The organism is Nostoc sp. C117 (assembly GCF_043099735.1).
In the GTDB taxonomy this organism is placed as follows: Bacteria; Cyanobacteriota; Cyanobacteriia; order Cyanobacteriales; family Nostocaceae; genus Nostoc.
Genome location: NZ_CP170991.1, coordinates 2,170,999 through 2,286,341 on the forward strand (window position 1 = coordinate 2,170,999; position 115,343 = coordinate 2,286,341).

The window sequence follows — 115,343 nt, forward strand, 5'->3', positions numbered from 1 at the left end:
CCAAAGTCAGATGTGTGAAATTGAGTGATAAACCGATATAATAATTACCCATGAATTCTAACCTATTTGCTATAGACACTATTAAATATATTTGGTCACATCCTAATTGTAAACAGCAAAAAATCCAGTCGATTCTGAAATTCATTGGTTGGCAATTTTATAAACGCCTAACCCGAAGATATCTTGATATTCAAATTATTCCAGGGGTAAAAATTCGCTGTCATCCAGATGGTTATTCTGCCGCCACTGCACTTTATTGTGGGCTATATGACTATGATGAAATGAATTTTCTGCTGCGATACCTACGGACAGGGGATTCATTTATTGACATTGGTGCTAACGTGGGTATCTATACGCTCCTAGCTGCCTCTAAAATTAAATCTGGTTCAATTTACAGCTTTGAGGCACTCCCTAAAAATTACACCCGTCTGAAGGAAAATCTAACACTTAACCAATTCCGGCAAGTTCAACCTTATGCGATCGCAATTTCTGATTTTACTGGAAATACTGCGCTCAATCTGGCTGAGGGAGATTCCATGCCATTTATTACCTCAGATGTAACTAAAAACACAATTACAGTTCCTACTGATACACTTGACAATCTACTACCAATTGAAATTATCTCTGAACTGACCTTAGTCAAAATGGATATTGAAGGAGCAGAACTCTTAGCTATGAAAGGGGCAATTTCTCTACTCAAACAACAGCGTCCTCATGTTTGGATTATGGAGATTAATGATGCTGTCAAGAATTTTGGTTACCAGAAGCAGGACATTGTAAATTTACTTCAAGAGTATGGCTATGGGTTGTATACCTATAATCCTGTAACCAATCAAGTTGATGCAATCACACTTGAACAACAACAAGGAAATAATATTTTAGCAATTGCTAATTCTGCTTTAGATTTTGTTAGCGATCGTCTATCTGAAATAAAATAGTATGAATTACAGCAGTTTTCTTGTGTATGAGGTACAAAGCTACGGGTTTTGAGGCAAGAGGCAGGAAGTATAAATTATTTCTATCTGATGCTTGAGTGCTGCATTTTGTTCCTCATTTACTTGTAGACTGCCGTATTTCAGTCTTGATACTTTGAGGTTTTAGGCGCTGCTTGCCCATACCAATATTTTACACATTGCTGCTATCTGAGCAATTTAAAAATTTCAATCCTTCAAACTTCAACTTAATTATAATGAATATTCTCGGAATTAACGCTTACCACGGTGATGCTTCAGCTTGTTTGGTTCAAGATGGTCAATTGATTGCCGCAGTCGAAGAAGAGCGATTTAATCGAGTTAAACATTGGGCTGGATTTCCCGCAGAATCTATTCGCTATTGCCTGAAAGTTGGTGGTATTAGTGCAGCCGATTTGGATCGTGTCGCGGTATCTTTTAACCCCAAAGCTAACCTAAATCGCAAACTTTTGTTTACTCTCCAGCAACGCCCTTCTTTATCATCACTTTTAGATCGCTTTAACAAACAAAGTAAATCTACAAGTCTGAAGCAAGAATTAGCAGAAGCTTGTTATTCGACACCTGAAGAGATTAGGGCTACAATCCATAACCTAGAACACCATACAACTCACCTCGCCAGTGCCTTTTTCATTTCACCCTTTGAAAAAGCAGCCATCTTATCTATTGATGGGATGGGAGACTTTGTGAGTACGCTATCAGCTGGGGGTGAAGGTAACCATTTAGAGTACTTTTCTCGTACTCACTATCCTCACTCCATCGGTTATCTTTACAATGCCATCACCCTTTATTTAGGGTTTCCTGCCTATGGAGATGAATATAAGGTGATGGGATTAGCACCTTATGGAGAACCAGAATATTTAGAAGCGTTTCGACGAATTATTTATCCCAAAGGTGATAGTTTTGAGTTGAATTTAGATTACTTCACTCACCACGAGCAAGGCATTGCCATGAAGTGGGAAGATGGAGCGCCCATTGTTGAACCTTTCCATAGTCCAGAACTAGAAAAATTATTGGGGCCGGCGCGAAATTCCAAGTCAGAAGTTACCCAGAAGCATCAAAATATTGCTGCTTCTGTGCAAGCAGTAACGGAAGAGATAATTTTTCATTTAATTAATCGACTGAGCGATCGCTACAAGAGTGAAAATCTCTGTTTAGCAGGTGGTGTAGCGATGAATTCTGTTGCCAATGGTAAGATTACTCAAAATACTCCCTTTAAGAATATCTATATACCCGTGGGTGCTGCTGACAATGGTACATCAATTGGAGCAGCCTTTTTTATCTGGAATCATCTGCTCAAGCAACCACGTAAGTTTGTTTTAGATCGTGCTGATTGGGGTTCGGAGTTTACTGATGAAGAATGCTTGCTAGCATTGCAATCCCACGATTTACAACCTCAAATCCGAGAGCGAGAAGCACTGCTAAACCACGTTGTTGACGCCCTTTGTGAAGGTAAAGTAGTCGGTTGGTTCCAAGGGAGAATGGAGTTTGCTGCTAGGGCTTTAGGTAACAGATCCCTCCTCGCCGATCCCCGTCGTGCTGATATGCGGGATATCATTAACCTGAAAATCAAATTCCGAGAAAAGTTCCGTCCCTTTGCTCCTAGTATTTTAGAAGAACGGGTAGGCGAATTCTTTGAGGTTGATGAACCAGCACCATTTATGGAAAAAGTCTTTAAAATTCGCCCCGAAAAAAGAGAGCAAATTCCCGCTGTCACCCATGTCGATGGTACTGGACGCTTACAAAGTGTCAGTCGCCAAACTAATCCCCTTTATTGGGATTTGATTAATACCTTTGCTGAACGTACTGGTATTCCCATCGTTTTAAACACGTCTCTGAACGAAAATGAACCGATTGTTCGGACGCCTACAGAAGCCATTCAGTGCTTTTTGAGAACTCACATGGATGCACTGGTTTTGGGTTCCTATTATGTCGAACGCAAAGATATTAAATCAGAATCTGGGGTGTAAGGTGAGACATCAAGTATTCGTCAAAGTTTAGGTTCTGTTAAGATCCCTCCAATGCACTTTAAGAATGGGTGAAAAAGACTTATAAGGAACCATTAATAATGTCATTTGGGGGATTTACTAAAGATTAAAACGTTAAATAAAAAATTTTTCAAATAACTTTAGCGATCGCTTTTGGTAGGCTAGCAAAATCATTTCTCATCATTAATGATGTATCATTCAAAAGAATATAATTATGCCCTAGAAGGGCTGCGTGGTTTAGCAGCAATGTGGGTTTTCTTTTCACATGCCTTGTCTTGGCAAATCTTTGATCCTGTCTACCGACTATCTTATCCTTGGCCGGAATATATAATCTCACTCACTAGTCCTGCTCACGTCGGGGTTTTGATATTCATCTGTTTATCAGGCTACGTAATTGGGCTAACAAATCCTCCCAATAAGCCACTTTCACCTCAGAAATACTTGTTCAAAAGATTTATTCGTATCTATCCTCTTTATCTGCTGACTGTAATCATCTCGTCCGCAATCGGTGGATTTACAAACCTCAACCAAGTATTTGGCCATTTAATCTTCCTAAACCCGCACTTTGTTGCACCTTTGGCTGGAAACAACGTGCTTTGGTCAATTGGCTACGAAGTAATTTATTATCTTATTTTTCTACTGATTGCTCTTTTTTTGCCACATAAAAAAACTATCTTCATTAATCTTATCCTCAGCATTATTATACTAGTATGTTTTCTATGCTTATATCCTGGGGAATGTAAAATTATAGCCAGCTATCTAAGCGGTTTAGTTTTCTGGCTCTTAGGTATGTACTTATCTTGGTTCTGTGTGCCCAAGCCGCAACTTTATAATATTGAGACTGAGCGATCGTTGCAAAATAAAATACCACTCTGGTCTATGCTAATATTAGTTGCAGCAACCGGAGCTTACGGTAACGGAGGAGCTATTTTAAATGGTCTCCATTTGGGAAGTGCAATAATTTCTCCACTGGGTTTGAGTGATTTTTTTTGTATTCCTCTCGTTATTTACATTTTCCTCGCCTTAACACAAAATACAGGTAGCAAAATTTTAAAAAAGCTTTGTTTTGTAGTTTCTTTTCTACTACCATCTGTTTTTGTTACAATTGCAGCTTTTCAACATAAATTACTTACTTATCCGACATATTTTGCTGCTTTAATTTTATTAGTGTTAGCAGCATTGCTACTTCCTATCAGAACAACTGTCGAGCCTTTGGAAAAGTTGAAATGGTCAGGATCGATTTCTTATGCTGTTTATATATTTCACATTCCTATAATGTTATTAATCGGAAAAATTCCTAATTTTTCAAATACGTTATGGGAATTTTTGCTGCGACTCTCCTGTTCTCTTACAGCAACAATAGCTGTAGCAAATTTTGCGGAAACAAAGATCCAACCTTTGATTCGACATCGCCTACAGTTTATCATAGCTGGAATTGGTAAAAATAGATGATAAAAATATGAAATTGAAGTTAGCTTTAATTTTGCATAAATAATGGCTCATAAAAGTTTGATCTTGTTAGAAAAATTATCGATAGCTGAAATAAAACGTAGCAGCAAACTCTCTATAGGGCTAGATTTTTTAAGAGCGATCGCAACTATCGAAGTTCTTATTAGTCATCTCCGAAATTTATACTTTGTTGACTACGATCGGATTACGATTCAAAACAATCTATTCGTAAGATTCTTGTATTTTATAACTGGCTTTGCTCATGAAGCTGTTATTGCTTTCTTTGTTCTTAGTGGGTTGTTGATTGGTAACTCAGTTTTCAAAACCTTGCAACAAAATAGATTTACTTGGAAATCATATTTAATAGCTCGTCTCTCACGACTGTGGATTGTTCTAATACCAGCATTACTCCTCGGACTTACTTGGGATCTAGTAGGTAACTTCCTTTTCCAAGGAGAGTCTATTGTTTATTCAGGCCGTTTGGGCACAAATATTATTCCTGAGCCAGTTGTAAATAGTATTAGCCCCTCTATATTTCTGGGGAATTTGTTTTTCCTACAAAATATTTATTTTCCTACACTAGGCTCAAATGGAGCGCTATGGAGTCTAAGCCACGAGTTATGGTACTACATAACACTGCCAGTTATCATCCTGACAGTTATCAATTTCCAAAGATTTAATCAATGTCTCATTTATACAAGTGTTTTATTCTTATTACTTTTCTGGGTAAAAATGAGGAGTGATGAAGGATTGTTAGTATGGTTACTTGGAAGTTTAATTTTATTAATTCCCCAAAATAAAAATTTATCAAAAAGATATCAGTCGTTGTTTTTAGCATTAGCATATATTTTAGTTATCATAACTCTGATAACGATTCGATTCAATGTCATTAATAGCCATACTGATTTAATTTTAGGTATTGTTTTTTCTCTTCTAATACTGGTCATGTCTTTTCAGCAAGGAGAAAAAAATCAAAATATGATTACCGGGATTTCAGTCTGGGTTGCTGAATTTTCGTACACAATTTATTTAACACATCTCCCATTCTTAATATTTATTCTATCTTTGGTGATTAAAAAAGAAAGATGGCAACCTGACACTCAACATTTTTGTTACATTTCAGCAATCTTAATAATAACTCTATTGTACGCGAGAATAATATATTTGTTAACTGAAAAAAATACACCTCAGCTCAGAGACTACTTAAAAAACATACTCTCTAGATAAAGAAAATTTAAGTAATTAATGTGTCCTAAAACGAAAACCAGAATATCAATTTTATGGGAGAGAAGCTAGAGGTTAGAGTGATAGCTACCAAACCCGATCGCTTTCCCAATGCCCAATGACTAATAATCAATTTCTTTCCAGCCATGCATCACAGCTATAACTTTAGTAATCGATTCGATCGCAATTGGGGGAGCTTCTGATATCAAGATGCTAGGATAAACTGCTGCACCCCATTCAGGATGAACTAACACACGGCATTGATTTTTAATCACTGGATAGTTGAGTAAAGTTTTGACAACTGCCGTATCGTCGTGGGGAATTGCTCCGGGATGGGATAATAAAGGATACCCTGTACGAGGATCGATTAAGTCTGTTAAATAGCCGCGATCGCGCAGATTAAATGCCAAATCACAGCCAAATCTCATAAAATTTTCTCGCAAGCGTTCTTTCTCTATCTCTATTTGGGCAGTCTTTTCCACTAGTTGATAACGCGATTGCTGTAATACAATCACTACTCGTAAAAATGCCTGACCTTTCCAATCTGGTAATATCCGTTCGCAGTTGGCACAGATATATTGAGTGGGGGCATGAATTGAAATTTGAACCGCTTGTCCCGTTTCGCCAACTAAATTAATGGGATAGCCTTGCTCCGAAGCGTAAACTCTGGGATAGTTCACTAAATTGATTCGGTTTTTGCAAGTTTTTTAATTTAATATACGGTATTGATGATAACTCTTAATAGTTCAATAAAAACATCAAATTTATCTAAAAGGTTACTTTTTTTGGAAGTTATTGCTAATAATTTGATAACTTTAATCTGATTTTTATCCTTTATTAACCTCTGTTAATGAGATTTGCTAGGTTGATTTGGAAAACATCCCGAATCAAAATGCCAAAAAATAACCTTGAACTCAGGGTGTTTGCAGTCAAACTCAAAATTGCATAACTCTCAGCCAAGTTAGCCTAGACAAGTGTCTGAGAAGACAAGGTGCGTTGTAGTTTAGCTGCAAGAGAAACAGAAAAAATAAAGGTAATCTGGTATAACACGATATTCTTCAGTTCTTTGCTAACTTTCGATACCAGCTAATTAATTGAGTTTTAAAGAATTGACTGGAACTTCATCCCAAGAATCGACTGTGCGTAATCGTGCTACCCACCCTGCTGCCTTTTGTGTCTCGGTCAAATTATTCTCAAAGGAATGATGACAATCTTTAGCTTGAGATTCATTACAACAAGCAATACATGCATGAATCATCCCAGACGGATCGATTTGCTCATTTACCCAAATAGTCATAGAATATTCTCTCAAAAACTCTAATCAAAAAAGCTATTCATTATTTTAGAATACTAAATATTCTGCAAGTTTTAATATATGCGATCGCGGTGCAGCAATTTATATTTCTAGTGAATTAGAAGAAGTAATGACCAGGAGCGATCGCATTGCCGTAATCTACAGAGGTCAGTTTGTAGCTTTTTAGATGCACAAACCGCGACGGTAAAGCAGATGGCTACAGGGATGAAAAGACGCTCTGACGCGGGGATATGGTGAAAGCTAACTATTAAATTTGCGATCGCACCAACTCGCCAAGCATTAAGCAAGTCTTAAATAATTCCAGATTTGGACAATCGGCTCTGGCTTACGCTCAAACATATCGTGTATTGAATGCGTACAGAACGTAGCCAAATCACGAGATAGATCTAATTGAATAATGGCTGGTCTTCCAGGTATCTCCAATAAAACTTTAGATTCTCCAGTCGCTAAGTCAAGAGACTTCACTTTACCCTCTATTCCGCAAGACAGTATGACATTGCGCTGCCAGTCAAAAGCAACATCATAAGTTGTTGCCATTCGGCTACCGCGATCGCCAACAGTAATAACCTCACTCGAAGAACCGACTATGGGAAGTGGTAATTTGCTGTGTGACGAGAAAACCTCATTCCACTCAAACACTCGCACTCCTTGCTGCATTGCACAGACTAACCACCGTCCATCTGGGCTAAAGTCCATTTTGAAAATCATTTCGTTAGCGGAAAAAGCATTTACTCCTTCACCTCGTTGGACACTAGCCATCCATGCTGTCCTGTCTAATTCTGCGGTTGATAAGACTTTAACTACTGTTTGAGTCTTCAAATCGATAATGGCTAATTTTGATTTACCCCCATCATCAGCCAATAAGTAACGACCATCTGGATGAATTGCAATTTTAGAGCCGTGCCCAACTTTAATTACTGCAATTTGTTGTAAATTTTCAATAGAAGTAAACACAATCTCTTCCTCTGAACGACTTACTAGCATTTCCTCGTTTGGAGTGAATTGAACACTGCTAGTAGCTCGAAGATGAGGAATTGTTTTTAGCAATTGTTTTTCCTCCAAATCATATAGGGTAGCTTGCCAAGATCCGCTAGCATGACCTAATGCTAAAAATTTTCCAGATGGGCTAATTTGCATCACATAAGCATTTTTTTCTAGCGGTAGATCGAGATTTTCTGGTTCATTATTCCAAGGTGCAGTATAGTGTTTGATTTCCAGAGGTTGATTATGATGTCCATACCAACCTATAAAAAACCCACCTGTTTTTTCAGGTACAAAGATTGGTTGGTGCGGAAACTGCTCACTAGGAGTAGGACTGGACACTGTAAGTAATAAGATACCTGATATATTTAATTCAGTTAGAGCTTGATTTATCCTAGCTTTTTCTCTCTGCTTATGTGCTAATTCAATAGATAGATCTGGAATGTGAAAAAATTCTGACCATCTTTCAATTTCTTCATCCTCATCATCTTGAAGATATTCATAGCAAATTGAAGCATTACTGATGTTGAAAAGTTGAGCAAAATCAGCAAATTGTTTTGCTGCTGCAAAAACTTCATCATAAGGTAACTCGTTAAGAGCAGCATGGTTTTCACTGACCTGTAAACGTTTCAATAATTCTAGGCTTTTCTGATAGAGTTTTTCACGCTCTTCTTCAGAGGCAACTGTTAACACTTCAGCAATCTCTTCAATAGTTGTTTGATTGTTTGGCAGTTCAGCTAGCAAATCGGCAAAAACTTCAGGCTTTCCACATAATCTTTCTTTCTCTTCTCTAGGTATAGTCTCAAAATAGTCTGGATTTGAACTATATTCATCAACCAGTTTATGCTCTCTGTAATAGATGTAATCGAAAAGATCGTCATCATAAAGACTTAGATAGAGTAAATGACCGGAAAATTGCTGGGCGATCGCCTCAGCAACTGTAGGATTTTGCCCTCTTTCTGAAGAATAGACACTAATCCAACCATTAATACAGGGAGAAATTAAAAATTTTAGTTTTTCCTGTGCAGCAAGCCTTTTTACAATCTCTATAATTTCTTCGATGTCGTTTGAGCGAATGTGAATAGAACCGTAATAAGCGCCCATAGAAATTTTCCAAGATATGTGACTATTTGAGTCTACCCATCATTTTCACTTTAGCTAGCTGACTGATATCCTTAAAAATACTGTAATTTCCAAGACTCAATCTCTGTTCCTGCTTGGGCTACCCAGGGACATCTGTTTACGACCAAAACTTTAGGAAAATGCAGCAGATTGGGATTAGCGTAGACGCAAAGCGGCTTGTGGTCAAACATCGCTCTTGAAATTGTGGTAGAAAAACCAATACAGTTCAGATAAACCTAAAACCCTGATGTAGAAACGCGATTTATCGCCTCTTTAAAGACCAATAATCCTTAACTGAAAGGTATTGGTAGAAAAACATCGTAGGGGACTTCCAGAAATTAAATTATTCAATTTTGGAAGGAAGATGATCATTAGATTCTTCCTCCCCTGCTTCCACTGCGCTCTTTGCTTCCCCTGCTTGTCAAAGCGATGGGATTTTTTTAGTTGGAAGTCCCTAGACCGATCGCACTTAACTCAACCTCAAGCCAAGGTACTGAGTTTGCGATCGCCCTGTCAGTCAAAATTAATTAACGAATAGCCTGTTATTCCCTTGTTTGCTTAAATACAACTTCTTGTCCACTTTGTCAATGTGTAAACCTTAGCGCTGTGAATTACATTGCCTACCCTTTTGGCAGCATTTTAAAGATACTGGCACAAGTCCAGCGAACTTTTTTCCCTTCACTTTAGCTAAAAACTTTTTTGTCACATCAACTGTATCAGTAAATTGACCCAAACACTGCTAAATTTAGCCATTGCAGACAGCGATTTGTGTCCAATAAAGCTTGTACAATTATCAAGGCGGTTTTTAATATCACGTACTTCTCAGGTGTAAGATTTATCGACAGCAAAATTTTTGGACTTTATGTTTTTCCATCCTTGACTTGTGGCTAAAATGCTGCAATTTAGGCACTCATATCTTGCAATAGATAACTTTTACCCTCATGACTGGAGAGCAAAATCTTGGGAATAGAACTACGCAGTTTCGTGTTTCTCGACAACCTGCAACCTCAACATGCAGCATATATGGGAACAGTAGCCCAAGGTTTTTTACCATTACCAGGAGATACATCACTGTGGATTGAAATTTCCCCTGGTATCGAAATTAATAAAATTACGGATGTAGCTCTGAAAGCTGCCTCTGTGCGTCCCGGAGTACAGGTAGTTGAACGCCTGTATGGTCTATTAGAAGTTCATTCTAGCTCCCAAGGCGAAACGCGAGCTGCTGGTCAAGCCATTTTGGCAACACTGGGAGTCCGAAGAGAGGAATGTCTGAAACCGCGTGTTGTTTCTAGCCAAATTATCCGCAATATCGATGCTTACCAAACACAACTTATCAATCGCAGCCGCCGGGGACAGCTTTTATTAGCAGGACAAACGTTATATGTATTAGAAGTAGAACCTGCTGCTTACGCTGCCTTGGCTGCGAATGAAGCGGAGAAAGCGGCGTCAATTAACATTCTTGAAGTTCAAGCTGTAGGTAGTTTTGGACGGCTTTACTTAGGTGGACAAGAACGAGATATTCTAGCAGGTGCGGCGGGAGCGTTAACGGCCATTGAAAGTGTACCTGGCCGGGCAAATCCTCTAGGTGGACGTCAGGAATGAAGAGTGTTGACTGTTGACTGTTGACTGAAGAGTTACTCCTAATTCAGCACTAATAATGATAAAGGAGAGAAAATGGCAAATCGAGAGCATCTGGCTTTACTCAAAGCAGGTGCAGTTACATGGACTGAGTGGAGAAAAAAAAATCCTCACATTCAACCAGACCTCAGCGCCGCGAATCTGCAAGGGTATAACCTCAGAGGTGCAGACCTCCAGGGGGTAAACTTGAGCAAGGTAGATTTAAGCAATGCTTTGCTTGTACGGGCAAATATCAGCGGTGCCGAAGTCAGTGGCGCAAACCTCTACAAAGCTTTGCTAGTTGAAGCTAATTTGACCGGTGCTAACTTTAGTGTTGCTAACTTGAGCGGTGCGACACTTACAAAAGCAGATTTGAGTGATGCTAATTTGATTGGTGCCGACTTGAGTGAGGCGAATTTAAGAGGCGCTGCGATCGCTCATGCTAATCTGATTGGAACTGACTTAAAAGGCGCTGACTTAAGAGGTGCGGATTTAGATGCAGCAAAACTAATCCGCGCCAACCTCTGTTTTGCCAACTTCATTGAAGCTAACTTGATTGAGGCTGACTTAAGCGAGGCCAACTTATATGAAGCAGAAATGTTAGGGGCTTATCTTTACAAAACTGATTTGTATAAAGCTAATCTGACCAAAGCTCACCTGAGTGGTGCATATTTGTTGCGTGCTAACTTGAATGAGGCTGACTTGAGCCAAGCTGACTTGAGTTGGACTAACCTCAGGCGGGCAAATTTGACAGGAGCGAATCTTAGAAAAACAAATCTCAGAGGATCTGACTTGACTGGAGCTAACTTCAGCGGCGTAAATTTTCAAGAAGCAATTATGCCTGATTCTTCAAAGTGTGACTAGTTAACAATATATTCTCAAGTTAAGAAACTTTTCGTGGTTTTTGTTCGTCTGCAAACACACCCACCATCGTCCTAGTGACTCTTCAAGAATCAGATTTTTGCATATCCTAATCGCTATGCAAATTCGTCGATTCACATTATTGAAGAAGAATTATCCAACTGAGAAAAATAGTATCATATCTGGTTGAATACTTATCATTTAGACTGACACCCAGACAGGCAGAGAAGTCCGATCCTCGAAAGCCATAACTCGGAATTTCCGCGAACGCAAGTCCGCAGAGAATTTTTTTGATAACTGATTAGGCGGATATGATATTCTTTTCAAGAGATTAACTTTTGCAAGAGACTCCATGAGTTGCACTCATAAGGAAAAATGAAAATCTCTCTTGCAATGCCCCATGTCCCATGCCCAATGCCCTATTTTCAAAGCAGTTTAATCCCCAGCCAAAAACCTGGGATTGATCGTGCTTGAAAATTTTGATTGCGTAGCTCATTTATTGTCTAGCATTTTGAAATTTACCATTTCCGACAACTATCTAAAGAGTGAAAGCTTTTCCTCAAAATCCAGCCATTAGTTAGTTGTATATTTTACGTAATTGATTAAGAATATTATCATATCACTCACACACATTTCCTTTATTAAATATTACTAAATCTTATGATGCATTCAGCTTGACCCTATTAACCTTTCTCTGCAAGTATTAAAGATACAGCTATCAAGAGCTAATTCATATATTGCTTAATTGCGATTTTAGATGTTGATAAAATCGCTGGGTTCTACTAGCTTTCTTTATTCTTGTAACATATCAGATGACCACGGCATGTCTAATTATTCTTAGTGTTATCTGCGGCTCCTCAAAAATCTAAATAGAAAGTAAATTTTCCGGGAGGATATTGTAATGTTTAGTTTCTTTCGTCACTCATCATTAAAAGTTGCTTTGCTAGTTCTGGGAATGACAACTGCTACAGTAGCTCCCATTGTGATTTCTGTACCAGCTTTATCTCAAGAGACTGTCCCAACTACTACTCCAACTACCACTCCATCTGCTACTCCATCCCCAACTTCAACGGTTAATTTGTCAGATGTTAGTTCAGATTACTGGGCAAGTCCATTTATTCAAGCTTTAGCTGACAATAATGTAATTAGTGGCTTTCCTGATGGTACTTTTAAGCCTAATCAATCTGTAACTCGTGCCGAATTTGCGGCCCTAATTCAAAAAGCTTTCGGCAATCAAACCCGAATTCGCCAATTAGGTGCAGGTGGATTTAGTGATGTTCCTAGTGGGTATTGGGCGGCTTCAGCAATTCAGAACGCCTACGAAATTGGATTTTTGTCAGGCTATCCTGGGAACGTGTTTAGACCAAATCAACAAATACCTAAAGTACAGGCGATCGTTTCTTTAAGCAATGGTTTAGGTTTAACTAGTAGCAGTAGTGGAACAAGTACTGACCTTAGTACTTACTACAACGACGCCTCAGCTATCCCAGATTATGCCGTTAGTAGTGTGACAGCAGCAACACAATCTAATCTTGTTGTCAACTATCCAGATGTAAAACAACTTAATCCGCAACAGTCCCTGACTCGTGCTGAAGCAGCCGCACTTTTATATCAAGCTTTAGTTAAACAGGGAAGACTACAACCCATTGCTGGGAATCTTCCAGCTACTCAGTATATTGTTGCAGGAACTCCTGGCGGTACTCAAACAGGTAGCGACATTGTTGCTCTTGCTGCATCCAGTAATTCTTTTACAACTTTAACTTCATTATTAAAGACAGCTGGCTTAGCAGAAACTCTTCAACAAGCTGGTCCTTATACAGTTTTCGCTCCCACTAACGATGCATTTGCTGCTCTACCTGCTGCTACCCTAGAACAGTTACAGCAACCAGAGAACAGAGAAGCATTGATTAAGATTTTGAGATATCACGTAGTTCCTGGTGCGTTAACTGCTACTCAGCTGACAAATGGTGAACTGACAACCTCTGAAGAAAGACCTGTAAATATTCAAATCGATCGCGCTAACAATCAAGTCACAGTCAATAATGCCAGAGTTCTCCAGGCGGATGTCAAAGCCAGCAACGGGATTATCCATGCAATTAACCAAGTCCTGATCCCGCCTGATGTTAACATTAGTCAGTTAAATCAACCACCAACAGGAAACACCAATAATACACCTCCTACTGTGGGTAGAGCTACTCGTGGTGGCAGAAGTTATGTCGGAGTTGCCGGTAACATTGGTTTGAGCGGCGGCGATACAGCTTTGAGCGATGGTAATTTTACAGCCATTAGTAAACTTGGTCTAACAAATTATCTATCATTGCGACCATCGGTAATATTTGGGGATGACACAGTGTTTTTGGTTCCCTTGACTTACGATCTTTCTCCACGCACAGCAGGTTCAGTCGGTGAAGAAACCTTCTCTATATCTCCTTACATCGGTGCTGGTGTAGCTATTGAAGCTAACGCCAATACCAACGTTGGATTACTGTTAACTGGTGGTGTAGACGTTCCTCTAGGTTCTAAATTTACCTTGAACGGCGCTGTCAATGCTGCTTTTATGGATCAAACTGACGTTGGATTACTACTGGGTGTTGGTTACAACTTCTAAGCATTAACTGACTACGAGCGCCCAAAATCAAGGGCGCGTTTTTCGCTCCTGTAATAGATAAAAACACATTAGACCTGCCTTGAAAACCCAATTATCGAGGCAGGTTTATTGGCATTGAAAATTTCAAATCTTTATACAGTCCTTTGTAAACCCAAAGGACTAATAACTATTGACAAAAAGACAGCCCCCACTGGTAGTCTGTCAAGAAAAAATTGATGGATAAATTGTCTGTAGAGACGGTGATTTATCGCGTCTCTCTAAGCGTCAAAATGAATTTGACAGACTAGTAGTAGTTCGCCAAGGAAACTTGGCGGGGTAAAGGGTAAGGGGAAAAGGGAAAAGGTTTTAATTCCTTCCCCCAACCCCAGCCCCCTTTTCCCAGTCCAAACCTAGCAATTTTGGGTTGGTAGACTACTAGCTACAGTGCAATATTTATTTGCCTAACATCATACTTTTACAAAATTGCTGTCATAGTTAAGAACTACGCATTTTTAAAGCCCGCTGTTTGTAACGGACTATGCATAGTAGAAGAATTAGCAATACAAAGGCTTTAATCGTAGATGGCTCCACCACCTTCTTCACTTCTGTAGGGGTTTGAGGAGTAATATTACATGGAATTTCAATAATCTGTATGCGATCGGAACCATTACTATTGGGTGTCAGATCGCATTCACCTTTGTTGGTCAGAGACAAAGGTGTATTTGGTGAAGAAACAGATAGTTGAGTTGAATCTGAAGAAGAACTATCACCATTTAGTAATAGAAGCAGAATTAAAGCAAGACCTCCAGCTCCGATTATTGGCCAGAGTGGAAAAGAATCAGAATTATCTTGTACCACAACATCTCCCACAGAGCCAGGGAAAGTGTCTAGAGCTATTGTTTCTCCCTCCAAAGCGAGTGGGTTGTTACCCACCAAGATATCTCCTGGAATATTTTCTCCCAACAGCTGACTAAATTCTTGTGGAATGGCATTATTTGGGCGTCCAAATTCCCCACCATCTTCAGAATATGGAAACGACAGGACTTCAAAAATCCTCTGTTGGAGTTGGTTCTGATTTCCAGAATTCAACGCCTCTAAGCCTGTAGAGATTTTATCTAAATAAAAATTCGTCATCTCTGGCGACAGGCCTAGAGATTGAATCTGCTCCTTAATGTTGGGAATTTTTGAGGCCTCTTCAAAGAGAAGTCGTCCATATGACAATTTCAAGTCTACCAATCCATTACGGAGGCTAACCGAGTTATTGACTCCTGAATAAGGTGCCCAGTAAAACTGCTTGGTGACAAGTCCGAGTCCTTCTACTGGATTGCGACCAAAATTTTGTCCAAGAACATATTGAGATCCATCCATGATTGTGGAGGATTGGTTTCTCCAGAATGAGGCGTAAGGCACCGCAGAGAGATTCGGATTGTTACCGTAAAAGCGAGCAAAATTCTGGAAATTTTTCTCCCCGCCAGCTGCTCGTATCAGTAGGTTTTGATAACTAGACCCACCGTTTAAATCAAGTAATCGCTGGATTACTGTTCCAGTTTTATTGCAAGTTAAACCAAATCCCACATTACATGCAGGAATTACTCGCATCTGACTTAGATTCTGGTTATTGATTTGGTACTGGAGATACTCGGACTCCAATCCTTGTTGGATACCATAACGGCCAATATTTAACTGGGCAAAAGCAGACTGACATGTACTAGTAATTACTAATACAACAGATGAAAATGCGATGGTCGCTGAGCGAAGCGCCTTTTCTGCGAGACCCTCCGCGAATGGCATCGTAATTCTTTTTACAGTTGATTTAGGCAAGATGTACCTCACATTGGGCATTGGGTATTTGGGTATTGAGCATTGGGTAGGGATGGGGAATTGGGTATGGGTTAGGAAAACTCTTACCCAGTCCCTAATACCCATTCCCTAGTCCCGACTCACTACTTCAACTCTTAGGTAAATAAATATTGATCGTGATTCCGGTACCTTTGAGGGTTCCTGATGAGAGTGTGTGATATAAGACCAATGCTCTGTTTGGTTGGTCAAAAAGAAACCCACGACGTGTGGGTTTAATCTTTCCTTGCTTGACTAGGGAAACAAAGGCTTCTAAATATTTACGTATACCTTGACGGTTCTCTTGACTAGTATTCATATGATGGTCAATCACCATCATGAAGAAGTCTAAGCTACGATTTTCCTGACCCTGAATCAGACTACCCTCATCTAAGAAAGAACTTGCTATGAGCCTGTTATCAACTTGTTTAACCTTAAACAGAGTAAAGTAACGCCCTTCTTGTTTAGGATCGTTCGCATAACAAACCCAAGAGCCCTCTTGATTCTGTGTAAAACCTTGTTCAGCAAGGTAAGAAAGCAAAGAATTACTTGTCTTTGTTTGTGTCGGAGGTAATAAATCTTCAATGGGATCTAAAGAGCAAATCCTTTGAGTTGTTCTCTGTTGAGGAACAGCAGGAGTCTTCAGGATGTTGGTGTCTATAGGTTTTTCATTGGACATGGCGACGTTAGACATCAAGATCAACGCAGATACTTGGAAAATAAATGCTCCAAACAAACGCATAATCATATTCATGTTTTTCCTGTTACTTTTGCTTAGGTTGTGAATAATCCAGTCGTTACTAAACCAGGATTGCTATAGTAGTCTTAAATCATTTGCTAAATTTAAGTGTTTGCCTCATTCGGTCAAGGTTAGGCTAGGTTTTCACGAATCAGATACAACTGTCTCATATAGATAAATCAACATAAATATCATCTAGATCAAACGCAAAATATTCAGGTTGTATTGACAAGACAAAGTTGGCTTTTCGATATTTTTGTGTATACGAAAAACAACTGACATTGCGTCAATTTTTTTATATTTAAATCTATTTTTTGCCATTTTTAGAAGGTTTAATAATAGACCTCCCTGGCTGTAGTGATTCCTAAAAAAGGAATGTTTTACCTATTTAAGACCTTGTATATCCAGAATTGTAAAATCCTTATATGTTATCCAGTAAGGTTTTAGCTGATTCTGGTGGCATATTGAATAATGTTTTGTTTCTTGGAGATAGCACACCTAACTAACGGTTTCAGCATGTTTGCAATGTGAGGTATAAAATAATATCTTTTAACAGTAAAATAATATTACCATGAGCTTGAGACACGCAACATTTTTGTGGACAGTTGTCAAAGTTGTACACTGTGAATTGGAATTATCTGTTCATAAAATTTCATAGCAAATACCTGATAAAGAAAGTCAATTGATTTACACATGGCTAATATTTTAGAACCTAATACTATTATTGATTCTTGTCTCAATAGTTGAATGTCTTAAATATAACTATAACCCAGGATAAATACGGATGATTAATATAAGCTATTACGCATTTAATTTGTACATTTACCTGATGACTGATGACTGTTAACTGTCAACGACTATCAAGAGTGTTTATATACTTTAGACGCGTATCAGCTTATTCTGATTGCTAGATAAGCCTGATTGTCTAAATTTTCAGCTAGAAGCGATCGCGTTAAACAAAGTTAACAGAAAAATTGCGAACCAACGAGCGCTCGTAATGATAGAAAATATACAGCGGGTTTGCAGGAAGATGAAGTAGACAACGATTCGTCTCAAAGCCCGGTGGTATTTTACTTCTAAACGCTCTTAGCAGAGTGGGAGTAGTTGATTATGATACCAAGCCGCAGAGCGTCTCCGACTGCACTCCTGAATTCTGCTATATATGCCACTTGTCTAAGTCCTGAAGTCTGGAAGCAGACATGATATAAAATCAATTTGCTGGGGTACTCAGCCAAATTTAAATTTTGGAGTTTTTTGACTCTGTGCTTACTCAGTTACCGACTATTAACGCCCTGAAACAGGCCACAAGTTCTGCTTGGGTGGAACAAGCGATCGCTAACTTAGACATTATTTTACTTGACCACTCCCACTGTGAACGGAAAGCGGCAGGTGTGGCCTTGAACTTTATGTTTCGCTACCCTTCTAATACTAAAATGGTGCGGGAGTTAACAGCGATCGCCCGCGAAGAACTAGAACACTTTGAGCTAGTTAACCAATGGTTAGAACGCCGGAATATTTCCTTGGCTCCTCTACCACCTCCTCCCTACGGCGCAGGTTTAAAAGCTGCTGTACGTCCTCAAGAACCTGAGCGATTTTTAGATTCCCTATTAGTCACCGGGTTAATTGAAGCTCGCAGTCACGAACGCCTGGGATTATTGGCTGCTCACTGTCCAGAGCCAGAATTAGCAAAATTTTATCGTGGCTTAATGGCGTCTGAAGCGCGTCACTACGGTATATATTGGGTTTTAGCTGCTACTTACTTCGACAAGGAAATTGTCATGCAACGACTTGATGAATTGGCAATTGTCGAAAGCGAGCTGCTGGCGACTTTACACCCAGAACCAAGAATTCACAGTTAGTAGACTAAAGTAATGCTTATAAGTTCGTAACTTTTTAAACGCATAGGCGTTTCGCCTTCCCAAGGATAGGAACCCAGAGTATTTATAGAGCTAATTGGCTACGAATTAATCAAATGGTTTATTAAGCTAACAGTTGTCAGGAATCCCGTTCGCTTGATGACGAGGGTTAAAAGAGGAAAACTTGTTAAAACAAGTTGAGTCGTATTTCCTGCATTGTTAAGACAGTCAAGTGGTTTCCACACATCCTAACGAGGTTTTTATGAAGCTTCAGCTAACACACCTGAGACTGCTTGTCTCCAACTACAAAGATTCTTTTCTGTTCTACCGCGATCTGCTGAAATTTGATGTCGATTGGGGAGATGAAAATAGCGGATATGCTGAGTTTAATACTGGATATCTCAAGCTGGGTTTGTTCACAAAAGAGTTAATGGCCAAAGTAGTTCCAAGCATCGATCAGCCTTCATATGTTGCCAATCGGGATAAAATTGTCTTGATTTTTGCAGTTGATAACGTGGATGAAGTTTATCAGCAAGTAAAAGATCGTGATGCGATCGTTGTAACTCAACCATTAGATCGCCCCGATTGGGGAATCCGTACAGCTCATTTTCGCGATCCTGATGGCAATTTAATCGAAGTGTACAACAATCTGGGAATTGTCAGTTAAAAGTTAGTTTGTTGCCAGTTTTGATCGAATATTGAAACTGAGCGGAGACGGAGACACTCCGCCTCCGCGCTAGGTGTAATAAATAGTTGGGGTCCTATATCAAGTCTGGGTCATCTTTATTATTAAAACTTCTTTGCATCTAGGTGTCCCCGTATCAGCCCTAATGATAAGTCTTCAACCGAACATCATATTTAACCCCTTACTTGACGATCTGTATTTTGGAATACAGAATGAGATGCACCTAGACTGACATTCTTTTCGGGAGATGTCTAATTTATATGTGCGACGGTAACACCACTACCCCCATCTGCTTGTTCTGCGGCTTCGTAGTTTTTCACTCTGGGATGCTGGTGCAAAAATGTGTGGACACCTTGTCGCAACTTACCAGTACCATGTCCGTGAATAATCCACACTGGGCCTGTAGCTTCCGAGATGGCTTTATCTAAAATGAATTCTGCATCAGCCACCCGTTTACCGCGCAAATCAACAGTATTTTGCGAGGTACGAATTGCTGGAACAGTTGGCGCTGGTGGTGTAACTGGGGCTGGTTTATTTTTGACGACTGGTTCGGGTTTTTGACCATCTAAAGATTCTATATCTTGCAACTTGACAGTCATCTTCATTAGCCCAAACCGAACGCTTAACTCTCCATCTGCGTCGGGGGCGGTTAACACTTCTGCTGTCTGTCCTAGTTTGGGAACACGGACGCGATCGCCTACTTTGGGCATAAACCCAGGTTTGGGTTTGGCTGGGGTTGCTGGCTGATATTGCTGGGCAATTTGATTTAAGGCATTAGTTGCTTGCTGCGCCTCTTGGGCAGTGGGCGTCCCTTGTTGCAAACGGCGGATCACTTGGGCAATTTCACTTTTTGCCTGGGCGATCGCTTGTTGCACTGCTAGTTCCTGTGAAGCCCGCAAACCGCTTTCCCTTTCCTCTAAGGCCGAAGCTTTGGCAGATACTTGTTTGTACAAACGTTCTGCTTGCTGTAACAAATTTTGAGCTTCCGCAGCTTTGGTTTCCTGGCGGCGACGTTGAGCTTCTAACCCGGCAATGACCTGGTTGACTTCATCTGTTGCTTCTCCCACTTGAGTTTTCGCTTGTTCTACCACTTCTGGTTTCAATCCCAAGCGCAGAGCAATTGTTAAGGCATTAGAACGCCCAGGTATCCCCCACAATAGACGGTAAGTAGGCGAGAGAGTACTTTCATCAAATTCTACAGAGGCATTTTCAAACCGCTCATCTTCATATTTTAGGGCTTTCAGTTCGCCAAAGTGAGTAGTGGCAATGGTTAGCTGGGCATGATTAGCGAGATATTGCAATAAGGCGATCGCTAAAGCACTACCCTCAACTGGATCGGTGCCTGCGCCTACTTCATCGAGCAGAACGAGTGATGAGTGCTGAGTGCTGTTAGCGGTAGCGGGGCGTTTAGCCCGTGCTGAGTGCGGTAGCGGGGCGTTTAACCCGTGTTGAGTATTGAGGGTTGAGTTAGGAGTATCAAGTTCTTCCTCTACTCCCCTGCTCCCCTGCTCCTCTGCTTTCTCATCTCCTCCATTCCCCAATGCTTCCAAAATTCGACTAATCCGGCGGATATGCCCAGAGAATGTAGATAAACTTTGCTGTAATGATTGTTCATCGCCAATATCTGCTAGCACTTTGTCAAACCAGGGGATTTCTACTGGTTCGCGGGCGGGGACAAATAAACCCACTTTGGCCATCAATGCTGCTAACCCTAGAGTTTTTAAGGTTACAGTTTTACCGCCAGTATTTGGCCCGGTAATTGTGACTACTCGAATATGGGGACTTATGAGTAAATCTACGGGAACTACTGGTTGCCCTTGTTCGTGTTGTTGCTGCCACACTAACAGAGGATGCCGTAAGTTCCGCAAAGTAATCATTTCCTTTTCTTGGGGCTGGATGAATCGTGGAGGATTCGCTCCTAACCAGTAACTATATCTCGATCTGGCAACCGCTAAATCCAAACTGGTAACAATTGCTAACAATCTTTCTAAATCTGGTTTGACTGCGGCTACTTGTTCGGTTAAAGCACGGCGAATCGCTTCTTCTTCAGCTTGTTCTCGCCTAATGATTTGCCGCAGTTGGTTGCCCAGAGGGACAATCGAATTAGGTTCGATGTAGAGTGTTGCACCACTGGTAGAGCTATCGTGAACAATACCAGGAATAGCATCTTTTTGGGGTGCTTTCACAGGGATGACAAAGCGATCGCCCCGTTGGGTAATAATTTGTTCTTGAACTGCCCCTGATTTCGCCTGAATGATATTTTGCAGTTTTTGGGTAATTTGCGAGCGTAATCGCCGTAAATCTGTGCGAATTTCGCCGAGTTTTTGACTGGCGCGATCGGTTACCTGTCCCCGTTCATCAATACAGCGATGAATTTCCTGTTCTAGTTCGGGGTAAGTCCGCAAATCGGCAACCAAATCAGTTAATATTGGCAAATCTTCCTGATTGTCAATGGCACGGCGCAAATTTCTTGCTCCAGCCAAGGTGGTGGCGATCGCTAATAGTTCATCTCCTGTCAAAATTCCGCCGCGTTCTGCCCGTTCTAAGGAATCACCGATATCTTGAATTCCCTCAAATGATAGTCCTGTAGTCAGGCGACTTTCTAGTTGATAGACTTCTTTAGTTTGCTCTAACAACCGTTCGCTTTCTCGCTGAAAATCAGGTATTTTCAGATTACGCGCAGCTATAACACCCAATTTAGTTGCCGCAAAGGTGGCAAGGTGCTGGCATAGACGATGCCACTCTAATAAATCTAAGGTTTCAGATTGGATCAAGGCTTCAATATCTAATCTGAAGTTATCGTAACAATTCTAGCCCCTTGATGGCTAAACTTTTCTGGATAAAATACACATATTCGCTGATGCTCAAGAATGCAGGGAATGAGTTGTATAGAGTTTTCAGGTGTTGAACCGGCTGGGTCAGTTAGTGGTGGATTTACTGATTTATCGTAAGTTTCACTGATTACAAACGTAAATACTGAGATTAAGCTTAGTTTGAATATTGACTTAGTGGTGCTGGAATTATATGGGAAGCTTGAAAATATTACCATTGCTCTTAGGTTTAAGTTTGGTGTTGGCTCCTCAAATTACTTCGGCGCAAACGGTGGAGGAGTTGGAACAAAAAGCGACATCTGCCGAAGAAGTTAAAAATTATGAAGAAGCCGCTAATATTTGGCGAAGTTTGATTGAACGCGACCGCAACAATACTTATGCTTACGTCAAGCTAGCTGATATCCTATCTTCCCAAGGCAAGATTGCAGACACCATCGCTACCTATCGCCAAGCTTTGCAACTAGCTCCCGATGCCGAGATTTACCTAAAATTAGCGAATTTCCTGGCAGAAAAGGGACGAATTACAGAAGCGATCGCCAGTTATCGTCAATCAGTTAAACTCGATGCTAAAAATGATACAGCATACACGAGTTTAGGCAATCAGTTGATAGCAGCTGGCAACACAGAGGAAGCACTAGTCGCTTATCGTCAAGCAGTTAAACTTAAGCCAGAGGCTTATAATTACAACACTTTAGCTGATACTTTATTGAAAACAGGCAAACGAGAAGAAGCGATCGCTGCTTACCGCCAAGTCATAAAACTTGATACTAGTGGTTATTGGTCTGACAATGCTTACGATAAGCTGGGTGAAATCTTGGAATATTCAGAAGCAGTAGCCATATATCGTCAAGCGAGTAAAAATAACCCCGAAGATGAAGCTTATTATCAAAAGTTAGGTGAACTTTCATTCAAGCGTGGCTTTGTCAACGAAGCGATCGCTGCTTACCGACAACTAGTTAAAATTAAACCTGAGGCTTCAGCATATGTAGATCTGGCCGATGTACTGATCGTGCAAAATAAATCAGAAGAAGCGATCGGTTTTTATCGCCAAGCCGTTGCCAAAGAACCTAGTGATTATTATTACAATAAATTAAATGAAGTACTAGTTCAAGAAAAAAACTTAGATGAAGCCCTGGCAATTTGTCAAAAGATAGTCAGAATTGGTGAAGGTAGTTATGATAGCTGCTCAAATGTAAATTTGCTACTTTACAAACAAAAAGGGTTTACAGGCGTGATGGAATTTTATCAGCCCTTGGCAAATCTGATCCCACGCCGACAAATGGCTGAACTTTACATCAAACTGGGCAAACAAATTGCTTATGGTGAATCTGGTGATGGATCAAAACAAGAAGCCACAACAGTTTTGCGGGAAGCATTAAAAATAGATCCAGAAAACAGTGATGCTCAAGATGCTCTCAAGGATTTAATTGCTAATTAAAATAATTGGCATTGCATAATTGCTGGATGATTTGAGTATTTATTTGGATCAATACTAATCATTATTGCGTCCCCGGATTAGCCCAATCATCCCCTTATTCAAGGGCAAATAATTGAGGGGCAATTTCCCCATGCTTGCTTTCACGAATAAAAAGCAGTCACAGGGCTATTGCCCCTAAATATTTTGAGCGTTTTATAGTCTTCGCTCTTTCTCCAGAACCACCGATGAATTATCTTTCATTAGGCTGTCTGAATTTATGACTCCACACTCCACACTCCGCAGTCTTTTACAGAAACGATTAATCGTGTCTTTACTCAGCAGTCGCAAGTTCAGTGCTACCGCGGGCGCGACGACGAGTGAGGCTATTGTAAAGCATTACACCGATCGCCTTGATCAAATTGCCTTCTAATTCTTGGAACATCTTCATGTTCATACCAAAGGCGGCGTTAGCTTCATCAACAATGCGATCGGTTGTCGCATCATCAAGGGGTAATTCGTCCAAAGTCTGACGATATTTAGCTTTGAATGCCTTTTCATCGGAAATCTCTGGAAACTCATAAAATGCTGTTCCCTGCCCATCAGAAAGGTTCATCGCTGTCACAGCAATGCCTTTAAGAATTTGTCCCCCGGATAAGTCACCTAGGTAACGAGTATATGAATGAGCGATTAACAGTTCTGGTTCTGTTGCAGATATTTCCCGAATCCGCTTTACATAAGCTTCACCTGCCGAAGATACTTGGATTTGATCGCGCCAGTTTGCACCAAAGTAATAACTCAGGTCTTGTTCTAAGGTATACTTGCGGTTTAGTAGGGGAAAATGAATTTTAGAAACAATTGGATGCTGGCGGTGCTTTTCCATCTCCTCTTCCATCGCTGAGTAGATGAAGTAGAAGTTAGCAACTAGTTTCCGGTAAGAGTTTTTCTCAACGACTCCTTTTAAAAAGCACTTCACAAAACCTACATTTTCTGCCATTGTGTGGGCTTTTTTAGTGCCTACACGTAATTTGGTTGCTAAATTGCTGCTCATACTAAATTTCTCAACTTTAAAAAGTCAACTGCCCGAGTTTTAATTCGGGAACGGCTAAAAAAGCCATTAAAACGTTACCTTAAAACTATTTGATGAGAATTTATATTAAAATTTTTTAAGCTGTGATAATTTTGTAACTTTTTACACAAAAGTTAGCTCAGTAAATAAAACTTTCTCCTCTGGGGTGTTGATTTTTTGTTCTGATGAGCTATATTTTCCTTTTATTCTCAGCTTTTCTGGGAAATAGTTGAAATTATCCAAAGTAATATTTGTTATAAGTCATTTTTCTTAACAGCTAAAGTATTAAACACTACGACTGTATTTAATACTACATATGATAGTGAATAGGAAAGTAGAGGGCATAAAAGCAAGAATTGGCTAAAATATGTAGACTTTACTAATAACGTAAAAACCAATACCGATTTCATGAAAGATTTACAATTATCGAAGCATGTATTACGTATTTTTACGTAAGATAAAGCTTATCTACAATGAATTTCTAAAGAGAATTAAGAATGTCGAAATTGCTGAATAAAGTCTCAAGTGGTATTTTTCAGTTTGTTGTGTGGAGTGTTTAAAATTATGGTTTCATCTGTAACTCGGACAATGGGCATTCCTGGGGGTTCTGCTTCAGGTGATGTATTGGGCAAAGGAATTGAGAACAGTTTGGCATCGAATTTAATACCATTACCGACAAATCCGTTATTTGGCACTGATGGTATACGCGGAAGAGTGGGGGAATTACTTAATGCGCCCTTAGCTTTGCAAGTTGGTTTTTGGGCGGGTATTGTTTTACGTAACCATGCCACTCAAGTCGGACCAGTGATTCTCGGACAGGACTCCAGAAACTCTAGCGATATGCTGGCAATGGCTTTGAGTGCAGGTTTAACAGCAGCCGGATTAGAAGTTTGGTATTTGGGATTATGTCCCACTCCTTGCGTTGCTTATCTCACCAGCATCACTGGCGCCATTGGCGGAGTGATGATTTCTGCCAGTCACAACCCCCCAGAAGACAACGGCATTAAGGTATTTGGTGAAAATGGTGGAAAGTTACCGCAATTATTGCAAGCAGAAATTGAGGCGGGACTGCGAGGCAAGATATCAACTCCTGGTACTGATAGTAATTGCGGACGGCATTACTCACGTTTTGAGTTAATCGATGATTATAGCTCGGCGTTAAAAAATCCTTTGGACAATCACTTAAATCTTCAGGGAATGAAGATTGTCTTAGATTTGGCCTGGGGGGCAGCAGTTGGATTAGCACCAACAGTATTTACACAGATGGGTGCCGAGGTAATCTGTCTGCATAACGAAGCAGATGGCGATCGCATCAACGTTAACTGTGGTTCCACTCATTTAGATATTCTTGCAGCCACTGTCCAAGAACACAACGCCGATTTAGGCTTTGCTTTTGATGGTGACGCCGATCGCGTCTTAGCAGTAGACAATACTGGAAGGCAAGTTAACGGCGATTACATTCTCTACCTCTGGGGACGCCAGTTACAACAAAAGCAACAACTGCCTGATAACTTGATTGTATCTACAGTCATGGCTAACTTAGGCTTCGAGAAAGCTTGGCAACAACAGGGTGGTAAATTGATTCGCACCGCAGTCGGCGACCAATACGTGCAAGCCGAAATGGTGCGGACTGGGGGAATGTTAGGCGGCGAACAATCAGGACATATTCTTTGCCGTCATTATGCCGTGACTGGGGATGGTTTATTAACAGCCTTGCATTTAGCCGCGTTAGTAAAAGATACTGGTGTTTCCTTAGGAGAACTAGTAGATCAAAGCTTCCAGACCTATCCCCAATTATTGCGGAACGTGCGAGTTATCGATCGCGATCGCCGTTTAGGATGGAAAGATTGCCAACCAGTGCAAAAAGCGATCGCTCTTGCCGAAGCTGCAATGGGAGATTCTGGTAGAATTTTAGTTCGCGCCTCTGGTACCGAACCAGTCATCAGAGTCATGGTAGAAGCTGCCAACGCTGAACTTGCCAACCACTGGACAAATGAATTAGTTTCCCAAGTCCAGCAACATTTGATGGACTAAATTAGCTAATATCTCAGATTTGAAAAAACGCCAATTTTCATCACAGCTTCTATAAATTAACGAACCTCAGTTATGTATAGAAGCTGTGACATTTTTATTTGCATTTTTAGATCGTTCTGGCTAATTACTTGTTAAAAAAACTCACTGCGTCACAATAGACTTCTTGCAAAAGTCCTTCTTTGCGTTCTCTTCTCTGCGCCGGTCATTGAATCTCGACTCACTTCGACGCCGCTCAGTGCAAGTCGCTCGATTTGAGCGTTGGTCATTGAGCGTAGTCGAAATGAGCCGAAGTGCTGCGCCTCTGCGTGAGACAAAAAAATATTTATGCAAGAGGTCTAATAATTCAATACCTTTGCTTTTAGGCTTGATCCTCCCCAAGCATCGTGAAGAGTGCGCGACAGCGTATGTGGGATATTTTTCTGTACCTCACCAATTTGAAATATGCTGTAATTAGCCCTAGCGCCAATGGGAACGTGTTATTATTTACCTCGATATTCTTAGCTATTTGCTGTGATATAAGCTAGTGCTTGTTTTTGTGATCCCACTCAAAAGTCCACAAGTTTCCAATTCCTGGGAGCGTGTGACACAATTATTTGAAAGATGTGTTAAATCAGTTTGCAATCAAACTTCATCTAACTTTCAGGTTATTGTTGTTTGTCACGAAAAGCCAAAAATAGAATTTACTCATTCTCAGATTACATACATAACAGTTGATTTTTCTCCACCAAACGAGACTAACCCTGTAGCAAAAGGAGACACAGATAAAGGGCGTAAAATATTAAAAGGATTGATGTATGCTCGTCAATTTTCTCCCACTCACACAATCACAGTTGATGCTGACGATTGTGTAAGTAAAAATTTAGCTAAATTTGTTGAACAACACCCTGATTCTAATGGATGGTTTATAAATAAAGGTTATAAATATCAGGAAGGCAGTAATTATATATATATTAAAAGAAGTAACTTTTATAAAATGTGCGGCAGTTGTAACATTCTTCGATATGATTTGAATGATTTGCCTGAAGCCGCAGAATATAATCGTGGTTATGGATACTATAGATATTATATAGACCACGCCAAAGTCAGAGATATTTTAAAAAACCAAGCAAAAGCCATCAAATCATTACCATTTCCAGGAGCGGTTTATATTTTGGAAACAGGAGAAAATCTTTTTGATAATTCAAAAAGATTGACATTTAGTATTTTTAATCGCAAATTATTAAATCAATCAATTAGAGATGAATTTGGATTATACAATTTACAGCAATCTAAAGAGATTTGTAAACTATAATATATTATTTTCCGAGGTTGATAGGCTACAGCGCCAGTATGGCAAAAATTAAATCAAAATCTCAGCAATCTAAAAACTCAAAAAAACAGGCTAAAAAGGAAACGTCTAGCCTTAGCCTCAAAGAACAGTTGGCCCAAAAGCGCAAAGCAGCCCAAGCGCGTAAAGAACTTATCAGCTTACTCACCACCGCCACCTTTAGCGGTGTTTTCGTTGGCATTGTGCTTTTTTTCGTAGCTGGAATTAAAGCAGCACTTCCTGGTGTCTTGGGGATACTTGTGATGTCTCTTTCCTACAAATATCCCCGCCAAGCACTATATGCCTTCATAATTTATGTGCCTGTTGGCGGTACTATCACTTACTACTTAGGCAATAGTCCCATACTCCAATTAGCTAAAGATGCTTTTTACGTTCCAGCGCTAATTGGACTTTGGCAGACTTGTCGGAAACAGGGGCTACCCTTAATTATTCCGTCAGGAATTAAAATCCCACTTTATATTGTTTTGGGTTGCAGTCTGCTAACACTGTTGTTTGTTAATGGTGGACAGCAATTTAACCCCCCTAGCGTGGGACTATTGGAAAAAGCAGCCCCAGAAATACCCTTAGGTATGGGAATTCTGGGACTGAAAGTATTTTTAGGATATGTCCCTCTTATTGGTTGTGCTTACTATTTAATTCGGGATAAGCGAGATTTTTTACTTTTATCGCGCCTCCAGATTGCTCTCATACTGATTTGCTGTGTGCTGGGACTTATTCAATATCTGTTACTACTAACTGGTATATGTAAAGGTACCAGAGGTCTTGAAGGAAATGCCCTATTTGTCACATCACTAGACGCACGGTGTTATTTTGGTGGAGCGCTATTATATAGTCCCGAAGAAGGGGTCGTTCGCCTACCAGGGACATTTGTAGCCCCTTGGCAGTGGGCATGGTTCTTAATTTCCAGTACCTTTTTTACCTTTGCTACCGGCTTCACCGATCCCTCCCCAATATGGCGGCTGCTTGGTTTAGGTTCTTTAGTCACAGTCTTTATTAATGCTGTAATCTCTGGACAGAGAATTGCCTTAGCGTTGGTACCAACCTGCTTCGGTATTTTGCTATTGCTCACCGGACAACTTGGCAACCTGAAACGATTTATCCCCATAGGCATAGGACTTGCCTTTATTTTGGGAATTGCAATGGTGACTAACCCTGCTGTGGTACAAGAGAGAACCGCCAGTTTTACCAGTCGCTGGGAGGCTTCACCACCTCAAGATTTTATCGTCCAGCAATTTGAAGAAAATTGGAAAAATGTAGACGGTCCCTTGGGAAGTGGCTTAGGACGAGCCACAAATTCTGCTCGTGCGATGGGTAAAACTAAGCTTGTGGAAACTTACTACCCCAAAGTACTCTATGAAGTCGGAATTCTTGGGGTAATGGCGTTTCTGGGTTTGGTAACAACTTTAACAATTATTGGCTTTAAGACGTATCGCTCCATAAAAAACCGTAATTTCCGCAGTTACGGAGCAGCTTTATGGGTGTTTATATTGTTTATTAGCTACAACACTTACTACTATCCTTTGGATGTCGATCCTGTTGCTGTCTATTATTGGTTTTTTGCAGGAGTTCTTTTTAAATTGCCAGAACTGGAAAAACAAGATATAGAAGATGCCAATCCTCTGCAAAAAACCAAGAAAAAACGTCTCAAAACAATTTAAATCACAAAAAAATGGCAAAAGTTATTATATGTGGTCAGAATCACATTAGAATTCCTAATCTACCACGTAATTCTAGGCATACACTAATCCACCTGAAATCTTTTCCTACCGGCAGATATCCTATCGAAAAACTTTGGTATCCTTTAGCAAGCTTTTTGCCTTGGCAACCTTTATGGCAAAAATATCAGGCTGTTCATTCTTTTAACAGAATCTTATATACAAATAAACCTTGGTTTCTCACATTTGAAGATCATCGGGTTTTATATAGAAATCCTCAAAATAAACGAGAGAGAGTAATTTATGAATTATTAAACAATCGTTTAGCGCTAGATAATTGCCAAAAACTTATAGCAATGTCAGATTATGCTAAATTGAGGTTTCTTAAGCGAATAGAAGGTTGGAAAACAGAAGATAAATTAAGTACGAAATTGGATGTAATTCATCCCAATTTTCCGACGAGAGTTGACAAACCAAAAACTTATCAAGCAAACCAAAAATTACAGCTTATTTTTGTAGGACACCACATTGCTAGAAAAGGTGGAGTTGTTGCTTTAAGGCTAGCAAAGAAAGCTGAAAAATTAGGGTTACCTCTGACTATTCATATTATATCGGGACTAGGACATGGTTCAGGAGTACCTACAGATTTTCCCGATACTAGCAAATATCTAGAAGATTTAAAATTACTGAATTTAAGTAACGTTGTTTTCCACAAATATATCCCTAATGAAAAAGTTATTGAGTTACTATCGCAAAGCCATTTTCAGTTAATGGCTACACTACATGATACCTATGGCTTTAGTATCATCGAAGGATTTTCAGTAGCCACGCCAGCAATTACGACTAACGTATGTGCTTTGCCAGAGTTTATCCGTCATGGGGAAAATGGCTATATTTTAGAATTACCAATTAATGAAATTAGGCATTGGAGTAATTGGCTACATGGAGAGAAAACAAAAACTAATGAATATTGGGAAATTGTAAATAGCACATATGACTATTTAGCAGAGCAAGCATTGCAACAAATTATCCAGTTTCTTGATAGAACTGATAAACAAGAACATTATGAATTTTTAAGTGCAGGAGCATTGGCTCAAGCACAAATTGTACATAACTCAGAAAAGCAGAATGAGTTCTTTGATAATCTCTATACAGCCGCAGCGTAAATAATTGAGTGTGTTGCTAGGTAAGAGGTAAAATTCAAAACCTCTTCGCTGCTAGAAGAAATATTTTTCATGCGTAAAAAGTCAAAATGCAAATTTAAAGTAATGCTAGCTTATTGAATTTGATGAAAATTAATTTTTACAAGGTTATTATCAAAGCAGAAAAACTGCTGAATAAAAATCATGAATAATTATCCTTTAATTTCTGTAGTCATCCCAACATATGGTCGGGAGGAACCGCTGCGGGATAGTATTGTAGATGCCTTGAAACAGGACTATCCAAATTTTGAAGTATTGGTAGTAGACCAAACTGCAAAACACCAACCAGAAATTCAAGCCTACCTTGAGGAAATGGCAGAGGCAGGTAAAATTAAATGGTTGCGGTTAGATTGGGCGAGTTTACCAGGGGCGCGGAATTACGCTGTCAGGCGGTCATCTGGTGAAATAATATTATTTATTGATGATGATGTTCAGCTAACCTCTGGATTGTTAACAGCCCATGTGAAAAATTATTTGCAAAACCCAGAGGTGGGGGCTGTTGCTGGAAGGGTATTTGACAGAATGAAATTAGGTGATTCTGGAGGAGATTTACAGATTGAATATCTGCCTCCCGAAGCTATGGACCCCGGAATTGCTTGGTATCATATTGATTTAGTACATACGACAAAACCGCAGCAAGTACTGACAGCAAGGGGTTGTAATATGTCCTTTCGCCGCGAAATTTTTACTAAGTATGGACTGAGTTTTGACGAGAGGTTTCGCGGCAGTGCAGTCCGGGAAGAATCAGATTTTTGTTTGCGGGTGCGAAAGACGGGATATAAGATTTGGTATGACCCAGAAGCGCATTTAGTGCATTTAGGCGAAGAAACAGGGGGTTGTCATGATATTAGTATGCGATCGCTCAAATATCAACTTACCTTTTACCACAACCATTTCTTACTAGGGCTAAAAAACCTCACTATTACTCAAGCTTTACGCCTATACGCTCGTTTATTTGATTGTCACGTACTTGGACGCCCACCTTGTCACAAAAGTGGTTCTCCCATCAAAATTGCCACTCGTGGTATTTTTTACATCTTAGGTTTTTTCAAAGCCTTGGGTACTGTCATTCAATCAGTATGGAATGATGGTCAAATTTACACTCATTTGGATCAAAAAGTTTAGGGATTGGGCATGGGGATGACGAGAATGACAAATAACAAATGACAAATAACAATGAAAATCTTAGTTGCTAGTCACACTTATATCGTAGACCTCAACTGTGAAAAATTACGCGCTTTATCTCAACTACAACCTGACATTGAAGTCATAGTTGTAGTTCCAAAGCGATGGAATCCTGGGGGTGTGCAAAACAAAATCATTAAAACTGAATACCGCGATGAAGGTTCATTCAAAATAGTTCCTGTTTCTAATTTTAGTCAAAATCATCAAGGACTCCTGACCTTTGGTGCTGATTTGATATCTTTGTTAAAACAATTTCGTCCCCAAGTTATCCAGGTAGAACAAGGGTCTAGAGGACTTGCTTATACTCAGATGATTGCCTTGAATAAACTTTTAGGACTCAAGGCAAAAAATGTATTTTTTACCTGGTGGAATCTTCCCTATGAACTAAAATTACCAGTTGCTTTATTAGAAAAATATAACCTCAACAACAGCCACGGCATTATTTCTGGCAATCAAGATGGTGCAGAAGTTTTGCGACAACGGGGGTATCAAGGTGCAATTAAAGTTATGCCGCAACTAGGTGTAGATGAAATTTTATTTACTCCGAAAGCCCAACCAGAATTAGCAGCTAAGTTAGGTATTAAGAAAGAAGATTTCGTAGTTGGCTTTGTTGGGCGTTTTGTCCAAGAGAAGGGTTTATTAACGCTTTTAAATGCTTTAGTAAATTTAAAAAATAAACCGTGGAAATTCCTACTGCTAGGACGGGGAGAATTACAAGCTGAATTAATCAAAAAAGCGACAGAAAACAATATTAAAGAGCGGTTAATTTTGGTAGAAAGTGTTCCCCATAACGAAGTTGCAAACTATATCAATTTAATGAATACTTTGGTACTTCCTTCAGAAACGACTTATAAGTTTAAAACCTTAACTTCTACTGGTTGGAAAGAACAATTTGGTCATGTGCTAATTGAAGCAATGGCTTGCCAAGTGCCTGTAATTGGTTCTGATTCTGGTGAAATTCCCCATGTAATTGGCGAAGCTGGTTTAGTTTTTCCCGAAGGTGATACTCAAGCCCTTACTAATTGCTTAGTTCAATTAATGGATAAACCAGATTTTGCTCAAACTGTTGGTGAAATTGGTTATCAAAAAGCAATGGTTAAATATACAAATAAAGCTTTAGCTAAGCAACAGTTAGAGTTTTATCAAGAGTTGGTTAATAGTCATTGATTATTCGTAATTAGACCTCTTGGATAAATATTCTTTTTGTCTCACGCAAAGGCGCAAAGACGCAAAGAAGAGCATGAAAACAAGAAATAAAAATGAAAATATTACAAATTGTTCCCTCAATTTCTCTGATTTACGGTGGTCCTAGTCAAATGGTATTAGGATTAGCCCCAGCGTTGGTAAAAGAGGGAGTAGAAGTTACAATTCTCACGACTGATAGTAATGGCGATAATGGTCAAATACCTCTGGATGTTCCCTTAAATTATCCAATTCAACAAGATGGTTATGAAATAATTTACTTTCGTTGTGCCCCATTTCGTCGCTACAAATTTTCCCTAGATTTATTGAAGTGGCTCAAAGGTCATGCTCACGAGTTTGATATAGCACATATTCATGCTTTATTTTCACCCATAAGCAGTGCTGCGGCTACTGTGTGTCGTCAGCAAAAGCTACCTTATATTTTACGTCCTTTGGGAACTCTCGATCCCGCTGATTTAGAGAAGAAAAAGCAATTAAAACAGCTTTATGCTGCAATTATAGAACGTCAAAATTTAGCTGGTGCAGCAGCAATTCATTTCACCAGTGTTCAAGAAGCTAAAATATCAGAACGATTTGGAGTATCTACGCCAGATTTGGTTATTCCTTTGGGTGTGATTCCCCCTCAATCGCCTGTTAATAATGTATCTAGTCAGTTAGAAATACCAAAAGATGTTCCACTGCTACTATTTATGTCACGAATTGACCCGAAAAAAGGGTTAAATTTGTTGATTCCGGCGCTAGAAAAATTATTAGTGATGGGTTATAAATTTCATTTTGTTTTAGCTGGAACTAATCCTCAAGATGCAGATTACGAAAAAAATATAGTATCCCAAATTGAAAATTCACCACTGCGATCGCACACTACAATTACTGGCTTTGTTACTGGTGAATTAAAAGTTAGTTTACTACAAGCAGCTGATTTATTCGTCTTGCCTTCCTACTACGAAAATTTTGGGATTGCTGTTGCTGAAGCGATGGTAGCAGGAATACCCGTTATAATTTCTGACCAAGTGCATATTTGTCAACAAATACGTGATAGTGAATCGGGTTGGGTGGGTGCAACAGATGTCCAAGTGCTGGTAGAGTTGCTGCAAGCAGCTTTACAAAATCCTACAGAACGCCAAAGACGGGGATTAAATGCCCAAAAATATGCATCAGAAAATTTTAGCTGGGATGCGATCGCTAAGCAAACAATTCAAGCCTACCAAAAAATTCTGGCAAACAAATCAATTTAACCTCATGCAGACAACAGCAGTTTTGGCAAATAGGTGCTATAACTACTTTGAAAATTACAGCAAATTGCAAGCTAGTGAAGTATACAGTAGGAGTCAGGAGCAAAAAAGCTTTTTATCTGGCTGTAGACCAAAACATTATGTATAAATAAACTCTGTATGAAAGTTGAAAATGAAAATATGCCAAGATTTGATACCGTTGAACAATCAAAGCTTTTCAGTTTCACCGGCTTGTTTAGTGGACTACGTGGTGATTTAACGGGAGGACTGACAGCCGCTGTAGTCGCACTACCCTTGGCTTTAGCCTTTGCGGTGGCCAGTGGAGTCGAACCAAAGGCAGGACTCTACACCGCTATTGTGGCAGGAATTGTAGCGGCAATCTTTGGAGGTTCGCCGGTACAGATTACAGGCCCTACAGGTGCAATGGCTGTCATTTTGGTGGGAATTGTTGCCAAGTATGGCATTGAGAAAGTTTGGATTGCTGGGGTGATGGCTGGAATTATCCAGGTAGCTTTGGGTGTTGCCAAACTCGGACAACTAGTGAAGTTTATTCCTTATCCAGTGACGGCAGGTTTTACTAACGGTATTGCCGTGATTATTTTTTGTGGGCAGTTAAATAATTTCTTTGGCTTGCAAATACCACATAGCGATCATTTTCTGCCAGGACTTTGGCAAACCATAACTCATGTAGAAGCTTTAAACTGGGTAGCAGTCGGGCTAGCATTGGTGGTGATTGCAACCAACGTTTTCTGGCCCAAGATTAATAATACTATACCAGGTTCTTTAGTGGGGTTGGTATTGGCAACAGCGATCGCTACTTATTTTCATCTGGATGTACCAAGAATTGGAGTCATTCCTCAATCTTTACCAATGCCCCAAGGGATTCCGCACTGGAATGATTTTAGCGTGATTCGAGAATTAATTAATCCAGCTTTGGCTTTGGCAGCACTGGGAAGTATTGAATCGTTGCTGTCGGCGGTGGTGGCTGATGGAATGACGGTGAGCGAGAAACACAATAGCGATCGCGAATTAATTGGTCAAGGATTAGCAAATATCATTGTCCCATTTTTTGGTGGCATCCCGGCCACAGGGGCGATCGCTCGAACTGCGATTAATGTCCGTTCTGGCGGTACAACCCGACTGTCTGGAGTCATTCACGGCGTTGCTTTAGCCATTATTGTCTTAACTTTGGCACCCTTAGCGGCGCAGATTCCCCTAGCAGCACTTGCTGGCATTTTGATGGTAGTTAGCTTGCGGATGATTGAGTGGGAAGCCATTGGCTTATTAATGCGTGCTACCTACTCCGATTTTGCTGTGATGATTCTCACCTGGCTGGTAACAATCTTGTTTGACTTAGTTCTCGCTGTGGAAGTCGGATTGATTGCCGCCGGAGCCTTGTTTATCAAACGTATGAGTGATTTGACCCTGGCCAAAATGCCTGAAACCGAAGTGTTTCCCCCTGGTATTCCTCTAGAATTAGGCAAAGAAATTGCTGTTTATCGGGTAGATGGCCCTGTATTTTTTGGGGCTGCGGAAAGGTTCGTTACCTTCTTGCGGGAACAGCCAGAAGTGAAGTATTTAATTCTGCGGTTACGGTATGTACCAACTATGGACACAACTGGCTTAGTGGCCTTAGAGGATATTTACCACGATTTGGAACGGCATAATTGCCGCTTAATTCTCACAGGTTTACAACCCCAAGTTCAACAAATACTAGAGCGTTCAGGATTGTTGAAAACCATTGGATTATCAAATTGTTTTGAAACAACCACAGATGCTATTTCCTCTCTCAATCCTCAGATTGAAAGAGCTACTCAACTTGTAGCGACTAATTTAAATTGAACTCAGCGCCCCTAGTGCCGTATGTGAGAGCAGGTGGTTTCATAGAACGAGAGAAAAATAATAATCATTTATATAGGGTGGAAAAAACTAGAACCACAAAGTTTCTCAAGCAAACTTTGCGGTTCTAGTTTTTTTGGAGTAGTATCACTTCTTTGTTACCGAAATCAATTCATACGGTCACATATGAAGGGTTTTTACTGAAACTTAAAAATTAAATCTAAACGTTGCTCAATTACTTGTACATTTATTTAGACGCGTATCAATACTGCTCAGATAAGCAGGGGAGGCAAAACTCAATGCCAGCCTCCATTTCCCGCATTTCTCACAAGCTTGAGAGAAGGGGCAAAGGAGCAGAGGGGAAAGAACTTGGTATTTGAACTCTCCTCTGCTCCCCTGCTCAAGCAAAGGCCTTGAGAGATGTGGTGAGAAATCCGGGATTTCTCCCTCTGCTTGCCTCAACCAAGAAATTCCAAAACCTACGCAGTATTGAGACGCATATCAACTTAGCAATCTGGTGGCGAGATTATATCTGACAATGTGGGTAAAGTCACCCATTCAGGTGAAGGCGTACAGACATATAGATGCCTAGTATGAAGGAAGATTAAGCAACTATGAAGCTTACTATGCGTCTAGTTGTGAGTTAACTTAATAAAAATTTAATCGCAAAACTTTTAAAACTTCGTATTCTCAAATTGTCCTCTAACTCAAGGCAACTCCCACACAGCAGTATTTACAGGCTTCTATAAGAATATGGCTACCCAGATAGAAATTCCAGTTATTGGCAAAGTTAAGTATCCATTACGCTGGCTGATTGGGCTGATGGCAGGGGGTGCCTTGGTTGTTGGTACACTCACAACTTATACTCTTGTGAATCAAGGAACAAATAAAGAAGACATAGCTGAACTAACCGTCCCAGTAGCAGCGCAAAACGTCACCCTGCGAATTACCGCTAGTGGTAAAGTCGTACCAGTGCAGAGCGTGAATATTAGTCCTAAGAATCCTGGTGTGCTGTCGCAATTGTATGTTGAACAAGGCGATCGCATTCAAAAAGGGCAAATACTCGCCCGCATGGATAGTGCCAGCATTGAGGCACAAAAAAGCCAGTATCTTGCCAACTTAGCGCAAAGTCAGGCACAGTTAGCCGAAGCCCTTGCTGGTAGTCGTCCTCAAGAAATTGCTCAAGCTAAAGCGCGTTTAGCCCAATCCCAAGCTCAGTTAGCCGCAGCTCGTGCGGGTAATCGTCCCCAAGAAATTGCCCAATCTCAATCCCAAGTAGATGCCGCTCAAGCAAAGGTGAATTACACCGCTGAACAAGTCAAACGTTACCAATACTTATATAAAGAAGGAGCAGAGAAAAAACAATTACTCGATCAAGCCATCAGCGACGATAAAAGTGCTAGAGCCAATTTAGAAGAGGCGAAGAAACGATTTTCGTTAGTCAAAATTGGCACTCGAACTGAAGAAATCGACCAACGCCAAGCCGCTGTGAATGAAGCACGCGCAGCATTAGTACTATTAGAAGATGGCACCCGTTCAGAAGAAATAGCTCAACGTCAAGCTGCTGTAGCATCTGCTGAGGCTCAATTGAAGGGCGTACAAGTGCAGTTGGAAGATACGATTATTCGCGCTCCCCTTTCGGGAATTGTTACCCAAAAGTATTCCGATCCAGGTGCCTTTGTGACACCAACAACTTCTGCTTCTACTAGTGCATCGGCAACTTCCAGTTCAATTGTTGCCGTAGCACGCGGTTTAGAAATTTTAGCTCAAGTTCCCGAAGCCGATATTGGCAGAATTAAACCGGGACAGCAGGTGGAAATTGTCGCCGATGCTTATGCCGATAAAGTGTTTAAAGGTCATGTGCGTCTAATTGCTCCCGAAGCAGTGGTGGAACAAGGTGTCACATCCTTTCAAGTGCGGGTTGCTCTGGATACCGGCACAGATAAACTGCGTTCTGGCTTAAATGTGGATCTGACATTTTTGGGCGATCGCGTTAATAATGCTTTAGTGTTACCAACGGTGTCAATCGTCACCGAAAAGGGTAAAACTGGTGTACTTGTACCAGATGCAAAGAATAAACCCCAGTTCCGTGAAGTTACAGTTGGGGCGCAAATCCAAGACCAAACTCAGATTTTAGGGGGAGTTAAAGAAGGCGATCGCATATTTGTTAATCCACCCAAAGACTACAAAATTGAGAAGGCTAAAGAACAGAAGAATAAATAATCTCAAATGGGAGATGAGGAGACTTGTACTGAGTTTCGACTACGCTCAACTACCACAAAGCCGAAATAGCCGAAGTATCGGGAGATAAGGAGAATAACTCAACAGTCAACAGTTAACTTTTAATCTAAAATCCAAAATCTAAACTTGGCATGAATTTTTTAGAAAGTGTCCAAATGGCGGGGAAAACCCTGCTATCAAATAAGTTGCGTAGCGCTCTGACGATGTTGGGTATAGTTATTGGTAATGCTTCTGTGATTGCCATGATTGGCATTGGTGAAGGTGGGCAAAAGTACGTGAACAAACAGCTGGAATCACTAGGGCCAAATGTGCTGTTTGTGATTCCCGGAAATCGAGAAACTCAGCGTATCTCTTTTGAAGTGCCAAAAACTCTGGTGTTGCAAGATGCAAATGCGATCGCCTCTCAAGTGCCAACAGTAGTAGGAGTTGCAGCAGAGTTAAATACAAGGCAGGTGGTTACATACAGTAACAGAAACACTCAGGTCAATATCATTGGCACAACTCCCAGCTTTCTATCGGTGCGAGATTTTGAAACTGCTAAAGGCAGATTTTTTAGCGAAGTAGACATCAAACGAAATAACCAAGTTGTAGTGTTAGGTGCAGACTTAGCAGAAAAACTATTTGGTAATAATAACGCCGTCGGTCAACAATTGCGGATTGGAAATACCAGCTTTCAAGTAATTGGCACATTAATAGCCAAAGGTTCTAGCGTGGGAGCAGATTATGATGAAGCTGCCTTAATACCAATCACGACTTCTGCAAACCGCCTTGTGGGAAAGAATTCTCCCTATGGTATCGCTTTAGATTATCTCGTTGCTGCCGCTCGTGATTCTGATAGCGTCGATGCAGCAGAGTTTCAAATTACTAATTTGCTGCGTCTGAGACACAAAATTAATGGTGAAGATGACTTTACTCTCCGCACCCAGAAAGATGCTTTGCAAACTGTCGGTCAAATTACAGGTGCATTGACAATTATGCTAGCAGCGATCGCCGGCATATCGTTGTTTGTCGGCGGTATTGGCATTATGAATATTATGCTTGTCTCCGTCACCGAACGCACCCAAGAAATCGGATTGCGAAAAGCGATCGGGGCAACTGAGCAAGATATTTTGCTACAGTTCATTATTGAGGCAGTAATAGTTTCTGCCGCTGGCGGTTTAGTTGGGACTGCTGTTGGTGTTAGTGGCATCCTCTTAGTGAGTGCCTTGACTCCTTTAGAAGCGAGTCTTTCTCCTATAGCAATTAGTATGGCCGTTGGTGTCTCTGGTGGTATTGGTTTATTCTTTGGCGTTGTTCCTGCACGTCGCGCTGCTAAGCTTGACCCAATTGTGGCATTAAGAAGTGCTTAATTAGGGCGATGCAAATAAAGCTCATTGGTGGGGATTGTTATTTTTTATTTATTATGGTAATAGGGTTCGGTTAATATTTTTTGATAAAAATTCTACATCGGAAAGACGCGATAAATCGCCGTCTCTACAAGTGTTTTGGTCTTATCTGAACTGTATTGCCTTAAAAAAAGCCCTCCTGTTAGAGAGGGTATTGTTATTCCTAATTCAAATGACAACTAACTAAATACGCGACTTGACAAATTTCTCTAACCGATCGATTCCCTTTTCAATGGTTGCCATATCTGTGGCGTAGGAAAGGCGAATGTTATCATCAGCACCAAAAGCGATTCCGGGAATGACTGCAACTTGATGTTCTTCTAGCAAGGCGTCACAAAATTTCAAGGATTTTAGACCGGTTTTGCTGATGTCGGGGAACAGATAAAAGGCGCCGTCTGGTTTGGCGGTACTCAATCCGGGAATGGCGTTGAGTCTATCTAGCATTACCTGTCGGCGTTTGGCGAAGGCTTGACGCATTTCTTCGACACAATCTTGGGAACTTTGTAGCGCCGCGATCGCCCCATATTGAGCAAAGGTACACACGTTAGATGTACTATGCCCTTGGATGGTGCTGGCGGCTCTAATAATTTCCACTGGCCCGGCTAAATAACCAAGTCTCCAGCCAGTCATGGAGTAAGCCTTCGCAAACCCATTACTGATTAAAGTCCGGTCAAAAATTTCCTTTCCTAGAGAACCGATGCTAATATGTTCTGCACCGTCATAGAGAATTTTTTCATAAATTTCATCAGAGACAACAAAGATATCTGCATCAACTATTACCTGCGCCAGTGCTTTAATTTCATCTGGCGTGTAAACCATACCGGTGGGATTAGATGGAGAGTTGAGGACAAATAACTTTGTTTTCGGCGTGATGGCTTTACGGAGTTGTTCGGGAGTAATCTTATAGTCGGTGGTGGCATCAGTGGGGACAATCACCGACACTCCACCGACCAAGGTCACCATTTCCGGATAACTTAGCCAGTAGGGTGCAGGAATGATTACCTCATCACCTGGATCGATGAGCGCCACTATTAAGTTGTACAGAGAATGCTTACCGCCATTGGTGACGATGACATTCTCTAACTTATAATCAAGACCGTTATCAGTTTTAAGCTTACGGGCGATCGCTTCCCTTAACTTTGGTTCTCCGGCTGCTGCACCGTATTTGGTTTTGCCTTCATCCAAAGCTTTTGCTGCTGCGGCTTTGATATGCGCTGGGGTATCAAAATCTGGTTCTCCAGCACTAAAACTACAAACATCTATTCCCTCTGCCTTCAGTGCCTTAGCCTTGGCTGCGATCGCTAAGGTTAATGAAGGTGTTACCTGACTTACTCTTGCTGCCAGCTTCATTCTTAGTTTTTTTTGGCAAATCTTTCACTTATTTAAGGATATCCCACAATCCCCACCCAGATTTATCTTTTCAAAATTCCTTCGCTTCCAGCATCTGTGCAAAAATCCGAAAACTTTTTTTCACTCTGTCTCCCCTGCTTCCTCTGCCTCCCCTGCCTCCCCTGCCTTTCCCCCTGTAGCTACCATCAGCCCCCAAAACAGACCGAAACGAAATTTAGTTGCACGAGAAACTACAAAGTTCGCAGAACTCAGAAAACCGTGAAATTCATCTTGCTCATAACATTTTTGATGCGCTGGGTCAATAACCTTAAGGATGATATCCAAAATTTTGCAAAATAAATAATCTTTGCACCAATCCAAAATCACTACTTTGCCATTAGGCTTAAGAACGCGCTGCATCTCTATTAATGCTGCCAATGGATCGTCAAAGTAATGGAATGAATTGGCAGATACAATCACATCAAAACTATTGTTAGCAAATGGCAAGGCTGACGCACTGGCAGTATGAAATGAGACTTGAGGATAAACGCCACATTTCTCCTTAGCAACTGCTAGCATTTCCTCGGAAATATCTACCCCGACAATTTTTAGTGTTGAATAGTCAGTTAATAACAGCCGTTCAAACTCACCTGTTCCGCAAGCAACATCGAGTACATTATCGAGTGGTGATATTTCTGCCCAGGTTTTGAGAAAAGTAAGTGTATTAGCAATATAGTTTTTCCAACGGCGATCGTATACAGATGCTAGATGGTCGTATTGTTTACGAACTGTGGTTTCGATCATACTGATTTTGGTAATTAATCAGATTGAGCTTCGGGCATTAGGAGTGCTGTTAGCGTTAGTTAAGAGTGAGGAGTTTTGTTAAGTTTAGTTTATTTCCTTATCCCCTCATCTCTCCCAATCCGCTGGAACAATTAGCAAACTGGACAAGGAGAACAAATTAACCGATCCTAAACAAAAAGAGGTACTTACCAACTATAAGAAAGAGTTGGATGGAGTAACTAAGTTTATTCCCAATTGGGTGAAATTTGCGGTTGCGATCGCACTAGGTCTTGGCACAATAGATTGGTTGGAAGCGCATTGATTGTGGTGAGAGTGGGTGAAAAAATTGGCAAAGACCACCTTACCTATGCTCAAGGAGCTTGAGCCGAATTGGTAGCGATGACAACTATTGGCGCTGCTGATTACTTCGGTCTACCAGTCAGCACTACTCACGTATTGTCATCTGGTATTGCAGGAACAATGGCGGCGAACCATTCTGGTTTGCAGATGGACACCCTGAGAAATCTGCTGCTAGCATAGGTGCTGAAAATGCCAGTTTGCGTACTCCTTGGTTCTGCTACATATGCCGGTGGTTTGTATTTAGTCTTGAATATTCTCGGTTTGAAGTAGAAGGTTCGGGGATTAAGCATTGGACATTGGACATTGGACATTGGGATGGTGGGGAGATGGGGTGAAATTCTCTCCCCATACTTCGGCTATTTCGGCTTTGCGGTAGTTGAGCGTAGTCGAAACTCAGTACAAGTCTCCCCATCTCCCCAATTCCCTAAGCTATCGTCACATCTGGCGATAAGTAAACATCTTGAATAGCATGAAATAGTTTCACACCTTCTTCAAAGGGGCGTTGGAAGGTCTTGCGACCAGAAATTAATCCGGAACCGCCAGCGCGTTTGTTAATCACAGCGGTGCGAACTGCTTCGGCGAAGTCATTTTTGCCAGTCGCCCCACCAGAATTAATCAGTCCGACACGGCCAGAATAGCAATTGAGTACCTGGTAACGAGTCAAATCAATCGGGTGGTCGGTGCTTAATTCTGTATAAACCCGCTCATCAGTTTTGCCGTAACTCTTACCAGTAGCTTTGGCAACTGCTCCATAACCATTGTTGCATTCGGGTAACTTTTGTTTAATGATGTCGGCTTCAATGGTTACACCTAAATGATTTGCTTGTCCGGTGAGGTCAGCTGCAAGATGGTAATCTTTATCTTGTTTAAAAGCGTTATTCCGCAGATAGCACCAAAGAATAGTGACTAAACCCAATTCATGAGCGTGTTTGAATGCTTGGCTGATCTCTTGAATTTGCCTGGTAGACTGGTCTGAACCAAAGTAAATTGTCGCCCCAACTGCCGCCGCTCCTAAATTCCAAGCTTGTTCGACATCAGCAAACAATACCTGGTCAAATTGATTGGGGAAAGTCAGCAATTCGTTGTGATTAATCTTGAGAATAAAGGGAATTTTGTGGGCATATTTACGTGATAGGATACCCAATGTTCCCAAAGTGGTAGCAACGGCATTGCAACCCGCAGCGATCGCCAACTTGACAATATTTTCTGGGTCAAAGTAAATTGGATTTGGTGCAAAAGACGCAGCTGCTGAATGTTCAATGCCTTGATCTACCGGGAGAATAGACAGATAACCTGTATTTGCCAGACGACCAGTAGAATAAAGTAACTGAAGATTACGCAATACTTGAGGATTGCGATCGCTGTTCAGCCAGATTCGATCTACAAAGTCTGAACCAGGCAAATGTAACAAATCCTTAGAAACCTTTGCTTTGTAGGTAAGCAGGTCTTCTGCCTCTTTACCTAGCAATGACTCGATAGAATTAGCCTCTATGAGTTTTGTAGTCATAGCGTTTTCCCCAAAAATTGAGCAAATGACCTTGCCTTTAAGATAGCATTTTTAATATTGTTGTCCTGGTTAAGCTTCTATTAACTACATCTATAATTTTTTGTGATATATTAGCTGGAAATCATTCAAAAACAATTGAGATAATCTCTAAAGGCTCAGATTTACAACTTCTCTAAATAGTCAAAATTTTATTATTGCCATAGCTGAAAATTTGCAACGCATCTTCTCCTTCTTCTGATAATAATCATTAATAAAATTAATAAATATCATGAGTGACTTTCAAATCAATATCGACTTCAGCAATATAGATTTAGCTAACCTGGAGACAGAAGAAGATTTTCAAAGAGAGGCAAACATATTACTGCCAAAGGTACTAGTAAAACTAGGTGAAAGTATCGGTGAAAAGACATGGGAAGAATTACAAGAAAAACTCAAAGTATCTGGAGGTAAACTAAAATCTTCCCCCAGCGAGAAACGTCGGTTTATTCAAGAAACAGGAAGAACTTATCAGCGAAATGCTAGCAACAGAGAAAAGCAAGAGTTACAAGTATATATAGTAGAGCAGTTACAGCAGCACAAGCAGCAAAGTTATATAAATTCTTTATGAAGCTGTGCTAAATAAAGCTTCGAGAATAAAGTCGTAAGTTTATGCCTAATCCCCTTCTCTTCTAGATGCTACGCAAACAATAGGTCATCAGTGATAGCATAAATTGTAATTATTTCGTTTAGCATTACTCCTCCCAATTTTTCCTCTGGAAGAGATTTTATTATTTATGCAATGCCATCTAAACACCTGCAAGCATAACTAGCAACTTGGGTTACTATCACTTGTTTTAACTAGTCAAACTCTTTACTGAAACTATTTTCTCAGCTTCATCTACCGTAATCTCTGCCAATCCAAATTGTTGAATTATCCCAGCATTGGTAGTTAAATGACTACTCACCTCAGCCACCTGATAATGACTTGCTTGTGACGCCAAAGCAGCTGGCAATAATAACTGATCTGCTAAATGTTCATCTACTGCTGCGCCTGTTTGATGAAAATTCAGTAGTTCTTGACAAGCAATTTCTGCAACTGTCTCCGCTGATAATCGCAAACGCCCAAACCCACCAAAACCAGCCAAGCTGTTCTGATACTCAGCAGTTAGAAAAATACCCGCCCCAGGTGCAACACCTTTTTCTTGCGACGCTTGTACAGCTACTTTTAAATGGGCTTTTCTTAATAAATTTTCGGCACGATTTGCCATTCGTTGGGCAATATTAGAAGGTAATTCTGTCACCACAGCAATTCCCTGCACTTGCTGTAAATCTCCCCGTTCCAACAAATTGATTCCACCGAGTTGACAACCACCATTCACGTACAACTCTATTTCTCCCCCACCTTGGGGATACCAACCCCAAGCGCCTAACTTGACTTGGGCTTCTACTCCCATACGTTGCAGTATTTGCAAATAAACTTTCTCAATGTATGTGACTGTGGGGCTAAAGTTCACATGAGTTCCACCTTTGAGTGTTACCTGAGAATTACCAGATGCTAGCGCCAAAGGTAAGAGAATTGTTTGAAGAACTAGAGCGATCGCACCTGCAGAACCACCTTGTTGTGCTTTACTAACATCAAAGGTATAAATTCCAGCTTGCACAGCACTACCTGGGATGAATTCCAGTAACGTTGAACCCAAAGCATCACCCCATAGTTGGGCATTACAAATTCTCGCCGCAGCGCGAACGGCTGTTAAATGTTGTGCTGCTAATCCTGGCTTTTTACGTCCGGCGCGAATACCTGCAATCCTTATGGGTTCGCCGGTGATGGCGGCTAGACTTAAGGAAGTGCGAAGAACTTGTCCGCCTCCCTCTCCGTAGGAACCATCAATTTCAATCATGGGCGATTTTGGGATGTTGGATTTTGGGTTATCCTGACTTTTTACGTTATATGCAAAAGTTCACCAAAAACCTCTCTTCCCGATGTGGGAAGTGAGAAAATTCAACGTCTCTCTCCTTTTAAGAGAGAGGTTTTCCAGATCACGTAAAAAGTCAGTTGGGTTATCCCCACGGTTCTTAAAATCAAACCACAAATTATAAACGCCCAACAGTTAGCTTTTGAGAGAAGGTTACACAAATATACAGAGAAAGTTGTGATATATGTTTCTGTAGTTTGCTAATTGTGAATTTGGAATTGAATAACTTTACTTTTACCAGGGTTCATTAATCCATAGGGATCTACTATTTCCTTAAATTTTAATTGCTCAGGATCGATAATTTTTCTGCCGCCGTCTTCAATAATATATGTGTGAGGATTAGCAATACTCACACCCTTTTCTTCGTGATAGTGGATAATCTCATTGAGGCGTTCTTCTGTGGTGTAGCGCACAAGTTGCAAAGCATTAGCAACTACAGTACCGTTCACTCGACAAAATTCTAAATGCATCATCACTTCATCGCCGAAGTGATGATACATCTGCTCTACTAGTTGCAAACTGCGATCGCGAGGAAACATACTTTGTAAGTAAGTAATTCCAGTATCTACATTGCGAGCGTGTAAGGTGGTATGGTTCCAGGTAAATTCTGCTAAATGTGTACCTTTACCTGCTTCCTGGGCTTGTTTCTCATAGGTAATCTGTCCACCGTATTCCTGCACCAAACTCGGTAATAATTCCAAACTCGATTCAGCAATTATCAAAAATACTGGGTGAGTACCTTCAGGAATGTATTGTTGTAAGGCGTGAAAATATTGAGGAATTGGCGATGCAAAGACAGAAATCAACTTCTTAATCATGCCATCAGCATTGCCAAGAGCCTGACCAAATTTTGCTGCTGTCATAAACTCATCAAATGTGACGACAACTTCTGCCCAAGGATAAGCCGGGGCTAAGGGGATTTCGACTTCGGTGATAATGCCATTAATTCCCCAAGCATGGTTAACTTTTTGTATGTCGTCTCCCCGCAACTCGATCGCACGAGGTTCATCTTCTACAGTTACCACTCGTAATGCTAGGATATTACCGCGATCGCGTAACGATCCATATTGTATCGAGCCAATGCCCCCACTCCCCCCACCAATAAATCCGCCGATTGTGGCTGTGCGGTAAGTCGAGGGTGCCATACGGATTTCCCAGCCAATTTCTCGGGTTTTTTTATCTATAGCTGCCAACTTTATCCCGGCTTCTACCCGTACCACTCCTGGTTTCACCCAAAAAACTTTTTGCATCTGCGTCATATCTAAAATTACGCCACCGTGCAACGGTACGCATTGCCCATAATTTCCAGTACCGGCACCCCGCACTGTCACAGGTACACGGTATTTTGCACATACCGCGGCAACTTTTAAAACCTCTGCTTCATTGATGGGACGCACTACAATATCTCCCACTTTGCCCTCTAGTTTCGGCACAAGCACTGGGCTAAAGGTGTGATAATCCTGAGATAATTTGGCCACTTGGGTGGAATCGGTAATAATTTCTATCCCGTCTAGAGAATTAATTAGGGCATCTAAGTTGGTTTGCGTCATAACTTATTAATCAGGGCATCCAAATTTGTTTTTGTCATAGCTTCTTATTAATATTGAAGCAGGAGTCTGAAAGGAAAGTATTCAAGATAATATTAGATAAATTATCTTTTGTAGTTATCGTATTGTTTATTTATTCAATAACGATCGCGTAAATATTTTAACTATTTTCTATTCATCTAGGCAGCTTAAACCATCTAATTTATCTAGCGAACTTGATGATTAAATCTAAGCTAATAGGTTGCTTGAACCCAAGGAAACCTAACAACAGAGGACTTAACCTCTTTATTCTCTGCGTCTGTGCGTGAGAAAATTCCAACCTAGTTTTCTTCTTTAACAGCACTTTCATGCCACTTACTTAATATTAAGTCAGATAAGGCACTCAAGCCGATAAAAATTATTACACCTAAGCCCGTTGTGAGAAATAATGCTGCAAACATCCGAGGAATTTGTAAGTTGTAGCTGGAGATTAAAATCCGGTAAGCAATCCCAGATTTTGCCCCGCCAGTACCGGCGACAAATTCGGCAACCACTGCGCCAATTAACGCTAAACCACCGCTAATTTTTAAACCACCTAAGAAATACGGCATGGCGCTGGGTAATCGGAGATAAAGCAATGTTTGCCATCGAGAAGCCTTGTAAAGTTGAAATAAGTTGAGCAAGTTCCGGTCAACACTGTTGAGTCCTAATGTAGTGTTGGATACTATTGGAAAAAAGGCGACTATCCAGGCACAAACGACTAAGGCGGCAAAAGTATTATTTTTTAACCAGAGAATGATTAAAGGTGCGATCGCAACTATGGGAGTTGTTTGTAAAATTACTGCATAGGGAAATAAACTGCGTTCAATCCATTTGCTTTGGGTAAATAAAATCGCAATTAGTAAACCGGAAATTGCCGCAGCAAAAAACGCAACAACTGTGATTTGCAGTGTGATTAATAATGACCCAAAAAGCTCGTTCCAGTCAGTGATTAAAGTTTTAAATACTAATAAAGGGCTAGGGAGGATATAAGGAGGTAAATGCATGACTCTCACCAACATATCCCATAACACTAATGCGAAAATGCCAATTGTTATTGGTGCCCAAATGTCAGCAGAAAAAAACTTGCTCGGTGTCTTTTGTGATTGGGTACGACGGTTCAATAACATACCAAGCAATTTTAATTTTTAATTTTTAATTCTATTCTATTCATAGCTTTAGCTAAATGCTGAGAAACTTCACGGCAATATTTGATATACAGCAGTGATGTCCGAAAGTCATCGTCACGGGGGTACGGAGCATCAATTTCTATATCTGCTATGATACGTCCGGGACTTGTTCCCATAACTAGTACCCGATTTGATAAATAGACTGCTTCGTAAATATTGTGAGTGACAAAAACCACCGTCCAGCGGTGTTGATGCCATAAATTCAGTAAATCGCTATTGAGTTTACTACGAGTAATTTCATCTAATGCCCCAAATGGTTCATCCATTAACAGGACATTTGGCTGAGTAACTAATGCCCTCGCAATTGATACCCGCATTTTCATCCCACCCGATAACTCGCGGGGATAGTTTTGTTCAAAGCCTTCTAATCCTACCAGTGCTAATGATTGCTGTACCAATTTTTGGCTATCTTTTTTAGACATTCCCGCTAACTTTAGCGGTAGGCGTACATTCTCCCAGACGTTTGCCCAAGGCATGAGTGCAGCATCTTGGAAAACAAAAGCCAGTTTTCTTGCTTGCTGAGTTATACCCCAATCAATAGTACCAGAACTCATACGCCCCAGTCCGGCAATCAGGCGCAACACTGTACTTTTACCGCATCCTGAGGGTCCAACTAAACTGACAAATTGCGACTCTGGAATCGCTAAATTGAGGTCTTGTAGGGCAATAGTACCATTGGTGTAGACCTTGCTAATCTGATTGAGTGTGATAAAGGAACGTTTACTCATTCATTATGTAGATTAGAATTTAACTGTATCAGAACAATACGGAAACATGTTTGGTGGTCAATCTAATTATCAGTTCAAAATCAAAACCATAGAAAGTGTTTAGTAAACCATTAAAGGAAGCTTTTTTAGCATTGTGCCAAGCTGTTGAGAGTATTGAAGTGGAAATAAGCTCAGATGTTGAGACTGAATTGGATACTCGACTTGAAAAGCTAGCTAAAAATCTGGAGAATAGTAAATAAACGATCGCTTACTTCTTGTAATAGCCTATCCCTTTATTCACAAATTGCAAGGTGTATGCGTTTTTATAATTAACATTGGCTTGGGCTAGCTTGGTATTAACCATGCTATCGAAAAGTGATTTCCATCTTTCATCACTCATTGCCCCAATGCCTTGTTTTTCTGCTATTCCAGAAAGAATAATTCCATATTCTTTGAGCTTTTGAATGCTATAGGCAAGCTGCTCATCTGTCATTTCTGGATTCTCTTTTTTAATTAGCTGATTTCCTGGTTGGGGGTTTTCTAAATAGCTGTACCAACCTTTGATTGATGCATCAACAAATCGCTGCACTAATTCTGGATTTTTTTCTACTAGTTCTTTTTTGGTTTCAATCGTGGTTGCATATGGTTGATAACCATAATCTGCTAACAAAAATACCACTGGCTGAAAACCACCCTGCTTTTGAATAACAAACGGTTCAGATGTAATATAACCTTGTTGGGCTGAGTTTTTGTCAATCAGAAAAGGAGCAGGATTAAAGTTGTATGGACGCTTTTGATCGTCGGTAAAACTATACTTCGCTTCGAGTAAAGGCCAATAAGTAATATTAGCAGAAGCAGAGACATAAATTGGTTTACCTTTTAGATCGGCGATGGTTTTAATTGCTGTGTTGGGATGTGCAATAAGACACCAGGGATCTTTCTGAAAAATTGCTGCGACTGTAATTTTGGGAATACCTTGTGCAATGGCGTTTACGGCATCAATGCCATAACCCATGAAGAAATCTACCGCACCCCCCATCAACAATTGAGTACCACTAGCAACCTGAGGACCACCCATTTTGATGGTGACATCTAAATTGTAGTCTTTGTAAATACCAGTGGCGATCGCCTGGTAAAATCCGCCGTGTTCTGCTTGTGCTAGCCAATTTGTGCCAAATGTAACTTTATCCAATTGAGAATTGTTAGTTGAGAGTTGATTCTTGCTAGCACAAGCAGCTATGACGTTACTGCTAATGTAAAGAGAACCATATTGAATAAAATTACGGCGGCGTAGGCGATGAATTGTTGCTGATGAGGGTGATGACGGATTCATAAAACAGTATGATTTTTTTGTCCTATCTACCGTCGTAACTCAATCTATATGTACATTCTAAAATCAACTTTTGATTCACCAGTGAATAGGGCTGAATTTCTAAAGCACGTTTAAAAGCTCGGATAGCTTCACTATACCTTCCTAGTGCTGCATAACACAAACCCATACCATGAAGAGCACCAAAATGTATTGGATTTATCTGCACAACCATCTGACAATCTGCTAAAGATTTTTGATAATCACCAGCACTATAATACAGGAAAGCTCGCCGATTCCACGCTTCAGCAAAATCTGGCTGTTCTTTGAGAAGTTCCGTTAGTGCTGTTTCTGCTTCAGTAATTTCACCTGCATCAAGTAATTTTTGGCTGTGGTCAATTCTTTCCAGCCCATAAATTCCCTTTTGCTGAAACCAGATCCGCCAGATTTTTCTGGTTGCCTGTTCCCGGACTGTAGCATCAGGATTTTTCAATTCTTCAAGTAAGTAAGTGATAGATAAAGAATCCATGAATTTGAAATCAGTGAATATACCTTTCTTTTTACTTTCTCACAAAATATATCTTCTAAGCCATTTTTAAAGTCATCTTTAAATTTACGGAGATCAATTGCTATTTATAAAATTTCTGTGTTGTTTTTTGTATGCGACAATCCGGTGAAAACTGCACATTAAGAGTCATAAGTGTTTGCTAGTAAGGATGCTACACTCTTCAACATAAAAACTGACCATCAGTAGTTGACAAATCCCTAGTGACTAATCGTAGAAGTACAGTTGCGTTGCACTTGATTTGCCCCAACTCAGGGATCTTTCCGGAATTGTTGACGTGATTGGACTTGGAGGTGCTTTGCCAGCAATTCGCAGCGTAACAGTGTATATTGTCGGTGATATTGCTGACTTTTCACGGTAAGTCCTCAAGCCTCGAAAAAGCGTGGCTTTTTCCACAGCCTAATTATCAATAGCTCTGAGTTAATGAAAATAGCTAACGAAAAAATAAGGGTTTAGGAAATCGCTAAAATGAGCTTTTCCACATGCCGTGAAAAGTCAGGGTGATATTGCTGCGATCGCCGATGGCAATGAAAGCCCTAGCCATCGGAGTACATAATGAATACAAGGCTTCTGATGTTTTTAGCTCAGATATCTCCAGATATCCTCGCCTCTATCTCGTATATGGTATTAAAGTGTGCCTCCCAAGGCTACAGTCAGCAAATATATGGTTATTACTTACCGTCGTAAACAAGACCGCACTTATCCATCCGCGATGAATGAAGTAAATACTTCTTTTTCCCCTACCCCGTTTTTCTTGAGAGGCGATGGTTTATTTGGCACAAAATAACCTGATTACCTATGACTCAAAAAGCATTAAGGAAAATTAAGTAGATACTACATAAATTGTTGATTAACAACTTTTATCATTCCTCCAGTTTAGGATTTGGAGGTAAAGAATATACTAAATATATTTAATTTACTCAATCTACTATAATTTAATAACTCCGATTTAGAAAGTCAGAAAACACTACAACACTGTAAATTCTAATGATAGAACAGAATATTGGACAATTAGAAAGAAAAATATCAAAACGGATAAAAGATTTATATAATGATAGATTTGGTCAGTCTCCTAGCCAAATTATCTGCCATTTTTTTGATACTGAAATTGTCATTTCTCTAGAAAATTCTGTTACCCAAGCTGAACAAACTCTAGTTAAAGAAGGCTACGCTAGTTTAGCGGAACAAGTGAGATTCTATTTAGATAGAATCATTAAACCAGAATTAAAAAAATTAATTGAGGAAATTATTGGGGAATCTATTATTGACCTGATAACGAACACAAATTTAGCAACAGGTCGGACTGGAATTATTGTGGTTTTAAATCAATTGCCGGAAATTTGGAATGCAGAATCTATTACCAATGGAAATGTCAAATATTCCCCAGACTAAGTGTTTAATACATTACTACTTTTAAATAAAAATATCAATTGAATAGTGGGATATATGATGGATATATTTGCAAAAATTCACTGACTTGAAAATGCTCCTTCGATGAGTATCTATATAGATTCGTCTCACATCACATTTTCATGCAAGGCTTTTGAAACTTGTTTCATCGGGACTGCCTTCTTTACTAATTACGAATTACAAATTGCCTAACTGACGTGCAAATGCGATCGCCTCTATTGGTGTGGAAACCTTCCCCTCAGCTTGTGCTACAGCAATTTCTGTCAACAGTTTGCCTACCATTGGCGAAGCTGGAATATCTAGTGCTATAATCAACTCCTTCCCGCTCACTAGTGGAGTGGGATGAGCAACCAGATCGTCAGGGTTAAGGTAGCGGTTGATTAAAGGTGCAAAAACTTGACAAGGTGTTGCATAGCTTTCATCACTTTTAGTGGCTGTTGTGTTTAGCTGCTTGTTCGCCTCTACCAAATTATCAAGTGCAACGGCTAGTACCACAGTGGCAGGAAACATAATATCTGCGTCCTGGAACAAAAAATATTGTTCTCTCAAAGACATATTTACTATTTTCAGTTGCGGTGATAGTTTCAGAGCAGTGGTTACACCACGAATTTCCGCACGACTATAAGTAAGTTCCTGTAATTCTATTTCTGCTAATTCTGCATCTGGATTGACGAGACAAGCAAGTTTGGCAATGGCTACCCAAGTGGTTTTGATGGTATCGCGGACATATGCTTGCAGTTGTACTCCTAGTTCTTGCCAATTTTGGCTGAGTAAGGCTGCTGCGTTGTCAACTGCTGCTAGTTTGATCCAGCTTTCACGGGTAGCATTTTTGAAGAAAGGAGTAATTAAACCATCTTCCCAAGCAGTTGCGATCCAGGGAGTACCCTGAGAATTTGCCAATAAATAGCCAATTTCTACCCTAAATCGTTCTGCTGCAACTTTGCTGATGTGTGATGCGAAAGAACGAATTGTGATTTGGGTAGCTGGCTCAATAATAAAACCTAGTTGGGCAGCTTGGCGATAACCCCGCATTAATCGCAAAGGGTCATCTTCGAGGTTAGCGGGTGATATCATTCGTAAAATGCCCTGTTGTAAGTCTGCATAGCCTTGCAGGGGATCGATAATTTCTTGCGTATGGGGATTATAGGCGATCGCATTTATTGTAAAATCCCGTCTGTGCAAGTCAACTTCTAAACTATCTCCTTCTTGTTGGGCAAAGTCAGCTGTAGCGTGGGGAAAAACCACACGAGCAATTTGTCGTTCTGCATCGAGTAAAACAAAACCCGCTTTGTAATGATGAGCGATCGCTCTAGCAACCTTTACCGCGTTAGATGGTATAATAAAATCTAAGTCCAGGTATTCACGAGTTCTGCCAAGGATAGCATCCCGCACAGCACCACCTACCATGTAAGCGGGTTTTGGCAACAATGCCAAACTAAAAGGCCAATTTTCCGGAGCTAGGGTAGAAGCAACAAAATAATGCATCGTAATAAAAATCAACCCAGCAACTAATGAATAACAGTCGAGCTTAAGCTAGATTAACAATAAAGGCACCTGGAGTTGGTTCTATTATGTGTATTTGCGTGAACTGCCACTATGTAGACCGCTGTCATACCTATCATGCCGTAGAAGGACAGCACCAACAACCTCACTTGACTGAAACACCAGATTTTGACCCAAATGAACCTTCTATCAACGTCAATATCCGGACTAAAGAGGATCTAATTGAAATGGAATGGGATGTTGTTGGTTGTTTGAGCTTTCAGTCAGAAATGGGTAAGTGGGCTAAGTTGCGTCCTGGTGAATTAGTCCCGACATAAAAAATCAATCAATTTTAGATTTTAGATTTGCAATTTTTAGTTCCAAGTTTACTCACAAACATTTTTGCAAGATCATAAATCGTCTGTAGGGGCGTACAGATGGACGCCCCTAGCTTTCCATAAAATTCAGTTTAGCGAATACCATCATTATCAATTGCATTGTAGCTATCGGTGGGGAAAAGCCCCAACCAAGGGTCAGAATTAGGAGTTAAAAAGAGTTGCGCGTATACTTGCTGATTGAGCGCTTCTATAGTCCTTGTTTGGTTACCCTGCATAAACCATTGATGAATTTGGCTGTGCAGCATATATTCATTTCTGACTGTATCTAAAGCCATTGTGGCTTCAAAATTTTTCACTATTATCGGTAAATTATCTTTTGGACTGTTGGCAGACTGAGACTTTTTAGCTCTAATTAAAGAGATGCTATTTTGATCTAGCTTGACATCGTTGGCATAGAGTTGAGCAATTTTTTTCCAGGCTTCTTGGTCGGTAATTTCCGCTAAAGTCTTTTGATTTTGTTGGGCATCAGACCTAAAGGCACTCAGCATTGGGCTTTCAACCATCATTTTAGAAACTGCTAAAGAACTTGCAGTTTCTGCTGTCGGTGGCTGTGTGGAATTGCTGGGAGGTTTTACCAACTTAGGGGGAGACTGGATACCCAACCGGGATAAATCTGCAACCCATTGGGCTTGGATAGAATTCAAGCGATCGCTGTGGTATTTTTGTAAAAAAGCTTCGCGATCGCCTGGTGCAAGTTTAGTATAACTTTTTACTGCTATTTCACCCTGCTGTAGCTGACGCAAGAACGCTTTAGGGCTATATAACCCTGGAATGGCATCGATAGGACGACCTGAAGCATCCAATATATAGTGAATACTATTCCCTGTAATTGTCCGTTCTAACTTACGTCCGTCGCCAAAATCAATGGTGACTTTGGGTGCAGGACGTACTGATTCCCAGTGCAAAATGAAGCGGTCTTGAAGCAGTTTAGAAATCTCAGCATTCGGATACAGTGCAACCCGGAAGAATCTACTATTAGCACAACTCAAATCCTGATCTAGCCTACCCAATAACCGCAGAGATAGAATCGGTTTACCACTGCTTCTAGCGGCAGCTTTGGCTTGTTCTATATTAGTGTACCAGTACAGATGAGAGGCGTAACAGTCCCGTTGTTGGCATAGTTCATCTAAAGCTACTCGGAGTGCAGCAGAAGGTAGAACTGGACCTGAAGAATAGGTGTTTAGCTCATTAGCATGCGATTTGAGAAATACCTGTAATCCACTTGCACCCTGTTTGCGAAGTACAGAAACTTCTTGAGATAGCTTAGAGGTTTCAGATACAGGAATTTGAGCATTAGCTGTCTGCACGATAGTGAAGCTAACTAGCATAGCTGTGAAGGGACTTTTAAAAGTTATAAATTTCATAAATTTCCAAGAGGATAATACATTTTTTTGACTCTAATAACAGCAGATAAAGCAGTTTGCTTTTTAAATGAGGTACAGAATGTTCGACTCCAAATCAGATATAAAAAAAAGTTTCGGTTCTACCGATGCTTTACGAGACGCTGCGCGTAGCTTGCTTCTTTAGAGAAGTAAGCGGAGTGGCTACCACTGCGCTATCCTGTCTCAAAACCCGTAGCTTTGTATTTCATACCAAAGAAAACTGCTGTATATGTGCCAGTTGCTTAAGTCAGAATCTAGTCTAACTTCTAAAGAATCAAGAGACAGTGTGAAAGTTTCTGATGAGTATGGCAAATCATAACATATCGATATAAATTGAAAAAATTATGGAATGCGGTTTTAGGATATCTACCCTGAAACTCATGAGCCAATAATTAATTTTCTCAGTATTCACCTAACAAACTCAGATTTATAAAAAGTCAGTCGGAAACTCCATCCCTGAATACATATACGTCTTCATTGCCGAAAGCTACTTCATCAAAATCACAAATTATTAACAAGAAAATTTATATACTTGATATTTTACTTCATGAAATATACAAAATAATCGCTAGATTTATAAATAATTGATTTCAGAAAATCAGTAATATTTCTGTTTCAAGTACACCAAAAATCCAACTAACATTATTATTATTCTACTAATTTTAGCAAGTTTCTATTGAAAACTGTAAATTTCTTACGGTATTTCTTTTAGAGCGCAAGAAGTTATCTAGGAAAAAGACAAGTTTTAGAAGCTTTGAATATTTCTGAACCACCTTCAAACAAGACCATGCAAAAATATATTTGTAATCTGCTAATTTTGGGATTAGGAGCAAGTTCGACTTGCCTTTTTACTCCATGTCATGCTGAAACTGCGGTAAAATCTAATAGTCAAAGTACTGATAATACTAGTTCTATATCTTCAGATTCACCTTCTACTATCAAATTGCGTGATTTAGCCAATTCTACTGATAGCAAACCAACAATCGTCTCTGATGCAGTTAACAACTCTTCTGCTTCTAGCCCTAAGATAACTACAACTAAGCCTAAGTTACGAGTTCCTATATTCAGCAGAATTTTTCCTACAAGTTCGATGCAGCAGTAATCAAATAATCACACAAGCTACGTTATCGTCAAGATTTCGCCTAGATTAAAAAAGTAGAAAGAGAATCCCCCTAAATAAATTTAAGGGGATTAATTTTTTTGCTCTTTAACTCTTCAGGTGATGCTACGCACAGTTACGAATAGCAGGTGTCCAAGATGGGAACTATTGACGCTCCTGTGTTGTTACTGCTACGCAAATACGTCACTGGCTTACTTTTTACTTATGCTTTGGTAAGGCAATTTTTGGGTTAATACCTACCCTAATCAATCTACTCTATGCTTGCAATTGACAGAGCAACAAACCAAACCACTGATTTCGATCTGTCCACACATGAAGAGGTAGTAAACCCTGTGCAGTAAGTTGTTGCTGGATAGTATTCAGGTCAAATTTACGAGAAATTTCGGTGAGGATAGTTTCACCTAGTGCAAAATTAACCTTGAGGTTAAGAGCGCGTAATTCTACAGATTGCGATCGCAAACTTCGTAAATGCATTTCGATTTGATGCTCAATTTCATTGTAAAATGCCCAGTGTTCAAACTGTGTGGTGTCAAAATTTCCCTCAAACCGATGATTTAAATGCTCCAGCATATTGAGGTTAAATGCTCCCGTCACACCCTGGTTGTCGTTATAAGCTGGTTCCAAAATGTGTTTCGGCTTTCGTAAATCTATTCCCAACAAGAAATACTCACCTACTTGTAAAGCATTTGTAATTTGAGAGAAGAAGACATTACACTCATCAGATGTAAGATTACCTAGAGTGCTGCCAATAAAACAAATCATCCTGGTGGGTAATTGCGTTGGTAGGAGTTGTGCGAGAGCTAATTCATAGGTTCCCGCCAGTGCATAAACTTGCAGCGAGGGATAATCTCCTAATAACTGTTTAGCGCTAGTTTCCAATATACCTGCACACACATCAATTGGTAGATAGTGTAGGGGATAACCTAGTTCCTGGTACGCATCTAGTAAAATGCGGGTTTTGGTAGAATTGCCACTGCCAAGTTCTATCAATTCACAAGCACCGGTTATCTTAACAATTTCGCCAGCACACTGCTGTAAAATTGCTGTTTCTGTGCGTGTAACGTAATATTCTGGCAACTCACAAATTTGCTCGAATAGCTCAGAACCACGGTCATCATAAAAGTAACAAGCGGGTAGAGATTTAGGTGTTTGAGTTAATCCCTTTACCACATCACTTCCAGCACTAGGGGCAACTATTTGGGTTGCTCCTAGCAAACGCTCTATCTGCAAGCGTTTTTCAATGCTGTTTACAGTTTTAGATATCGACATTGAACCTCCGTTTGCTTGGCATAATAGGTTGCTTTTGAGAGCAACCTATTATGCCGGTTGATGAAATATGTACCCATTAAGAATGCTTGGTATTCAGGAGTTACTTATTAACTCCTAACTCAGAACTCAGCACTCTTGATGTATATTCACATGAAAACAGTACCGAGTGTTTTAACTCAGTGCGGAATGTCACGCTTGCAAAGGTGACTCTTCTTTCACACTAAGTAAGTCGGCGGCAATAAATCAAATTGTGTGACTAAACCTAAACAGGCTTAAAAACCTTACTGAGGGAACTCCAAGAAATAAATTATCCAATATTGTGGGGTGGGGATCTTGCCCGTCTTGTGGAGTGGGCGGGCAAGATCCCCACCCCACAAGAGTTGATTGGATATTTTTTATTTGGAAGTCCCTAGTCCCTAATTAAGAAGGATAGCCGTTGGGACTTAGCTTTAATTGTGCCGACTTACTTAGATTTGCTCAATTTGAATCTCACAATCTGCTCCCACACTAATGATGCTATTTTCTGGACAAGCAATCCAATTACCAATAAATAGAGGTTCGGATGCAATGATGACGGATTTGGGAAAAGTCGGATCATCTCGTATCCAGTAAAGAGATGGAGCTGGTGAACTGGTAGCAAAACGAGAGGCTATAAGTCGATTTCCGTCACTAAATATTACATTGAGTGAGGCTTTAACTTCATAACGTTTTGCCATCTCTAAAAGCGTCAATAATGTCGTGCGTAAAGCATATTCTGGAGGTCGATGCTTGTTAAGTTGACTTTGTGAAAGCAACAACGCAAAAATATGTTCGGAGTCAGTACTACCATTAATTATTTCGTAAAATTCGGGAGTTAAAGTACTGCGGATTTTTCTATGTAATGTTTTCCGGAAATTCTCAATTCCTCCATTGTGAATGAATAGTAATTTTTGATAATTAAATGGCTGACAATTAGCAAAATCTACGGCTTGTCCTAGTGTAGCATTGCGAACATAAGCAAGTACACAGTTTGATTCAATATAACGGCTGATACTTGGTAGGTTTATGTCATTCCAAATAGGTAGGGTATTTTTGTAGGTAAAAGGTTCAATATCTTTTTCAGTATGATACCAACCGACACCAAAGCCATCTGCATTTACTACCCCAGAAGTCATTTCGCGGGGTTGATAACCCTGGACTATCAAGGAGTGTTCTGGTTTATACAGAAGATATTCCAGGGAAATAGGCGAACCGAGGTAAGCAAGTAAACGGCACATGATTAAAGTATTTGCTCCTAATAGTTTTATAGAATAAGCTTTTTGACTGAGAATTAGCTGATTTTTTGATAAATTTGCGCTATGCTCGTTAGCGAGTAGTGCTTCTTATCACCTTATTGACTAAATAATTATCAACTATATTAACCTCGTAAAAAATGACTAACTCTATGATGGTAATTTTCCCATATAGACATAATCAAACATGGGTATTTGATGATGAGCTAATGGAACTAATTCAAGAACCATTTGTTAGTGGTATACCCGAAATGATTGATATTTTGGTTGAGGGGATTGCTAATGTTGATGAAGGCTTTAAACTTTTATTTTCTGCAAATCCATTTCCTGGTTATCAAGCTGAACTAATTTGGTTAAGAGCAGAGTATAACGGTAATTGGTATTCCTGGAGTCAAAAGAATTTGGAAGGTTGGTTATGTCCAGCGCTGTTAAAATACTTCAGCGAACCACCAAGTCAAATATATTGCAAAGCTGAAAGCCTTTATTCGTAGAGAATTTATAAAAAGTGCTGAGTGGTTTGAACATAATAAATTATTATGAATATTCCAGACTCTATTATAACAATTCTTCGACAACAGCCTTACCCACTTTTATTTGCCACGGTTAGCGGTTCCCACTTATATGGTTTTCCGTCACCAGATTCTGATTATGACTTGCGTGGTGTGCATATTTTACCAGTGCAAGAAGTCGTAGGATTACATACTGTACATGAAACTATTGAAGTTTCAGAAGTTCGGGAATCCTGGGAAATTGATTTAGTTACTCATGATGTAAAAAAATTCTTTTTGATGTTACTTAAAAAAAATGGTTATGTGTTAGAACAACTCTACTCACCTTTAATATTAACAACTTCACCTGAACATGAAGAATTAAAATTTATTTCTAAAAATTGTGTTACCCGGCATCATATTTACCATTATTTTGGTTTTGCTGCAACACAATGGAAACTTTTTCAAAAAGAACAGACGCATCAAGTGAAGCCATTACTTTACGTTTATCGAGTTCTATTGACTGGGATTTATCTAATGCAAACAGGTAAGGTTGAAGCTAATTTAATTAAGCTCAATGAGGTTTTCAATTTATCGTATATTGATGATTTAATCGCCCAAAAGCTAGCAGGATCAGAAAAGTCTATTTTGTCAGATGTTAATCTAGCTTTTCATCAAAAAGAATATGAATATCTGCGTAATAAGTTACAAGAGGCTTATGAATCAAGCCCATTACCTGAAGCACCTTCCGCTAATGCGGCTTTGCATAATTTTTTGATACGCCTAAGAACAAGGAGTTATGAACCATAATTTATAAACTGCTTACTCTTAAGTCAAAAACATAACTTTGTTAATTTTAAATTCGGCTTTGATTATCATAGTATTATAACTAATTTTCTTTTATTAAGCTTATTGTTTTTAATATTGCTGACTTCTGTAAAAATATGTAAATAAGTTTTAGGAAAAAAGAATTTAGATGTGTGATTAGCATATATAGAGATAGGAACTAAGAGTTTTTAACTGATAACTCCTAACTCTTAATTCCTAATTTTTCTAAAACTTTAAATTCCAAGCAGCAAAAGCTAAAGCACCCCAACCGGCAAGAAAGGCTACACCACCTAGTGGTGTAATTGCTCCTAAGGATTTTATACCAGTTAAGCTCAGGCCATACAAACTTCCTGAAAAAATGGCAATGCCAAGGATAAATAGCCAGCCACTGGCGATGAGAGTGGGTTGAGGAAATTCGCTGCGACTAATTAGTAGTGCTACTAAAAAAAGTGCCAGAGCATGATACATTTGGTAACGGGCACCAGTTTCAAAAATTTCTAGCGATCGCTCACTAATTTTTTCTCGCAAGGCATGGGAAGCAAAAGCACCAGCACCAACCGACAAACCACCTAAAACAGCAGCTACGGTTAAAAAAATTTGCGTCATTAGACTTAGCGGTAAATTGGTCATTAGTCATTGGTTAGCGATCGTTAGTCATGAGTTATTGGTTATTGGTCATTAGTGAATAACAAAGGACAAATGACAAAGGATAAATGACTCATAACTAATGACGATTAGGCATCAAAATGATATGATACAGCCCCTTCTTCATTAACTTTAAAGTTTGCATTGAATTCTTTAGCTTTTTGATCTAAATATTGCCTAGCGTCGGCTGCGGGTAGTTGTGACTGCATGGCAAAGCCTAAAACCGTTACACGTCCGTGATTTTCTTGTAGCATCTCATAAAAAGTAGATTGGAGGCGATCGCTACGTTCTTGATTAAGTGCCTTTTTGTCTTGCCGACTTTGACGATACAATCCCAATGTTAACCATACTCCCAGCGTGAGGCTAGGGATACCAAAAATTAGACCACCAACAACAGTATTATTATCTCCAGAAGTAGGATTTGGTGCGCGAAAATCATACCTATCTGTTACTGGTATGTACTGCTTACGTGTAGCAACTTTTTCTAATGCTGCTGATGCTGAGAGCGTTAAAAACATAAATCCGAGTGTCAGTAGCCAACCGGCAGCCAATTTTTCAGCAGTTTTCATAGTTCCACTTTAGATTTGAACTTTGCTAGAGATTCTAACCTGAGTTTCCCAGAGGTTCCAGTATATCAATCTACTCCCTGGGATGGTTTTTTAGCGATCGCCTGTGGTGTTCTAGCTTGAAAAAGCAAGGTTATTAAGCGCGTACAAGGTACACCAGTAATCATGTAATATTTTATATATACTTAATTCTCTATAAAAATTCGGCGTTACACAAATTCAGGATGATTGTGGGGCACGCATTCTGTCTTGTTCAACAATTTCAGAACTAGCTAGATGTCCATACTACAAAACCATCAATATCATCTCGTAAATATACAAAAGTAAAAATTTAACGTCAAATACGTGCAACTATAATGTGTCCAAACTCACAAAGTCAAAGAAGCCCTTATATTATTGGTACTGCTATTAGAAATATAGACCAGCTTTTCGGGCGAGAAAATCTCTTAAGAACCATAGCAGATAGTTTGCAACAGGATGCAAAATTTATTCTCTTACACGGTCAGAGACGCATAGGTAAATCTTCTGTACTCCAAAATATTCATCATTTTGTATCTCCAGATGAATTTGTCTTTGTATCTTGCGATTTTCAAGAACACGGTCATGCAACTCTAGGTCAAATTCTGTATGCGATCGCTAAGGAAATCTTTGAGCATCTTAACTTAGATCAGAATATACTTAATCCTTTATTAGATCTAAGTGCAGATTTCCGGAGCATTCGCAGAATTGTAAACAATAGAATACTACCACCTATTGACGAGGCACTAAATAATAAAAAACTGGTGTTACTGTTAGATGAGTTTGATGTTGTCAATCAAAACGATACAGAACAAGCTGTTGAGTTCTTGCGTTTTTTAGAAAACTTAGTTAGACAACAAGAATACTTATTTGTAATTGCGGTAGTTGGTAGATATCTCAATGCTATGCCAAATTTGGTGCAATCATTTAGAGGCGCACCATTTTACGAAATAGGTTTATTGGATAACAATGATGCTAAACGGCTGATTACTCAACCTGCGGATAAGATTTTGGAATATCAGGAAAAAACGATTGCAGAAATTTTAAAAGTTTCGTCAGGACATCCCTTCTGTACACAAGTATTATGTCATGAGATATTTCAGCTAGTCAGGAATCAAAATAATCCTACTAATCCTACGATTGTTGTACCTAATTATGTGGTTGAAGTTATACCCGACGCTATTGAGAGTTCTGGAGGCGGATTAGATAGTATTTGGAAGGGGCTGAGTATCTCTGAAAAAGTAGTGATTTTAGCAGTTGCTGAAGCTCAAAATTCTCATACTATACAAAATCCTTTAAAGCTACTTGAATCCTATGGACTAGTACTTACAAATTCTTTACAAGAGGCCATCCAACTATTAATTGATAAGGGATTTTTAGACAGCAACCCAGTTAAGATAAAAGTAGAGTTAGTTCGTATCTGGTTATTACAACGTCATCCATTAAGAGATGAAATCAGAAGTTTGGAGATACTAGAAGAAGAAAATGTCAACCAACTATTGTTTGTTGCTCGTAGTTGTTGGATGGGAGATAAACAACAGCAGGATGCAGCATTAGCTATTTACGAACAGGCTCTAAAGTTAAATCCCAATCACTTCAGCACTATACTAGAGCTAGCAGAAAAGCACTTGCAGTTAGAAAATTTTGATAAAGCTTTAAAGCTTTACGACCGAGTTGACAAATTAGATCGAATAGGCTACCAAGAAGAATTTATAAAAGCGTTAGATCGGTATGGACATTGGTTGATCACTCAAAGAAATTACATAGCAGCAAAGCAGCAATATGAAAAAATTTTACAGATTCAACGTGAAAATAGTTTAGCTCAAAATAAACTAGCAGAAATAAAAGCTTATCAAAATAATAATAATAACAAAGCGAACTTGATACAGCAAGTTTTGAGGTTGCCAATATTGCTAATTAGCTTAGGATTAATTGGTGGGAGTGTAAGTCTAATTTTTGGTATTTTGTTAGCTAATAGTTGTCCTGCTGGGCAAGAAAAGAATTTAGGTATTTTTTGCATTAATAGTCTTAAAATTAGTAGTGGCGATCGCACTTTATTTCCAGACATAAAAAATAGCGATCGCGACAAAGGTATTCAGAGCTTTAAAAATCGCAATTATAAAGAAGCTGAAGATTATTTTAAAAAAGCTTTTGCCGACAAGAACAATCGTCCTGACCCAGAGGTGCTTATTTACCAAAATAATGCTCGTGCCATTCAACAAGGTAATCCTTTAACTTTGGCAGCTATAGTACCAGCGACAAATATAACTGACTCTGCTCTAGAAAGGTTACGTGGTATTGCACAGGCACAAAATCAGTTTAATCAAGGAGGCGGATTAAACAGTAGATTACTAGAGATTGTGATTGGTGACGACAATAACAACGAAGATACAGCAAAACGAGTAGCGGAGGAACTAGTAAAAGATAAATCAATATTAGGAGTTATAGGACATGGTTCTAGCGACGCTACTATTGCAGCCTTGCCGACATATACATCAGCTAATTTAGCAATCATCTCACCCACGAGCACCAGTACACAATTTCCAAAACAAGTCTTCTTTAGAGCTATAAACTCAAATAAGGTGACTGGGAAAAATTTAGCTGAATATGCCTGGAAACAAAATTTAAAGAAAGTAATAATTTTTTGTAATCCTAAGGATTCATACAGTAACACGATGAGAGAGGAATTTAGGATTAATTTTATGGCAAATTTGGGTGCTGAAATAGTAGATGGAGGCGAAACATGCATTCATCATAATTTAGCTGATCCAAACTTCAATGTAGACAGAGAGGTGCAAGACATTTTTCGGAATCAAAATCCTGCTCAGGCAATTGTATTATTTCCGGATACACAGCATCTCGAAATTGCTGGTAAAATTGCTAAAGCCCACAAAGACTTGATAGATACGCTGCAACGAACAGGGAGTAATATTCAAAAACTCAAGTTAATTGGAGGTGATGTTCTCTATAACAACGAATTTTTGAATCAATATAGTGATGCTTTAGAAGGTTTAGTTTTATCTACACCTTGGTTTCCAGAAGCACCAAAATCAAAGGAATTTGCACAAAAAGCTAAAGCTCAATGGCGTGGTGATGTTAATTGGCGCACTGCAACTAGCTTTGACGCTACTCAGGCTTTTATTGAGTCTTTTAAACTATCCCCAAATCCATCTCAAAAAACAGTTTTGAAAAATTTACCGCAAGTCAAGCTTTCATCAAAAAACACCTCTGGAGAAGAGCTGGTATTTGACAAAAATACTAGAGAAATGAAAAGAGAAGAAATACCGATTATGGTTAAAAATGGCAAGTTTGTTGTTATAGCGGAACCAAATTAGGGAAAACTTAGCGATAGCAATGTGAATTAGTCAGCCACTATTGAGTCATGTTATAATCGAAGTCGTGGCTAAAAACCAAAATATAATTTTTGCTTCGAGAGTTTGTTGTGCTAGATATCGCTTGTGGAGACATGACTAAAAAATCATAGGCTATTCAGTTGACCTATCCTAGATATTATCATGATACAACTAAAATCTCAGAGAAACCCCTATATTATCGGTCGTCCTATTACCGAACCAGAAGTATTTTTTGGGCGAGAGAAGCAATTAGCGTTTATTGAAGAAAATCTGAGACAAGGTGAGAAAGTTATATTACTACATGGTCAACGACGTATAGGCAAGTCATCTTTACTTCAGAATATTTCTAAAGTTGTCAACGTAAATAAATCTGCTTTTGTTAGCTTTGATTTAGAATATCATAGCCAAGAAAAGCTGGAAAATCTGTTAGAAAATTTAGCAGAAGCTATTGTCGAACAATTAGAAATAGAGCCAAATAAAGTAGTAATACCAAAAGCGGAACAGATAGAAGAACAAAAAGATATTTTTTGCACTAAGTTTTTACCTCAAATTTATGACCATCTAAAAGATACTAATTTGGTATTACTTTTAGATGAATTTGATGCTTTAAATAATAAATATATAGGTATAGAGCTTGAATCATTATTCAAGCAATTAAAAAACATTGTCTATAAAAATAAAAGATTATTTGTCATAATATTTGCTGGCAGAAAACCAGCAGATATATCAAATTTACTCAAAATCTTTCCCAAAGTACCGATCGCAGAAGTTGGATTACTAGACCACGAAAGTATTAAGCAATTAATTATCCAACCTGTTAATGGTTCTCTCAATTACGAGCCAAAAGCCATACAAGCAATTACTAATTTATCAGCAGGACATCCTTATTTTATTCAAATTTTATGTTTTGCGATTTTCAGTAGAGCTAGGGAATTAGAGCAATGGCAAGTGACAGAAGAAGATGTAGAAATAATTGTAGATAGGGCGGTTGAGCTTGCAGAGGCTGGCTTTGCATGGTACTGGGAGGCTTTATCTGTACCAGAGAAAGTAGTTTTTTCTGCAGTGGCTGAGGCGCAAAAGATAGCTATTGAAAAAAAAGACCAAGAATTAGAAAAAGACCCATTGATGCTACTTAAAAGCCATCATGATGTGTTGTCTAGAGAGGTGCTGGAAAAAATAACTAAACAATTAGCATTAAAGGGCTTTTTAAATGAGCAAGCTAATAAAGTAAAAATAGAATTAGTTCGCCGTTGGTTAATACAACGTCATCCGTTATGGCATGAAATTAGGGAATTAGAGAAAGTAGATAAACAAGAAATTAGTTCTACCTATCAAATGTTTAATCAAATACCTCTAATTAGCCCAAATCAAAAGCAAAGTAGTACTAAAAGCCTTGCTTTGAGTCAATATTCCCAGAGATATGAACAAGATGTATACTCTGTCAAACCTACTAAGAATAAAATTAATCAGAATAATAGGGAATTATGGTTAGTTCCTGCAATTATTTTCTTGGGATTGGGAGTAATTGCGATCGCCATTACTTATTTGATGTATGCTCAAAATCGGAGCGCTCTCCCAAATCAAAACTCAAACTCGCCTCCAAATGCGACATCTCCCAGCATTAACGCTTGAGATTGTCAAATCGCAGCAAAAATAATAGTATTTTTTGACTGCGATTTTAACCTTACTTGCGTGTAGCTTCCAATAGGCGGGAAAAATAGAAGCGAGTCTTCGTCATCTCTTGTCGTTGCAAAGAAAAACCATTACTTTCCAAGATTTTCACCACATCAGCCTCACGATGCAAATATGCACGAGTGGCTTTACTTGGTCCAGGAAAGAAACTGCCAATTTTTTTGAGTATAGTTAAGGCGCAGGTCTTCGGTGCAAAACTGAGAATTATCCGCGACTGTGCTAGAGAACAGAGGTGAGAAATCATCTCATCGGCTTTTTCTTGGGGGTAGTGAATGAGAACATCCAAGCAAATAACAGTATGATAACTACCACTCAACGATTCCAAATCCTGCACAGCAAAAGTCGGATTTTCATCATTTCCCAAGGTTTGCTTTGCTCTATCCTTGCCTTCTTCTACCATTTTTTCAGAAATATCGCTTGCATAGACTTTGGCACCATCTACCGCCAAGGGAATGCTAAGACTACCCACTCCACAGCCAGCATCGCAGATTGATAGTTGTGGTAAATTGTTATCAGCTTTTAGCCAGCCGATAACTGTATCCACCGTTTGCTGATGTCCAGTGCGGATATCTAATTGGACTTTGTTGACTTCGCCATCGCCGTAAATCCGCCTCCAACGGTCAAACCCTGTGGAATTGAAATACTCGCGAACAATTGTTTTATCGTCGGCTGCGTTCATAAACTCTGATTTTTAGGAGTTCCCAATGCTTAAAATTATCATTGATAGGAACCCACAAGGGCGCTCTTCCAGATTTTTCTAGATATGGGCATTGGACATTGGGTGTTAGGAGTGCTGAGTTAAGAGTTTTGTTTATTTCCTTGTCCCTGTATCTCCCATACTTCGGCTCCCTTCTCCTGTCGGAGACGCTGCGCGAACGGTTTTGCGGTAGTTGAATCTCGACTCACTTCGACGCCGCTCAGTGCAAGTCGCTCGATTTTTGCGTAGTCGAAACTCAGGGCAAGACGCTCAGTACAAGTCTCCCGATCTCCCCATTACGTTAATTTTTCCAGGGATACAGATTACCCGTCAGTTATTCCCTCACTTTCTGTCGTAAAATCAGCGACGAGGAATTAAATATCAAAAAAATACTGGGCAAGCTCTCACTGCTCTAGCCGAGAGTATTGTCACGAATAGGACTATTCACTCCTTGACTACCCAATTGACATGGGGTCGCCATACACGATACATCAAGATTCAACTGTTAAATTTTTGAAGATGAAAAATTTCTTTAATTCCAGGTTTCAACAGCATCAAGAGGAGTGGATATGGATCTGAGCTTAATTGTATCCAACATTTTGAATCCGCCAATCCTGTTTTTCTTTTTAGGTATGACTGCTGTTTTTGTCAAGTCAGATCTAGAAATTCCTCCACCAGTACCCAAACTTCTTTCGTTGTATCTACTGTTTGCTATTGGTTTTAAAGGAGGGGTAGAACTAATCAAAAGCGGCGTCACTCAGGAAGTAATTTTCACACTCCTGGCAGCAATGTTGATGGCTTGTTTTGTTCCAATTTACACCTTTTTTATTCTGAAGTTGAAACTGGATACTTACGACGCTGCGGCGATCGCTGCAACTTATGGTTCTATCAGTGCCGTCACTTTCATCACCGCTGGCGCTTTTCTCACTGAGCTTGGTATTCACTATGATGGTTACATGGTAGCAGCTCTTGCCCTGATGGAATCTCCAGCGATCATTGTTGGTCTGATCTTGGTAAGTATATTCACCGCCGATGAAAAGCGGGAATTTTCTTGGTCGGAAGTTTTACAAGAAGCATTTCTTAATAGTTCAGTTTTTCTACTAGTTGGTAGCCTCTTAATCGGTGTCTTGACAGGAGAACGTGGTTGGCACGTATTAGAACCCTTTGCTCAAGGATTGTTTTATGGCATTCTCACCTTCTTTTTATTAGATATGGGACTGGTGGCTGCGAGAAGAATTAAAGACTTGCAAAAAACCGGAGTTTTCCTGATTTTTTTTGCCATACTAATTCCAATACTCAATGCAGGTATTGGATTAGCGATCGCCAAATTTATCGGTATGCCTCCGGGAAATTCGCTGTTATTCTCTGTATTGTGTGCGAGTGCTTCTTACATTGCTGTCCCAGCGGCGATGCGGATGACTGTTCCCGAAGCAAATCCCAGCCTGTATGTTTCTACCGCTCTAGCAGTCACATTTCCGTTCAATATTATTGTGGGAATTCCGCTATATCTCTACGGAATTAACCTATTTTGGAGGTAATAATATGCACGTAGTTAAAAAGATAGAAATTATCGCCAACTCCTTTGAGCTTGCCAAAATTTTAGAGAGTTTAGACAAGTCAGGTGTACATAGCCATGCCGTAATTAGAAATGTTGTTGGTAAAGGATTACGAGGAACAACAGAAGATTTAGACATGACCATGCTTGATAATGTTTACATCCTGGCATTTTGTATGCCAGAACAACTCAAGCCTGTTGTCGAAAATCTCAGACCACTCCTCAATAAATTCGGTGGTACTTGCTACGTTTCTGATGTGATGGAGATTCGCTCTGTCAGATGTATTGCATCAATGTAATATCATGTCCGGTTAAGACTTATCATTAAGGCTGACACGGGAACACAGATAAATTTTAAGAATAAGTGATTACCCGGACTTGATATAAAAGAGTTATAAATTCAATGAAACATTTCATGGAACGTCGTGAATTTTTAAAGTTAGGAATGACTGGGGCATTTGCAATGGCGGTAACAGCCAGCGAGCTCCTGTGGCGAGTGGAACAGGCTAAAGCTGATGAAATGCACCCAGCCCCCACTCCCTTGAGTCCTGATGCAGCTTTACAAAAGCTGATTGAAGGTAATCAGCGATTTATCGATCATCAACCCAAATACCCCGATCAATCTGCGCTACGGTTGCAGGAAGTTGCTCAAGCTCAACATCCATTTGCAACCATCCTCAGTTGTGCGGATTCACGAGTGCCGGCAGAAATTATTTTCGATCAAGGCATTGGAGATATCTTTGATGTTCGAATTGCCGGAAATATTGCTACACATGAGGCCATCGGTAGTATCGAATATGCGGTGGTGTTGCTAGGTTCTCCGCTGCTGATGGTAATGGGTCATGAGCGTTGTGGAGCGGTAACCGCAGCTGTACAAAAGGAATCATTACCTGGTGACATTAGTACTTTTGTTAAGGCAATTAAACCAGCCCTGAAAAAAGCGAAGAATCAGCCAGGTGATGCGGTTGAGAACGCGGTGGTGGCAAATGTGCAATATCAAATTGAACGGTTGAAGCGATCGCAGCTTTTAACTAAGCAGGTGGAGTCAGGCAAATTGAAAATTGTAGGCGGTCGTTACGATTTGGATACAGGCAAGGTGACTATTATTACTTAGTTCGGCAAACCTCAAATTTCAGACAGTGGCGATCGCTTTTAGTTTAACATACGCCTCCGTTGCAGACTTTTTTCTGTGATGACAAATGTAATGGTTGGGACATGACATTTATTCGATGTGGTCAAGAGTTCTTTGCAGATACTTTGAGACTATTGAAGTCACTCATCTGACTTAATAATCAATTAAGTAACTAATATTATGTATACTCAAGAACCATCTCAATTGCGTAACTCTTTCCTAAAAGCGATCGGCAAAACCTAACTTTTTGGCAAAAACTTTTTCCATCTCACTGATTCTCGGTGAAATCGAAAAAGTCAGACTGCTGACCCACAAAGCTTTTTGCGTCAGATTGAGGGTTGCGAAAAAATGGATAAAGTCGAGCTAAGAAAGGAAAAATCTTTATCGGGACAACCAATTGTTAAACTGAAAAAAAGAGAAAAGCTAATCATACTCAAAGTAGAGTTATTATTTCTCTCTCTTCTCTTGTCGTTCCTTGAGCTTCAGCATGATTTCTGCGTGCATTTCGCGGGTAATGGGGTAAAAATACGTTAAAACTAAGCCACAAATCAAACAAACTGTAGGTATCGGTCCAACAGCAACGCGAATAGCAAACAGTGCCGATGCCGGTTGGATGGGTGATGGACTTCCGGCTACAGATGCTTGGAAACCAGCTACTTGTAAAGCATTTCCTACCAAAAACAGCCCGAAAGCTAAACCAAATTTTTGCAGCAAAACCATAAAACCATAAAAAATGCCTTCTCTGCGTTGTCCGGTTTGCAGTTCATCTAATTCAATCACATCGGGAATCATCGACCAGGGAATTAGATAAGCTGTGGATACGCCAACACCAGCCATGACAGCCATTACATACATCAAAACTATTTGGCCAGGCTGTAAAAAAAATAGTCCAGCGGCGGCGATTATCCATAAACTCATTCCCAGAAAATAAACAACTTTTTTGCCGAGTTTTTGACTCAACGCTCCCCAGACAAATAGCATTAACAGAGCAGTTCCTTGTACTGCAATCAGCAGTGTGGGCACATCTGATTCTTTAAGACCCATACAATTGACCACAAAATAGGGAATAATGCTGGCTGTGATTTGCACACCTAGCCAAGAAAAAAGATATATACCAATAACAAATAGAAAAGGTCGGTTGCTGAAGACAATTTTTAGCTGTTCCAAGAAGGAGAGAGATGCAGGTTCCTCGGCTTGGATACGTTTCGCCTCAAAAGCCAGGATGCGATCGCGCACTCCAAAAACACACCAATATAATCCTAGAATTGAAATTACAGTACAAATTGCTGCTAAAACGAGAACTTGTTGTTGGCGATCGGCAATTTTGGAAAAAACAATTCCCATTAAAATTAATGAGAGAATGCTACCACCAATGGAAAATGTAAAGCGAAAGCTGTTAAGGCTAGTGCGTTCGTCATAATCTTGAGTTAATTCTGGAGTCATCGCCGTATAAGGCAAGTTCACGACCGTATAAAATGACTGAGATATCACCCCAATTACTACGTAATACCAGAACAGCGGCCAAATATTATCACTCTGATTTACACTAAATTGTGGTACAACCCACTGCAAGAAAAAGAAAATTCCAAAGGGAATTGCCCCATAAAACATCCAAGGAAGACGGCGACCCCAGCGACGAGATTTTGTTTTATCGCTCAGAAACCCAACAAGCGGATCGTTTACGCCATCCCAGATTTTGCTAATCATCAAAATACTGCCAGCTAAACCCGCAGGGATACCAGCGATATTGGTAAAGAAAAACAGCAGATAAAAGACGGAGATATTTGCAGTAATTGCTGGTCCTAAATCTCCTGCACCATAAGCCAATTTTGTTTTAAAATCCAGTTTTTCACTTAAAGGATTTCGTTGGGCATCGCCGTCAGCAACAGAATCATTCATAATAACTTGCACTCATACTAAAATAAAAACTTTGCAATCGCCTTCAATACTAGCTGTCTAACACTTCCCTGATATTTATGCCAGACCTTTATGTTTCTTGGTCAGATTATCACCAAAAAATTGAACAACTGGCCGTTCAGATTTATCAATCCAGTTGGGAATTTAACCAGATTATCTGTCTCGCCAGAGGAGGACTACGCGTTGGCGATATTCTCTCCCGCATATACGATCGACCGCTAGCAATTTTAGCAACCTCATCTTACAGTGGCACTGGTAAGCAAGAAAGAAATAATTTAATTTTCTCCCGCCACTTGACAATGACTACTGAAAAGTTAGGTTCCCACATTCTTTTAGTCGATGATTTAGTAGATTCTGGCATCACAATCCAACAAACTATTCCTTGGCTAAAACAAAATACTGATTTCTCCATTGAAGAAATTCGTACCGCCGTACTGTGGTATAAAGCCTGTTCAGTTATAGCACCTGATTATTATGTTGATTATCTACCTGACAACCCCTGGATTCATCAACCTTTTGAATATTATGAGCAAATAAATCCCGCAGAACTTGCAACTAAAATAAGTCAACTGTATTGAATTGATTAACAAAAAAGAATAAAGGCGTCAGTCACCAAAATTTTCTGGCTTGTATTCTGTATGAGTGGTCAACAATCTCATGTGCGGCTAACGCAGAGGATCACAGCAACGGAGACAATACTGCTCGCTTTGTGCATTTTTAACTCGGAATTGGGTTTGGGGTAAAGGTTAAAGGGTAAAGGTTAAAGGTTTTTTCTTTCCCCTTTCCCCCGCCCCTTATCCCCAGAGGGGACCCCACCTTCCCCTTTTCCCCAAAACCCGACAAGTATTGGGAACGTAGACAGATTTTGATAAGAAGTGATTAGGGAACTCCAAAAATAAAAATAACCGCTTGAAGTTGTTGACTGTGAACAGTGGAATATTTTTTTATTTTTCAGTCCCTTAGCTGTATATTTTATTTTCTGGAAGTCCCTTGCCCAGACTTATATATGAACGCTGAAACCCAATACTCTCGCTTGCGTTACCACTCTCAATCGCAAGTTAATTTCAGCATTGGCTGGAAAATGAATACTCCATGCTGGTATTATCAGAAACTTCCAAACTCTTCCTCTAGGAAGTACCAACCGCGCATTATTTATCGTAATCTTTGTTCTATGGGAATAAACGTTTTATTCAAAAGTCAGAATTTCAGAGTGAATTATCACTTTTGGGTTTTTCTTGATAAAAATTGAATAAATGTTACAAAAGTTGGGTGGACTGAACAAGAAGTGCTGAGCCCATATTGCTTAGAACCGGAGTAGTGTCATGACCAATGAGGAAGTGGAGCAAATATGTTTAGATGATATTCTCATCACTGAAGAATTGTTCCGTCGAGTCACTAGAACCACCGATCTCAAACAAGAAAACCATGCACTTCACACCTTAGTAGAACAACTAGTTGAGCAGCCTCAAATGATGCTCAAAAAGGTTGTAAAAATTACTAGTCAACTCTGTCAGGCAGCAACAGCAGGTGTTAGCTTACTTCAGATAACTCCGAGCGGGGAAGATATCTGCTGCTGGGTCGCAGTAGCCGGGATGTTAGAAGATTATGAACAAACTACCACTCCTTATACCTTTAGTTGCTCCGGCATCTGCCTAGAACGTCAAGCGCCCCTGTTGTATTACTATCCGGAACGTTATTTCAGCTATTTGCAACAGTTTAAGCCAACAATCATTGAGAGACTAGAGGTTCCTTTATTGATTGGCCATCGACCACTTGGCACAATTTGGATTGTATCTCACGATCGCCATCGGCAGTTTGATCGAGAAGACTTGCGGCTGTTGACAAGCCTGGCAAATTTTACAGCCACCGCTCTTTATAATAGCAAAGCCCGTGAAGCAGCCGAAGAATCGGCACTACGCGAACAAGCTGCCCGTACCGAAGCTGAAAAAGCCAATCGTCTTAAAGATGAGTTCCTCGCTGTTTTATCTCACGAACTGCGTTCGCCCCTCAACCCGATTTTGGGCTGGGCAAAACTCCTGCAAACCCACAAGTTCGATGAAGCAAAGATAGCTTATGCTCTAGCAACTATTGAGCGCAATGCCAAGTTGCAGGCTCAGCTGATGGAAGATTTATTGGATGTTTCTCGTATTCTGCAAAGCAAGCTCAGCCTAAATATCAGATCTGTTGACCTATCTGCTGTGATTGAAGTAGCACTTGATACTGTGCGTCTTGCATCTCAAGCCAAGTCTATTCAAATCAAAACGATATTTGAACCGAATGTGGGGCAAGTTTTGGGCGATCCCAGTCGCTTGCAGCAAGTCGTCTGGAATTTACTGTCTAACGCCATTAAGTTCACGCCGTCTGGCGGTCGGGTCGAAGTCAGCCTTGAATGTGTAGGTACACAAGCACAAATCCGAGTGAGTGACACAGGTCAGGGCATTAAGCCAGATTTTCTGCCTTATGTGTTTGATTACTTCCGTCAAGCTGACAATAGCACCACAAGAACCTTTGGTGGCTTGGGGCTTGGTTTGGCGATCGTTCGTCAGGTTGTGGAATTGCATGGTGGAACAGTGCAAGCAGAAAGTGAGGGAGATGGTCAAGGTGCCACCTTTACTGTGTTGTTACCCGTTATTAGTGTTGTAGCTCAAACAAATGAAGACAACAGCTTGGCTAAGGATTCCCTTAATCTTCAGGGAATAAAGGTGCTAGTGGTAGATGATGAAGTTGACACCCGTGACCTCATAGCCTTCATCCTCAAAGAGTATGGTGCATCTGTGCGTGCCGTTCCCTCTGCAACTGATGCACTAGAAGCTTTGGTACTCGATAAGCCAGACATTCTCTTAAGTGATATTGGGATGCCAGAAATCGATGGCTATATGCTGATTCGGCAAATTCGCTCGCTACCCTCTGAGCAAGAGGGAGAGATTCTAGCGATCGCCCTCACAGCTTATGCTGGAGAAATGAATGAGCAACAAATTCTCCAGGCAGGATTTCAACAACATTTGACTAAGCCAATAGAACCAGCCGAATTAGTTAAAGCAATTGTTAGCCTAGTTAAATAATAAAAGAATTATTCCGAGAAGCTGGGAGTACGCAGTTGGCTACAAATTTCGATTTTAGAACCCAAAAAGATCAGTTACTTCCTGAACGCAAAGAAGCTCTCCTAGCTCGGATGGCAAACCGCATTCGGCAATCGCTGAACCTCCAAGAGATTTTGGATGCAACTGTGGTGGAGTTACGGGCATTTTTGCAAACTGACCGGACTAAAATCTACCGTTTTGATGGTGATGGGCATGGACACGTCGTTGCCCAAGCAAGTCTTCCCAATCGTCTGCCTTCTCTGCTGGGATTGCACTATCCAGCTGATGATATTCCACCCCAAGCGCGGGCTTTGTTTGTCAAAGCACGTACCCGCTCCATTGTTAATGTCAGCGAGCAGCGGATTATCCTTAACTCACTGCCCACGCCGAAAACAACGGCGATCGGTGACTTGACCGTTGAAGAAGTTCAAGAGCAACCCCTGGAAGATATTTTAAGCCGACCCGTAGACCCCTGCCATGTAGACTATCTCACCCAGATGGGTGTGCAATCTTCTTTGGTGGTGCCAATAATTTATCAACAGGAACTCTGGGGGTTGTTGATCTCTCACCATGCTGAACCCAGAGAGATTACATCTGAGGATTTGTACGTCGTTCAATTGCTTGCTGACCAAGTTTCACTGGCAATTACCCAAGCGAGTCTGCTGAGTCAGGTGCAGGAGCAGCAACAACGAGAAGCGATCGTTAATCAAATTGCCACTATGCTGCACGCGCCTCTCAGTCCGGAAGAGATTTTGCATAGCGTTTTAGAGCAAGCAGTCAAAGCCTCTGGTAGTTCTGGAGGAAGGTTGTACCTGACTTCCCCGGATGAGGCTTTACCAGCCCATCTTTATACTTACGGAAATCAGCCGACTCCATCCCAACTTGAGCAACCAGAATTCTTAGAAAATCATTCCCTCTGGCAAGAGGTAGGGATAGCTCCTGCTCCCATCGATCCTGACTTAACCCAAAAAGATAAACCTGCTCTGCGAGTAGTAATTAATCTTCAGCAAGAACCACGTCTGCACCAACTGATTGAATCATTCCAAACCACACCGATTCGGGGCTTAATCGTTCAACCGTTGTATTATGGCAAGGAATTCCTGGGGTATCTGACATTATTTCGTGACCAAATTGGCGCAAAAAGTCTTTGGCCGGGTTATGAGGAAACCGATGAGCGGCAGCAGCGCCCTCGCCAGTCAATGGCGCAATGGCAGGCGCTCAAAGAAGACCAAGCTCACCCCTGGAGCATCGAAGAAATGGAACTCATCCAGTCTTTGAACATTCACCTATCGCTGGCTGTACTCAAAAACCGACTCTATGAGTGCGAACGACAGCAGCGCCTAGTAGTTGAGATGCACAACCAGGCTCTCTCTCATGCCCGAGCTGCTGCCGAAGAGGTAAGCCGCCTCAAGAGCAACTTTTTGGCCTCTACCAGTCACGAACTGCGAACTCCTTTAGCCTCCACATTGAACTACTTAAAGTTGCTCAAAGAGCGCCTTTATGAAAACGAAGAAGAATTACGCCAATATATTGACGGTGCTTACCAATCAACGCAAAATCTTGTCACCATCATTAACGATGTGCTTGACATTGCCAAGATTGAAGACGGACGCATCGCTTTAAATATAGAGATAGTTTATCTGCAACAGCTTTTACAAGAGCAATGTTTTCTCTCTGGTGCTGAAAGTCGCTACAAAGCAGTTCCTCTGACACTCCACTGTGAAATCGAGACAATTTTCGCCGACAAGATCAAAGTCCGTCAGGTGATGACAAACCTGCTGGATAACGCCTTTAAATTCACAGATCGGGGTCAGATTCATGTCCAGGCTGTTGTCGATAGTACTGGGACAATGGCTCAGATTTCAGTGAGCGATACGGGCATCGGCATTGAGATGGAAAAATCAGAGCAATTGTTTGCCCCATTTGTGCAAGCTGATGGTTCTGCCCAGCGCGCCTACGGAGGCACCGGCTTAGGGCTGACTATCTGCAAGCGATTGGTGGAAATGATGGGTGGTAATATCTGGCTGGCAAGCCCTGGATTAGGGCAGGGAAGCACGGTAACTTTTACTCTGCCCCTGAATAATGCGAGTCAGATAGCAGGTGATAATATTGAATATCCTACTGGTTGAAGATGACCAACTCTTAGCTAAGGGAACGGCCAAACTAATCGAACGCTTGGGGGGTCATCAGGTGTTTATTACTGCCGAACCAAAAGAGATCTTCCACTTATGCGAAGCCGGGACAGTAGAACTGGTGATTATGGATATCAATTTGCCGGGAGCTAGGTGGCAAGGAGAAAAAGTCGATGGCTCCATCCTATCGCGCCATTTGAAAGCACAGTGGAAACAAATACCAATTATCTTGGTGACAGCTTATACCATGCCCGCCGAGCAACATCACTTGTTGTCCCAATCTGGGGCTGACAGTTGCTATACCAAACCCATAACTGACTACGATGCGTTTTTGGATATGATTACTCTTCTGGGTCAAAAGAGGAATTGAATCTTTATGTACAAGCTGGCGATTTTGGATGATGATGAAAACTGGTGTCGAGTCGTCCAACGCTTTCTGAAGCAAGACTATGCTGTGGTAAGCTACAAGTCTGTGTCTACTTTCTTATGGGAGTTAGAGCAACTAAATCAGTACGATATCTTTTTGGTCGATTTCGTGCTAAACACGGCTCAGTATGAGCTAAGTATAGATGGCATCCAAATCATTAATACTCTCAAGCGTCGCTCGCCTCCTTCTCCTGTGGTTATTTTCGTTACAGCTTTCATGAGCAGGAATGAGTTAGAGGTGCATGGCAAAGAAATATGTCCAGAAGCAGACGGATTTTTTGCCAAAGATGCTGGACTAGAAATATTGGCTCAGCAAATAAAGCAACTGCTGAGATCAGGTAAAACTGAGGACATTTAAGAGAAAAGAAAGTACTGAGGATTTTCTGACTTTTGCTTGAGCTAAAAAAGGTTTTAAGCGATCGCATCACAGTAGATAAATTCAAAATCAAAAGAGCCACAGCCACAGCGGCAGAGTAACCAGCAATACTATAACTCCAGCAGCTAGGGCTGTTACTGCCAAATCGCGATCGAGGTTGAATGTTTCTGCGATTACCAGTGTGGCGAAAGCTGGAGGCATAGCCATCTGTAGCACGATCGCCTTGGCGATGGAACCCGTTAATCCAAACAATGGTAAAATGCTGCCCAATATTAACGGAACTAGCAGCATTTTGATTCCCAAGCTCATTCCTACTTGTGGTAAGCTACGCCAAGATTTGAGCTGCGCTAATCGCATCCCAATTAATACCAGAGATAAAGCCACAATAATCCAAGCAAATTTCTCTAACCAGAATTCCACAAGGGTGGGAATTTTCACCTCTCGAAACAGCAAGCCCAATCCGAAACTCCACATGGCAGGATTAATTAACATAGCCCTAACAACCTGCCAATGATTCTGGAAACCACCGCCAAAACGTGCTGCTAGCAAGACACCCAAGCCATAAGTTCCTGGAAAGGAACCCAACAAATCATAAAATAAGGCCCAGGCAAAGTATTCTTTGCCTACCATTGCTAAGGTAATGGGAAAGCCCAGATAACCTGTGTTGCCAAGCATTGAGGCTAAAAGTAAGCTAGCCTGAGTTGGCGCTTGGGGAACGGTACTTCTAAAATAGCCTTGTACTTGAATGCCTACCCAAGCTAAAAATCCACCGAGTAAAATGGCTAGGTAAGCGATCGCAGGTGCAATCCAAATCTGCCCCGACAAGCTAGATTGACGCAAAAAGGATACTATGCTTATGGGTACTCCCACCCAATAAAGGAACTGTCCCACACGGGTAGGAACTGTCATAGGTAGTTTGCGTCCCAAAATAAAACCTACCAGTACTAATCCTCCCAGCTTGACGTATAGTTCTAAAAGGTTTATCAAGATTGCGCCTAAGAACCACAGATGTAAAATGCTACCTGTTACTTCTACTTTTGTCCAGTGCAAAATCTGTTATGGCTATCCCACAAAACAGGAGTTTTCCCTTGAATAAGGCAGGGTTTTCTAAAAAACCACAAAACTCATCACAAGATCCTGATGATATTCCAATGGCTGTGCGCGATACTCCTGTTGCAGCGCCTAAAGTGTCGTTACAGACTCGAATTTTATTGATTGGCGGAGTAGCGGGATTTATATTGCTGGCTTTGATTAGCGGTTTTTTGTTTTTCATCACTACACCGAAAAAAACTGCCAATTCTCAACCTTCACCAGCTAGTTCTGCTCCTGTAGCGATCGCACCATCCAATACTTCTAACGATACTGTGTTAGGGCATTTTCCATACCGAGAAGCTCCTGAATCAGAATTGGTAACCATCTCCGCAAATAGGGGCATTAGAATGCGAAAAGCTGCTGCCCAAAAATTTGAGGAGATGGTAGCAGCAGCGCGCAGTGCAGGTGTAAATTTAGTCCCAATTTCTGGCTTTCGTTCAGTCAAAGATCAAGAGCAATTATTTTTTGGTGTTAGTGCCCAGCGAAACCAAACGCCAGCAGAACGAGCTGCCCTCAGCGCTCCTCCTGGTCATAGCGAACATCACACAGGTTATGCTGTGGATGTTGGAGACGGCGCAGTACCGGCAACTAATCTCCAAGCTAACTTTGACAATACCAAGGCTTATCAGTGGCTACAAGCAAATGCAGCGCGTTTTAGCTTTGAAATGTCTTTTCCTAAAGATAACGTTCAAGGTGTGAGTTATGAGCCTTGGCACTGGCGTTTTGTCGGCGATCGCGATAGCTTGGAAACCTTTTACAAAGCCCGAAATTTAAAACCCATTAAGGCGTCTCAATAAAAGTTAATCTATGGAGGTAAGAGTCATTAGTTATTAGGCATTGGCATTAATTATTCTCTCCTTTCTCCATTCTTTGTTAGAGGTTATTGCGGTAGAACTTTGCTCCTACTCCCTCTACTCCCCTAATGGAGGCTGAAGTGCTATTTTCCTAAGGGCTGGACAGTAATAGCCCGCAATTTCTTTAGCGATCGCATCTGGTCGGGAAATTTTATCTAGATTGCAAAGTAAAATTACAGTAATTTTGTCATGAATAAAACGAGTAATATTACTAGTAAATCCTAAAATTGAACCATTATGACCAACTACTCGGCGATCGCCATAATTGAATACCCACCAACCTAAACCTGCAACATATTTCAACTTTTCCCAATTATTGCCCCGCTTAGGAAAATGAGCAGTCCACATCAAATCAAGGGTTGATTGCTTCAGCAAAGTTGCACTGCAAAGGGACTGTTCCCATTTGACCATATCTTTCACGCTGGAGAGTTGACCTCCAGCAGAATAGGTAACTGAGGGACTGTAATAAGGTTTGTTAATCAGCTTACTGCTTGGTAAACGATAACCCGCAGCTCGGTGGGGCACAATGTCTCTAGGATCGTTCATCACAGTTGCATTCATTCCCAAAGGGCCAAAAATGCGAGTTTGCAACAAATCTCCATAGGATTGTCCAGTTACCTTTTCTAGCACCAAACCCAGCAGATAATAGCCTGTATTATCATAGGCGCTAAACTCACCCGATGGAAACTTGAGAGGTAAGTCAGTAACTAGAGCCAAGATTTCCGATTTCGATAAATCAAGACGGGTAAGTTCCCAGTAGTTTGGGGCATCAGTATAACTAGGAATTCCAGACTGGTGAGACAGAATATGCCCGATTGTGACGCTTTGCCATGCTAGCGGTAGATTGTCGAGATAATCTGTAATCGATTCGTCTAGGGAAATCACTCCTTTTTCCACCAGCATCATTGTGACTGTAGCAGTGAATGTTTTACCAACAGAGGCAATTTCATAAACTGTGTATTCAGTCGCTGCAACAGAGTGTTCAACATTCGCCAGTCCATAGCCCTTAACTAAAACAGGTTCACCTTCCTGCACCACTGCGACAGAAAGTCCCGGAATCTGATTTTTAGTCATTGTGGATCGAATGTAGTCGTCAATCACCATGTTTTATCCCTTGCCCTTTTCCCTTTAACCTTTCCCCAATCTTCAAAGAGCATTTTTGGGTTGGCAGACACTAATCTCCGGTACCATGTCCAGAATTGTGAGTTTTAGTTTCTGATGCTTCAGACTTAGGTTTTTCATACTTACCGGGATACTTATGCTGAAAATAAGCTTCCATTACTTGTAAAACCATTGGTCCGCAAATGGTACCACCGTGTTCGCCGGAATTTTCACCAAACGCCACAACCACAATTTCCGGCTTATTACTGGGAGCATAGCCCCCAAACCAAGTATGATTTGGCCGACCAACACCGGCTTCAGCGGTGCCACTCTTTCCAGAGGCTGGGGCAATTGTAGGTACATTTAAGCTTTTACCTGTACCCTCACTTACTACCTTTCGCAGTCCATCGCGGAGAACTTTGATGGTTTCCGCCTTCATATTTAACGACTCTCGCCAACTTTTTGCTTGTTCATTGTCTTTGAGTAAATGGGGTTGAACTCGATACCCACCATTAGCGGGGACAGAAAACATAATTGCTGATTGCAGTGGTGTGACTTGCAAAGCGCCTTGACCAATTGACATATTAATGGTGTCGCCTATAGTCCAAGGCGTCTTCAAAACTCTCTGCTTCCATATTTCATCTGGAACCAACCCTTTTGATTCTTCATCAGCAAATTCAATGCCGGTTTTTTGACCAAACCCGTATTTGCGACTCCATTCGATTAAAGTTGGACCACCGACTTTTCTGCCAACTTGATAGAAGAAAGTATCGCTACTCATGGCGATTGCTCTGGGAAATCCCAATGGTCCAAATCCGGCGTGATTCCACTCACCAAAAGTCACTCCACCAACAGTGAGAGAGCCAAAGGTTTCTAATATTGAGTCAGGAGAAAATTTACCCGATTCTAACCCCGCTGTTGTAGTAATAATTTTAAAGGTACTGGCAGGTGGAAAGGCGCTTAAGGCACGATTTACCAAGGGGTGGCCTTTACCTTGTAGGCTTTCCCAATCTTTCTGGGAGAGTTTTTGTTTGGAGAAAATATTTGGGTCAAAGGTGGGATAAGATACCATTGCTAAAATAGCACCATTATTTGGGTCGATGGCCACGATCGCCCCTTTGCGATCGCCTAAAGCTTTTTCTGCTGCTTCTTGCACATCTAAATCTATGGTCAAGTGCAAATCATTACCAGCTTTGGCCTGTTTTTCACCCAAAACCCGCAACGGCCTACCTGCACCATCTACTTCTACCTGTTGACCCCCCCATTCCCCCCGCAGCATTTTCTCATAAGCCTTTTCAATTCCCATTTGACCGATGACATCACCCAATCTGTAGCCTTCCTGCTTCTTTTCTTTTAATTGATCGGGGGTTAGTTCTCGTGTATATCCTAATACATGTGCTAATTTATTGCCGTGGGGATAGTAGCGAACTGCTTCCGTAGAGATTTCCACATCTTTGAGTTCGCTTTCGTACTCCTTCAAGGCCGTAATTTGTGCTTCGTTCAAATCACGAGCAATCCGAATCAGTGAAGAAGAGTTAGCACCAGCCTCATCTAGTTTCTTTTCCATCTCTTCTTGGGGAATATCAAGAATTTGAGATAGACGCGGAGCTACAACCGACCATGAGGGTTTGGTATGTGCCATCGGCCATAAATATACAGAGCGAGGATAGCGAGTACTGGCTAAAAGTTTGCCATTGCGGTCAAAAATATTACCTCGCTCTGGTTGTTTGGAGATCGTCCGAATTCGATTTTCTTCGGCTCGTTTGCGGTGATTCGCACCTTCAACAATTTGCAAGTATGCTAAACGAGCGCTGATTCCCGTCACCATCAAGAGAGTAAATATGATGAGAAATATCGCTTGCGAACTGCGTCCAACTGTACGTGTATTTTTTGTTCCCCCAAATGGGGATGGTTTAAATAAAGTCATAAGACAAAGAGTGTTTCAAGATTAAGATTATCTGTAAATATTAGGATAGCCACTACTGGGTACTAAAGAATTAGGCGAGTATATTCTTGAACAATTGTTTTTGGCGGATACAATAAACCAAAGTGTTAAAGTAGAGACGCGATTAATCACGTCTGCACAATAGACTAGATAAATTGACAAAATCAGGTAAAATCACGGCATTCTACTGAGGTTTATGGCTCAAACTGTCATGCAGAATCAGAGGGGGATCGCAAGTTTTCAGCCACTTGATGTTGAACTGCGTCATGTGTTCAAGTTTTTTAACCAAGAACCAGCAGTACACGGAATAGATTTGGATGTCAAACAGGGCGAATTTTTTAGTATTTTAGGTCCCTCCGGTTGTGGAAAAACAACAACACTACGTTTAATTGCTGGCTTTGAAATAGCTGACAGTGGCAAACTGTTGATTCAGGGTCAGTCTATGACTAATGTGCCTCCTTACCGCCGACCAGTCAATACTGTATTTCAAAGTTACGCTTTATTTAACCACTTGAATGTGTGGGATAATATCGCTTTCGGACTGCGGTTAAAAAAATTACGTAAACCAGTAATTGAAAGTAGAGTCCAAGAAGCTTTAAAACTAGTGAAAATGGAAAGTTTACGATCGCGCTTTCCCAATCAACTTTCTGGCGGACAACAGCAACGCGTTGCTTTGGCCAGGGCTTTAGTTAACCGTCCCGCCGTCGTCCTATTAGATGAACCTTTAGGGGCGTTAGATTTAAAATTACGTAAGGAAATGCAGGTTGAGTTATCAAATTTACACAAAGACTTGGGATTAACCTTTGTGATGGTGACACACGATCAAGAAGAAGCACTTTGCTTGAGCGATCGCATTGCGGTGATGAATCAAGGCAAAATAGAGCAAATTGGCTCTCCCAGCCAAATTTACGAACGTCCACAAACATCTTTTGTTGCTGATTTTATTGGCGATACTAATTTATTCAGTGGTGAAATTCTAGCGGTTAACTCTTCTGATGTGGAAATTTTGACGAAAACTGGATTCTCAATTATTGTCACCCGCGCTGAAGATACACCAACTCAATTATCACAAGCGGTAGTTGTGAGTGTACGCCCAGAAAAAATACAGCTTTCACTTTATCCACCCAATTTACCCACAAACTGTTTTGAAGGACGACTTGTCAACATTATGTATTTGGGTACACATGTTAATTACATTGTGGAATTAACAAATGGTATCAGCATCAATGTTTTACAACCAAATACTTTTGGTAGTTTACCAGACCGCGATACTCCTATATATGCTTGGTGGGCGGAAACTGATTGTTTAGCTATTAGTCAATATAATTCATAATTTATAATTTATAATTTCCAGACGCTTTGTAACAGACGCCTAGCTTGTATAGGCGTTATGCAGACTTACTTTGCGTCGTCAACTCTCCATTGATTGAAGACCAACATAAGTAAATTAGCACAACAAAAGCAAGCTATGTGAAGAAAAATAAACTAGTAGTCTGTCAAGCCAACTTTGCAGGGTAAAGGGTAAGGGAGAAAGGGGAAAGGGTTTAAATCTCTTACCCTTTTCCCTTTCCCCTTTCCCCAGTCCTCACTTAGCATTTTTGGGTTGGTAGACTACTAGTACCGCCGTGAGTTCAAAATGACGCTCTCGACGAGGCGCTGCGCGTAGCCAGATCCCCAGAGGAGTACGTAAGCTGTTACGCATTTAATTTGTACATTGACCTGATGACTGAAAACCCGTCAACAGTTAACAGTCAACGACCATCAAGAGAGTTTATATACTTTAGACGCGCATCAGCTTAACTTGATAAGCAAGTTTCTCCAAGCAGTCAATAATAATCAGTTAACAGCTTTATAGCTGATAATTAATAATTAGTAACTCATAACTGATAACGATTAAATTCTAAAAGCTAAAATCGTCCCAGGAAGGAATCTGAAAGCAAACCCAATTCTAGATATCCAATAGGAGCAAAAGCGTGAATCTGGACGATTTAGCCTTGCAGATCCAAAATATGCGTAAGCTCATCGCTGTTTTGCAAGACCAAAGTCAAGAGCAAAAATCACAGGAAAATATTGAATTTGTCTCCACAGTATTCAATGTAATTTACCGAGCTTTGGAAGAATTGCAAATAGCGAATGAAGACTTACAGCAGCAGAATGATGAATTAGCGGATGTTCAACAAGCCTTAGTAGCTCAAGGTCAACGCTACCAAGAATTATTTGAGCAAGTACCAGATGCTTATTTGGTAACTAATACAAAAGGAGTAATTCAGGAAGCTAATTCTGCGGCTACTACCCTATTCAACGTTTCTAAAAGTGTCCTGATGGGGGAAGTATTGGAGTTTTTTGTAATTGAGAAAGAAGTAATTGCTTTTCATCTCAAATTGACTCATTTGCGCGATAGTTCCCAAATTCCCGAATGGAAAACCCAAGAGTGGGAAGTCAGCTTGGTACCGCATAATAAAACGCCGATTATCGCTGCGGTTAAAGTGGCTGCTGTGCGTAATCAACAAGGTCGTTTAATCAGTCTACGCTGGCTATTGCGGGATATTAGTGAAAGTAAGCGAACCCAAGCAAAGTTGCGATGGGCGGAAGAGGCGATGCGAGAAGCACTAGCCAAAGAAAGACAACTCAGTGAACTCAAATCCTGCTTGCTTACCACCACCTCCCATGAGTTTCGCACTCCTTTGGCTGCTATCCATTCTTCTGCGGAATTATTGGAACATTATCGCCATCAATGGAGCGACGAGCGACAAAATACCCATCTGCGTCGCATTCAAAAATCTGTGATGCAGATGACTCAATTGTTGGATGATTTATTGGTGCTGAGTCAAGACGAAATCAGAACCTTAGAGTTTAATCCAACACCGTTGAATTTGGTGGAATTTTGCCACCATCTGTTAGCAGAATTAAAACAGGGTGATGGTTTGCAACACGCGATCGCTTTTAGCAGTCAATGCCAATGCACCCAAGCTAACTTAGATGCTACATTGTTGCGGCAAATATTAAATAATTTATTCTCTAATTCTCTAAAATATTCTCCCATTGGCAGCACAGTTAATTTTTCTGTCAGCACTACCAACTATCAAGCCATATTCCAAATTCAAGATTTTGGTATTGGCATTCCCGCTTCTGACATTGAACACATTTTTGAACCTTTTCATCGTGCCAGTAATACCGGCAATATTCCCGGACTAGGATTAGGCATGTCCATCGTCAAAAAAGCTGTAGATTTGCACGGTGGCGAGATTACTATCAAAAGTGCGATCGGTGAAGGAACTACTTTTACAGTTATTCTACCATTTGCGGGTAATGTTCATATAACTGAATATAGCAATCGGATTTGATTTCTGAATCACTCGTAGAGGTAAGGGACTGGGGACTGGGAAGAAGGAATAAAGGTGTAGTGAGTTTTGTTCAAAAATCAAATATGAGTTCTATACGATATTTGGGTAATCATTTGTGATTAAATCTCCACAAATTAGACCTAATAATAATTCTTCAAGCATAGATAATATAAAGCAGATGTTAGGGAAAATAACATAACATAAGACATCTATAAAAAATAAGAGTTTCAGATTGCTATTCTCGATGGTAAATTAAATAGTTGAAGGCAACCATATTTACATAGAGGATTAGTTTTCATATGGGAATTTAAACCCCATATGAAATATTGTTAATCTTTAATTTTTAAGCATATCTTACTCGGTTATTTCGGAAAAAATAGACGGATAGAACAAGAAAATGCTGGTAACAGTGGGGATGTGATTTCATCATCATCTAATAAAGTTGCAACTAAAACTAACTGTGCTTTGTCTCGACGATAAACTTCAACTTTTTGAGTGAAGCGATCGACAATCCAATATTCACGCACACCGTTAATTGAATAAAGTTTCAGTTTTGCTTCTTTATCTCGAAGTTCGTTTTGTTTACCAGGCGATAATACCTCTATGACTAACTCTGGTGCGCTTGTCAAATGTCCCGCTTCATCTTCAATTTGTAGCAGTCGTTCTCGACTTACCCAAACTACATCCGGGATGACACTATCTGCTTGGGAAAAAAGTAATCCAGGAGTCACAATTGTTTCTCCTAAAGCACTCAACTCTGACCAAGTATCGAGTTGTCGAGAAATTTTAACACAAACTTGTTGATGACGGCGGTGAGGAGTGCGAGTCACAAAGAGTTCTCCATTAATAATTTCATAGCGCGTCCACTCATTTTCGGGTAGAACCTCTAAATCGTAAGCTGTCCAGCTTACTCCCTCAATAGCTTGGTTCATGATTGTCCCTATTTGACTCGTTGCTTTGATTTGTTTGGTTTTATCTAATTGAAAGGTGTTGATGTCAATTGCTTTTTCGGAAGTCTGTATATTTATTGGAGACTGCTGGTAGCAACGCAAAACTGCTTGGATATTTTTTTTACAAACTTCTTGACCAACTATCTGAGAAAGCGATCGCCACAACTGGGAACCGATTTGTTTAATATAGTCGTGTTCATAACTTATCTGCACCGCAATTTCCGCATAGGTGCGTCCCAGCCAACTTTCCAGAAAAACCACGGATTGAATGTCATTGAGTCTGTGTCCAAACGTAGACCATAAAAGAATATCGACTAGATTCAGCGCTTCTTTTGCCGTCATTGGTCAGCCTGCTTATTTATGGGTTCAATAAATGAAATTTCTGTTTTGAAGAAGATTTTTATGTTAAATGTAACAAATTTTTACACTAATGACTCACTTTTTCTCACTGACAGAGCGATCGCATTTGGGTTCATAATTAATACAGCATGTAAAATATAATGCGTACATCAAAATCTATAAAACGGAGATTAAGTCTATGAAATTTGGTATTGATATGGGACACAATTGCCCTCCAGATACAGGAGCCACAGGCATCAAACAAGAAGATGTTTTAACGAAAGCAGTTGGTACACTTTTAATCCAAAAACTCAAAGCAGCAAAACATACTGCTATTGATTGCACTGCTACAAAAGCTAGTACTGTAAACGAATCTCTCAGAGAACGAACCAATAAGGCAAACGACAATAACGTTAATGTCTTTGTCTCGATTCACTTCAATAAATTCAACGGCATAGCCCACGGCACAGAAGTTTACGGTATTAGTAATACATCACAAGGTATTGCTCAATCAGTTCTCAAGGAAATTGTTCAACTTGGTTTTTATAATAGAGGAGTGAAAAATACAGGTTTCTTTGTTCTGAAGAATACAGAAATGCCAGCTATTTTAATTGAGTGCTGCTTTTGTGACTCAAAAACTGATATGGATCTCTTTGATGCTGAAAAGATGGCAGAAGCAATTAAAGATGGATTAATTGGTGAGTCTAAGCACGAACAAGTTATAACTGATAAAAAATACGTTTTAGAAATCAGCGAACAAACTTACTTAAAACCCTCTACAGAACAGTCTTCAGATCTCCCACAAGATTCTTTAATCACTATTAAACCAGGAAGTTACAAAGTTTTAGATCTCCGTTTTGAGGAAAATCACTATTGGGTTAAGTGGCCTGATAAAAGCCAAGGAAATAGAGACGAGCATTTTGTTTATGCGGGACATAGCAAAGTTAGAGAAGATTAACTAATTCTCTCTAAGCTCGACTTTATCCATTGTTTTTTGCAAGGCGATCGCCTAAGTTGAAACCTCTGTGGGATAGTAGTTTTTGTTTTTGGGTGGGGAAAAATAATTGCTAAAGAGCCAGAGTTTTTCCAGTATAAAGAAAACCAAACAATTTTGGATAAAGTCGAGCTAAGATACCTAATTTATTAAATAAGTCGAATATCTAAATCTCTCAGTTTTCACATTAATATTGAAACATTTTTTCATAGGATAAATCGATGTCATTACTAAATGAATTGGTCAATAATTATCTGGAAAAAGACTTAAAACAAATCCTGAGTAAAGTGGGAATTAAATCTGATAAAATTACCGATATTAATCGGCAAATTTTAAAAGAAGTTACCCTCGCTCAATGGTTACTAGAGTCTGGCAAAGCTGAAAGTAAACTTGCTATGGATGCAAACAATTTTGCAGGATTAAAATGGCGATATCCTGACATGAAAGGGTTTGCAGAACCATTTAAAATTAAAGTTGATTCTGAACCAGACGAAGTTGAATTCTGTAAATTTACAGACATAGATGCTTTTATTATTGGTTATTGGAAATTTTTAACTCGCACTCCCTATAAAGGTTTAGAAGATTATACGAATACACCAGAAAATTTCCTTGGTTTCCTTAAGAGTAAAGGCTATTCATCCGATCCTAACTATGTTGCTAAAGTTGTGAATTTGCTTGCAGAGGCGCAGAATTTACTGGCTAATAGAGGTGGAGTTGCTGTAGTTGCCCCAGTGGAACAACTACAGTTAATTCGTGCGCCTCAAGAACTGGAAGTAGGGCAAAGTTTTCGGGTTGAGGGTGTAGCACGTTTAGCTGACATTGGAAAAGTTTTGGCGGTAACCATCGACGACAGATTTGCTGGGCCAAATGTATCAATCAGAGAAGGGGGCAAATGGCAATTTGATTTTGTGTTTAAACAAAAAGGCGATCGCCAGATGCTCATTACAGTGGACGATCAAACTCTAAAAATCAATCTTAAAGTTGTGGTTCCTTTCGATGGCAAGGAAGATGAAGGAACTCAACAACCCATAGCATCCAGCTTATCAGGAGCGAAGTTGATTCAACTCAGTGGTAGTGTAGGAATTGGTGGAGTCAATGAAGATGAGGATGTTAAGGCAGTTAAAGCGCGATTGTATGAGCTAGGCTACACCTGGGTAGGCGATCCTAACAGTGCAGATATCAATAGAGGATTATTTGACGCAATTAAACTATTTCAATCAATTATTGCTGGTCGCAGTACTGTTAATGGTGATGGTCGAATTGATGTTGGTGAAATGACTCATCGATGGTTGCAAGCAGCTAATGCACCACAGTGGATTTTAATGCCAGAAAGCAACCCTAACAATGGTTTGATCAACGGGGAACTCGCAGATACCGACGATCACCACGATTATGGAACACAGTGGTTAGCTGATGCGATTAAAGAAATTGCCCAAGACTACCAAAACAGTTATCGGAAAACTCACCCTACAGCAGCTTTATTTGCAATTAATGATGTTAGCCTTCCTCATGGAGGAGATACTCCCGACCATCAGGGGCATGAAACTGGTATGATGTGCGATGTTTTCTTACCCAGAAAAAATGGGGATTTTGGTGGCATTTTTTGGTCGAGTGCTGAATACGATCGAGATACTGCGCGAGCAATGATCGAGTGTATTCGCAAACAAAAGCTGGTAAAACAGGGAGCAGTTTTTTTCAACGATCCACAGCTAATTGAAGAGGGGCTTTGTGCCCATGCTGCTGGTCACGATCATCACGTTCATTTTGAAATTAACCCACCACTTAGAAGCTAATTCGCAGTGAGTTCGATGCATTTTGAAGAAGAATTCACAATTGTTGAACTCAAATGAAAGTTTTAGTTGTGGGAATTTTTGTAAGATTGAACGTTTAAATTAAACCATCATTACTGAATTCACTACAAGAGGAATCAGGGTCAGTCGATCGCTAACCCTGACTCTTCCTAAAAGGGATTATCATAATTGAGCATAGAATATTTGATTTTTGGGAAGTCCTTACAATTTTTGCCCTGCGTAAATCGATCGCACTTCACCATTACGCCGGATGACTGCTTCACCATTACTAACTTCTACGAGTGTCCAACCGCTTGAACCAATGCTTTCACCCATATTGATGCGACGACTCACGCCATCGATTTTAAACAAAGCAGCAGATTTGTTGCCCAACTCTAGCAATCCTTCTAAAGTACTACTAGGAGCATCTGCGATCGGAGTTGGCAAATATATCTGATTCTCAGTGATAGTTGGTTCTGGTGCTAGCGCTGCCCGTAATGGAACAACTGGTAATGCAGGTAGAGGATTGGGTTTTTGTCGTACCTTAACTGATGCAGTTTTCGTAGCCACAGGTTTGAGTTCTCCTTGCACAGCCGCAGCCAACATATTCACAGTGGCAGGCTTGGCGGCTTGTCGCACAGTATTCAAGGCACTTTTCACAACATTGGGTTGAGAACCCTGTAAGACACTAGCAACTCGTGGTAATAGTGTGGGAGTGCCAGGAATTGCTGGAAGGGCATAACGCATTGGTGATGGCGCTTGATAAACCGGGACGTAGACGCGCTCAACAACGTTTCCAGAACGGTTAGGAGTTGATGGTGTATTGTTAGCCAAAGGTGGCAGTGGTGGTAAATTACTAGTTGGTTGCTCGTTTGCAAGGGCTATCTGGTTAGTATTTGCTTGACTGGAAAATCCACTTCTGACTGAATTCTGCTGATTTTTTCCATCTTGCTTGTCTATAACTGCTAGCGCTCCCATCATGTAGTCAACTAATTCCGCCTCAATTTCTGGTTTTGTGGACAATTGTGACTGGGACTGCGGCAATACAAGAGCTGAGTCGGGCAATTGAGTATTTAAAAGATGTACTACGCCAGACTGTACCAAGTAGATCGTACTAGCGATCGCCACGCCTAATGTCGTTCCCACAATCAGCAGTTTGCCTAAAGCAGAACTGCTTTTCTGACGCCTTCTAGTAACTGGTTTCACGGTGGCGCCTTCAAACACAACGGTACTCAATTGCTTGTGGTTAGCTTGAGTAAATGATTCTGCCGAATTATTGGCTGTGTTTGGTAGGATAACTGTTTGTAATGGGTTAACAGTGCCAGTTGCAACAACTGGAGAGAAGTCAGAACGCCGGTTTGAACCGATCTGAACTTCAGGAGAAACCCCGTCAAAGGACTGGCTTGATTTTTTCTGACTACTTTGCCTAAAGGCACCAGAAGCCAGATTACCACTAGCATCAAGAATGTAGTCGATATCCGCAAAGAGTTCATCCATTAAGCCATCAGCATAGTTTTCTATCGACCAAGGTTCGTTGGCGATTAAGTCTTCTGATGGTTCTGGAACTATGAGACGGGTGGTGGGTTGTTGTAACATAGACGTTTTGGGTTGTTGCTAGGACAGGGAAACGCCGCTCCTACTGCCTTTTAATCACGATTATCGATCCAATATCCAATCTCCCGTCTGATGGAGACGAGTTATTGAGCGGTGGTATTAAAATGAACTTCAATCTGGGGATCGTTAATGATGGCAGTACTAAGACTTATGTCATCTATCATACCCATCTCCCTCTTTACTACTATACTCGCCCTTTATGAAGTTTTTGTTAAATTAACGCTGGAAACTCCTGCTGGCTCTTGGTTTTACGCAATTCCAGATGTAATAATAAAGCGTTAATATCCGCTGGGTTTACACCACCTATACGTGCAGCTTGACCGAGGGTGAGTGGTTTTACGTGAGTCAGTTTTTCTCGTGCCTCTTTGGAAAGAGTATCAATTTTGGTGTAATCTAAATCCCCAGGTAGCTGGCGGTGAGATTGGCGGGCGATTTGGTCAATCTGATTTTGTTGCCTAGCAAGATAGCCAGAATATTTAATGTCAATTTCTGCACCTTCTTTCTCGGCGCGGTTAAGGTTGGGGTTACCCAGTCCAAACCTCTCGAGGTCAACGTAATGAAATCCCGGACGGCGCAGTAAGTCATTTAAGGTAATTGAACCTTTAATTGCTTGTTGGGTATTAGATGCGATCGCTATACCAATTTCATCGTGTTCTTTGATCCGCGTGCTGTGCAGCCGTGATTTTTCTGTGGTAATCTGTGTTTGTTTTTCGGTAAATAAATGCCAACGGCGATCGTCAATTAAACCGATTTTGCGTCCCAAAGGTGTTAGGCGTTGGTCGGCATTGTCAGAACGCAAGAGCAACCGATACTCTGACCGACTAGTCAGCATCCGGTAAGGTTCCCGTAGGTCTTTGGTACACAAATCATCAAGTAGTGTCCCGATGTAACTTTCCTCGCGGGGGAAGATAATCATTTCCTCTGAGCGGACAAACCGAGCTGCATTAATTCCCGCCACAATGCCTTGGGCTGCGGCTTCTTCATAGCCGGTAGTGCCGTTAATCTGACCCGCACAAAATAGCCCCGCAATTTTCTTGGTCATCAGTGTGGGATAACACTGAGTTGCAGGTAAATAGTCATATTCCACGGCGTAAGCTGGACGCAGCATTACACATTTTTCCAAACCGGGGAGCGATCGCAACATTTGGAGTTGCAAATTTTCTGGCAACCCTGTAGAAAATCCTTGAATATAAAGTTCGGGTATGTCCCTTCCTTCTGGCTCAATAAAGATTTGATGGCTTTCTTTATCAGCAAAACGGACAATCTTATCTTCAATACTGGGACAATAACGCGGTCCTTTGGCTTCCACCCAACCACCATAAACTGGTGACAGGTGTAAATTTTCTTTAATTAAGCGATGTGTTTCAGTAGTTGTACGGGTCATATAGCAAGGCATTTGTTCCCGTTCTACCCATACATCTGGGTCAAAGCTAAACCAACGGACATCTTCATCCCCTGGCTGGATTTGCATTTTACTATAATCCACCGATCGCTTGTCTACTCGTGCCGGAGTTCCAGTCTTGAGTCTGCCGGTTTCAAATCCCAAGCGATGCAGGGTTTGTGTCAATCCCTCAGCCGCAAATTCTCCAGCCCGTCCCGCCGCCATCGATTTGTTACCCACCCAAATTTTGCCACCCAAAAAGGTGCCAGTTGTTAAAATGACAGCTTTGCATTGGAACGCCACACCAAAATAAGTTTCAACGCCAATGATTTCATCGTTAGCACCCAATACCAAGTCTGTCGCCATACTTTCGCGGATGCTCAAGTTTTCTTGGTTGTCAACAACATTTTTCATCACCGCCGCATATTCGCGCTTGTCGGTCTGAGCGCGTAACGCCCAAACAGCAGGTCCCCGTGAAGAGTTGAGGATGCGTTTTTGTAAATAGGTGCGGTCTGCTATTTTGCCAATTTCTCCACCAAGTGCATCTACCTCATGGGTCAATTGGGATTTAGCTGGGCCACCCACTGCTGGGTTACAAGGTTGCCAAGCGATTCTATCCAAATTGAGTGTCAAGAGCAAGGTACGACAACCGAGGCGAGCAGAGGCGAGAGCTGCTTCGCAACCGGAGTGACCTGCACCGACGACAATCACATCAAAAGCGTCTTGGAATTCAACGGAATTGTGCATGGTCATACTTACAGAATAGGCAAGCTGAGAGTTCTTTTCAATTTTAACCTTTCCAGTGGTTTCAGGGATGTATCTTTCTGATAAGTAAGTTATCAAATTTACTATTACTCAATCATAAAAATATTTCTATTTTTTACCAAACATTTTCAGCTTGTCAGCCATTAACACAAGCTGATTTATGTCTGATGTATATTTTAGATATCTTGCCAAAATAGATAAATTCGAGATACAACCACAGATATAGTAAGGTTGCACAGTTGTGCGACACTGCCCATCTAACTCATTCAAAGAAAAATTGCTATAAATTATCGTTATTCATCTATGATTACAATTTGTGAATAACGGATTATTACAATAAATTTATGAGTTTTATCGAAAGAACTATGCAAACTTTTAAAAAAGGAAACACATGAAAAATAATAAATATTTCATTAAGAGAGTTACAAAAAAGGTAACTTTTATTACTATAGTTATTTCCATGATTTTTGTTTTAGTAGCTAGTAATGAAATTACACATCATAATTTGGCGAGAACTGCTGAACCATTAAACGAATGTTTGAGTACTAATTCATTACCCTGCAAAGATGTCTCAAAAGAGTTAATACCAAAACCATTTACGCCCGACCCTAAATTAAATGACCAACAGCGTTTTTTATCTGCAATTAGCCAGAAATTAACTACAATTCCCCAAGCAAATACTTATGAATATATTTTGCTACGTAGTTATGGCGCAGTATTTGTCAATCCCGATATAGCAATTAAATTGCCGCAAAAAGATATCTTTGCTAATGAGCAAGAAGCCCAAGAATTTCAAACTACACTCACAATGGGTCGTGTCGATGAAACTAAGGACTGTTACTTACAAAAGTCGGCAGCAGATGCTTTAAATAAAGCGCGATCGCTCCAAAAAATTCCGCTAAAATCTGGTTATGGTTCTGGTGATTGTACTCGCACTTTCAACACAAACTTATTATTTTGGCACAAATATGCTAATAATGATGTTTTAGCAAAAGTTCAACAAGGTAAAGAAACAAAAATTCTCGGTTTAGTTGCACCTCCCGGAACTTCACAACATCTCTGGGGATTAGCCATTGATTTACGCATATCAAATCAACAACAGAGAAAAGCTCTCAATGAAAATGGTTGGTTTCAAACTGTAGAAAATGATGTCCCACATTGGACTTATATAGGTTTACCTGAAGATAAATTATCTCTATTTGGTTTTAAAAATAAAGTTATTCGTGGCATTAATTATTGGATTACACCACTTTAATATTTTAAAAAGAGTCGTGTTGTGAGTTAAGCAATAATGGCTCTTAAGTTCGTTTTATGGAATCGAATAATAAATAAAACCTAATCATAGTCTGTGTTGCTTGCTATGACTAGATTTTAAATTTTTGAGAGTTTCGATAAAACTGCGATTTTAAGGACTTACCATAAAACCAACGCAAGAGCCACAATAATTTACAACACTAAATTTATAAGTTTTAATTATTCAGTATAAAGATTTAACTAAGTAACACAAGAAATATAGTCATTAAAAATTAAGGTTAGTTATAACTGTCACAATAGCTTAATTTGCAAGTTAATTATTTCTGCAAAGATTGAGCTTTTTATAGTTTATTGGCTAATGCATCTCTATCATGGTAAAAAAACTCAAACTTGATTCTCATTTGACGAAGGTAGTATTTGGTTTTTTAGGAGTCGGGTTATCTATTGTATGTATTTCACCTAAAGCTAATGCAACTACCTATAGCACTATTGATGGATACGCTCTGAATACTAACAACCAATTTAGACGTTTTGATTCGTATCCTCGAATGAGTCAGTTCCAATTAAATATAAATGATCCAGATCAACAGTTTGATGAATTGAGTGGTAGTCAAGGAGGAAAACTTCTTCGTAACCGTTCAACAGGTATGTGTATCAATATTCATTATAGTCTTGGTCAAGAATTTAATACTTTTCCATGTAATCCAAACGATCCCGATCAAAATATTCGGGAAATTGATGGTGGTGGTGGTACTGTAATTCTCCAGGTAGTTTCTACTGGTAACTGCATTGATTTACCTGAAAGAAACAATGCTGGACGCGCTCATACATGGACATGCGATATTAGAAATCCTAATCAAAGATTTTATCGAAATGGAAAGACCATCATAAATATCCCTAATCCACAACCAACGCAGTCTACTTTGGTAAGAAAGGAAGAATCTGATGAAAATGTCAGATACGCAGCTATTCTAGCTTCACTAAGACATGGAATAAAAAATGTTCCTGGTCATAGTGCATTTGGCGTAGTTAAAGAGTGGAGTCGTGTTAGCTATGGTATTTACAGTAATGGGGAACGTCGTCGTCTTTCTGCTGAAGATAAGTATGAACTGACAACAGTATCGACTCCAGGACCAGCTATTGCTTACGCTGTAAACGTTGATAATAGTTGGGATAGAGAACTTGTAGAGATCAATCTTAAAAAAAGAGGTAGGAGAAAAGAAGGAGTCTCTTTCAGGGTTTTAAGCATCTCTCAAGAAACCTATACTCGTTTTACACCAAAATCTAAAGGGGGCTATTCTAACAGCTATATTTCGGCTGGATGTGTTGTCTATGATATTTTTTCATCTTTAGGAGGAACGTGCAACTGTACTTCTCTTTCAGTAACTTTGTTTTATGGAGCTACAGGAGAAAAATATAATTTAGGATGGAAGAATCAGTGGATACCTACTATTCTGTCTCAACAAATTGACCGTATGAATGGTTTGTCAGATTGGATAGATCCTTTTGCTAAAAGAGATATAGATTAGTATTTCACGTTACAAATTTTGATAGTCTTGTAGTCAGAGCTTCAAAAGTTATCTAGGTATTAAAGTTATGGCTACGAACTAAAGTAGTGGCGTGTCAAGACTAAATTGTTGTAAAAAAAATTGGAGGTTGGGTTAACGCAAGTAAACCCAACACTCTTATCCACGTTGGGTTTTGCTTCGCTCAACCCAACCTACGCCTAATACTTTATTTGGTTTTAAAAATAAAGTTGTTAGAGGTATTAGTTATTGGGTGACGCCACTTTAAGTAAAATTTGAAAGTTAGCAGTTAAGAGTTAAGAGTTAAGAGTTAGGATTCTGACTCCTGAATTCTTTTGTTAGATACTATACAAAATTGGGAATACTAACCCCAAAGGTGCATTGTTAGGGAGCTAGCTATGTCAAATGAAGCTGCGAAGCAGGAGCAAACCTTCCTGATCGATTTATTAAGAGCAACATATCAAAATCAAGAAGTATATCCAATTTTGCAACATAATTTAAGCAAACTTAATCATAGTTTGGCTTTAATGTTGCGAAGTTGGGTAAGCGATCGCTTTGCTAAAGAACCTGCCAATGCTCCTAATATAGCCAGAGTCATTGTCAAACTAAGTACAATAATTCAAGACTTTGACCAAGGTAATCGTGTGAGTAATTTGGAAATAGCGATCGCTGGTTATGAAACAATTCTAGAGGTTTGTACCCGTGAGGCTTTTCCTAAAGAATGGAATATTGCCCAGCAAGCTTTAGTAACAGCTTATCAGCAACGCCAACATATCCTCTCTAAAACCCTTGGCGAACTCCGGGAGCGGACTGTCCAAACTCAAACTCAAATCAATATAGTCACTGAGCAATTACAACAGGAATTACAGCAAGCAAAACTACAATTCAATGACTTAAAAACAGTAATTACACAGTTAAAACAAGAAGTATTTAGTTCCGATTCAACGTACGAGAAAACATCTTTAATAGCTGAGTTTCAAGAGTTAAAACAGCGCCAGATTCGTTTAGAGCAGTTTACTGTCACGGCCAATACTTCATCTAAATCTGAGCAGTTCAATACAGCTATTTTTTATGATATTGAAAACTTAACAATGGGTAGAAGTAACCCCAATTTAAATTTCTCTCTCAAACAAATTCAAGCAAATTTAGAACAAACTAACCTAGTTAATAAAATTGCTATTCAATGCGCTTATGCTGACTGGAGTGATTCTCGATTAAGGCTGCTAAAGAATGAAATTCAAGAACTTGGAATTGAAGCAGTTCAAATTTTTGATTACAGTCATAAACGGAATGCAGCAGATATGCAACTGGCTATTGATGTCATGGAATTAGCTCAGAGCCGTCCTACATTGCAAGTTTTCGTGATTGTATCAGGTGATGGTGCATTTGCAGCTTTAGCTAAAAAGCTCCATGAATATGGAAAAACTGTAATTGGATGTGCTTACGAAGGACAAATCAATCGTGTCCTTAAATCTGTTTGCGATCGCTTTCTACCTATACCTGCTCCTCAAGCCAAAATAGAAGAAACTCAAGTTACTCAATTGCCTAGCAATAGTCCATCAAATGATGATATTTTTCTGGTAACTAAAAAAATTTTGCAGGATATAAAACAGAATAGCGAGCAAGCGAATCAGCTTAAAAAAGGAGGTATTCCCATGTCTCAAGTTCATCAAATTTTGAGAAATAATATACCAAACTTTGACCAGAAACGAGAAAATTATAGTAGTAAATTTACTAACTTTATAAAAGAAGTTATTGAAACAACAAATACTAGTTTATATATTGAAAACAATAAGCTAATTTTGCGAGAAATATTAACTACAGTTTCTAATGACTTATCAAATAAGAGTAGGAAAGCTATAACTCAATCTAACAATAGTTCTAAAGAGGTTGTTGTAACTGGTAAACCTTAACTTAGTTATACTATAGTCTTCGCCTATTGACCCACAATGAATGTGCTTTTTTTGACATAAAATTAGTCTATAACCGTGGATTTTGACTTTTATATCAGCGATTTAAATTACTAGATGATGCAATCTATTAAAATTTACATTCTGCCCACGATGGTAATTACTACAATAAAATAGTCACATACCCGATCTCTGGAGTTCTAGCAGTGGGCTTATTTGATGATTTGAGTCGGTTTCTAGAAAACCGTTTAGAAGAATTCTTGCGTAACAATCCACATTTGGAGTTAGAGGCGCTGCTAGAACAGCTGCGTGAGCAAGAGGAAGATACATTAAAGCTGATCGCAGATTTACAAATACAAGAAAAGCGATCGCAAGAGGAAATTCTGTCTACCGCTCAAGAAATCCAGCGTTGGCACATCCGCGTTCAAAAAGCTAAAGATGCTGGTAGACAAGATTTAGTGATTGCGGCGAGTGAACGAGAAGCCGCCTTATTGCGCGAAGGAAATCAACGCTGGGGACAGATGCAAGGGCTAAAAGAACGCACTAACCAATCCCAGGAATTACTACGGAAAATTCAGCAGCGGCGACAAGAAGTACAAGCCAAAGCCGCCGAAGCACAGACAGCCCGTGCTAAAGCGCAAACCCAAGAACGCTTGGAAACCAATGGCTGGTCGAATCAAACTAGCAGCTATTCCACTGGTTTTGACGACTTAGAAGAAAAGTTTCGCCGTTGGGAAACCCAGGATGAACTAGAACAAATGAAGCGGAATATTGGGAAATAAATAATAGTAAATATTACAACATCAAGGATCGGAGTTACAGCAAAATTCAGAATTTAGAAGTAAAACAGCGGTGATTTGTAAAAATCGTAAGGTTCAGATCCCCGATTTTCTTGAGAAATCGGGGATCTAGTTATTAGGAAATAATTTAGGATCGGTATATTTATTGAGTATTAAAAGTTTTAGATATTCTTACTTAATACAGACATTAAACAAGTAAATTACAGAAATTGTATTTAATTTACTAATTATGATTTCTTTTTCTGATAAATTTTAGTAAAGCCAAGTTTTACCTATTCTTTGTACTACTCCTATCTCATCATCACAATACCTAAAATGGTTTGACTAACTGCCAAGGAGGAGAAGATATAGAAAATCTTGTAGTGAAAGAAGAGGAAGTGTAATCAAAATCACTTTTCTCTACCAATTGTAAATGATTTCTAAGATATGCTGCTTTGTCCTGTTATCCCAGTATTTCCTACATGTTCTCAATGAGAACTGAGGCATGGAAAATAACATGTTTTTAGAATTATTAGCTAGCCTGCAACGATTATTTGTTGGTTACATTCCAGCCGCTGTATTGGGTAGTTTCATCGGATATTTGATCGGCATGAATAGCATGATTTATCAGTTATTCAGACGGATATTTCAGATACCACATAGTATCCCTCCTATAGCTTTGCTACCTATTGCTTTAATAGTCTTTAGAGAAAGTGAACCTGCTGCTATTGTTGTAGTTTTTTTTGGAACTTTATGGACAATAATCATTAATACTGCAATAGGTATGCGACATTTTCATAGACAGAATAATAACTTTAGAGTAGCTATATTCCATATATTTCATGCTCTAAAAGTTGGGGTCTGGGTAGCCTGGTTTACAGTTATTGCTACAGAAATGTTGACAGGTCCAAAAGGACTAGGGTTTCTTCTCTGGGATAGTTATAAAACTGGTAATATTGATTCTATAATCGAGGCCATACTCTACATTGGTATTATTGGCTTTTTGCTGGATCAGTTGCTAGATTTTACAGCATATCTTCTCTCGCAAATGGTTTCGGATGGGAAAAAATCTTCCTAAACCTTATCTAGCCTTGACACTGTTAGGCAATTAAAATATTCAGCGTGATTCTATTTTAGAAACTCGCTCCTCTAATTTGTTGACTTGTTGCTTCAATTCAATTACTAGAGTTGCCAGCCGATCAAACATAGGATCTTGCTGTAATAAATTCTGTCTGGAATTTGTTGACTGTCGTGGAGTAAGTATTGTTCTTGGAGAGGAAGATTGGCGGGGTTGTTTTAGTTGGGATTCTAGCTGGTTTAGCCGCGATTCGACACGATTTAAGTCTGCTTCAAGGTTGTTTAGGCGGGACTCTACTTGCTGGGATGAAGCAGTGTTTGAAAATAAACTACCCCAGATAATCACTACTAAAATCCCGGCAAGTATTAGCACCTGAATTTTTTTCATATTAATATCTTGTACTCTTCTCAAGAAACGTAAGTAACGCACAAAAAACAATGTAAAAATCAGGATTTGACCCAAAATATATCATGCGAACAAATTACTCACACCATCAAAACAGTCGGCATTCATCAAAGACCTAGATTATATCAATTAACAACTATATTCGCCTCATCCACTTGGTTGAACTATTAATCTAGAACCTAATTTTATCAATCACCGGAATAAAAGTCCGAAACTGAGAACATTGCTATTGTATATAAGTATCTACCCATTTTTCTTTGCAGCAAATGAATAGTAAACCTAAATTATTGACTCTTGCCACCCTCACTCTTGCTCTTTCATCTATGACCGTGGGAACAGTTATAGCACAGACAAAACTCACAAATAAATCCAAATTGTTCATCAATGGTATCGAACAAATAAGAATTGGGATGACTGTTTCTGAAGCGGCAAAAGCTGGTGGTACTCGGCTAGTTGGCGATCCACCAAATAACAGTTGTTACTACGTGAAACCACAAGGAAAACCAAAGGATCTTGGGTTTATGGTAACAGAGGGTCGCATTTCCAGGGTCGATGTGTGGAGAAATAGCAAAATTACTACTGTCAAAGGTGCAAAAATCGGTGATACCGAAGCAGAGATTAAGTCCCTCTATCCAGGACAAATTAGGGTGACGCCTCATAACTATGTTCAAGGTGGTCACTACTTGACATTTGTACCAAAAGACCAATCTGACAAAAATTATCGGGTCGTATTTGAGACTGACGGTAAGCGTGTCACTCAGTTCCGGTCAGGGAAACTGCCGGAGGTTGAATATGTGGAGGGATGTAGTTGATTTCAAATATCATTCAGAGACATCACGAATGTCACTCCAGGGGCGATCGCTTCCTACCGATTCTTTTGGGTTGGGTAGGGTGTTGGGTGTAGTGTTAAGAGACATTCAATGTACGAGTGTGAAACAGAGATAATTCTTCTTAATTCCCTACACACCCACACCCTCGCTCCTTTTCCAAATACCGTCAAAAGGCAGATTAGCTTACCATCCCGCTTTTTTATCGTTCCAATTCATCCACTGCTTTCGGAACTTTGGCAGTTAACACCTCATGTCCATTAGGTGTAACTAACACATCATCCTCAATGCGAATACCAATACCAATCCATCGCGGGTGAGTCTCCGGTTGGTCTTCTGCGAGTTTAGTATCAGGCACAATATAAAGTCCTGGTTCCACTGTCAAAATTTGACCTGGTTGCAAAATCTGCGGTTTGTCTTCACCGTGCTGGTAAACTCCCACATCATGTACATCTAAACCTAACCAATGACTGGTACGGTGCATATAATATGGTTTGTATTTCTCTTCTTCAATTAACTTGTCAATTTCACCTTGGAGAATACCAAGTTCCACTAAACCTTCAGTGATGACGCGCACTGCTGTATCATGAATTGATTTGAAGGAATTACCTGGTTGCACTTGAGCGATCGCTTGTTTTTGTGCCTCTAAAACAATCTCATACAGTGTCTTTTGTTCTGGCGTAAATTTACCCCCTACGGGAAACGTCCGGGTAATATCAGAATTGTAATAACCATAGGCACAACCAGCATCAATTAGCAGTAATTCTCCATCCTGCATTTGCCGATTATTTTCTATATAATGCAGTACGCAAGCATTCACCCCGGAAGCCACAATGGAAGGATAAGCCGGGCCTATTCCACCCCGCACCCGAAAGATGCGTTCCATCTCCGCTTGAATTTCATACTCATAACGTCCAGGTGCAGCGATTTCTTGAGCGTAATTGTGTGCTTCAGTTGCGATCGCCACAGCTTGGCGCATTAACTCCAACTCAGCTTCACTTTTGATTAGTCTCATACTATTGAGGACTGTGCCGGTATCTTCAATGGCGATCGGTCCCGTACCGCGTTTAGGATAAGTCCGTAGTAAACTTTGGTAATGTGCCAAAATTTGGTCATTAAAACCGCGATCGCGTCCTAAGTGATAGTAAATGCGATCGGCTTTTTCTAAATACTGCGGTAACTTTTCATTTAACTCGTTAATGGGGTACGCTTCATCAGCACCATAAATTTCCTTCGCTGCATCTACCCCACTGAGATAACCAGTCCATACTTCCTTTTCGCGATCCTTCGGTTGGACAAACAGCACAAAGCGATGTTCTGAATGATGCGGCGCTAACACTGCTACTGCTTCTGGTTCGTTAAAGCCAGTCAGATAGAAGAAATCACTGTCTTGGCGATAAACATACTCGACATCGTTGTGCATCACTGCCATTGGCGCACTCCGAAAAATGGCTGTACCATTACCAATTTTTGCCATTAACCGTTCACGACGCTGCCGATATTCTGCTTGCATAGTTGATATATTTGAAAGTATTGTGTTATTTTACACTTTTGACAACCAGAGGACGCTTAGATAATGCTTCTCGGTAGTTTTTAATCTAAGTTATTTTATAGCAGTTTCCAATTATATAAGGTACATCCCAATACTGCTCGCTTTGTGCATTTTTAACTCGGAATTGGGTTTGGGGAAAAGGTTAAAGGTTTTTTCTTTCCCCTTTTCCCCTTAACCGACAAGTATTGAGGTACATCCTAGCCTCTAACTCTTAAAAGGATGTCTAAGAACTATCAAATATTTCTTTATTCCCTCTATTTTAAAACGGATTTAGGGAGATGCCGAACCCTTAGATGTATATAAACAAGTTTTTCGGCATTCTCTAACCCTTAGTACCTGATTTCAACGAGATATACCTCACTCAAACGAGAAACTCTATAGCCAATATTTATTTCCACTCAAGTCATAAAACATTGAATCAACAACAAAACACAACCAACTTTTATTTATAAATCATGACATACATAAATTATTTTCTAATTGTTTATATCGTGCTTGATTTTTTTTAATAAATCATTTAAAACAAATACAAATATGTCTTTAAAGACTGACATTAAGCAAGAAAAAATAGTTATAAAGAAATATTGAAACCCTGGTAAATGTTATTTGGTTACAGAAAGAGGTTGGGAAATAAAGTTAAAAAAAGGTAACAACCAGTAATAAAAAAACACCATGTTTGGAAGTAAAGATTCCTCAGGCTTGTCTTTGAATACATCCCAATGGGCATCACAATCTTTCCTAAAATCACAATCATTATCATCTCCTCTTGATAATTTAAATCCTTCAATTTCTTCTGATTCAGTTTTTCAAAGTAAGAGTTCTTCGCAAACACAAGAATCTGCGGTGGTTTCAGCAAACCCCAATCCAAATCCTTACTTAACCAGTGCGGCGATTACTCCTGACTTCAACGGTGATGGCAAAACAGACAAAGTTTGGGTCGATTCTACAACCGGCGAGATTATCATTCGGTTGATGGATGGAGCAAAAGTTTTGGAACAGGGTTCTCTAGGTAAATTTGACCTATCTGCCTATGATTACAAAATTGCTGATTTCAACAATGATGGCAAAACCGACTTCTTATTACGCAATAAGACAACCGGTGAGAACAGCATTGTGTTAATGGATGGAACCAAAGTTGCGAATGCGGCTTCTGTAACCACTGTTGCTCCAGCCTGGACTGCTCAGATTGGCGATTTCAATGGCGATCGCAAAACCGATATCTTCTGGCATAATACTAACACCGGTGATAACGCTATTTGGGAAATGGATGGCACGACAGTTCTCAATGCAACTATTTTAGATAAAACAGACCTAGCCCTCACTCCTACCATTGTTGATTTCGATGGCAATGGCAAGAGTGACATCTTCTGGCGCAATCAGACAACCGGCGATAACAGCGTTTGGTTTATGGATGGTACACAGAAGAGCGAATTTGCCCTGCAATCACAAGACGCAGCCTGGACTTTTAGCGTTGGCGATTTCAACGGCGACTTAAGCACAGACTTGCTGTGGAGAAATACTCAAACAGGTGAGAACAAGGTTTGGACGATGAGAGGTATCTTAGTGACAGAAGGCGCTTTGGGAACACTTGACTCATCCTGGACTTCTAAAATTGGCGATTTTAACGGCGATGGTAAGACCGATATTCTATGGCACAATGGAACCACAGGTGAGAACACCGCTTGGTTGATGGATGGTACAACAGTTGGAACTGAAGCTTTCCTACCGAACAATAGTGCATCTCTGACACCATCCCTTGGTGACTTCAATGGCGATGGTAAGACCGACATCTACTGGCGCGATCAGACAGCAGGTACAGCAGACAATATTTGGACTATTGATTCGACAACAGCCGTTGAGACTCCCATCAGCGATGCAGATAAGCTTACCCCAGAGTGGTATACGTTCTAAAATCTAGGGGCATGGGGCATTAGGAGTGCTGAGTTAGGAGTGCTGAGTTAGGAGTGCTGAGTTAGTATTATCTCCTTTGCCCCCTGGTTACTGAGCGCAGTCGAAGTATGCCCCCTGCTCCCTTATAGTAAATCAAAGGGTTTAAATCCCCGTCTGAAAGTGTCTTGAATTTTGAATTTTGAATTTTGAATTTTGAATTTTGAATTTTAACACCTACCTCTTAAAATTTGTAACTTAAAACTTGAATCTCCCCATTCTCTGGCAAATCTTTAGGGCTAATGGAAATATTATCTGCACTGCTACGCCGCACTTTCATACCTTGCATTAAGGTGAGAAAATTATCCACTGGCGAAATATCGCACGCATTAGCATCAGCGGCCTGTGTCCGGTAATGAGTGGGAATAACCAGTTTGGGATTTAATACTTGAATAGCTTGCTTTGCTTCTTCAGCATTGTAGGCTTTTGCACTGCCACCCACTGGAATCAATAACAGATCGGGACGCCCCATGAGAATTTTTTGCTCAATGGTAATGGGTGCAGCAGCTCCCCCTAAGTGCAAAATATTAATACCCCCTTGTTTCCAACTCCAGGCGGTATTTGAACCAAATTGTTTACCACCTTTGCGATCGTGGTCTATAGCAATTCCTTGGATTTTAATGCCTTGGAAATCGTAGACTCCAGGTTCGTAAATCAGTTTTGCATTCTTCGGTAGTACATCTACAGCACCTTCATCAAGCAGTTGGCTGCTAATCATTACCAAATCTGGTACAACTGTTACCCGACGATACTTAGCAGTACAGCCGACAGATCGAAATGGATTGACCAGGATTTTCGCACCGCTACCAGTAAAAAGAAAACAGGTATGACCCAACCACTTAACTGATAAACCGCTAGATTGTGCGTCAGCCTGGAGGTTGGAACCCAAGGTAGTAATTGAAGCTGTGACCAACCCCGCCCCAGCATAACCCATCAACTGTCGTCGTTTCATTAATTAAGCTCTCGACTGTAACTGTTGGAGAAAGTTTCGCAATAGCTGTTTTCCTGATAATGTCAGGACACTCTCTGGGTGAAATTGGACGCCCTGAATCTGAGGATAGTTCCGGTGTCGAACTCCCATAATGGTGCCATCTTCAACCCAAGCAGTAATCTCTAGCACATCGGGGCAACTCTCGCGTTCTATCACTAAACTATGATACCTGGTGGCGGTTAACGGATTTTCTAATCCCTGGAAAACTCCCACTCCTGTGTGAGACACCTGCGAGGTTTTGCCATGCATCAACTCTGGAGCAGAAACTATTTTACCACCGAACACTTGACCGATACTTTGATGCCCCAAACAAACACCCAAAATTGGCAACTCTTGTCCTAGCTGTTCAATCATCTCTAGGGAAATACCCGCATCTTCCGGGCGACCAGGACCAGGAGAAATAACCACAGCTTCCGGCTTTAATGCTCGAATTTCATCTATAGATATTTTGTCGTTACGAAAAACTTTAATATCCGCTGCCACTGGGAACTCTGCTGCCAATTCTCCCAGATATTGGACTAGATTATATGTAAAACTGTCGTAATTGTCAATGACTATTAACATAAGTTAGGGAAAGGGTGCAGGTTAAAAAGCATCCTGTCAATAGCCAAGACGCTTGCCACAATCGCATTATTTAATTTGCAATTTTAACTTTGACAGACTGCCATCTTGTTACAGAGTCACTTGACGATGGTCAATCACATCTACAAAGCCAATATAATTAACTTTACCAGAGGAGGGAGCAAGAGCATAGCAGCTACTAGTACAGCTACCAAAGCAGAAACCAGGACTGCACCAGCGGCACAATCTTTGGCAACTTTTGCCAAATCATGGTAAGTCTGCTTAACAGTTAAATCCACAAGGGACTCGATCGCTGTATTCAGTAACTCTAATGCCAAAACTAAACCACTAGTGATGCCAATTATGGCTATTTCTACTGGTTGCAAATGTAAATAAACGCTTAAAGCGATCGCTAAAGCACAAACACTCGTATGAATCCGAAAATTACGTTGGGTTTGAAAACTATAGCTGATCCCAGCCCAAGCATACTTAAAACTAACAAATAAATTAGAGGCAACCTTCCACGAGAATTCCCGTTCGTTGGTCACGATTGTTTGTAACGAGGTGGGTGTTGGTGGTGGAGAAATTTTTTGGGACATAGACTTAAAAATACAAAAACACGGTTGCTACAGTGGGAATATTCGCCGATTTTAATGGCGTAATTAACTTTGAGGCAATCTTTAAGCAATTTTCCACAGAAGTATTATAAAAGTATTACCCAAAATTAACACGAAGGCACACAAACTACTGCTACTCTATGTCAATAGCAATACCTATGGCATTCAGCAATTTCACTTGCTGTTTTAACATTCGCTCCAAACTTTCGTCGTCAGGATGATCCCACCCCAACAGATGCAATAAACCGTGAGCAGCTAACCAGGCTAGCTCCGTTGATAAATTGTGTCCCTGCTGTTGAGCTTGAAGCTGTGCCGTATCTACAGACACAATAATATCCCCTAAGTATACTGGTACACAGGTTAGCATATCTTCACTTTGAGGAAAATCTACCTCCAAAGCAGCAAAAGCTAAGACGTCTGTGGGTTTATTTTGTTGACGATATTGAGCATTCAGTTCTTGAATTTCCGAGTCATCTGTTAAACGCAGTCCTATTTCATAACTTGGCGCAGGTGGAATTTGTGGCTGAAGCATTTCTAACCAGCGATTAAACCAGTTTTGCCAAGTTTCCGAAGTAATTCGGGGATGAGCGTCACCAAAATTCATCGAGGTTGTCAGGGACAACTCGTCAAAATAATCTTCCACATATAATTCAACTCCCAGAGCCACACAGTCTCCTAGTCTAAGGTCAGAGTTTTTCGTTAATGAGTTAGGTAAGCAAGACCAATCAGGACAGCTAAAAGCCCTATGGTAGTTAACCCAAAATGCTTCAGGGAAGTTCCACCCTTACGCACCATGTTTCGCATAGCGAGTTTTACGTAGCTAGGTTGAGGTTCTGTTGAAGGGGAGTTGTTCATAGTTATTTTGATCGCAGACTCTTTTATAACTGTAACAGTTGACCTAGAATAGGATCGCGATCGCCTCTATGTTGTTCGCATCAGACCAAAGCCTCAACAGAAGAAGGTATAGAGGTTTGACACTCCTTAATAAGTTTCGCCCAAACCAGACAAATTACCAATCTTACCTACGAAAGATCTTGGATTCTCCACTTTTTTGGGAGCATTTTTGTAATTACAGAATCATCTGGTGGTACTGCTGTTGGCAGAAGCGAGGAAAATATTATTGGCTACTCACTGCTTCTCATTAAACAGGGCAGATTCTACTAAAGAAATACCTAACGAGTAACAACCGCTACGAACATCCTCTGGTACTGACAATATAGCTACATTGTGGGGATATGTAAATCCCTCTTTGAAATCAATACAACTTTTGACAATTGTCCATGAATCTTCAATAGCTGTAGGTAAATGTTCGTCAAATCCATGATTTGTATAATTTTGATATTGCTCTCGCAGTTTTTTCAAAGATACTAAAAACTGCGCCTTTTGTTTGGCATGTGATTGGCGTTTATCACAAATCTTACGAGCTGCGTCTAATGTTTCTTTCTCGTCCCAAGCTGTTACCTCTTTTACATCTGCAATGCATTCATTCAGCTTGAGTCGTGTGGGGTGTGAGTCGCCATCTAAATTAGGGTTTGCAGCCCTAGTCTGGATTGTACCTGAAACAAGTATGACAATTAGTACAGCCAAAAATCCCAAAATCACATTCTTGCAGATAATTTTAATCATAACGGCGATGTCTAATCGATGAGCAATCCAATAGTTATATACACCAAGGTGTTGTTATGGAATTTTTACTCATCAATAATTTACTCATCAATAATATATAGGAATCAAATCGGATTCCGATAAGAGGTACTAAGCAATAGCAAAAATAATTACTGAGTACCTCTAACTAAATACTTAACTATGCAGAAGTATTTTCTACGAGTTTATTTTCTTGGCGCAGGTAAGCTTGAATAAATGTATCAAGTTCCCCATTCATCACATCTGTAATCGCCGTTGTTTCCGTATTTGTGCGTAAATCTTTGACCATTTGGTAAGGATGAAACACATAATTACGGATTTGATTCCCCCAAGAGGCTTCCACCATATCGCCACGAATTTCAGCAATTTCTTGGGCACGTTGCTCTTTGGCTATGACCAGTAACTTTGCTTTAAGACGATTTAGGGCTTTCTCTTTATTTTGCAGCTGCGATCGCTCTTCTGTACAACGCACAGCAAGACCTGTAGGAAGGTGAACAATCCGTACCGCCGTTTCTACTTTGTTGACGTTCTGCCCACCTTTTCCACCAGACCGAGTTGTGGTGATTTCCAAATCTTTATCTGGAATGTCTAATTGCACAGAGTTATCAATCTGCGGCATCACTTCCACCCCTGCAAAACTGGTTTGTCGCTTACCGTTGGCATTAAAAGGTGAAATTCGCACCAAACGATGTGTACCCATTTCTGAACGCAAGTAACCGTATGCATAGCGACCAGTAATTTCTAGGGTTGCCGATTTAATTCCGGCTTCATCACCTTCCGACTCTTCAGCTAAAGTTACCTTATAGCCGTGAGCTTCACCCCAACGGGTGTACATCCGCATCAGCATAAATGCCCAGTCTTGAGCATCAGTGCCTCCAGCACCAGCACTAATGGTCAGTACAGCACCTTCAGCATCATAGGGACCAGAAAGTAACTGTTGTAACTCCCACTGGTCAAGGTCACGATTCAGTTTAGTGATGGTAGATTCCGCTTCTTGGAGTAGTGCCTCATCGGTTTCTAACTCCAATAACTCAACCACTGCCCTAGTATCTTCTAGATTGGCGTGCCAGCGATCGTATTGCTGGAGGTGGGCTTTTAGGTCGTTAAGTTCTTGTAGCGTTTGTTGGGCTTGGGTTTGCTCATTCCAAAATTCTGGTTGAGCGGATATTTTTTCGAGGTCTTGAATTTTAGCTGTCAGTGCAGGTACGTCAAAGATAGTCCTGGGTTTTACCCAGGCGGCCAGACAACGTTTCGATTTCGCGTTTGAGTTCTAGGACATCCATAATGCTTGTTTAATGAGAGATAGAGCGCTTTGGATTAAAAAATTGCTCTTTATTCTACTGATGTTTCTTGATTTTAGCTGTAATTGGGCAAATTTTTTCTGCACTAATTACAAAAGTTACTTGAAATTATCAAGTGCTTCTTTACTCACTGAAGTAGTGTGATTTAGCTGTTGCAGATAGGCTTTGATCAAAAAATCAATTTTACCGTCTAATACCTCTGTCGCAGCAAGTGTTTCGACATTAGTGCGTAAATCTTTCACCTTGGTGTAAGGATGCAGGATATATTCACGGATGAGCTTGTTGGATAGAGACTTTATCAGTCGGGGTTGAATTTCGTCAACTTGCTGGAAATTTTGGGCTAGTGCGTAGGTGTAGCCAGCTGTAGGCATCGCAAACAATTTACTCTTGAGAATAGCTAAGGCTTTCTCTTTGTTTTGTCTCTGGCTGCGCTCTTGGTTACAAGATACACTAATCCCAGTCGCAATATGAACCATCTTTACCCATGTTTCTGTCCGGTTGACATTCCCCCGATGGCGATAAAAAGTAATTTCCAAATCTTTCTCTGGAATCTCAAAATCAACAGACTCATCTATAATTGGGCTGACTTCTACACTAGCTAGGCAAGTATGCTGCTTGCTGTTCCTGCTAAAGGGAGAAACTCTTATTACACGATGAGTTCCTTGTTCTGATTTCAGTCAGCCATAAGCATAACGCCCTGTAATTTCTAGGGTGGCATCTTTGAACCCTCCTAAATCACCTGCTGACTCTTGCACTAGATACACTTTATGGTTATGATTTACTGCCCAACGATGGTATAGCTGTAATAACATAGCTGCCCAGTCTTGAGCATCTATACTTCCAACCTCAGCCGTAATTGCCAAGAATGCCCCCTTTTGGTCACAGGAATCGGACAGGAATTGTTCTATTTCTAGTGTTTCGAGTTCTTGCTGGAGTTGCGTAAGGTTAGTTTGTGCCTCTTGCAACAATTCCTCATCAGCAGATAATCCTAGTAGTTCTAGTGCAGCTTTGATATCTTCTAGAATGAGGTGCGATCGCTGATATTGTTTCTTCTTAGCGTTGAGGAATTCAATTTCTTGAAGTTTCTGATAGTAAGTGGCAGAATTATGCCAGAAACTAGGTTGAGAAATTAATTGATTCAACTCTTGAATCTTGGCATTCAGTTCTGAGAGGTCAAAGACAGCCCTCAGCCTTAGTCAAGATATTAGACAACCTTTCTACTTCGCGTTTCATGTTTAAGAGTTCTAGCATACTTTTGCTCACTTGAGGCCGAACTTATCTACATATTTTACTATTAAAACGATGAAAAAACCGTGATTGCTAAAAATTTAACCACGGTTTTTACTTTATAAAAGTTTACTTCTATTAGCGCCTACAGACAATTAATCACGACCATTAATCGCAATTAGCAAGCGCAAGATAAAGATGAATAGGTTGATGTAGGTAAGGTACATCGACAAAGCAGCAGGCAAATATTCATCATCATTGTAAGTCCGCGGCAAGATGTAGAAATCCACAACTGAAGCCCCGACAAACAGAAATACTCCTAGACCAGAGATGGCAATTTCTAACCAATTTGGCGTATAAACACCAAACATGGCTAACCCGAATTGGGCAAGACACACAACCACCAAGGCAATGATGCCGAGATTGATGGTTTTCGTCAAAGCCATGCCATCTTGTTCAGAAAGATTTGAACCAATTTGACGGGCGGCAATAAAAGTAACGCCACAACTTAAGGCAGCTAAACCAACACCTTGAATCCCAACACCGTGGGATCTCAAAGCGACAAATACCAAACCACTAAGGGTATATCCAGATAGGAGGCTGTAAGTTGCCAATAGGGGTAGTGCAAGTCCCTTGTTACCTTTTTGGGCAACATTTTGAGCAACAAAAAACAAAACTAACTCCAGTATCACCGCACCAATAAATGTAGGAAAGAATATTTGGGGGTTAGTACGGATAACTCCTAAACCTCCGTAAGTTCCCAATGCTGTTAGCACCAATCCACCACCGACGTAGGGGAGGGCGTTAGCAATCACATTTGGGCCAACGAGTCCGTGAGATTTTGCCTCACGGATAGCTTCACGAAAATTGCTGGTATTGCTCATATTGAAAAACTAGTTTTTTCAGAAAACGTTCTGCTTATTCCTATTCTTACAAGATTTGAGGTGATAAACCAGTGAAGGGTACTCAAGCAGAAAATGAAACAAAAAATATTATGAAGTGTTTCAATTTTATCCGGAAAACAAAAATAACCTGCGAGAGTATATGGTCGCAAAATCATGCGTACAAATACTGAATTGTAGAGTTAGACCCCTGATAAGTTCAGTGAAACGACGATGGCTTATTCAACCTTGACTAAGGAAAATAATGACAGCCTAAGAAGAAGATATACGCAACTCCATTTTCACAGAAATAGGAGTTACAACAAAGGAATTTATATGGCAGCAAGTGAGTCCTCTCTACGAACTGATGGTATAGAATTATTACACTTGTACCACCAGAATCCATCTATTAAACTTCGTAATAAACTTGTACAGTTACATACTGGCTTAGTGCGGAAGATGGCTCATAAATTCAGCCATCAATGTAATGAACCTTATGAAGATTTAGAACAAATTGGTTATTTTGGTTTAATTAGAGCAATTGAGCGCTTTGACCCTAGTCAAGGATATGCTTTTAGTTCTTTTGCTGTGCCATACATTCGCGGTGAGATGCTGCACTTTTTGCGCGATCGCAGTACTCTATTAAAAATTCCCCGTCGTTGGCAAGAACTGTACAATGAAGGACAAAAGATTCGCAAAGAGTTAGCAATGTCTTTGGGTCGTGTTCCCAAGGATGCTGAAATTGCCAAAGAACTCAGGGTATCTGTGCAAGAATGGCAAGAAACTAAGTTAGCTGCTCAAAACCGTTTGCCTTTGAGTTTAGATGCCACCGCAGTTAATTATGTTGATTGTCAAATAACTTTGGGTGAAGCACTTCCTTGTCCTCGTTCTACTGCTCAACAACAACTAGACGAAGAACGTCAACAACTCCAAGGGGCAATCAATATGTTAGAAGAAAAGCCCCGTATGGCAGTTGAAATGGTATTCTTAAAGGAACTTTCTCGCAAGGATGCTGCTAAGAATATTGGCACTAGTCCCATGACAGTAACGCGTTACCTACAAAAGGGAATTCAAGATTTAATTTGCTATTTGCAACCGCAAGTTATGCCTACTGGATCGTAGTCATTAGTCAATGGTCAGTAGTTACTAGAAAAGCAACTGACTAATGACAAATGACTAAGACTAATTATCGAGATTTTATATCAGCGATCGCACCTCTAGTCATAGCAGCAATAGCTTGATCTGTTGCTTTGGGTAAATGATAATATTTACCGGCTGCTGTTTGGGCTAATTCCTTCGCAAAGCCAGTAGAAACAAACTTACTTTCGGTATCAATTACTAATAGTTGCATCCCCAAAGCACGAATTCTGGCAGCAATTTCTAATAACTCTCCTTTGATATCTGGCTTTTCTCCTGATTCTAGTTGTTCACCTAAAGAACGTGCTAAGGGAATATTACCCCGCCCATCGGTGATCGCTACAAGCACTACTTGCCCAATATCTCCACTCATCTGGGCATTTAAGCCGACGCGCACAGCTTGGGTTAAACCATGTGCTAAGGGGGAACCACCACCACAGGGCAATCTTTCTAAGCGGTTACGTGCCAAGGCAATGGAACGTGTTGGCGGCAATAATACTTCAGCCTGTTCTCCCCGGAAGGGAATTAATGCTATTTGGTCGCGGTTTTGATAAGCTTCCGTTAAAAGTTGCATCACCGCGCCTTTTGCCGACTGCATCCGATTTAAGGCCATTGAGCCAGAAGCATCTACCACAAACACTACTAACGCCCCGGCTTTACGTACCAAGCGTTTCGAGCGAATGTCACCCTGTTCGACAATCACTTTTCTGTCTGGGTGTCTTTCTCTTCGTGCTTTTTGATAAGGTGCCGCAGCTCTCAGGGTGGCGTCTACTGCAATGCGTCGCGCTTTCCCCTTGGGCAACATTGGCTTAATGTAGCGTCCCCTATCATCAGAAAAGATGATACTGCGACTACCAGATTTACCCTGCCGCTTTGCCATTTGAGTAAAGTAAAGCACGCTATCATCCAAAATTACCCCTTCTGGGTCAAAGATGAACTCTTCTGGGATGCTGGGGGGTTCTTGCTCTTGATTTTCTTCCTGTTCTTGTTCTTCTTGTTCTTGTTCTTCCTGTTCTTGTTCTTCCTGTTCTTCTTGATTTTGAGGCGGCGGTGGAGGTGGTGGCGGTGCTTGTTCTGGTGGTGGTGTTTGCACGATTGTTGCCCGTGGCACAATCACCAATTCCACAGCACTGCGTAAATCTTCGGCATTGACTGTTGTCCGTCCTTCCAAAGCCGCAGCAGCTT

At 40.3% G+C, this 115,343-nt stretch carries 93 protein-coding genes and 2 pseudogenes (2 of these 95 only partly in view); 53 read left to right on the top strand and 42 right to left on the bottom strand.

Annotation, left to right across the window (positions count from 1 at the left end):
• The 5 genes from ACFG4S_RS10005 to ACFG4S_RS10025 form a co-directional block, all read left to right on the top strand.
• A protein-coding gene (locus ACFG4S_RS10005) for a glycosyltransferase family 2 protein (RefSeq protein WP_392534645.1) crosses the window boundary here: on the top strand, positions 1-18 show its final stretch. It extends 759 nt beyond the left edge of the window; only the last 18 of its 777 coding nucleotides appear in the window; its start codon lies beyond the left edge, outside the window; it ends in the stop codon at positions 16-18.
• 32 nt (positions 19-50) lie between these two features.
• Positions 51-938, top strand: coding sequence for an FkbM family methyltransferase (locus ACFG4S_RS10010; RefSeq protein ID WP_392534646.1), 888 nt, complete (start codon positions 51-53; stop codon positions 936-938).
• Between the two features lie 251 nt (positions 939-1,189).
• A complete protein-coding gene (locus tag ACFG4S_RS10015) occupies positions 1,190-2,938 on the top strand; it encodes a carbamoyltransferase (RefSeq protein ID WP_392534647.1) in 1,749 nt (582 codons plus the stop codon).
• Between the two features lie 204 nt (positions 2,939-3,142).
• On the top strand, positions 3,143-4,408 hold the full coding sequence (locus tag ACFG4S_RS10020; RefSeq protein WP_392534648.1) for an acyltransferase family protein: 1,266 nt from the start codon (positions 3,143-3,145) through the stop codon (positions 4,406-4,408).
• Positions 4,409-4,471: 63 nt separating this feature from the next.
• Positions 4,472-5,632: an acyltransferase family protein gene (locus ACFG4S_RS10025; RefSeq protein ID WP_392534649.1), complete on the top strand. Its 1,161-nt coding sequence runs from the start codon at positions 4,472-4,474 to the stop codon at positions 5,630-5,632.
• A gap of 119 nt (positions 5,633-5,751) precedes the next feature.
• On the opposite strand, the gene ACFG4S_RS10030 is transcribed toward ACFG4S_RS10025, so the two are convergent.
• On the bottom strand, positions 5,752-6,309 hold the full coding sequence (locus tag ACFG4S_RS10030) for a methylmalonic aciduria and homocystinuria type D protein (RefSeq protein WP_392534650.1): 558 nt from the start codon (positions 6,307-6,309) through the stop codon (positions 5,752-5,754).
• A 410-nt stretch (positions 6,310-6,719) separates the two neighbouring features.
• The gene (locus tag ACFG4S_RS10035; RefSeq protein ID WP_193923132.1) at positions 6,720-6,926 is read right to left on the bottom strand and encodes a glycogen debranching protein; all 207 of its coding nucleotides are present in this window, start codon (positions 6,924-6,926) and stop codon (positions 6,720-6,722) included.
• Positions 6,927-7,008: 82 nt separating this feature from the next.
• Between ACFG4S_RS10035 and ACFG4S_RS10040 the strand changes: the two are divergent.
• A pseudogene (locus tag ACFG4S_RS10040) lies at positions 7,009-7,181 on the top strand (heme ABC transporter ATP-binding protein); the annotation flags it as partial.
• Positions 7,182-7,223: 42 nt separating this feature from the next.
• Here the strand turns inward: ACFG4S_RS10040 and ACFG4S_RS10045 are convergent.
• Complete coding sequence (locus ACFG4S_RS10045; RefSeq protein WP_392534651.1) at positions 7,224-9,029, bottom strand: WD40 repeat domain-containing protein; 1,806 nt, start codon at positions 9,027-9,029, stop codon at positions 7,224-7,226.
• A 978-nt stretch (positions 9,030-10,007) separates the two neighbouring features.
• Here ACFG4S_RS10045 and ACFG4S_RS10050 point away from each other — a divergent pair.
• The 3 genes from ACFG4S_RS10050 to ACFG4S_RS10060 all read left to right on the top strand — a co-directional run bounded on the left by ACFG4S_RS10050 (position 10,008) and on the right by ACFG4S_RS10060 (position 14,133).
• Positions 10,008-10,649, top strand: a complete 642-nt coding sequence (locus tag ACFG4S_RS10050) for a hypothetical protein (RefSeq protein WP_392534652.1) — start codon at positions 10,008-10,010, stop codon at positions 10,647-10,649.
• Positions 10,650-10,721: 72 nt separating this feature from the next.
• Positions 10,722-11,528 carry a pentapeptide repeat-containing protein gene (locus ACFG4S_RS10055; protein WP_392534653.1) on the top strand — a complete coding sequence of 269 codons (807 nt, stop codon included), beginning with the start codon at positions 10,722-10,724 and terminating at the stop codon, positions 11,526-11,528.
• A gap of 898 nt (positions 11,529-12,426) precedes the next feature.
• Entirely contained in the window at positions 12,427-14,133 is a 1,707-nt protein-coding gene (locus tag ACFG4S_RS10060; protein ID WP_392534654.1) for a fasciclin domain-containing protein, read from the top strand.
• Between the two features lie 474 nt (positions 14,134-14,607).
• Here ACFG4S_RS10060 and ACFG4S_RS10065 read toward each other — a convergent pair whose 3' ends face one another.
• Entirely contained in the window at positions 14,608-15,903 is a 1,296-nt protein-coding gene (locus ACFG4S_RS10065; protein ID WP_392534655.1) for a hypothetical protein, read from the bottom strand.
• 157 nt (positions 15,904-16,060) lie between these two features.
• Positions 16,061-16,696, bottom strand: coding sequence for a hypothetical protein (locus ACFG4S_RS10070; RefSeq protein ID WP_392534656.1), 636 nt, complete (start codon positions 16,694-16,696; stop codon positions 16,061-16,063).
• A 1,253-nt stretch (positions 16,697-17,949) separates the two neighbouring features.
• On the opposite strand from ACFG4S_RS10070, the gene ACFG4S_RS10075 reads away from it, so the two are divergent.
• Together ACFG4S_RS10075 and ACFG4S_RS10080 are read left to right on the top strand one after the other, a co-directional pair.
• A complete protein-coding gene (locus ACFG4S_RS10075) occupies positions 17,950-18,546 on the top strand; it encodes a tRNA-(ms[2]io[6]A)-hydroxylase (protein WP_392534657.1) in 597 nt (198 codons plus the stop codon).
• Between the two features lie 259 nt (positions 18,547-18,805).
• Positions 18,806-19,210, top strand: a complete 405-nt coding sequence (locus tag ACFG4S_RS10080) for a VOC family protein (RefSeq protein ID WP_392534658.1) — start codon at positions 18,806-18,808, stop codon at positions 19,208-19,210.
• A gap of 269 nt (positions 19,211-19,479) precedes the next feature.
• Here the strand turns inward: ACFG4S_RS10080 and ACFG4S_RS10085 are convergent, their stop codons facing one another.
• A complete protein-coding gene (locus tag ACFG4S_RS10085) occupies positions 19,480-22,002 on the bottom strand; it encodes an endonuclease MutS2 (RefSeq protein WP_392534659.1) in 2,523 nt (840 codons plus the stop codon).
• Positions 22,003-22,252: 250 nt separating this feature from the next.
• Between ACFG4S_RS10085 and ACFG4S_RS10090 the strand changes: the two genes are divergently transcribed.
• Complete coding sequence (locus ACFG4S_RS10090; protein ID WP_392534660.1) at positions 22,253-23,497, top strand: tetratricopeptide repeat protein; 1,245 nt, start codon at positions 22,253-22,255, stop codon at positions 23,495-23,497.
• Positions 23,498-23,807: 310 nt separating this feature from the next.
• Here ACFG4S_RS10090 and ACFG4S_RS10095 read toward each other — a convergent pair whose 3' ends face one another.
• Entirely contained in the window at positions 23,808-24,524 is a 717-nt protein-coding gene (locus ACFG4S_RS10095; RefSeq protein ID WP_392534661.1) for a heme oxygenase (biliverdin-producing), read from the bottom strand.
• A 582-nt stretch (positions 24,525-25,106) separates the two neighbouring features.
• On the opposite strand from ACFG4S_RS10095, the gene glmM reads away from it, so the two are divergent.
• From glmM to ACFG4S_RS10145, 10 genes are all read left to right on the top strand, one after another.
• Positions 25,107-26,576, top strand: a complete 1,470-nt coding sequence (gene glmM / locus ACFG4S_RS10100) for a phosphoglucosamine mutase (RefSeq protein ID WP_392534662.1) — start codon at positions 25,107-25,109, stop codon at positions 26,574-26,576.
• Between the two features lie 580 nt (positions 26,577-27,156).
• The gene (locus ACFG4S_RS10105) at positions 27,157-27,867 is read left to right on the top strand and encodes a glycosyltransferase family 2 protein (RefSeq protein ID WP_392534663.1); all 711 of its coding nucleotides are present in this window, start codon (positions 27,157-27,159) and stop codon (positions 27,865-27,867) included.
• A 38-nt stretch (positions 27,868-27,905) separates the two neighbouring features.
• Complete coding sequence (hpsL, locus tag ACFG4S_RS10110) at positions 27,906-29,561, top strand: hormogonium polysaccharide biosynthesis protein HpsL (RefSeq protein ID WP_392534664.1); 1,656 nt, start codon at positions 27,906-27,908, stop codon at positions 29,559-29,561.
• A gap of 11 nt (positions 29,562-29,572) precedes the next feature.
• Complete coding sequence (locus ACFG4S_RS10115; RefSeq protein ID WP_392534665.1) at positions 29,573-30,724, top strand: glycosyltransferase family 4 protein; 1,152 nt, start codon at positions 29,573-29,575, stop codon at positions 30,722-30,724.
• A gap of 180 nt (positions 30,725-30,904) precedes the next feature.
• The gene (hpsN, locus tag ACFG4S_RS10120; protein WP_392534666.1) at positions 30,905-31,885 is read left to right on the top strand and encodes a hormogonium polysaccharide biosynthesis glycosyltransferase HpsN; all 981 of its coding nucleotides are present in this window, start codon (positions 30,905-30,907) and stop codon (positions 31,883-31,885) included.
• 51 nt (positions 31,886-31,936) lie between these two features.
• Positions 31,937-33,112, top strand: coding sequence for a hormogonium polysaccharide biosynthesis glycosyltransferase HpsO (gene hpsO, locus ACFG4S_RS10125; RefSeq protein ID WP_392534667.1), 1,176 nt, complete (start codon positions 31,937-31,939; stop codon positions 33,110-33,112).
• A 92-nt stretch (positions 33,113-33,204) separates the two neighbouring features.
• The gene (gene hpsP, locus ACFG4S_RS10130) at positions 33,205-34,383 is read left to right on the top strand and encodes a hormogonium polysaccharide biosynthesis glycosyltransferase HpsP (RefSeq protein WP_392534668.1); all 1,179 of its coding nucleotides are present in this window, start codon (positions 33,205-33,207) and stop codon (positions 34,381-34,383) included.
• 177 nt (positions 34,384-34,560) lie between these two features.
• Positions 34,561-36,222, top strand: a complete 1,662-nt coding sequence (locus ACFG4S_RS10135; RefSeq protein ID WP_392535951.1) for a SulP family inorganic anion transporter — start codon at positions 34,561-34,563, stop codon at positions 36,220-36,222.
• Positions 36,223-36,972: 750 nt separating this feature from the next.
• Positions 36,973-38,442, top strand: coding sequence for an efflux RND transporter periplasmic adaptor subunit (locus tag ACFG4S_RS10140; protein ID WP_392534669.1), 1,470 nt, complete (start codon positions 36,973-36,975; stop codon positions 38,440-38,442).
• 149 nt (positions 38,443-38,591) lie between these two features.
• The gene (locus ACFG4S_RS10145; RefSeq protein ID WP_392534670.1) at positions 38,592-39,809 is read left to right on the top strand and encodes an ABC transporter permease; all 1,218 of its coding nucleotides are present in this window, start codon (positions 38,592-38,594) and stop codon (positions 39,807-39,809) included.
• A 219-nt stretch (positions 39,810-40,028) separates the two neighbouring features.
• On the opposite strand, the gene ACFG4S_RS10150 is transcribed toward ACFG4S_RS10145, so the two are convergent.
• Together ACFG4S_RS10150 and ACFG4S_RS10155 are read right to left on the bottom strand one after the other, a co-directional pair.
• Positions 40,029-41,195, bottom strand: a complete 1,167-nt coding sequence (locus tag ACFG4S_RS10150) for a pyridoxal phosphate-dependent aminotransferase (protein WP_392534671.1) — start codon at positions 41,193-41,195, stop codon at positions 40,029-40,031.
• 120 nt (positions 41,196-41,315) lie between these two features.
• The gene (locus ACFG4S_RS10155; RefSeq protein ID WP_392534672.1) at positions 41,316-41,978 is read right to left on the bottom strand and encodes a class I SAM-dependent methyltransferase; all 663 of its coding nucleotides are present in this window, start codon (positions 41,976-41,978) and stop codon (positions 41,316-41,318) included.
• Positions 41,979-42,356: 378 nt separating this feature from the next.
• On the opposite strand from ACFG4S_RS10155, the gene ACFG4S_RS10160 reads away from it, so the two are divergent.
• A complete protein-coding gene (locus ACFG4S_RS10160) occupies positions 42,357-42,497 on the top strand; it encodes an inorganic phosphate transporter (RefSeq protein WP_392534673.1) in 141 nt (46 codons plus the stop codon).
• A 244-nt stretch (positions 42,498-42,741) separates the two neighbouring features.
• Here ACFG4S_RS10160 and ACFG4S_RS10165 read toward each other — a convergent pair whose 3' ends face one another.
• On the bottom strand, positions 42,742-43,824 hold the full coding sequence (locus ACFG4S_RS10165; protein WP_392534674.1) for a class I fructose-bisphosphate aldolase: 1,083 nt from the start codon (positions 43,822-43,824) through the stop codon (positions 42,742-42,744).
• A gap of 268 nt (positions 43,825-44,092) precedes the next feature.
• On the opposite strand from ACFG4S_RS10165, the gene ACFG4S_RS10170 reads away from it, so the two are divergent.
• Entirely contained in the window at positions 44,093-44,431 is a 339-nt protein-coding gene (locus ACFG4S_RS10170; protein ID WP_392534675.1) for a hypothetical protein, read from the top strand.
• A gap of 226 nt (positions 44,432-44,657) precedes the next feature.
• Here ACFG4S_RS10170 and rtcA read toward each other — a convergent pair whose 3' ends face one another.
• From rtcA to ACFG4S_RS10200, 6 genes are all read right to left on the bottom strand, one after another.
• Complete coding sequence (gene rtcA, locus ACFG4S_RS10175; RefSeq protein ID WP_392534676.1) at positions 44,658-45,704, bottom strand: RNA 3'-terminal phosphate cyclase; 1,047 nt, start codon at positions 45,702-45,704, stop codon at positions 44,658-44,660.
• Between the two features lie 275 nt (positions 45,705-45,979).
• Positions 45,980-47,329, bottom strand: coding sequence for an FAD-binding oxidoreductase (locus ACFG4S_RS10180; protein WP_392534677.1), 1,350 nt, complete (start codon positions 47,327-47,329; stop codon positions 45,980-45,982).
• Between the two features lie 317 nt (positions 47,330-47,646).
• Positions 47,647-48,474, bottom strand: a complete 828-nt coding sequence (locus ACFG4S_RS10185) for an ABC transporter permease (RefSeq protein ID WP_392534678.1) — start codon at positions 48,472-48,474, stop codon at positions 47,647-47,649.
• An 11-nt stretch (positions 48,475-48,485) separates the two neighbouring features.
• On the bottom strand, positions 48,486-49,262 hold the full coding sequence (locus tag ACFG4S_RS10190) for an ABC transporter ATP-binding protein (RefSeq protein WP_392534679.1): 777 nt from the start codon (positions 49,260-49,262) through the stop codon (positions 48,486-48,488).
• Between the two features lie 247 nt (positions 49,263-49,509).
• The gene (locus ACFG4S_RS10195; protein WP_392534680.1) at positions 49,510-50,574 is read right to left on the bottom strand and encodes an ABC transporter substrate-binding protein; all 1,065 of its coding nucleotides are present in this window, start codon (positions 50,572-50,574) and stop codon (positions 49,510-49,512) included.
• 22 nt (positions 50,575-50,596) lie between these two features.
• Positions 50,597-51,079, bottom strand: coding sequence for a tetratricopeptide repeat protein (locus tag ACFG4S_RS10200; protein WP_392534681.1), 483 nt, complete (start codon positions 51,077-51,079; stop codon positions 50,597-50,599).
• A 700-nt stretch (positions 51,080-51,779) separates the two neighbouring features.
• Here ACFG4S_RS10200 and ACFG4S_RS10205 point away from each other — a divergent pair.
• Both ACFG4S_RS10205 and ACFG4S_RS10210 read left to right on the top strand, forming a co-directional pair.
• On the top strand, positions 51,780-51,902 hold the full coding sequence (locus ACFG4S_RS10205; protein ID WP_392534682.1) for a hypothetical protein: 123 nt from the start codon (positions 51,780-51,782) through the stop codon (positions 51,900-51,902).
• A 200-nt stretch (positions 51,903-52,102) separates the two neighbouring features.
• Positions 52,103-52,507, top strand: coding sequence for a DUF2294 domain-containing protein (locus tag ACFG4S_RS10210; protein WP_392534683.1), 405 nt, complete (start codon positions 52,103-52,105; stop codon positions 52,505-52,507).
• Between the two features lie 195 nt (positions 52,508-52,702).
• Here ACFG4S_RS10210 and ACFG4S_RS10215 read toward each other — a convergent pair whose 3' ends face one another.
• Complete coding sequence (locus ACFG4S_RS10215) at positions 52,703-54,010, bottom strand: CCA tRNA nucleotidyltransferase (RefSeq protein WP_392534684.1); 1,308 nt, start codon at positions 54,008-54,010, stop codon at positions 52,703-52,705.
• Positions 54,011-54,096: 86 nt separating this feature from the next.
• Between ACFG4S_RS10215 and ACFG4S_RS10220 the strand changes: the two genes are divergently transcribed.
• On the top strand, positions 54,097-54,345 hold the full coding sequence (locus ACFG4S_RS10220) for a Ycf34 family protein (RefSeq protein WP_392534685.1): 249 nt from the start codon (positions 54,097-54,099) through the stop codon (positions 54,343-54,345).
• Between the two features lie 131 nt (positions 54,346-54,476).
• On the opposite strand, the gene ACFG4S_RS10225 is transcribed toward ACFG4S_RS10220, so the two are convergent.
• Positions 54,477-55,769: a hypothetical protein gene (locus tag ACFG4S_RS10225; RefSeq protein WP_392534686.1), complete on the bottom strand. Its 1,293-nt coding sequence runs from the start codon at positions 55,767-55,769 to the stop codon at positions 54,477-54,479.
• A gap of 805 nt (positions 55,770-56,574) precedes the next feature.
• On the opposite strand from ACFG4S_RS10225, the gene ACFG4S_RS10230 reads away from it, so the two are divergent.
• Positions 56,575-56,889 (top strand): hypothetical protein, encoded by a 315-nt coding sequence (locus ACFG4S_RS10230; RefSeq protein ID WP_392534687.1) that lies wholly within the window; start codon positions 56,575-56,577, stop codon positions 56,887-56,889.
• A gap of 273 nt (positions 56,890-57,162) precedes the next feature.
• On the opposite strand, the gene egtD is transcribed toward ACFG4S_RS10230, so the two are convergent.
• Positions 57,163-58,176, bottom strand: a complete 1,014-nt coding sequence (egtD, locus tag ACFG4S_RS10235; RefSeq protein ID WP_392534688.1) for an L-histidine N(alpha)-methyltransferase — start codon at positions 58,174-58,176, stop codon at positions 57,163-57,165.
• A 467-nt stretch (positions 58,177-58,643) separates the two neighbouring features.
• Positions 58,644-59,432 carry an ergothioneine biosynthesis protein EgtC gene (gene egtC, locus ACFG4S_RS10240; protein WP_392534689.1) on the bottom strand — a complete coding sequence of 263 codons (789 nt, stop codon included), beginning with the start codon at positions 59,430-59,432 and terminating at the stop codon, positions 58,644-58,646.
• A 167-nt stretch (positions 59,433-59,599) separates the two neighbouring features.
• Here egtC and ACFG4S_RS10245 point away from each other — a divergent pair, with 167 nt between their 5' ends.
• Both ACFG4S_RS10245 and ACFG4S_RS10250 read left to right on the top strand, forming a co-directional pair.
• Complete coding sequence (locus ACFG4S_RS10245; RefSeq protein ID WP_392534690.1) at positions 59,600-59,938, top strand: DUF6717 family protein; 339 nt, start codon at positions 59,600-59,602, stop codon at positions 59,936-59,938.
• Positions 59,939-59,983: 45 nt separating this feature from the next.
• Complete coding sequence (locus ACFG4S_RS10250; RefSeq protein WP_392534691.1) at positions 59,984-60,745, top strand: DNA polymerase beta superfamily protein; 762 nt, start codon at positions 59,984-59,986, stop codon at positions 60,743-60,745.
• Between the two features lie 243 nt (positions 60,746-60,988).
• On the opposite strand, the gene ACFG4S_RS10255 is transcribed toward ACFG4S_RS10250, so the two are convergent.
• Complete coding sequence (locus ACFG4S_RS10255; RefSeq protein WP_392534692.1) at positions 60,989-61,369, bottom strand: DUF423 domain-containing protein; 381 nt, start codon at positions 61,367-61,369, stop codon at positions 60,989-60,991.
• Between the two features lie 128 nt (positions 61,370-61,497).
• Positions 61,498-61,977, bottom strand: a complete 480-nt coding sequence (locus ACFG4S_RS10260) for a hypothetical protein (RefSeq protein ID WP_392534693.1) — start codon at positions 61,975-61,977, stop codon at positions 61,498-61,500.
• A 353-nt stretch (positions 61,978-62,330) separates the two neighbouring features.
• Between ACFG4S_RS10260 and ACFG4S_RS10265 the strand changes: the two genes are divergently transcribed.
• Both ACFG4S_RS10265 and ACFG4S_RS10270 read left to right on the top strand, forming a co-directional pair.
• On the top strand, positions 62,331-65,327 hold the full coding sequence (locus ACFG4S_RS10265) for an ABC transporter substrate-binding protein (protein ID WP_392534694.1): 2,997 nt from the start codon (positions 62,331-62,333) through the stop codon (positions 65,325-65,327).
• 180 nt (positions 65,328-65,507) lie between these two features.
• Positions 65,508-66,977 (top strand): ATP-binding protein, encoded by a 1,470-nt coding sequence (locus tag ACFG4S_RS10270; RefSeq protein WP_392534695.1) that lies wholly within the window; start codon positions 65,508-65,510, stop codon positions 66,975-66,977.
• Between the two features lie 52 nt (positions 66,978-67,029).
• Here ACFG4S_RS10270 and bchM read toward each other — a convergent pair whose 3' ends face one another.
• A complete protein-coding gene (bchM, locus tag ACFG4S_RS10275; protein WP_392534696.1) occupies positions 67,030-67,716 on the bottom strand; it encodes a magnesium protoporphyrin IX methyltransferase in 687 nt (228 codons plus the stop codon).
• 587 nt (positions 67,717-68,303) lie between these two features.
• Here bchM and ACFG4S_RS10280 point away from each other — a divergent pair.
• The 3 genes from ACFG4S_RS10280 (at position 68,304) to ACFG4S_RS10290 (ending at position 70,403) form a co-directional block, all read left to right on the top strand.
• Positions 68,304-69,272: a sodium-dependent bicarbonate transport family permease gene (locus ACFG4S_RS10280; protein ID WP_392534697.1), complete on the top strand. Its 969-nt coding sequence runs from the start codon at positions 68,304-68,306 to the stop codon at positions 69,270-69,272.
• A 4-nt stretch (positions 69,273-69,276) separates the two neighbouring features.
• Positions 69,277-69,588, top strand: coding sequence for a P-II family nitrogen regulator (locus ACFG4S_RS10285; RefSeq protein ID WP_392534698.1), 312 nt, complete (start codon positions 69,277-69,279; stop codon positions 69,586-69,588).
• A 116-nt stretch (positions 69,589-69,704) separates the two neighbouring features.
• A complete protein-coding gene (locus tag ACFG4S_RS10290; RefSeq protein ID WP_392534699.1) occupies positions 69,705-70,403 on the top strand; it encodes a carbonic anhydrase in 699 nt (232 codons plus the stop codon).
• Between the two features lie 465 nt (positions 70,404-70,868).
• Here the strand turns inward: ACFG4S_RS10290 and ACFG4S_RS10295 are convergent, their stop codons facing one another.
• Complete coding sequence (locus ACFG4S_RS10295; RefSeq protein WP_392534700.1) at positions 70,869-72,320, bottom strand: MFS transporter; 1,452 nt, start codon at positions 72,318-72,320, stop codon at positions 70,869-70,871.
• 77 nt (positions 72,321-72,397) lie between these two features.
• Here ACFG4S_RS10295 and ACFG4S_RS10300 point away from each other — a divergent pair, with 77 nt between their 5' ends.
• The 5 genes from ACFG4S_RS10300 (at position 72,398) to ACFG4S_RS10320 (ending at position 78,334) form a co-directional block, all read left to right on the top strand.
• Positions 72,398-72,916, top strand: coding sequence for a phosphoribosyltransferase (locus ACFG4S_RS10300; RefSeq protein ID WP_392534701.1), 519 nt, complete (start codon positions 72,398-72,400; stop codon positions 72,914-72,916).
• Positions 72,917-73,660: 744 nt separating this feature from the next.
• The gene (locus ACFG4S_RS10305) at positions 73,661-75,400 is read left to right on the top strand and encodes an ATP-binding protein (RefSeq protein ID WP_392534702.1); all 1,740 of its coding nucleotides are present in this window, start codon (positions 73,661-73,663) and stop codon (positions 75,398-75,400) included.
• Between the two features lie 35 nt (positions 75,401-75,435).
• Positions 75,436-77,547: an ATP-binding protein gene (locus tag ACFG4S_RS10310; RefSeq protein WP_392534703.1), complete on the top strand. Its 2,112-nt coding sequence runs from the start codon at positions 75,436-75,438 to the stop codon at positions 77,545-77,547.
• A complete protein-coding gene (locus tag ACFG4S_RS10315; RefSeq protein ID WP_392534704.1) occupies positions 77,519-77,920 on the top strand; it encodes a response regulator in 402 nt (133 codons plus the stop codon). Before ACFG4S_RS10310 ends, ACFG4S_RS10315 begins: the two co-directional genes overlap by 29 nt.
• Positions 77,921-77,926: 6 nt before the next feature.
• Complete coding sequence (locus ACFG4S_RS10320) at positions 77,927-78,334, top strand: response regulator (RefSeq protein WP_392534705.1); 408 nt, start codon at positions 77,927-77,929, stop codon at positions 78,332-78,334.
• An 87-nt stretch (positions 78,335-78,421) separates the two neighbouring features.
• On the opposite strand, the gene ACFG4S_RS10325 is transcribed toward ACFG4S_RS10320, so the two are convergent.
• Positions 78,422-79,339, bottom strand: coding sequence for an AEC family transporter (locus ACFG4S_RS10325; protein WP_392535952.1), 918 nt, complete (start codon positions 79,337-79,339; stop codon positions 78,422-78,424).
• 101 nt (positions 79,340-79,440) lie between these two features.
• On the opposite strand from ACFG4S_RS10325, the gene ACFG4S_RS10330 reads away from it, so the two are divergent.
• Entirely contained in the window at positions 79,441-80,241 is an 801-nt protein-coding gene (locus tag ACFG4S_RS10330; RefSeq protein WP_392535953.1) for a D-alanyl-D-alanine carboxypeptidase family protein, read from the top strand.
• Between the two features lie 114 nt (positions 80,242-80,355).
• Here the strand turns inward: ACFG4S_RS10330 and ACFG4S_RS10335 are convergent, their stop codons facing one another.
• Both ACFG4S_RS10335 and mrdA read right to left on the bottom strand, forming a co-directional pair.
• Positions 80,356-81,372 carry a serine hydrolase domain-containing protein gene (locus tag ACFG4S_RS10335; protein ID WP_392534706.1) on the bottom strand — a complete coding sequence of 339 codons (1,017 nt, stop codon included), beginning with the start codon at positions 81,370-81,372 and terminating at the stop codon, positions 80,356-80,358.
• 100 nt (positions 81,373-81,472) lie between these two features.
• Positions 81,473-83,326 (bottom strand): penicillin-binding protein 2, encoded by a 1,854-nt coding sequence (gene mrdA, locus ACFG4S_RS10340; RefSeq protein ID WP_392534707.1) that lies wholly within the window; start codon positions 83,324-83,326, stop codon positions 81,473-81,475.
• Positions 83,327-83,540: 214 nt separating this feature from the next.
• On the opposite strand from mrdA, the gene ACFG4S_RS10345 reads away from it, so the two are divergent.
• Both ACFG4S_RS10345 and ACFG4S_RS10350 read left to right on the top strand, forming a co-directional pair.
• Positions 83,541-84,677: an ABC transporter ATP-binding protein gene (locus ACFG4S_RS10345; protein ID WP_392534708.1), complete on the top strand. Its 1,137-nt coding sequence runs from the start codon at positions 83,541-83,543 to the stop codon at positions 84,675-84,677.
• A gap of 640 nt (positions 84,678-85,317) precedes the next feature.
• The gene (locus ACFG4S_RS10350; RefSeq protein WP_392534709.1) at positions 85,318-86,688 is read left to right on the top strand and encodes an ATP-binding protein; all 1,371 of its coding nucleotides are present in this window, start codon (positions 85,318-85,320) and stop codon (positions 86,686-86,688) included.
• Between the two features lie 362 nt (positions 86,689-87,050).
• On the opposite strand, the gene ACFG4S_RS10355 is transcribed toward ACFG4S_RS10350, so the two are convergent.
• Positions 87,051-87,620: a Uma2 family endonuclease gene (locus tag ACFG4S_RS10355; RefSeq protein WP_392535954.1), complete on the bottom strand. Its 570-nt coding sequence runs from the start codon at positions 87,618-87,620 to the stop codon at positions 87,051-87,053.
• Positions 87,621-88,176: 556 nt separating this feature from the next.
• Here ACFG4S_RS10355 and ACFG4S_RS10360 point away from each other — a divergent pair.
• On the top strand, positions 88,177-88,935 hold the full coding sequence (locus tag ACFG4S_RS10360) for an N-acetylmuramoyl-L-alanine amidase (protein WP_392534710.1): 759 nt from the start codon (positions 88,177-88,179) through the stop codon (positions 88,933-88,935).
• A gap of 257 nt (positions 88,936-89,192) precedes the next feature.
• Complete coding sequence (locus tag ACFG4S_RS10365) at positions 89,193-90,764, top strand: glucosaminidase domain-containing protein (RefSeq protein WP_392534711.1); 1,572 nt, start codon at positions 89,193-89,195, stop codon at positions 90,762-90,764.
• A 219-nt stretch (positions 90,765-90,983) separates the two neighbouring features.
• On the opposite strand, the gene ACFG4S_RS10370 is transcribed toward ACFG4S_RS10365, so the two are convergent.
• The gene (locus tag ACFG4S_RS10370; protein ID WP_392534712.1) at positions 90,984-92,357 is read right to left on the bottom strand and encodes a hypothetical protein; all 1,374 of its coding nucleotides are present in this window, start codon (positions 92,355-92,357) and stop codon (positions 90,984-90,986) included.
• A 229-nt stretch (positions 92,358-92,586) separates the two neighbouring features.
• Positions 92,587-94,509 carry a tRNA uridine-5-carboxymethylaminomethyl(34) synthesis enzyme MnmG gene (mnmG, locus tag ACFG4S_RS10375; protein ID WP_392534713.1) on the bottom strand — a complete coding sequence of 641 codons (1,923 nt, stop codon included), beginning with the start codon at positions 94,507-94,509 and terminating at the stop codon, positions 92,587-92,589.
• A gap of 403 nt (positions 94,510-94,912) precedes the next feature.
• On the opposite strand from mnmG, the gene ACFG4S_RS10380 reads away from it, so the two are divergent.
• The 5 genes from ACFG4S_RS10380 to ACFG4S_RS10400 all read left to right on the top strand — a co-directional run bounded on the left by ACFG4S_RS10380 (position 94,913) and on the right by ACFG4S_RS10400 (position 101,068).
• Positions 94,913-95,776 (top strand): D-alanyl-D-alanine carboxypeptidase family protein, encoded by an 864-nt coding sequence (locus tag ACFG4S_RS10380; RefSeq protein ID WP_392534714.1) that lies wholly within the window; start codon positions 94,913-94,915, stop codon positions 95,774-95,776.
• Positions 95,777-96,146: 370 nt separating this feature from the next.
• Positions 96,147-97,304 (top strand): hypothetical protein, encoded by a 1,158-nt coding sequence (locus ACFG4S_RS10385; protein WP_392534715.1) that lies wholly within the window; start codon positions 96,147-96,149, stop codon positions 97,302-97,304.
• Positions 97,305-97,699: 395 nt separating this feature from the next.
• Entirely contained in the window at positions 97,700-99,214 is a 1,515-nt protein-coding gene (locus tag ACFG4S_RS10390) for an NYN domain-containing protein (RefSeq protein ID WP_392534716.1), read from the top strand.
• Between the two features lie 203 nt (positions 99,215-99,417).
• Positions 99,418-99,993, top strand: a complete 576-nt coding sequence (locus ACFG4S_RS10395; RefSeq protein ID WP_392534717.1) for a TIGR04376 family protein — start codon at positions 99,418-99,420, stop codon at positions 99,991-99,993.
• 502 nt (positions 99,994-100,495) lie between these two features.
• A complete protein-coding gene (locus tag ACFG4S_RS10400; protein ID WP_392534718.1) occupies positions 100,496-101,068 on the top strand; it encodes a nitrate transporter in 573 nt (190 codons plus the stop codon).
• A gap of 39 nt (positions 101,069-101,107) precedes the next feature.
• On the opposite strand, the gene ACFG4S_RS10405 is transcribed toward ACFG4S_RS10400, so the two are convergent.
• Positions 101,108-101,455 carry a hypothetical protein gene (locus ACFG4S_RS10405; protein WP_392534719.1) on the bottom strand — a complete coding sequence of 116 codons (348 nt, stop codon included), beginning with the start codon at positions 101,453-101,455 and terminating at the stop codon, positions 101,108-101,110.
• A 284-nt stretch (positions 101,456-101,739) separates the two neighbouring features.
• Here ACFG4S_RS10405 and ACFG4S_RS10410 point away from each other — a divergent pair, with 284 nt between their 5' ends.
• Positions 101,740-102,285: a hypothetical protein gene (locus ACFG4S_RS10410; protein WP_392534720.1), complete on the top strand. Its 546-nt coding sequence runs from the start codon at positions 101,740-101,742 to the stop codon at positions 102,283-102,285.
• Positions 102,286-102,502: 217 nt separating this feature from the next.
• On the opposite strand, the gene ACFG4S_RS10415 is transcribed toward ACFG4S_RS10410, so the two are convergent.
• Entirely contained in the window at positions 102,503-103,813 is a 1,311-nt protein-coding gene (locus ACFG4S_RS10415) for an aminopeptidase P N-terminal domain-containing protein (protein WP_392534721.1), read from the bottom strand.
• Between the two features lie 711 nt (positions 103,814-104,524).
• Between ACFG4S_RS10415 and ACFG4S_RS10420 the strand changes: the two genes are divergently transcribed.
• Positions 104,525-105,763 carry an FG-GAP repeat domain-containing protein gene (locus tag ACFG4S_RS10420; RefSeq protein ID WP_392534722.1) on the top strand — a complete coding sequence of 413 codons (1,239 nt, stop codon included), beginning with the start codon at positions 104,525-104,527 and terminating at the stop codon, positions 105,761-105,763.
• Positions 105,764-105,983: 220 nt separating this feature from the next.
• Here the strand turns inward: ACFG4S_RS10420 and ACFG4S_RS10425 are convergent, their stop codons facing one another.
• The 9 genes and pseudogenes from ACFG4S_RS10425 to ACFG4S_RS10465 all read right to left on the bottom strand — a co-directional run bounded on the left by ACFG4S_RS10425 (position 105,984) and on the right by ACFG4S_RS10465 (position 113,024).
• The gene (locus ACFG4S_RS10425; protein WP_392534723.1) at positions 105,984-106,751 is read right to left on the bottom strand and encodes an MBL fold metallo-hydrolase; all 768 of its coding nucleotides are present in this window, start codon (positions 106,749-106,751) and stop codon (positions 105,984-105,986) included.
• Positions 106,752-106,754: 3 nt separating this feature from the next.
• The gene (locus ACFG4S_RS10430) at positions 106,755-107,354 is read right to left on the bottom strand and encodes an anthranilate synthase component II (RefSeq protein ID WP_392534724.1); all 600 of its coding nucleotides are present in this window, start codon (positions 107,352-107,354) and stop codon (positions 106,755-106,757) included.
• Positions 107,355-107,494: 140 nt separating this feature from the next.
• Entirely contained in the window at positions 107,495-107,950 is a 456-nt protein-coding gene (locus ACFG4S_RS10435; RefSeq protein ID WP_392534725.1) for a diacylglycerol kinase family protein, read from the bottom strand.
• Positions 107,951-108,101: 151 nt separating this feature from the next.
• Positions 108,102-108,629: an rRNA maturation RNase YbeY gene (gene ybeY, locus ACFG4S_RS10440; RefSeq protein WP_392535955.1), complete on the bottom strand. Its 528-nt coding sequence runs from the start codon at positions 108,627-108,629 to the stop codon at positions 108,102-108,104.
• A gap of 38 nt (positions 108,630-108,667) precedes the next feature.
• Entirely contained in the window at positions 108,668-108,823 is a 156-nt protein-coding gene (locus ACFG4S_RS10445; protein ID WP_392534726.1) for a DUF3285 domain-containing protein, read from the bottom strand.
• A gap of 273 nt (positions 108,824-109,096) precedes the next feature.
• Complete coding sequence (locus tag ACFG4S_RS10450) at positions 109,097-109,594, bottom strand: hypothetical protein (protein WP_392534727.1); 498 nt, start codon at positions 109,592-109,594, stop codon at positions 109,097-109,099.
• A 178-nt stretch (positions 109,595-109,772) separates the two neighbouring features.
• Positions 109,773-110,895 (bottom strand): peptide chain release factor 2 gene (gene prfB, locus ACFG4S_RS10455; protein WP_392534728.1). Its coding sequence is split into 2 segments (ribosomal slippage): positions 109,773-110,822 and positions 110,824-110,895, totalling 1,122 coding nucleotides; the frame shifts between segments, so codons are not numbered across the junction.
• Positions 110,896-111,011: 116 nt separating this feature from the next.
• Positions 111,012-112,164 (bottom strand): annotated as a pseudogene (locus ACFG4S_RS10460) (PCRF domain-containing protein).
• Between the two features lie 131 nt (positions 112,165-112,295).
• Complete coding sequence (locus ACFG4S_RS10465) at positions 112,296-113,024, bottom strand: Bax inhibitor-1 family protein (RefSeq protein ID WP_392534729.1); 729 nt, start codon at positions 113,022-113,024, stop codon at positions 112,296-112,298.
• Positions 113,025-113,357: 333 nt separating this feature from the next.
• Here ACFG4S_RS10465 and ACFG4S_RS10470 point away from each other — a divergent pair, with 333 nt between their 5' ends.
• A complete protein-coding gene (locus tag ACFG4S_RS10470; protein WP_392534730.1) occupies positions 113,358-114,143 on the top strand; it encodes an RNA polymerase sigma factor SigF in 786 nt (261 codons plus the stop codon).
• 64 nt (positions 114,144-114,207) lie between these two features.
• On the opposite strand, the gene bchD is transcribed toward ACFG4S_RS10470, so the two are convergent.
• On the bottom strand, positions 114,208-115,343 hold the 3' portion of the coding sequence (gene bchD, locus ACFG4S_RS10475) for a magnesium chelatase ATPase subunit D (protein WP_392534731.1). 898 nt of this gene lie beyond the right edge of the window; only the last 1,136 of its 2,034 coding nucleotides appear in the window; its start codon lies off the right edge, out of view — the gene reads right to left on this strand; the stop codon is at positions 114,208-114,210.

Coding starts and splice junctions, on each gene's coding strand:
- ACFG4S_RS10010 (WP_392534646.1), top strand. CDS start 51: ATGAATTCTAACCTATTTGCTATAGACACTATTAAATATATTTGGTCA.
- ACFG4S_RS10015 (WP_392534647.1), top strand. CDS start 1,190: ATGAATATTCTCGGAATTAACGCTTACCACGGTGATGCTTCAGCTTGT.
- ACFG4S_RS10020 (WP_392534648.1), top strand. CDS start 3,143: ATGATGTATCATTCAAAAGAATATAATTATGCCCTAGAAGGGCTGCGT.
- ACFG4S_RS10035 (WP_193923132.1), bottom strand. CDS start 6,926: ATGACTATTTGGGTAAATGAGCAAATCGATCCGTCTGGGATGATTCAT.
- ACFG4S_RS10045 (WP_392534651.1), bottom strand. CDS start 9,029: ATGGGCGCTTATTACGGTTCTATTCACATTCGCTCAAACGACATCGAA.
- ACFG4S_RS10055 (WP_392534653.1), top strand. CDS start 10,722: ATGGCAAATCGAGAGCATCTGGCTTTACTCAAAGCAGGTGCAGTTACA.
- ACFG4S_RS10060 (WP_392534654.1), top strand. CDS start 12,427: ATGTTTAGTTTCTTTCGTCACTCATCATTAAAAGTTGCTTTGCTAGTT.
- ACFG4S_RS10065 (WP_392534655.1), bottom strand. CDS start 15,903: ATGCCATTCGCGGAGGGTCTCGCAGAAAAGGCGCTTCGCTCAGCGACC.
- ACFG4S_RS10070 (WP_392534656.1), bottom strand. CDS start 16,696: ATGATTATGCGTTTGTTTGGAGCATTTATTTTCCAAGTATCTGCGTTG.
- ACFG4S_RS10080 (WP_392534658.1), top strand. CDS start 18,806: ATGAAGCTTCAGCTAACACACCTGAGACTGCTTGTCTCCAACTACAAA.
- ACFG4S_RS10090 (WP_392534660.1), top strand. CDS start 22,253: ATGGGAAGCTTGAAAATATTACCATTGCTCTTAGGTTTAAGTTTGGTG.
- ACFG4S_RS10095 (WP_392534661.1), bottom strand. CDS start 24,524: ATGAGCAGCAATTTAGCAACCAAATTACGTGTAGGCACTAAAAAAGCC.
- glmM (WP_392534662.1), top strand. CDS start 25,107: ATGGTTTCATCTGTAACTCGGACAATGGGCATTCCTGGGGGTTCTGCT.
- hpsL (WP_392534664.1), top strand. CDS start 27,906: ATGGCAAAAATTAAATCAAAATCTCAGCAATCTAAAAACTCAAAAAAA.
- ACFG4S_RS10115 (WP_392534665.1), top strand. CDS start 29,573: ATGGCAAAAGTTATTATATGTGGTCAGAATCACATTAGAATTCCTAAT.
- hpsN (WP_392534666.1), top strand. CDS start 30,905: ATGAATAATTATCCTTTAATTTCTGTAGTCATCCCAACATATGGTCGG.
- hpsO (WP_392534667.1), top strand. CDS start 31,937: ATGAAAATCTTAGTTGCTAGTCACACTTATATCGTAGACCTCAACTGT.
- hpsP (WP_392534668.1), top strand. CDS start 33,205: ATGAAAATATTACAAATTGTTCCCTCAATTTCTCTGATTTACGGTGGT.
- ACFG4S_RS10135 (WP_392535951.1), top strand. CDS start 34,561: ATGCCAAGATTTGATACCGTTGAACAATCAAAGCTTTTCAGTTTCACC.
- ACFG4S_RS10140 (WP_392534669.1), top strand. CDS start 36,973: ATGGCTACCCAGATAGAAATTCCAGTTATTGGCAAAGTTAAGTATCCA.
- ACFG4S_RS10145 (WP_392534670.1), top strand. CDS start 38,592: ATGAATTTTTTAGAAAGTGTCCAAATGGCGGGGAAAACCCTGCTATCA.
- ACFG4S_RS10150 (WP_392534671.1), bottom strand. CDS start 41,195: ATGAAGCTGGCAGCAAGAGTAAGTCAGGTAACACCTTCATTAACCTTA.
- ACFG4S_RS10155 (WP_392534672.1), bottom strand. CDS start 41,978: ATGATCGAAACCACAGTTCGTAAACAATACGACCATCTAGCATCTGTA.
- ACFG4S_RS10160 (WP_392534673.1), top strand. CDS start 42,357: ATGACAACTATTGGCGCTGCTGATTACTTCGGTCTACCAGTCAGCACT.
- ACFG4S_RS10165 (WP_392534674.1), bottom strand. CDS start 43,824: ATGACTACAAAACTCATAGAGGCTAATTCTATCGAGTCATTGCTAGGT.
- ACFG4S_RS10170 (WP_392534675.1), top strand. CDS start 44,093: ATGAGTGACTTTCAAATCAATATCGACTTCAGCAATATAGATTTAGCT.
- rtcA (WP_392534676.1), bottom strand. CDS start 45,704: ATGATTGAAATTGATGGTTCCTACGGAGAGGGAGGCGGACAAGTTCTT.
- ACFG4S_RS10180 (WP_392534677.1), bottom strand. CDS start 47,329: ATGACGCAAACCAACTTAGATGCCCTAATTAATTCTCTAGACGGGATA.
- ACFG4S_RS10185 (WP_392534678.1), bottom strand. CDS start 48,474: ATGTTATTGAACCGTCGTACCCAATCACAAAAGACACCGAGCAAGTTT.
- ACFG4S_RS10190 (WP_392534679.1), bottom strand. CDS start 49,262: ATGAGTAAACGTTCCTTTATCACACTCAATCAGATTAGCAAGGTCTAC.
- ACFG4S_RS10195 (WP_392534680.1), bottom strand. CDS start 50,574: ATGAATCCGTCATCACCCTCATCAGCAACAATTCATCGCCTACGCCGC.
- ACFG4S_RS10200 (WP_392534681.1), bottom strand. CDS start 51,079: ATGGATTCTTTATCTATCACTTACTTACTTGAAGAATTGAAAAATCCT.
- ACFG4S_RS10205 (WP_392534682.1), top strand. CDS start 51,780: ATGGTTATTACTTACCGTCGTAAACAAGACCGCACTTATCCATCCGCG.
- ACFG4S_RS10210 (WP_392534683.1), top strand. CDS start 52,103: ATGATAGAACAGAATATTGGACAATTAGAAAGAAAAATATCAAAACGG.
- ACFG4S_RS10215 (WP_392534684.1), bottom strand. CDS start 54,010: ATGCATTATTTTGTTGCTTCTACCCTAGCTCCGGAAAATTGGCCTTTT.
- ACFG4S_RS10220 (WP_392534685.1), top strand. CDS start 54,097: ATGTGTATTTGCGTGAACTGCCACTATGTAGACCGCTGTCATACCTAT.
- ACFG4S_RS10225 (WP_392534686.1), bottom strand. CDS start 55,769: ATGAAATTTATAACTTTTAAAAGTCCCTTCACAGCTATGCTAGTTAGC.
- ACFG4S_RS10230 (WP_392534687.1), top strand. CDS start 56,575: ATGCAAAAATATATTTGTAATCTGCTAATTTTGGGATTAGGAGCAAGT.
- egtD (WP_392534688.1), bottom strand. CDS start 58,176: ATGTCGATATCTAAAACTGTAAACAGCATTGAAAAACGCTTGCAGATA.
- egtC (WP_392534689.1), bottom strand. CDS start 59,432: ATGTGCCGTTTACTTGCTTACCTCGGTTCGCCTATTTCCCTGGAATAT.
- ACFG4S_RS10245 (WP_392534690.1), top strand. CDS start 59,600: ATGATGGTAATTTTCCCATATAGACATAATCAAACATGGGTATTTGAT.
- ACFG4S_RS10250 (WP_392534691.1), top strand. CDS start 59,984: ATGAATATTCCAGACTCTATTATAACAATTCTTCGACAACAGCCTTAC.
- ACFG4S_RS10255 (WP_392534692.1), bottom strand. CDS start 61,369: ATGACGCAAATTTTTTTAACCGTAGCTGCTGTTTTAGGTGGTTTGTCG.
- ACFG4S_RS10260 (WP_392534693.1), bottom strand. CDS start 61,977: ATGAAAACTGCTGAAAAATTGGCTGCCGGTTGGCTACTGACACTCGGA.
- ACFG4S_RS10265 (WP_392534694.1), top strand. CDS start 62,331: ATGTGTCCAAACTCACAAAGTCAAAGAAGCCCTTATATTATTGGTACT.
- ACFG4S_RS10270 (WP_392534695.1), top strand. CDS start 65,508: ATGATACAACTAAAATCTCAGAGAAACCCCTATATTATCGGTCGTCCT.
- bchM (WP_392534696.1), bottom strand. CDS start 67,716: ATGAACGCAGCCGACGATAAAACAATTGTTCGCGAGTATTTCAATTCC.
- ACFG4S_RS10280 (WP_392534697.1), top strand. CDS start 68,304: ATGGATCTGAGCTTAATTGTATCCAACATTTTGAATCCGCCAATCCTG.
- ACFG4S_RS10285 (WP_392534698.1), top strand. CDS start 69,277: ATGCACGTAGTTAAAAAGATAGAAATTATCGCCAACTCCTTTGAGCTT.
- ACFG4S_RS10290 (WP_392534699.1), top strand. CDS start 69,705: ATGGAACGTCGTGAATTTTTAAAGTTAGGAATGACTGGGGCATTTGCA.
- ACFG4S_RS10295 (WP_392534700.1), bottom strand. CDS start 72,320: ATGAATGATTCTGTTGCTGACGGCGATGCCCAACGAAATCCTTTAAGT.
- ACFG4S_RS10300 (WP_392534701.1), top strand. CDS start 72,398: ATGCCAGACCTTTATGTTTCTTGGTCAGATTATCACCAAAAAATTGAA.
- ACFG4S_RS10305 (WP_392534702.1), top strand. CDS start 73,661: ATGACCAATGAGGAAGTGGAGCAAATATGTTTAGATGATATTCTCATC.
- ACFG4S_RS10320 (WP_392534705.1), top strand. CDS start 77,927: ATGTACAAGCTGGCGATTTTGGATGATGATGAAAACTGGTGTCGAGTC.
- ACFG4S_RS10335 (WP_392534706.1), bottom strand. CDS start 81,372: ATGACTAAAAATCAGATTCCGGGACTTTCTGTCGCAGTGGTGCAGGAA.
- mrdA (WP_392534707.1), bottom strand. CDS start 83,326: ATGACTTTATTTAAACCATCCCCATTTGGGGGAACAAAAAATACACGT.
- ACFG4S_RS10345 (WP_392534708.1), top strand. CDS start 83,541: ATGGCTCAAACTGTCATGCAGAATCAGAGGGGGATCGCAAGTTTTCAG.
- ACFG4S_RS10355 (WP_392535954.1), bottom strand. CDS start 87,620: ATGAACCAAGCTATTGAGGGAGTAAGCTGGACAGCTTACGATTTAGAG.
- ACFG4S_RS10360 (WP_392534710.1), top strand. CDS start 88,177: ATGAAATTTGGTATTGATATGGGACACAATTGCCCTCCAGATACAGGA.
- ACFG4S_RS10365 (WP_392534711.1), top strand. CDS start 89,193: ATGTCATTACTAAATGAATTGGTCAATAATTATCTGGAAAAAGACTTA.
- ACFG4S_RS10370 (WP_392534712.1), bottom strand. CDS start 92,357: ATGTTACAACAACCCACCACCCGTCTCATAGTTCCAGAACCATCAGAA.
- mnmG (WP_392534713.1), bottom strand. CDS start 94,509: ATGACCATGCACAATTCCGTTGAATTCCAAGACGCTTTTGATGTGATT.
- ACFG4S_RS10380 (WP_392534714.1), top strand. CDS start 94,913: ATGAAAAATAATAAATATTTCATTAAGAGAGTTACAAAAAAGGTAACT.
- ACFG4S_RS10385 (WP_392534715.1), top strand. CDS start 96,147: ATGGTAAAAAAACTCAAACTTGATTCTCATTTGACGAAGGTAGTATTT.
- ACFG4S_RS10390 (WP_392534716.1), top strand. CDS start 97,700: ATGTCAAATGAAGCTGCGAAGCAGGAGCAAACCTTCCTGATCGATTTA.
- ACFG4S_RS10400 (WP_392534718.1), top strand. CDS start 100,496: ATGGAAAATAACATGTTTTTAGAATTATTAGCTAGCCTGCAACGATTA.
- ACFG4S_RS10405 (WP_392534719.1), bottom strand. CDS start 101,455: ATGAAAAAAATTCAGGTGCTAATACTTGCCGGGATTTTAGTAGTGATT.
- ACFG4S_RS10410 (WP_392534720.1), top strand. CDS start 101,740: ATGAATAGTAAACCTAAATTATTGACTCTTGCCACCCTCACTCTTGCT.
- ACFG4S_RS10415 (WP_392534721.1), bottom strand. CDS start 103,813: ATGCAAGCAGAATATCGGCAGCGTCGTGAACGGTTAATGGCAAAAATT.
- ACFG4S_RS10420 (WP_392534722.1), top strand. CDS start 104,525: ATGTTTGGAAGTAAAGATTCCTCAGGCTTGTCTTTGAATACATCCCAA.
- ACFG4S_RS10425 (WP_392534723.1), bottom strand. CDS start 106,751: ATGAAACGACGACAGTTGATGGGTTATGCTGGGGCGGGGTTGGTCACA.
- ACFG4S_RS10430 (WP_392534724.1), bottom strand. CDS start 107,354: ATGTTAATAGTCATTGACAATTACGACAGTTTTACATATAATCTAGTC.
- ACFG4S_RS10435 (WP_392534725.1), bottom strand. CDS start 107,950: ATGTCCCAAAAAATTTCTCCACCACCAACACCCACCTCGTTACAAACA.
- ACFG4S_RS10445 (WP_392534726.1), bottom strand. CDS start 108,823: ATGAACAACTCCCCTTCAACAGAACCTCAACCTAGCTACGTAAAACTC.
- ACFG4S_RS10450 (WP_392534727.1), bottom strand. CDS start 109,594: ATGATTAAAATTATCTGCAAGAATGTGATTTTGGGATTTTTGGCTGTA.
- ACFG4S_RS10465 (WP_392534729.1), bottom strand. CDS start 113,024: ATGAGCAATACCAGCAATTTTCGTGAAGCTATCCGTGAGGCAAAATCT.
- ACFG4S_RS10470 (WP_392534730.1), top strand. CDS start 113,358: ATGGCAGCAAGTGAGTCCTCTCTACGAACTGATGGTATAGAATTATTA.